This window comes from Streptomyces sp. NPDC002853 (genome assembly GCF_053591915.1).
This window is the reverse complement of record NZ_JBSFUS010000013.1, coordinates 110,507-222,599: the sequence shown is the minus strand read 5'-3', so window position 1 is coordinate 222,599 and position 112,093 is coordinate 110,507. Positions and strand designations below refer to the sequence as shown.

At 70.5% G+C, this 112,093-nt stretch carries 100 protein-coding genes (1 of these 100 only partly in view); 57 read left to right on the top strand and 43 right to left on the bottom strand.

The genetic code is table 11. The annotated features are described in order from the left end of the window. Together ACWD02_RS33270 and ACWD02_RS33265 are read right to left on the bottom strand one after the other, a co-directional pair. On the bottom strand, window positions 1-554 hold the 5' portion of the coding sequence (locus ACWD02_RS33270) for an NAD(P)-dependent oxidoreductase (RefSeq protein ID WP_451217399.1). Its footprint begins 88 nt before the window's first position; the window shows 554 of its 642 coding nt (coding positions 1-554); it begins with the start codon at window positions 552-554; its stop codon lies off the left edge, out of view. 27 nt (window positions 555-581) lie between these two features. Continuing rightward, window positions 582-1,796: an MFS transporter gene (locus tag ACWD02_RS33265; protein WP_451217396.1), complete on the bottom strand. Its 1,215-nt coding sequence runs from the start codon at window positions 1,794-1,796 to the stop codon at window positions 582-584. 81 nt (window positions 1,797-1,877) lie between these two features. On the opposite strand from ACWD02_RS33265, the gene ACWD02_RS33260 reads away from it, so the two are divergent. The 4 genes from ACWD02_RS33260 to ACWD02_RS33245 all read left to right on the top strand — a co-directional run bounded on the left by ACWD02_RS33260 (window position 1,878) and on the right by ACWD02_RS33245 (window position 6,113). Next, window positions 1,878-2,759: a LysR family transcriptional regulator gene (locus ACWD02_RS33260; protein ID WP_451217393.1), complete on the top strand. Its 882-nt coding sequence runs from the start codon at window positions 1,878-1,880 to the stop codon at window positions 2,757-2,759. Window positions 2,760-2,862: 103 nt separating this feature from the next. Then, the gene (locus ACWD02_RS33255) at window positions 2,863-3,420 is read left to right on the top strand and encodes a PadR family transcriptional regulator (RefSeq protein ID WP_451217390.1); all 558 of its coding nucleotides are present in this window, start codon (window positions 2,863-2,865) and stop codon (window positions 3,418-3,420) included. 76 nt (window positions 3,421-3,496) lie between these two features. Continuing rightward, window positions 3,497-5,218 carry an acyl-CoA dehydrogenase family protein gene (locus tag ACWD02_RS33250; RefSeq protein WP_451217387.1) on the top strand — a complete coding sequence of 574 codons (1,722 nt, stop codon included), beginning with the start codon at window positions 3,497-3,499 and terminating at the stop codon, window positions 5,216-5,218. Between the two features lie 70 nt (window positions 5,219-5,288). Further along, on the top strand, window positions 5,289-6,113 hold the full coding sequence (locus ACWD02_RS33245) for a hypothetical protein (RefSeq protein WP_451217385.1): 825 nt from the start codon (window positions 5,289-5,291) through the stop codon (window positions 6,111-6,113). Window positions 6,114-6,148: 35 nt separating this feature from the next. On the opposite strand, the gene ACWD02_RS33240 is transcribed toward ACWD02_RS33245, so the two are convergent. Both ACWD02_RS33240 and ACWD02_RS33235 read right to left on the bottom strand, forming a co-directional pair. Next, window positions 6,149-6,580 carry a VOC family protein gene (locus tag ACWD02_RS33240; RefSeq protein WP_451217382.1) on the bottom strand — a complete coding sequence of 144 codons (432 nt, stop codon included), beginning with the start codon at window positions 6,578-6,580 and terminating at the stop codon, window positions 6,149-6,151. A gap of 50 nt (window positions 6,581-6,630) precedes the next feature. Continuing rightward, window positions 6,631-7,044, bottom strand: coding sequence for a Fur family transcriptional regulator (locus ACWD02_RS33235; RefSeq protein WP_363308688.1), 414 nt, complete (start codon window positions 7,042-7,044; stop codon window positions 6,631-6,633). A 308-nt stretch (window positions 7,045-7,352) separates the two neighbouring features. Here ACWD02_RS33235 and katG point away from each other — a divergent pair, with 308 nt between their 5' ends. Then, the gene (gene katG / locus ACWD02_RS33230) at window positions 7,353-9,566 is read left to right on the top strand and encodes a catalase/peroxidase HPI (RefSeq protein ID WP_451217378.1); all 2,214 of its coding nucleotides are present in this window, start codon (window positions 7,353-7,355) and stop codon (window positions 9,564-9,566) included. Between the two features lie 497 nt (window positions 9,567-10,063). Here the strand turns inward: katG and ACWD02_RS33225 are convergent, their stop codons facing one another. Both ACWD02_RS33225 and ACWD02_RS33220 read right to left on the bottom strand, forming a co-directional pair. Next, entirely contained in the window at window positions 10,064-11,089 is a 1,026-nt protein-coding gene (locus ACWD02_RS33225) for a DUF6907 domain-containing protein (RefSeq protein ID WP_451217375.1), read from the bottom strand. Between the two features lie 366 nt (window positions 11,090-11,455). Then, the gene (locus tag ACWD02_RS33220; RefSeq protein ID WP_451217373.1) at window positions 11,456-11,848 is read right to left on the bottom strand and encodes a hypothetical protein; all 393 of its coding nucleotides are present in this window, start codon (window positions 11,846-11,848) and stop codon (window positions 11,456-11,458) included. A gap of 866 nt (window positions 11,849-12,714) precedes the next feature. Here ACWD02_RS33220 and ACWD02_RS33215 point away from each other — a divergent pair. After that, window positions 12,715-13,236: a toll/interleukin-1 receptor domain-containing protein gene (locus ACWD02_RS33215; protein WP_451217370.1), complete on the top strand. Its 522-nt coding sequence runs from the start codon at window positions 12,715-12,717 to the stop codon at window positions 13,234-13,236. 278 nt (window positions 13,237-13,514) lie between these two features. On the opposite strand, the gene ACWD02_RS33210 is transcribed toward ACWD02_RS33215, so the two are convergent. The 4 genes from ACWD02_RS33210 to ACWD02_RS33195 all read right to left on the bottom strand — a co-directional run bounded on the left by ACWD02_RS33210 (window position 13,515) and on the right by ACWD02_RS33195 (window position 17,675). Further along, window positions 13,515-14,363: a hypothetical protein gene (locus ACWD02_RS33210; RefSeq protein WP_451217367.1), complete on the bottom strand. Its 849-nt coding sequence runs from the start codon at window positions 14,361-14,363 to the stop codon at window positions 13,515-13,517. Between the two features lie 84 nt (window positions 14,364-14,447). Further along, entirely contained in the window at window positions 14,448-15,062 is a 615-nt protein-coding gene (locus ACWD02_RS33205) for a TIR domain-containing protein (RefSeq protein WP_451217365.1), read from the bottom strand. Beyond that, window positions 15,059-16,042: a DUF4231 domain-containing protein gene (locus ACWD02_RS33200; protein WP_451217362.1), complete on the bottom strand. Its 984-nt coding sequence runs from the start codon at window positions 16,040-16,042 to the stop codon at window positions 15,059-15,061. Before ACWD02_RS33200 ends, ACWD02_RS33205 begins: the two co-directional genes overlap by 4 nt. A gap of 541 nt (window positions 16,043-16,583) precedes the next feature. Continuing rightward, the gene (locus tag ACWD02_RS33195) at window positions 16,584-17,675 is read right to left on the bottom strand and encodes a DUF1152 domain-containing protein (RefSeq protein WP_451217359.1); all 1,092 of its coding nucleotides are present in this window, start codon (window positions 17,673-17,675) and stop codon (window positions 16,584-16,586) included. An 88-nt stretch (window positions 17,676-17,763) separates the two neighbouring features. On the opposite strand from ACWD02_RS33195, the gene ACWD02_RS33190 reads away from it, so the two are divergent. Next, entirely contained in the window at window positions 17,764-18,504 is a 741-nt protein-coding gene (locus ACWD02_RS33190) for a GntR family transcriptional regulator (protein WP_451217356.1), read from the top strand. A gap of 98 nt (window positions 18,505-18,602) precedes the next feature. Beyond that, window positions 18,603-19,046, top strand: coding sequence for an ATP-binding protein (locus ACWD02_RS33185; RefSeq protein WP_451217353.1), 444 nt, complete (start codon window positions 18,603-18,605; stop codon window positions 19,044-19,046). Between the two features lie 103 nt (window positions 19,047-19,149). Here ACWD02_RS33185 and ACWD02_RS33180 read toward each other — a convergent pair whose 3' ends face one another. Further along, window positions 19,150-20,478: a Gfo/Idh/MocA family protein gene (locus tag ACWD02_RS33180; RefSeq protein WP_451217350.1), complete on the bottom strand. Its 1,329-nt coding sequence runs from the start codon at window positions 20,476-20,478 to the stop codon at window positions 19,150-19,152. Between the two features lie 483 nt (window positions 20,479-20,961). Between ACWD02_RS33180 and ACWD02_RS33175 the strand changes: the two genes are divergently transcribed. From ACWD02_RS33175 to ACWD02_RS33165, 3 genes are read left to right on the top strand one after another with little or no spacing between them, the layout of a single operon-like run. Beyond that, a complete protein-coding gene (locus ACWD02_RS33175) occupies window positions 20,962-22,080 on the top strand; it encodes a Gfo/Idh/MocA family protein (RefSeq protein WP_451217347.1) in 1,119 nt (372 codons plus the stop codon). After that, complete coding sequence (locus tag ACWD02_RS33170; RefSeq protein WP_451217344.1) at window positions 22,077-23,000, top strand: DUF6807 domain-containing protein; 924 nt, start codon at window positions 22,077-22,079, stop codon at window positions 22,998-23,000. The genes ACWD02_RS33175 and ACWD02_RS33170 overlap by 4 nt, the downstream gene beginning before the upstream one ends. Continuing rightward, complete coding sequence (locus ACWD02_RS33165; protein ID WP_451217341.1) at window positions 22,994-23,740, top strand: cupin; 747 nt, start codon at window positions 22,994-22,996, stop codon at window positions 23,738-23,740. Before ACWD02_RS33170 ends, ACWD02_RS33165 begins: the two co-directional genes overlap by 7 nt. Before the next feature lie 225 nt (window positions 23,741-23,965). Here the strand turns inward: ACWD02_RS33165 and ACWD02_RS33160 are convergent, their stop codons facing one another. From ACWD02_RS33160 to ACWD02_RS33150, 3 genes are all read right to left on the bottom strand, one after another. Further along, window positions 23,966-24,748: a class I SAM-dependent methyltransferase gene (locus tag ACWD02_RS33160; RefSeq protein WP_451217338.1), complete on the bottom strand. Its 783-nt coding sequence runs from the start codon at window positions 24,746-24,748 to the stop codon at window positions 23,966-23,968. Window positions 24,749-24,830: 82 nt separating this feature from the next. Next, on the bottom strand, window positions 24,831-27,527 hold the full coding sequence (locus ACWD02_RS33155) for a discoidin domain-containing protein (protein WP_451217335.1): 2,697 nt from the start codon (window positions 27,525-27,527) through the stop codon (window positions 24,831-24,833). Between the two features lie 130 nt (window positions 27,528-27,657). Further along, the gene (locus ACWD02_RS33150) at window positions 27,658-28,329 is read right to left on the bottom strand and encodes a GntR family transcriptional regulator (RefSeq protein WP_451217332.1); all 672 of its coding nucleotides are present in this window, start codon (window positions 28,327-28,329) and stop codon (window positions 27,658-27,660) included. 346 nt (window positions 28,330-28,675) lie between these two features. Here ACWD02_RS33150 and ACWD02_RS33145 point away from each other — a divergent pair, with 346 nt between their 5' ends. From ACWD02_RS33145 to ACWD02_RS33130, 4 genes are all read left to right on the top strand, one after another. Next, on the top strand, window positions 28,676-31,015 hold the full coding sequence (locus ACWD02_RS33145) for a collagenase (protein WP_451217329.1): 2,340 nt from the start codon (window positions 28,676-28,678) through the stop codon (window positions 31,013-31,015). 157 nt (window positions 31,016-31,172) lie between these two features. Further along, on the top strand, window positions 31,173-32,069 hold the full coding sequence (gene bdeA, locus ACWD02_RS33140) for a bis(hydroxyethyl) terephthalate hydrolase (protein ID WP_451217326.1): 897 nt from the start codon (window positions 31,173-31,175) through the stop codon (window positions 32,067-32,069). A 195-nt stretch (window positions 32,070-32,264) separates the two neighbouring features. Continuing rightward, window positions 32,265-34,865, top strand: coding sequence for a LuxR C-terminal-related transcriptional regulator (locus ACWD02_RS33135; RefSeq protein WP_451217668.1), 2,601 nt, complete (start codon window positions 32,265-32,267; stop codon window positions 34,863-34,865). A 75-nt stretch (window positions 34,866-34,940) separates the two neighbouring features. Next, window positions 34,941-36,203 carry a PucR family transcriptional regulator gene (locus ACWD02_RS33130; protein WP_451217323.1) on the top strand — a complete coding sequence of 421 codons (1,263 nt, stop codon included), beginning with the start codon at window positions 34,941-34,943 and terminating at the stop codon, window positions 36,201-36,203. A 67-nt stretch (window positions 36,204-36,270) separates the two neighbouring features. Here the strand turns inward: ACWD02_RS33130 and ACWD02_RS33125 are convergent, their stop codons facing one another. Continuing rightward, window positions 36,271-37,716 (bottom strand): glyceraldehyde-3-phosphate dehydrogenase, encoded by a 1,446-nt coding sequence (locus tag ACWD02_RS33125; RefSeq protein WP_451217320.1) that lies wholly within the window; start codon window positions 37,714-37,716, stop codon window positions 36,271-36,273. A 95-nt stretch (window positions 37,717-37,811) separates the two neighbouring features. Beyond that, window positions 37,812-38,771: an SMP-30/gluconolactonase/LRE family protein gene (locus tag ACWD02_RS33120; protein ID WP_451217317.1), complete on the bottom strand. Its 960-nt coding sequence runs from the start codon at window positions 38,769-38,771 to the stop codon at window positions 37,812-37,814. Window positions 38,772-39,079: 308 nt separating this feature from the next. On the opposite strand from ACWD02_RS33120, the gene ACWD02_RS33115 reads away from it, so the two are divergent. From ACWD02_RS33115 to ACWD02_RS33080, 8 genes are all read left to right on the top strand, one after another. Continuing rightward, window positions 39,080-40,444: an FAD-dependent oxidoreductase gene (locus ACWD02_RS33115; protein ID WP_451217314.1), complete on the top strand. Its 1,365-nt coding sequence runs from the start codon at window positions 39,080-39,082 to the stop codon at window positions 40,442-40,444. Window positions 40,445-40,626: 182 nt separating this feature from the next. Next, a complete protein-coding gene (locus ACWD02_RS33110; protein ID WP_451217311.1) occupies window positions 40,627-41,370 on the top strand; it encodes a class I SAM-dependent methyltransferase in 744 nt (247 codons plus the stop codon). A gap of 215 nt (window positions 41,371-41,585) precedes the next feature. Continuing rightward, the gene (locus ACWD02_RS33105) at window positions 41,586-42,605 is read left to right on the top strand and encodes a FecCD family ABC transporter permease (protein ID WP_451217665.1); all 1,020 of its coding nucleotides are present in this window, start codon (window positions 41,586-41,588) and stop codon (window positions 42,603-42,605) included. Continuing rightward, a complete protein-coding gene (locus ACWD02_RS33100) occupies window positions 42,606-43,421 on the top strand; it encodes an ABC transporter ATP-binding protein (protein ID WP_451217308.1) in 816 nt (271 codons plus the stop codon). It abuts the gene before it with no gap. Further along, window positions 43,418-44,428: an ABC transporter substrate-binding protein gene (locus tag ACWD02_RS33095; RefSeq protein WP_451217305.1), complete on the top strand. Its 1,011-nt coding sequence runs from the start codon at window positions 43,418-43,420 to the stop codon at window positions 44,426-44,428. The genes ACWD02_RS33100 and ACWD02_RS33095 overlap by 4 nt, the downstream gene beginning before the upstream one ends. A 71-nt stretch (window positions 44,429-44,499) precedes the next feature. After that, the gene (locus tag ACWD02_RS33090) at window positions 44,500-45,513 is read left to right on the top strand and encodes a pyridoxal-phosphate dependent enzyme (protein WP_451217662.1); all 1,014 of its coding nucleotides are present in this window, start codon (window positions 44,500-44,502) and stop codon (window positions 45,511-45,513) included. After that, window positions 45,510-46,736, top strand: coding sequence for an ATP-grasp domain-containing protein (locus ACWD02_RS33085; protein WP_451217302.1), 1,227 nt, complete (start codon window positions 45,510-45,512; stop codon window positions 46,734-46,736). Before ACWD02_RS33090 ends, ACWD02_RS33085 begins: the two co-directional genes overlap by 4 nt. Beyond that, window positions 46,733-47,953 carry an MFS transporter gene (locus ACWD02_RS33080; RefSeq protein WP_451217298.1) on the top strand — a complete coding sequence of 407 codons (1,221 nt, stop codon included), beginning with the start codon at window positions 46,733-46,735 and terminating at the stop codon, window positions 47,951-47,953. The genes ACWD02_RS33085 and ACWD02_RS33080 overlap by 4 nt, the downstream gene beginning before the upstream one ends. Here the strand turns inward: ACWD02_RS33080 and ACWD02_RS33075 are convergent. Further along, window positions 47,934-48,401, bottom strand: coding sequence for a nuclear transport factor 2 family protein (locus ACWD02_RS33075; protein WP_451217295.1), 468 nt, complete (start codon window positions 48,399-48,401; stop codon window positions 47,934-47,936). The two genes, ACWD02_RS33080 and ACWD02_RS33075, sit on opposite strands and share 20 nt — an antisense overlap. 170 nt (window positions 48,402-48,571) lie before the next feature. On the opposite strand from ACWD02_RS33075, the gene ACWD02_RS33070 reads away from it, so the two are divergent. Together ACWD02_RS33070 and ACWD02_RS33065 are read left to right on the top strand one after the other, a co-directional pair. Further along, on the top strand, window positions 48,572-49,123 hold the full coding sequence (locus ACWD02_RS33070; protein WP_451217292.1) for a TetR/AcrR family transcriptional regulator: 552 nt from the start codon (window positions 48,572-48,574) through the stop codon (window positions 49,121-49,123). A 29-nt stretch (window positions 49,124-49,152) separates the two neighbouring features. Continuing rightward, window positions 49,153-49,581 (top strand): nitroreductase/quinone reductase family protein, encoded by a 429-nt coding sequence (locus ACWD02_RS33065; protein ID WP_451217289.1) that lies wholly within the window; start codon window positions 49,153-49,155, stop codon window positions 49,579-49,581. 2 nt (window positions 49,582-49,583) lie between these two features. Here ACWD02_RS33065 and ACWD02_RS33060 read toward each other — a convergent pair whose 3' ends face one another. Next, window positions 49,584-50,963 carry an alpha-amylase gene (locus tag ACWD02_RS33060; RefSeq protein WP_451217286.1) on the bottom strand — a complete coding sequence of 460 codons (1,380 nt, stop codon included), beginning with the start codon at window positions 50,961-50,963 and terminating at the stop codon, window positions 49,584-49,586. Between the two features lie 332 nt (window positions 50,964-51,295). On the opposite strand from ACWD02_RS33060, the gene ACWD02_RS33055 reads away from it, so the two are divergent. Continuing rightward, window positions 51,296-52,210 (top strand): AurF N-oxygenase family protein, encoded by a 915-nt coding sequence (locus tag ACWD02_RS33055; protein WP_451217283.1) that lies wholly within the window; start codon window positions 51,296-51,298, stop codon window positions 52,208-52,210. An 83-nt stretch (window positions 52,211-52,293) separates the two neighbouring features. Beyond that, entirely contained in the window at window positions 52,294-53,838 is a 1,545-nt protein-coding gene (locus tag ACWD02_RS33050) for an FAD-dependent oxidoreductase (RefSeq protein ID WP_451217280.1), read from the top strand. Between the two features lie 6 nt (window positions 53,839-53,844). On the opposite strand, the gene ACWD02_RS33045 is transcribed toward ACWD02_RS33050, so the two are convergent. After that, window positions 53,845-54,057: a DUF4287 domain-containing protein gene (locus ACWD02_RS33045; protein WP_451217277.1), complete on the bottom strand. Its 213-nt coding sequence runs from the start codon at window positions 54,055-54,057 to the stop codon at window positions 53,845-53,847. Between the two features lie 195 nt (window positions 54,058-54,252). On the opposite strand from ACWD02_RS33045, the gene ACWD02_RS33040 reads away from it, so the two are divergent. The 4 genes from ACWD02_RS33040 to ACWD02_RS33025 all read left to right on the top strand — a co-directional run bounded on the left by ACWD02_RS33040 (window position 54,253) and on the right by ACWD02_RS33025 (window position 61,004). Continuing rightward, window positions 54,253-55,887 (top strand): MFS transporter, encoded by a 1,635-nt coding sequence (locus ACWD02_RS33040; RefSeq protein ID WP_451217274.1) that lies wholly within the window; start codon window positions 54,253-54,255, stop codon window positions 55,885-55,887. 155 nt (window positions 55,888-56,042) lie between these two features. Next, window positions 56,043-59,105 (top strand): BTAD domain-containing putative transcriptional regulator, encoded by a 3,063-nt coding sequence (locus ACWD02_RS33035; protein ID WP_451217271.1) that lies wholly within the window; start codon window positions 56,043-56,045, stop codon window positions 59,103-59,105. A gap of 326 nt (window positions 59,106-59,431) precedes the next feature. Then, entirely contained in the window at window positions 59,432-60,097 is a 666-nt protein-coding gene (locus ACWD02_RS33030; protein WP_451217268.1) for a M15 family metallopeptidase, read from the top strand. A gap of 100 nt (window positions 60,098-60,197) precedes the next feature. Next, the gene (locus ACWD02_RS33025) at window positions 60,198-61,004 is read left to right on the top strand and encodes a YhjD/YihY/BrkB family envelope integrity protein (protein ID WP_451217265.1); all 807 of its coding nucleotides are present in this window, start codon (window positions 60,198-60,200) and stop codon (window positions 61,002-61,004) included. On the opposite strand, the gene ACWD02_RS33020 is transcribed toward ACWD02_RS33025, so the two are convergent. Then, entirely contained in the window at window positions 60,996-62,399 is a 1,404-nt protein-coding gene (locus ACWD02_RS33020) for a DUF2252 domain-containing protein (protein WP_451217262.1), read from the bottom strand. The genes ACWD02_RS33025 and ACWD02_RS33020 overlap by 9 nt on opposite strands. A 124-nt stretch (window positions 62,400-62,523) precedes the next feature. Between ACWD02_RS33020 and ACWD02_RS33015 the strand changes: the two genes are divergently transcribed. Beyond that, window positions 62,524-63,846 carry a diacylglycerol/lipid kinase family protein gene (locus tag ACWD02_RS33015; protein ID WP_451217259.1) on the top strand — a complete coding sequence of 441 codons (1,323 nt, stop codon included), beginning with the start codon at window positions 62,524-62,526 and terminating at the stop codon, window positions 63,844-63,846. Here ACWD02_RS33015 and ACWD02_RS33010 read toward each other — a convergent pair. Next, window positions 63,839-64,300 carry a DUF7144 family membrane protein gene (locus ACWD02_RS33010; protein WP_451217256.1) on the bottom strand — a complete coding sequence of 154 codons (462 nt, stop codon included), beginning with the start codon at window positions 64,298-64,300 and terminating at the stop codon, window positions 63,839-63,841. The two genes, ACWD02_RS33015 and ACWD02_RS33010, sit on opposite strands and share 8 nt — an antisense overlap. A gap of 182 nt (window positions 64,301-64,482) precedes the next feature. Between ACWD02_RS33010 and ACWD02_RS33005 the strand changes: the two genes are divergently transcribed. Next, window positions 64,483-64,746, top strand: a complete 264-nt coding sequence (locus ACWD02_RS33005) for a hypothetical protein (RefSeq protein WP_451217253.1) — start codon at window positions 64,483-64,485, stop codon at window positions 64,744-64,746. A 106-nt stretch (window positions 64,747-64,852) separates the two neighbouring features. Continuing rightward, complete coding sequence (locus ACWD02_RS33000; protein ID WP_451217250.1) at window positions 64,853-65,323, top strand: LuxR C-terminal-related transcriptional regulator; 471 nt, start codon at window positions 64,853-64,855, stop codon at window positions 65,321-65,323. A gap of 40 nt (window positions 65,324-65,363) precedes the next feature. Here ACWD02_RS33000 and ACWD02_RS32995 read toward each other — a convergent pair whose 3' ends face one another. The 3 genes from ACWD02_RS32995 to ACWD02_RS32985 all read right to left on the bottom strand — a co-directional run bounded on the left by ACWD02_RS32995 (window position 65,364) and on the right by ACWD02_RS32985 (window position 68,864). Continuing rightward, window positions 65,364-67,664: a LuxR C-terminal-related transcriptional regulator gene (locus ACWD02_RS32995; protein ID WP_451217247.1), complete on the bottom strand. Its 2,301-nt coding sequence runs from the start codon at window positions 67,662-67,664 to the stop codon at window positions 65,364-65,366. A gap of 160 nt (window positions 67,665-67,824) precedes the next feature. Then, window positions 67,825-68,310, bottom strand: coding sequence for a DUF1269 domain-containing protein (locus tag ACWD02_RS32990; RefSeq protein WP_451217244.1), 486 nt, complete (start codon window positions 68,308-68,310; stop codon window positions 67,825-67,827). Next, window positions 68,310-68,864 (bottom strand): DUF1269 domain-containing protein, encoded by a 555-nt coding sequence (locus ACWD02_RS32985; RefSeq protein WP_451217241.1) that lies wholly within the window; start codon window positions 68,862-68,864, stop codon window positions 68,310-68,312. The genes ACWD02_RS32990 and ACWD02_RS32985 overlap by 1 nt, the downstream gene beginning before the upstream one ends. A gap of 135 nt (window positions 68,865-68,999) precedes the next feature. Between ACWD02_RS32985 and ACWD02_RS32980 the strand changes: the two genes are divergently transcribed. From ACWD02_RS32980 to ACWD02_RS32970, 3 genes are read left to right on the top strand one after another with little or no spacing between them, the layout of a single operon-like run. Further along, window positions 69,000-70,433, top strand: coding sequence for a hypothetical protein (locus tag ACWD02_RS32980; protein ID WP_451217238.1), 1,434 nt, complete (start codon window positions 69,000-69,002; stop codon window positions 70,431-70,433). A gap of 19 nt (window positions 70,434-70,452) precedes the next feature. Then, complete coding sequence (locus tag ACWD02_RS32975) at window positions 70,453-73,146, top strand: MGH1-like glycoside hydrolase domain-containing protein (RefSeq protein WP_451217236.1); 2,694 nt, start codon at window positions 70,453-70,455, stop codon at window positions 73,144-73,146. After that, window positions 73,143-74,624 (top strand): alpha-amylase, encoded by a 1,482-nt coding sequence (locus ACWD02_RS32970; RefSeq protein ID WP_451217234.1) that lies wholly within the window; start codon window positions 73,143-73,145, stop codon window positions 74,622-74,624. The genes ACWD02_RS32975 and ACWD02_RS32970 overlap by 4 nt, the downstream gene beginning before the upstream one ends. Before the next feature lie 6 nt (window positions 74,625-74,630). Here ACWD02_RS32970 and ACWD02_RS32965 read toward each other — a convergent pair whose 3' ends face one another. Further along, on the bottom strand, window positions 74,631-76,358 hold the full coding sequence (locus tag ACWD02_RS32965; protein WP_451217231.1) for a SulP family inorganic anion transporter: 1,728 nt from the start codon (window positions 76,356-76,358) through the stop codon (window positions 74,631-74,633). A 61-nt stretch (window positions 76,359-76,419) separates the two neighbouring features. Then, on the bottom strand, window positions 76,420-76,839 hold the full coding sequence (locus ACWD02_RS32960; protein WP_451217228.1) for a DUF7144 family membrane protein: 420 nt from the start codon (window positions 76,837-76,839) through the stop codon (window positions 76,420-76,422). A gap of 181 nt (window positions 76,840-77,020) precedes the next feature. On the opposite strand from ACWD02_RS32960, the gene ACWD02_RS32955 reads away from it, so the two are divergent. Continuing rightward, the gene (locus ACWD02_RS32955; protein WP_451217225.1) at window positions 77,021-78,433 is read left to right on the top strand and encodes an MFS transporter; all 1,413 of its coding nucleotides are present in this window, start codon (window positions 77,021-77,023) and stop codon (window positions 78,431-78,433) included. A 29-nt stretch (window positions 78,434-78,462) separates the two neighbouring features. Here the strand turns inward: ACWD02_RS32955 and ACWD02_RS32950 are convergent, their stop codons facing one another. From ACWD02_RS32950 to ACWD02_RS32940, 3 genes are all read right to left on the bottom strand, one after another. Then, window positions 78,463-78,906, bottom strand: a complete 444-nt coding sequence (locus ACWD02_RS32950) for an RDD family protein (RefSeq protein WP_451217222.1) — start codon at window positions 78,904-78,906, stop codon at window positions 78,463-78,465. After that, on the bottom strand, window positions 78,903-79,547 hold the full coding sequence (locus ACWD02_RS32945) for a hypothetical protein (RefSeq protein ID WP_451217219.1): 645 nt from the start codon (window positions 79,545-79,547) through the stop codon (window positions 78,903-78,905). Before ACWD02_RS32945 ends, ACWD02_RS32950 begins: the two co-directional genes overlap by 4 nt. A gap of 72 nt (window positions 79,548-79,619) precedes the next feature. Further along, a complete protein-coding gene (locus ACWD02_RS32940; protein ID WP_451217216.1) occupies window positions 79,620-80,474 on the bottom strand; it encodes a universal stress protein in 855 nt (284 codons plus the stop codon). A 464-nt stretch (window positions 80,475-80,938) separates the two neighbouring features. Here ACWD02_RS32940 and ACWD02_RS32935 point away from each other — a divergent pair, with 464 nt between their 5' ends. The 9 genes from ACWD02_RS32935 (at window position 80,939) to ACWD02_RS32895 (ending at window position 90,733) form a co-directional block, all read left to right on the top strand. Then, complete coding sequence (locus tag ACWD02_RS32935; RefSeq protein ID WP_451217213.1) at window positions 80,939-81,463, top strand: flavodoxin domain-containing protein; 525 nt, start codon at window positions 80,939-80,941, stop codon at window positions 81,461-81,463. A gap of 357 nt (window positions 81,464-81,820) precedes the next feature. Beyond that, window positions 81,821-83,344 (top strand): extracellular catalytic domain type 1 short-chain-length polyhydroxyalkanoate depolymerase, encoded by a 1,524-nt coding sequence (locus tag ACWD02_RS32930; RefSeq protein ID WP_451217210.1) that lies wholly within the window; start codon window positions 81,821-81,823, stop codon window positions 83,342-83,344. A gap of 107 nt (window positions 83,345-83,451) precedes the next feature. Further along, window positions 83,452-84,897 carry a 3-hydroxybutyrate oligomer hydrolase family protein gene (locus ACWD02_RS32925; protein WP_451217207.1) on the top strand — a complete coding sequence of 482 codons (1,446 nt, stop codon included), beginning with the start codon at window positions 83,452-83,454 and terminating at the stop codon, window positions 84,895-84,897. 234 nt (window positions 84,898-85,131) lie between these two features. Then, complete coding sequence (locus tag ACWD02_RS32920; RefSeq protein WP_451217659.1) at window positions 85,132-86,670, top strand: ATP-binding protein; 1,539 nt, start codon at window positions 85,132-85,134, stop codon at window positions 86,668-86,670. Then, the gene (locus tag ACWD02_RS32915) at window positions 86,667-87,113 is read left to right on the top strand and encodes a roadblock/LC7 domain-containing protein (RefSeq protein WP_451217204.1); all 447 of its coding nucleotides are present in this window, start codon (window positions 86,667-86,669) and stop codon (window positions 87,111-87,113) included. Before ACWD02_RS32920 ends, ACWD02_RS32915 begins: the two co-directional genes overlap by 4 nt. After that, window positions 87,110-87,472: a DUF742 domain-containing protein gene (locus ACWD02_RS32910; protein WP_363205855.1), complete on the top strand. Its 363-nt coding sequence runs from the start codon at window positions 87,110-87,112 to the stop codon at window positions 87,470-87,472. The genes ACWD02_RS32915 and ACWD02_RS32910 overlap by 4 nt, the downstream gene beginning before the upstream one ends. Further along, window positions 87,450-88,112, top strand: coding sequence for a GTP-binding protein (locus ACWD02_RS32905; protein ID WP_451217200.1), 663 nt, complete (start codon window positions 87,450-87,452; stop codon window positions 88,110-88,112). The genes ACWD02_RS32910 and ACWD02_RS32905 overlap by 23 nt, the downstream gene beginning before the upstream one ends. After that, entirely contained in the window at window positions 88,109-89,410 is a 1,302-nt protein-coding gene (locus ACWD02_RS32900) for a cytochrome P450 (RefSeq protein ID WP_451217197.1), read from the top strand. Before ACWD02_RS32905 ends, ACWD02_RS32900 begins: the two co-directional genes overlap by 4 nt. A gap of 54 nt (window positions 89,411-89,464) precedes the next feature. Beyond that, window positions 89,465-90,733: a cytochrome P450 family protein gene (locus tag ACWD02_RS32895; protein ID WP_451217194.1), complete on the top strand. Its 1,269-nt coding sequence runs from the start codon at window positions 89,465-89,467 to the stop codon at window positions 90,731-90,733. A 26-nt stretch (window positions 90,734-90,759) separates the two neighbouring features. Here ACWD02_RS32895 and ACWD02_RS32890 read toward each other — a convergent pair whose 3' ends face one another. Together ACWD02_RS32890 and ACWD02_RS32885 are read right to left on the bottom strand one after the other, a co-directional pair. After that, entirely contained in the window at window positions 90,760-91,155 is a 396-nt protein-coding gene (locus ACWD02_RS32890) for an SHOCT domain-containing protein (RefSeq protein ID WP_451217191.1), read from the bottom strand. Between the two features lie 109 nt (window positions 91,156-91,264). After that, entirely contained in the window at window positions 91,265-91,816 is a 552-nt protein-coding gene (locus tag ACWD02_RS32885; protein WP_451217188.1) for a 2'-5' RNA ligase family protein, read from the bottom strand. 79 nt (window positions 91,817-91,895) lie between these two features. On the opposite strand from ACWD02_RS32885, the gene ACWD02_RS32880 reads away from it, so the two are divergent. Both ACWD02_RS32880 and ACWD02_RS32875 read left to right on the top strand, forming a co-directional pair. Continuing rightward, window positions 91,896-92,300 carry a RidA family protein gene (locus ACWD02_RS32880; protein ID WP_451217186.1) on the top strand — a complete coding sequence of 135 codons (405 nt, stop codon included), beginning with the start codon at window positions 91,896-91,898 and terminating at the stop codon, window positions 92,298-92,300. Between the two features lie 20 nt (window positions 92,301-92,320). Then, entirely contained in the window at window positions 92,321-92,884 is a 564-nt protein-coding gene (locus tag ACWD02_RS32875) for a cysteine hydrolase family protein (protein ID WP_451217183.1), read from the top strand. An 18-nt stretch (window positions 92,885-92,902) separates the two neighbouring features. Here ACWD02_RS32875 and ACWD02_RS32870 read toward each other — a convergent pair whose 3' ends face one another. Further along, complete coding sequence (locus ACWD02_RS32870) at window positions 92,903-93,223, bottom strand: cupin (protein WP_451217181.1); 321 nt, start codon at window positions 93,221-93,223, stop codon at window positions 92,903-92,905. A gap of 362 nt (window positions 93,224-93,585) precedes the next feature. Here ACWD02_RS32870 and ACWD02_RS32865 point away from each other — a divergent pair, with 362 nt between their 5' ends. Next, window positions 93,586-94,479, top strand: coding sequence for an endonuclease/exonuclease/phosphatase family protein (locus tag ACWD02_RS32865; protein ID WP_451217178.1), 894 nt, complete (start codon window positions 93,586-93,588; stop codon window positions 94,477-94,479). 77 nt (window positions 94,480-94,556) lie between these two features. Continuing rightward, on the top strand, window positions 94,557-95,033 hold the full coding sequence (locus tag ACWD02_RS32860) for a hypothetical protein (protein ID WP_451217175.1): 477 nt from the start codon (window positions 94,557-94,559) through the stop codon (window positions 95,031-95,033). Between the two features lie 33 nt (window positions 95,034-95,066). On the opposite strand, the gene amaB is transcribed toward ACWD02_RS32860, so the two are convergent. The 3 genes from amaB to ACWD02_RS32845 are packed head-to-tail and all read right to left on the bottom strand — an operon-like array spanning window position 95,067 to window position 99,293. Next, on the bottom strand, window positions 95,067-96,599 hold the full coding sequence (amaB, locus tag ACWD02_RS32855) for an L-piperidine-6-carboxylate dehydrogenase (protein WP_451217173.1): 1,533 nt from the start codon (window positions 96,597-96,599) through the stop codon (window positions 95,067-95,069). Between the two features lie 58 nt (window positions 96,600-96,657). Continuing rightward, entirely contained in the window at window positions 96,658-98,055 is a 1,398-nt protein-coding gene (gene hglS / locus ACWD02_RS32850) for a 2-oxoadipate dioxygenase/decarboxylase (RefSeq protein ID WP_451217170.1), read from the bottom strand. Window positions 98,056-98,081: 26 nt separating this feature from the next. Next, window positions 98,082-99,293, bottom strand: coding sequence for an NAD(P)/FAD-dependent oxidoreductase (locus ACWD02_RS32845; protein ID WP_451217167.1), 1,212 nt, complete (start codon window positions 99,291-99,293; stop codon window positions 98,082-98,084). A 217-nt stretch (window positions 99,294-99,510) separates the two neighbouring features. Here ACWD02_RS32845 and ACWD02_RS32840 point away from each other — a divergent pair, with 217 nt between their 5' ends. Next, entirely contained in the window at window positions 99,511-100,425 is a 915-nt protein-coding gene (locus ACWD02_RS32840) for a LysR family transcriptional regulator (protein ID WP_451217164.1), read from the top strand. Between the two features lie 30 nt (window positions 100,426-100,455). Here the strand turns inward: ACWD02_RS32840 and ACWD02_RS32835 are convergent, their stop codons facing one another. Next, entirely contained in the window at window positions 100,456-101,622 is a 1,167-nt protein-coding gene (locus tag ACWD02_RS32835; RefSeq protein ID WP_451217656.1) for an alanine--tRNA ligase-related protein, read from the bottom strand. A 393-nt stretch (window positions 101,623-102,015) separates the two neighbouring features. Here ACWD02_RS32835 and ACWD02_RS32830 point away from each other — a divergent pair, with 393 nt between their 5' ends. Next, window positions 102,016-103,011, top strand: coding sequence for an ArsR family transcriptional regulator (locus ACWD02_RS32830; protein WP_451217161.1), 996 nt, complete (start codon window positions 102,016-102,018; stop codon window positions 103,009-103,011). A gap of 21 nt (window positions 103,012-103,032) precedes the next feature. Here the strand turns inward: ACWD02_RS32830 and ACWD02_RS32825 are convergent, their stop codons facing one another. Together ACWD02_RS32825 and ACWD02_RS32820 are read right to left on the bottom strand one after the other, a co-directional pair. Continuing rightward, a complete protein-coding gene (locus tag ACWD02_RS32825; protein ID WP_451217158.1) occupies window positions 103,033-103,695 on the bottom strand; it encodes a response regulator in 663 nt (220 codons plus the stop codon). After that, window positions 103,692-104,825 (bottom strand): sensor histidine kinase, encoded by a 1,134-nt coding sequence (locus ACWD02_RS32820; protein ID WP_451217155.1) that lies wholly within the window; start codon window positions 104,823-104,825, stop codon window positions 103,692-103,694. The genes ACWD02_RS32825 and ACWD02_RS32820 overlap by 4 nt, the downstream gene beginning before the upstream one ends. Window positions 104,826-105,085: 260 nt before the next feature. Between ACWD02_RS32820 and ACWD02_RS32815 the strand changes: the two genes are divergently transcribed. Then, complete coding sequence (locus tag ACWD02_RS32815) at window positions 105,086-105,511, top strand: DUF6223 family protein (RefSeq protein WP_451217152.1); 426 nt, start codon at window positions 105,086-105,088, stop codon at window positions 105,509-105,511. A 30-nt stretch (window positions 105,512-105,541) separates the two neighbouring features. Here the strand turns inward: ACWD02_RS32815 and ACWD02_RS32810 are convergent, their stop codons facing one another. Next, window positions 105,542-106,819 carry an APC family permease gene (locus tag ACWD02_RS32810; protein ID WP_451217149.1) on the bottom strand — a complete coding sequence of 426 codons (1,278 nt, stop codon included), beginning with the start codon at window positions 106,817-106,819 and terminating at the stop codon, window positions 105,542-105,544. Between the two features lie 143 nt (window positions 106,820-106,962). Continuing rightward, window positions 106,963-107,373 carry an STAS domain-containing protein gene (locus tag ACWD02_RS32805; RefSeq protein WP_451217147.1) on the bottom strand — a complete coding sequence of 137 codons (411 nt, stop codon included), beginning with the start codon at window positions 107,371-107,373 and terminating at the stop codon, window positions 106,963-106,965. 619 nt (window positions 107,374-107,992) lie between these two features. On the opposite strand from ACWD02_RS32805, the gene ACWD02_RS32800 reads away from it, so the two are divergent. After that, the gene (locus ACWD02_RS32800) at window positions 107,993-108,517 is read left to right on the top strand and encodes a hypothetical protein (RefSeq protein WP_451217144.1); all 525 of its coding nucleotides are present in this window, start codon (window positions 107,993-107,995) and stop codon (window positions 108,515-108,517) included. A gap of 80 nt (window positions 108,518-108,597) precedes the next feature. On the opposite strand, the gene ACWD02_RS32795 is transcribed toward ACWD02_RS32800, so the two are convergent. Both ACWD02_RS32795 and ACWD02_RS32790 read right to left on the bottom strand, forming a co-directional pair. After that, window positions 108,598-109,071: a DUF3592 domain-containing protein gene (locus ACWD02_RS32795; protein ID WP_451217141.1), complete on the bottom strand. Its 474-nt coding sequence runs from the start codon at window positions 109,069-109,071 to the stop codon at window positions 108,598-108,600. 137 nt (window positions 109,072-109,208) lie between these two features. Beyond that, window positions 109,209-109,730: a hypothetical protein gene (locus tag ACWD02_RS32790; protein WP_451217138.1), complete on the bottom strand. Its 522-nt coding sequence runs from the start codon at window positions 109,728-109,730 to the stop codon at window positions 109,209-109,211. A 130-nt stretch (window positions 109,731-109,860) separates the two neighbouring features. Here ACWD02_RS32790 and ACWD02_RS32785 point away from each other — a divergent pair, with 130 nt between their 5' ends. Both ACWD02_RS32785 and ACWD02_RS32780 read left to right on the top strand, forming a co-directional pair. Further along, window positions 109,861-110,442 (top strand): sugar O-acetyltransferase, encoded by a 582-nt coding sequence (locus ACWD02_RS32785; protein ID WP_451217135.1) that lies wholly within the window; start codon window positions 109,861-109,863, stop codon window positions 110,440-110,442. 11 nt (window positions 110,443-110,453) lie between these two features. Further along, window positions 110,454-111,104, top strand: coding sequence for a TetR/AcrR family transcriptional regulator (locus ACWD02_RS32780; protein ID WP_451217132.1), 651 nt, complete (start codon window positions 110,454-110,456; stop codon window positions 111,102-111,104). Window positions 111,105-111,117: 13 nt separating this feature from the next. Here the strand turns inward: ACWD02_RS32780 and ACWD02_RS32775 are convergent, their stop codons facing one another. Further along, entirely contained in the window at window positions 111,118-112,029 is a 912-nt protein-coding gene (locus ACWD02_RS32775) for a calcium-binding protein (RefSeq protein WP_451217129.1), read from the bottom strand. Window positions 112,030-112,093: the final 64 nt, after the last annotated feature.

Genomic DNA, 112,093 nt, shown 5'->3' with positions numbered 1-112,093 from the left:
GCGGATACGCCGTGGGCGTCGACGATCAGTTCGTCGGTGCCCAGACGGAAGCGGCCGGTGCGCTCGCCCGCTTCGAGGAGGGACGGCGGACTGAGGTAGGCCCAGTCGACCTCATGGGCGGTGGTGCGGCACGCGTCGAGCTGTTCGTTGCAGGCCAGGGCGATGGGGCGCAGGGACGGCGGGAAATCGGGGGCGTCCACGACCAGGGTGCCGTCGGTGCCCGGGACGGTGAGGCCGGCGGCGCCGCCGACGAGCAGGAGCCGTACGCCGGTGGCGTGCAGCCCGCTGAGCAAGGACCGGGTGACGGCGGCTAGTTCGGGCTCGCGGCCGGGTGCGGGGCGGGTCGTGGTGATCACCAGGTCCTGTCCCGCGGCGAGTGTGGCGACGGTGCGTGGGTCGACGGCGTCGCCGGTGCGGATCCTGGCGGCGGTGGGCAGTGCGGAGGCTCGGGCCGGGTCGCGGACGACCGCGGTGACCCCGTGCCCGCGGGCCAAGGCCTCGGTGACGACCCGGCGGCCGACGTTGCCCGCGGCTCCGAAGACGGTGATGTTCATGGTGTTCTCCTGAGTGGGTACGACAGGTCATTCGGCGGGGCGCAGGTGATCCCAGGCCCACACGGTGACGGCGCCGGTTGCCAGGGCGGCCCCCAGCGCGCAGGCGCCGGGCCACCCCGCGGCGGCCCAGACGACGGAGGCGAGCGCGGAGCCGGTGGCTCCGCCGAGGAAGAGGCTCGTCGCGAAGGCCGAGTTGATGCGGTTGCGTGCCTCGGCGTCGAGCGCGAACAGGATGGTCTGGCTGCTGTTGAGGACCGCCTGTTGGCCGATGTTCAGGGTGATCACACCGACCGCGAGCCAGATCAGGGACCGTTCTCCCGCCAGCAGGGTCAGCCAGCCGGTGAGCAGCAGGGCGGTCGCGACACCGGCCACGTGCTGGGCGTGGCCGCTGTCGCTCAGGCGGGCCGCGAAGGTCATCGACAGGATGCCCACGGCGCCGACCAGGCCGAACAGCCCGATCGCCGGGGCCGCCCAGTGAAAGGGCTCATCGGCCAACAGGAAGGTGAGAGCCGTGAGTTGCACGCTGTAGGAGCCGAAGGACAGGGCGCCGAGGAGGGCGCGGCGGCGCAGCACGCTCTCCTCGCGCATCAGAGAGAGCGTGGAGCGGAGCAGGGCCGGGTAGCGCAGGTCGGCGGTGACCGCGAGGTACGGCAGGCGGCGGTGGAGGACGACGGCGGCGCCTGTCATGAGGGCGGCTAGCACCCAGTACACGGTGCGCCAGCCGCCCAGTTCGGACAGACCGCCCGCGGCGGTACGGGCCAGCAGACCGCCGAGCAGCACGCCCGACATGACGGTGGCGACGGCGCGGCCCCGGGTCGCGGCGGTGGCGAGAGCGGCGGCGTGGGCGACGACCACCTGGGCGCCGACGGAGGTGAGGGCGGCGAGGACGGTGCCTGCGAGGAGGACCGGGCCACTGGGGGCCAGCGCCGAGACGCCGAGGAAGAGCGCGGTGGCCAGGAACAGGGTCACCGCGAGGCGGCGGCGGTCGATGACGTCGCCGAGCGGGACGAGCAGCAGAAGACCGAGTGCGTACCCGGCCTGGGACGCGGTGACGACCAGCCCCGCAAGGACGCTGCCGAGGCGGAGGTCGTGGGAGATGAGGTCGAGCAGCGGCTGGGCGATGTAATTGCCCGCCGCGGACAGGCCGGTGGCGACGGCCATGAGGAGCAGCAGGCCGCGGCGCGGGCCGTCGCGCTCGTCCGGATCCCTTGCGCGAGGGTGGTCAAGTTCCGTCTGCGTCATGGCAGTCAGCCTGCGGCCGGCCCCATCGATGAGTCCAACACATCCTTGTCATCCGAACGATCGCGCAGCACGATGGATCGCATGGAGCTGCAGCAGTTGCGCTATGTCGTCGCGGTCGCCGAGACGGGTGGGTTCACGCGGGCCGCCGAGCGGTGTCTGGTCGTGCAGTCCGCGCTCAGTCATCAGATCGGGAAGCTGGAGAAGGAGCTCGGGGCGCGGCTGTTCGAGCGGACGAGCCGACGGGTGGCGCTGACGCCGGCCGGTGAGGCGTTCCTGCCCGCCGCGCGGCAGGCGCTGGAGGCGTCGGAGCGGGCACGGGCCGAGGTGGCGGCGGCGACCGGTGAGATCCGGGGGCGCCTGGCCATCGGGGCGATCTCGTCGGTGACGGCGGTCGACGTGCCGAGCCTGATGCGGGCCTATCACGCCGCCTATCCGCAGGTCACGATGCGGCTGATCGACGGCATGAGCGAGGTCCTGGTGCGCGCGGTGCGGGAGGGGGCCCTGGATCTGGCGTTCCTGGGGGTGCCGCCGTCGTTCCGTACGGACGAGCCCGGTCTGGGCAGCCGGACGCTCGTGGTCGACCGCCATGTGGCGGTGGTCGCCCCCGGTCACCCGCTGGCCGCTGCGGCGTCCGGAGCTCCGCTGCCGCTCGAACGGCTGGCGGACGAGGTGTTCGTGGACTTCCCCGCGGGCATCGCGGCGCGGGCGCAGACCGACGAGGCGTTCCAGGCCGCGGGGCTGCGGCGCGAGGTGGCGTTCGAGGCCAAGGGGCTCGAGTTCTTCGCCGACCTGGTGCGCGGCGGGCTCGGCATCGCGCTGCTGCCCTCCCGTCTCGTGCCGAGGCTTCCCCGCCTTGCCGTGGTGCCGGTCGAGGGCGGGCCGGTCCGTGAGGAGCGGCTGGTGTGGAACCGGACGCGCAGCTCACCGGCGGCGGCCGCGTTCCTGGAGTCGATGCCGGACTGATCGTCGGCCGTCGGCGTGGAGAGGCGCCTGCACCTGGGTGAGCCGTGTCTCACCAGGGCGGCGCCACTTGTCTATGCAACGAGTTGCATAGCAGGATCGGGGCATGGCGCTAGAGCACGCGATCCTCGTCTCGCTCCTCGAGAAGCCGGGCTCCGGCTACGAGCTGGCCCGGCGGTTCGAGCGGTCCATCGGCTACTTCTGGACCGCCACCCACCAGCAGATCTACCGCGTGCTCAAGCGCATGGAGAGCGACGGCCTCATCGACGTCAGGGAAGTCGCGCAGCAAGCGCGCCCGGACAAGAAGGAGTACTCCGTCGCCGCCCTCGGGCGGTCCGCGCTCTCCCGGTGGCTGCACGAGCCGATCGAACCCGAGAGCGTGCGACACGAACTCGCCGTGAAGATCCGTGGCGCCGCCTTCGACGACCCGTCCGCGCTGATCCGTGAGGTCGAGCGGCACCGCCAAGCGCACGCCGACCGGCTCGCCCGCTACCTCGCGGGGGAGCTGCGTGACTTCACCGGGCCCGACGCGCCCGCCACGCCCGACGCCGGGCAGGAGCTCCAGCACGTCGTGTTGCGCGGAGGCATCGCCTACGAACGCATGACGCTGGCCTGGCTCGACGACGTGCTCGCCACCCTCCACCGGCTCGGCCCCCGGGGCTGAACCGGCCTGGCGCTCCACCCACCACCCCTCAATTCGAATCCCGCCGAAACCTCCCGAGCCGGAAAGGCGAACACCCATGGCCGACCCGCTGCTGTTCAACCCGCGCACCTACGACCCGAAGCAGTTCGACCCCGAGACCCGCAGGCTGCTGCGCGCCACCGTCGACTGGTTCGAGGCCCGTGGCAAGCGCCGACTGATCCAGGACTACCGCGACCGCGCCTGGCTGGCGGACTTCCTGGAGTTCTCCGCCAAGGAGGGCCTCTTCGCGACCTTCCTCACCCCGGCGTCCGCTGCCGGTGACAAGCCGGACGCGCGCTGGGACACGGCCCGGATCGCCGCCCTGAACGAGATCTTCGGCTTCTACGGGCTCGACTACTGGTACGCGTGGCAGGTCACCATCCTGGGTCTCGGCCCGGTCTGGCAGAGCGAGAACGAGGCCGCCCGTACCCGCGCGGCCGAACTCCTCGACCAGGGTGAGGTGTTCGCCTTCGGCCTGTCCGAGAAGACCCATGGCGCCGACATCTACTCCACCGACATGCTCCTCGAGCCCGACGGCAACGGCGGCTTCCGCGCCAGCGGTTCCAAGTACTACATCGGCAACGGCAACGCGGCCGGGCTCGTCTCCGTCTTCGGCCGCCGCACCGACATCGAGGGCCCCGACGGCTACGTCTTCTTCGCCGCCGACAGCCGCCACGACGCGTACCACCTGGTCAAGAACGTCGTCGACTCGTCGAAGTACGTGAGTGAGTTCCGGTTGGAGAACTACCCGGTCGCGCCCGCCGACATCCTGCACACGGGCCGCGCCGCCTTCGACGCCGCCCTCAACACCGTCAACGTCGGCAAGTTCAACCTGTGCACCGCCTCGATCGGCATCTGCGAGCACGCGATGTACGAGGCCGTCACCCATGCCACCGGCCGCATCCTCTACGGCCGCCCCGTCACCGCCTTCCCGCACGTGCGCCGCGAGCTGACCGACGCGTACGTCCGCCTCGTCGGCATGAAGCTGTTCAGCGACCGCGCCGTCGACTACTTCCGCTCCGCCGGCCCCGACGACCGCCGCTACCTCCTCTTCAACCCCATGACGAAGATGAAGGTGACCACGGAGGGGGAGAAGGTCATCGACCTCATGTGGGACGTCATCGCCGCCAAGGGCTTCGAGAAGGACAACTACTTCGCGCAGGCGGCCGTCGAGATCCGCGGTCTGCCCAAGCTGGAGGGCACGGTCCACGTCAACCTGGCCCTGATCCTCAAGTTCATGGGCAACCACCTGCTGAACCCCGCCGAGTACGAGCCCGTCCCCACCCGTCTGGACGCGGCCGACGACGACTTCCTCTTCCGGCAGGGACCGGCCCGCGGTCTGGGCGCCATCCGCTTCCACGACTGGCGCACCGCCTACGACGCCTACGCCGAGCTGCCCAACGTCGCCCGCCTGCGCGAACAGGCCGACGCCCTCTGTGAGTTCGTGACCACCGCGGCCCCCGACGAGGAGCAGAGCCGTGACCTCGACCTCCTGCTCGCCGTCGGCCAGCTGTTCGCGCTGGTCGTGCACGGCCAGCTGATCCTGGAGCAGGCGCGCCTGACCGGCCTCGACCAGGACGTGCTCGACGAGCTGTTCGCCGTCCTCGTACGCGACTTCTCCGCGCACGCCGTCGAGCTGCACGGCAAGGACTCCGCGACCGAGGCGCAGCAGAACTGGGCCCTGGGCGCCGTGCGTCGCCCCGTGGTCGACGAGGCGCGCTCGGCACGGGTATGGGAGCGCGTCGAGGCGCTGGCCGGTGAGTACGAGATGGCTCCCTGACCTCCCCGGGCATGCGTTCGGGCGGATGGCGGAGGCGATCAGGCCTTACCATCCGCCCATGGGGCGGGACATGAGAATTGTGCTGAAGGGGCGCGGGGGCGCCATGCGACTGGAGAGCGGAGAGGTGCGTGTGGTGCGGGGGCGCGCGACGTGGCGGATACCGCTGCGGGCCGTGGGCGCCGTGGAGAGTGACGGCAGGACCTCGGTGCGGCTGCGGATCAGCGGCGACACCTCGGGGGACGGCTTCCAGGTGAGCAGCGGCAACAGGAACGCGGTGGGCGCGTTCGCCGAGGGGCTGCGGCAGGCCATGGAGGGCGTCACGCCGGTGGCGGAGGGCGCGGCGCTGGTGACGACCGGGCCCACGCCGCGGACACCGCTCTCGCTGACCACGCGCGCGGCCCGGGTGAGCATGGGAGTGTGCGGCTATCTGCTGCTGCTCGTCCTGCTGTTCATGGTCGTGGAGGCACCGGACCAGGTGAAGTGGCTGGCTCCCACCGCGTTCTTGCTGCCCGGCGGCGCCGGACTGCTGGCGCTGGCCTGGAAGTTCTTCCTCCGCGACCCGTGGGTCCTGCGGCGCCGTGGGGTGACGGTGCCCGGCGAGATCGTCGGGTACCGCACGTCCCCCAAGCAGCAGGCCATGAACCCCATCCTGCGGTTCACCACGACCGCGGGCGTGACGATGACGCACGACTCGACGGTCACCGTGCTGATGCGGCGCCGGAACCCGTCGGTGGACGTCACCTACGATCCGGACGATCCCAGCAGGGTCCGCGGGGGCCGGGCACTCGCCCACATGGGCGCGGGCCTCTTCCTCGGCGCGCTCGGCGCGGCCGCGGCCCTGGTGCCCCTGACCGGATTTCTGCTGACGGTGCTGGGCGATCTGCTGCACGGCTAATTCCTTGCCAAGCACTCCGGGGGTGCCGGGTGGGATCAGACGGCGAAGACCTGGGAGTCGTCGGCGAACGCCTTGAACTCCAGGGCGTTGCCGGCCGGGTCGAGCAGGAACATCGTCCGCTGCTCGCCCTTCTCGCCCTCGAAGCGCACGTACGGTTCGATGACGAACTCGATGCCTGCCGTGCGCAGGCGCTCGGCCAGCTTCTGGAACTCGGGGACCGGCAGGATCAGTCCGAAGTGCGGCACCGGGACGTCGTGGCCGTCGACCGGGTTGTGGACGCGCTGGGCGCCCTTCGGCGCGAGGTGCGTGACGAACTGGTGGCCGTGCAGATTCCAGTCCACCCAGGTGTCCGCGCTGCGGCCCTCCTCCAGGCCGAGCACCTCACCGTAGAAGAGGCGTGCCGCGGCGAGGTCGTCGACCGGCATGGCCAGGTGGAACCGGGGGATGGGGGAGTCGGGAATGGTCATGGCGCTGCCTCCTGTGACGGGAGTTCGGGCGGACCTGGTAAGAGCCCCGGTCACCCGCGGGCGCAGTCCGGGCACATCCCCCGGTACGTCACCTCGGCCGCGGACACGGTGAAGCCGTACCGCTCGGAGGCCGGCAGGGCGGCCAGGGGGTCTCCACCGGGATGTACGTCGCGGATGGCGCCGCAGCCCGAGCACACCAAGTGCTGGTGAGGCTGGTGGGCGTTGGGGTCGTACCGCTTCGCGCGGCCGGTGGACACCTCGATGACCTCGCCGAGGGTGACCAGCTCGCCGAGGGTGTTGTAGACCGTGGCACGGGAGATCTCCGGCAGCCGGTCGGTGGCGCGCGCGAGGACCTCGTCCGCGGTCAGGTGGACGTGTTCACCGTCGAGTACCTCGGCGACCACCCGGCGCTGCGCGGTCATCCGCCAGCCACGTCCGCGAAGCCGTCCCAGAAGATCGCTCATGCTTACCAGCCTATCTGTGCTTTGTCTGACGACTGAATTCGTACGGACCCGTCTGTCGTATTGACTTGGACTTGGTCCATCGTAGGATCAGTTCCGGCCGACGGCCAAGGGACAGGGCAACAGCAGGGAACAGCACGTGACTTCAGGAGACGGGTCCGCTCGGCCCGGCACCCGGTACCCCGCTCGCGGAGAATCAACCCGGCGGGCCCTCCCGGCCGTCGCGGCCCGCGCCACCTCTGGGCGCCCCCAACTGTTCCGCCGTTCGCAGTTCCAGAGCACCGTGATCCGCCCCGTCCGGAAGGATTCCCATGACTGAGAACCATGACGCGATCGTCACCGACCCCGAGCCGGAAGGGACCGGCGGTTGCCCGGTCGCGCACGGTCGCGCGCCGCATCCGACTCAGGGCGGTGGCAACCGCCAGTGGTGGCCGGAGCGGCTCAACCTGAAGATCCTCGCCAAGAACCCCGCCGTGTCCAACCCTCTCGGTGAGGAGTTCGACTACGCCGAGGCGTTCAAGAGCCTCGACCTGCCGGCCGTGAAACGCGACATCGCCGAGGTCCTCACCACCTCGCAGGACTGGTGGCCCGCCGACTTCGGCAACTACGGCCCGCTGATGATCCGCATGGCGTGGCACAGCGCCGGCACGTACCGCATCAGCGACGGCCGAGGCGGCGCCGGTGCGGGCCAGCAGCGCTTCGCCCCGCTCAACAGCTGGCCGGACAACGTCAGCCTCGACAAGGCCCGCCGGCTCCTCTGGCCGGTGAAGAAGAAGTACGGCCAGAACCTCTCCTGGGCCGACCTCATGGTCCTCACCGGCAACGTGGCCCTGGAGACGATGGGCCTCAAGACCTTCGGCTTCGCCGGTGGCCGCGCCGACGTCTGGGAGCCCGACGAGGACGTGTACTGGGGCCCCGAGACCACCTGGCTCGACGACGAGCGCTACACCGGCGACCGCGAGCTGGAGAACCCGCTCGGAGCGGTCCAGATGGGTCTCATCTACGTCAACCCCGAGGGCCCCAACGGCAACCCGGACCCGGTCGCCGCGGCCCGCGACATCCGTGAGACGTTCCGCCGCATGGCGATGAACGACGAGGAGACCGTCGCACTCATCGCGGGCGGCCACACCTTCGGCAAGACCCACGGCGCGGGACCGAGCGAGGCCATCGGCGACGACGTCGAGGCCGCGCCCATGGAGCAGCAGGGCTTCGGCTGGAAGAACTCCCACGGCACCGGCGTGGGCCCCGACGCCACCACCAGTGGCCTCGAGGTCATCTGGACCACCACGCCCACGCAGTGGGGCCATGACTTCTTCAAGCACCTCTTCGAGTACGACTACGAGCTCACCCAGAGCCCGGCGGGTGCCCACCAGTGGGTGGCGACGAACGCCGAGTCGATCATCCCCGACGCCTTCGACGCCTCGAAGAAGCACCGCCCGCAGATGCTCACCACCGACCTGTCGCTGCGCTTCGACCCGGTCTACGAGCAGATCTCGCGGCGTTTCTACGAGAACCCGGACCAGTTCGCGGACGCGTTCGCCCGCGCCTGGTACAAGCTGACGCACCGTGACATGGGCCCGATCGTGCGCTACCTCGGCCCGGAGGTGCCCGACGAGGTGCTGCTGTGGCAGGACCCGCTGCCGGCGGCCGAGGGCGAGCCGGTCGACGCCTCGGACATCGCCTCGCTCAAGGAGCAGATCCTCGGCTCGGACCTCACCACCGCGCAGCTGGTCTCCGCGGCCTGGGCCGCGGCGTCCTCCTTCCGCGGCAGCGACAAGCGCGGTGGCGCCAACGGCGGCCGTATCCGCCTGGAGCCGCAGCGCAGCTGGGAGGTGAACAACCCGGACAGCCTCGCGCAGGTCCTGCGTACGCTCGAGGGCATCCAGTCGTCCTTCAACTCCGGTGCCAAGAAGGTCTCGCTGGCCGACCTGGTTGTCCTCGGCGGTTCCGCGGCGGTCGAGAAGGCGGCCAAGGACGCGGGTGTCCAGGTCGAGGTGCCGTTCACGCCGGGCCGTGTGGACGCCGCGCAGGAGCAGACGGACGTCGAGTCGTTCGCCGCGCTGGAGCCGACCCACGACGGCTTCCGCAACTTCGTCGGCAAGGGCAACCGCCTGCCGGCCGAGTTCCTGCTGCTCGACAAGGCGAACCTGCTGACGCTGAGCGCGCCCGAGCTGACGGTCCTCGTCGGCGGTCTGCGCGTCCTCGGCGCCAACCACGCAGGTTCGAAGCACGGCGTGTTCACGGACAAGCCGGGCACCCTGTCGAACGACTTCTTCGTCAACCTGCTCGACATGGGCACGACCTGGAAGTCGACGTCCGAGGCGCAGGACGCGTTCGAGGGCCGTGACGCGAGCGGCGCGGTCAAGTGGACCGGCACCCGCGCCGACCTCGTCTTCGGCTCGAACTCCGAGCTGCGCGCGCTGGCCGAGGTCTACGCGAGCGACGACGCCAAGGAGAAGTTCGTGAAGGACTTCGTCGCGGCGTGGAGCAAGGTCATGGACCTGGACCGGTTCGACCTGGTCTGAGTTCTCTGATCGCGATGTCCGGGGCGGCCCGCGCGGGCCGCACCGGACATCTTTTTTGATCTCCAGGAGGGCATGCCTAGGCACGATAGAGAAGGCTGGCCGACCTCCACGCTTCCCTCATGCGCTCAGTCGTGCGTTAATCCCTACCGCATACCGTGCGCACGCCTTCCCGGTGCCGGGCCGCCGACGTGTTCTCGCATGCCTTGCCCGCGCAGCCGCAGGACGTGTGGTCCGTCCCCGCCACCGGTGGGCGGTCGAAGGTTGAACCCGCAATGTTGGCTGCCACGGCTCAACGGTCTCAACGCAGGGCGCGGACGTTCTCCTGAAGTTCTGTGCCAAGCGCTTCGACGGCCAGGACGAGCGCGTAGAGGCGGCCCAACCATGCCCCTTGAGAGCGGCTGCGCCTAGCGTGGCGAGTAGCCAGACGCGAACCAGGGCGCCGTATCTGTGTTCATGGCATACGACGCCTTGGCCCTCATGGCGGCTGGCTCAATGGCTCATGCCGCCGCCCGCCCCCTCAGCCATGAGGAGGGCTCTGGCGGCGTGCTTGCCTGCCGGACCTCTGCACCCTCGGCGGCGGACAATTCCCGTTGTGTCTCGTGGATGTCTGCCAGTAGATGCTTCACCCGATCTTCCAGGCATGGGCCGGCGGCTCCCTGGGGGACGGTCACCCAGACCGGCCCTCCTTGCCGCGTATCCCCGACGGCGTGACCGAAGAAGCCTTTTTCGCCGCCCTGGTGCTCCACGATCCGCACGCCGCAGTAGCCGACCAGTTCCTGCAGGGACGCGACGGCTTCCGGGCGGGCGTACTCGTGTCCCTGCGCGATGAACTCATTGAGGCAGGAACGCAGTCGGTCGGCTTCGTCGAAGGTCATCTCCACGTGATGCCACTTCTGGGTGGTGCCGATGGTGAGGTCGATCAGAGGGAGCGGGTCATGCGGCATGTGCTCCATGACGAGATCGAGCGTCTCTGCCTCCCGCCCGTACTTGGAGCGGACCACCGGATGCAGCGCCAACTCCATGCTGTTCTCCTCCGTGGCGTGAAACTGGTCGGCCAGAAGCCCGGTCACGCTGTGCCTCTCCTGGTCCCGGTACTGGCACCAGGGCGGGCAGGGGGCGACGAGTTCAAGTGGATGAGTGGCGTCCGGGTAGAGGTCGACGGCTTCGGCGGAACCGCCGAGGATGACGGCCTCGAACCGGTGTCGCAGCCCTCGGAGCCGCAGGGCGAAGTTCTCCAGGCCGGTAATGAGCTCCCCCAGGGCAGCGGAGTCCAGTTCGGCCGTACGGTCGACGGCCGAGAGCCACAGCCGGGGCTGCTCGTCACGCGCTTCCTCGTCATGTCCGAGGCCGACCTGCACGGACATCAAGGGACCTTCGAGGCTCGGGCTCATCGCTGCGGGGACGGGCAGACGCACCGGGGTGCTGACATGACTCCCGACTGCCTCCGCGTGTGCATCGCGGGCGCACCAGGCGGGGCACTCCGGCTCGGCTGAGTGCAGGGGCAGGACTGTCGTGGTGGACATGATGTCTCCTTTGGTGGGAGTGACTTCCTGTCCAGCAGTTTTGATCCCGCTCATGGGCATCACGCCCTAAGCTCACAAACTGGGTATATGGCCCGTTCGTTCAGATCAGGCTGTCCCCTGGGGCAGTCGGGGCCGCTTGACGCGCTGCCGTGCCAGGGGACAGCTGTGTTGCCCGGTTCCCGGCCCGTGATCGTCGCTGACGGTTCAGGCGACACGCTGCGATTGGCGGAGGAAGGGGGAGTCGTTGACATCTGCTTTGGGAGTTCGGTCCAAACACAGCCCGGCTGTGGCATCGCGCGGTCGGTTGGCTGCGCCGGGCTGTGCATGTGTGCCTGAGTCCGACGCTGTTGATGTCACTGGTGGATGTCAGCTCGCTGTGTCCGCAGAGGGCCTCTCTTGGCGATCAGTGATGGCGAACTCCATCCACTCGATGCCGGCGACGCTGAAACTGGCTCCGACGTTGGAGGACGCGATGCCCCAGAACTCATGACGTACCCCTGACTCTGGGCCGCTGAGGCTCCAGGGCGTCGCGATCTTCCATGCCCACTGAAGGGTGGTCAGGAGTGCGTCCTCCGGGGTGCTGCAACAGAGGGGAGAGACGAACCGCAGCTCGGCCAGTTCTGGAAACTTCCAGTACCGCTCGTACCTTTCGATCTCGATGGCGTGCGGCAACAGCTCTCCGATGCGGTCGACCACACGCTCGGCACCACGGCGGTCGCCCACATGCGCGTAGCAGCGCCAACGGATCGTCTCAAACATGCCGACACTGTATGGCTCTTGCGGAACCGTGCCGCGGCTCCTCCCGGCCCGGACCGCCAGTCCACCCTTCGGAACCTCAGCTCGGCAAGCTGAGATGATCTATGGATGGTTGCTCAGCTGGCCTGGGCGGAATCGCTAATAGCGTTGGACCGCTCGGCGGGCTTGCTACCCGGTCTTCCCCGTGGTTCCCCGCAGAATCTGGCGCGGGTGTGGCACGTCTGCTTCCACAGGATCGGACGCACGCTTTCCAACTGTGGTGGTGAGGCTCGAGACTCTGAACGGGGCCGTTCACCTGCGTTCATGCGCGGTCGCCCTGCATCTGAGCCGATGACTCTGGCTTCGCTTGAACGCCTGCGAACGGTGCCGAATGAGACGAAGACTGAGACGGCACCCGGTTAGGAGGCCGCCACAGGACCCGTTACTCCCGAGTGAGGCAGTATTCGGATGGTCATCGCGCGGTGCACATGGCCAGACCAGTCTGATGGCTGACATCGCCGCCAGCCACACCGAGGTCCCTTGGCCATAGGCGATCAGACATCCAGGCTGCATATGAGCGCCTCGATCGTCTCTATTCTCTCGGGAATCGCAACCTTCTGGAATGTGCCGGACGTCGACTGATGCGTAAAGGAGGTGGATTCATAGACCGTGTGAACTACCCTGCAGTCATGAGTCGTTGTACAGCTCCGGCCCGGGGCCATCGAACCGCCAGCGGACGTGCGGCGTGCCCTGCGTGCAGCGGCGGAGGATACGGGTATTCATCCTCCCGGTCCTACTACCCGCCACCGGTTTACACGTCGCGGAACAGTGGAGGGGGAAGCGCGACCAGCAGCAGGACGCGAGCTCCTTGGTCACCGAGCAACTCCTCCGTGACTTACACGGCTGCCGAGGTGAAGGGGCTGGCTCCGGTTCGCGACGCCACTGCGTTGCGTGGGCGTCAACTGCCAGACCTGCGCGATGTTTTCCTCTGCCACGCATGGGATGACCGGCGCGGTGCTGCCAGAGAGTTGTGTGACCTGCTGGAAGCGGAGGGAGTCTCGGTCTGGTTCAGCGAGAAAGACATCGCGCTCGGCCTACCGTTCATGCGGGAAATCGACAAGGGCCTGGCGAGGTCGCGTACAGGTATCGTCCTTGTCACCCCTGCGCTACTGAAACGTCTCGCGCGCGGTGGCGTCTCCGATAAGGAGCTCTCGGAGCTTCTTGCACGTGATTTGCTGCTCCCTGTCGTGCATGAGACGACTTACGGTGAACTTCGGAACATTAGCCCCCTGCTTGCATCCCGTAATGGTTTGGACACGGCGGATGACTCGATGGCAGTAGTTGCCACCAAGATTGCCGAGTTGGTCGCCGTTGAGGAGAACCCGATCGCACCGCCCACACCGGCGAACTAGCCATCCGGAGGGGTATCTGGGCGTCGCTCCTCACCTCTGGCGCCCTGCCGAAGGCACGTGAGTCGGTGGCGCGCAATGCCGCGCAAAGCCTTAAGCCAAGGTGAATCCGATGCCTCTGCATTGAAGGCCGGCAGAGTTCGAACCTGCGATACCCGCATTAGGATCTCGATCAAGCGGCGTCATCGGTGAGGCGCTGTTGACGCTTGAGTCGACGCTGAATACCGCCCGCCTTGGGATTGCCGTGTTTTTGGCTCCGAGTTAGTGGTCAGTATCCACCACTAAGTTTCGACTTCGAGATCAGTCTCCGAATGGACGCCTGTCACAGTAACCTTTGAAACGGGCCTGGAGTTGCGAGGATGGACCGAAAGGGTTCGACCATTCAGGGCGTATTCCAAAGCGTCCACGATGTCGTTAAGATCACGCTTCAGCTGATCTGACGGCAGGTCACCTCCTCTTCTTATCTTGAGTGCACGATTCAACGCGTGCTCAATGGCAGAATCGCTGCGGCGTCCTCGAGGGCGAATTGCCATTCGATCCATTTGAACCAACATCTCACGTTGAGTACGTGCCATCTCTTCTACGCTCGTCACGATCTCAGCCACACTTCTCTCTACGGGGTTTCCAACTTGCATAGAGAGGACATCCAATGTAGTGGAGATAGGGCTTTCCGTGTTCCCGCTTGTGAGAGCCTGCCGCAGGTGAGTTACGATTTGCGCTCGACAGTTATCGGCGCTCCTGAGGTCGGTGTAATCGAACGAGATGATTCGCATTTGAGCGATATCGAATGGGATGTCGCATTCTTTATCTGCGATGAGTACGACCGGTAGCTTAGCTGTATGTCGAACTGCAAGCTCGTAGAACACGTTCGGATTGAGGCCCGTAAGGTCGGCTACAGCAGCCTTGGCGCGCAGAATGTGATCGAGTACCTGTAGATTAATTTGTCCAGGTTCCGCAATCTGGTCGCCGCGTACGGCCGTCAGTTCAAGCTCCTGGGCGGCTCTTTTGACAATAAACTCAAGAACCCCATCAGAGCGGTTCCTTTCGTCGGAACCCTCACTTCCAATCGGAGCGATAAAGAAACACTCCTCATCCATCCCTGGCAGAACAGGACTGTTCAGCTCACTCACCTCACATATTTATCCGATATGAACAGAGATCACGAAAGGGGAGAGTTATTTATCTTTCGAGCGTGTCAGATCAGAATCAATCGACTACGGACAGGAAGAATTGATCTTCTTTCTTGCGCGACTGTTGCAGATGAGGTGGTCTCGTTTTTGCCTGGCCTCGAACGCGTCCTGAATCCAGTTCTGCAGTGTCCCGCCATGAGTCGGGTATGCGTAATACCGGGCAAAGCCGATGTCCCTTGTGCCCTCTCTGATCACATTGTCCTGCACTCGTGGAGGAAGTTTTGCTCCAGCGCTCTTACCGGAAGGCATCTGTATGGCCATCAGTCCATTTAGGCGGTTTACCTTGTCCTTGCGCAAAGAGCTGTAGATTTCCCAGTCGACGAACTTTCTAGCCCAGGTGCACTTACCTACCATGACTATTGTGACGGTCGAGTTCGAGAGGTACTTGCTTCTGATTCGATCCATGATGTAATCATTGTCTTCGCTCTCGATTACGGGGTCATCCTCTGAGACGCCGATGGCCCTTGGGATGAAGTAGTCCCCGAACGACTCAACGAACGACAACACTTCCTCAGCGTCGACAGCGTGATAGCTCAGGAAGCATTTATGGCGAATTGTGGAGTCTGCTTTGTACTCAAACTCTCGAGAGATCTCAGTGAGCCGAGTCTGAGCTAGTCTGGCCTGGTAAGTGAGAGTCATTCGTTTCTCCGTGCGGCCCTAATTCCAACCCTGCGAGCCAGCCACATAGTGTGTTCTCTGCTGATTGCTTGTTCCGCAGAGACTACGTAGTCCGACCATTTCTCCTCGTTTGAGATGCTTTCGCCTGTCGCCCGAACAAAACTCAGTTCGGCAGCGGTCAGCGCATAAGCCGAGGTCAAATTGTCATATTGCTTGACCTCAAGCCACGCGCCTCCGGCGGCGATGGCGGCGGCAAGAGGAGCACCTATGTCGAGGTTCGTAACGTCGAGCAGTGTGATTACGGTCGTTATGATTCCTAGTATTTCGAATGAAATCAAGGTGAGGCGCCAGCGTCTCGCGTCCCGTTGGTTATCATGGGCCTTTCTTTCGTACCATGCTTGTTGGTCTGAAACCCGGAGAGTGAGGTATGTAGCTTTGCGTGCGGGTAGGTCGGATGCTCGGATTTGGCGCATCCTTGGTGTCACCTGATTCTCTCCGACAGAGAGACCAGGGAGGTTTGTAGATGACTCTGCAAATAGATCCTGGATTCGCGCCAAAAGAACATCTTCTGCCCTCTCTGGCGTAAGGCTACCCGGGAACGGTTCCGCTATTACCATATATCGCCAAGCCAATGTCTTGGCCGACTCTGCGATTGCTCTACCGTGATACCAGCGCTCTTCCGGTCTATCGCGAAGTAGATGCGCTTCAAGAATGAGGGCAGTAACGAAAGAAAGCAGAGCTACACATACGAAGGCAGTTTCCAGCCAGCTATCATCTTTGCTGCTGGCCGCCGCGATTCCGCCAGTAGCCGCCAAGACTGCCAATTGCAGGCGTCCGCGTGTCCAGCGTAGATATTCTTTTTGTGACTTCTTTGAGACTTCGTCAGCCGATGCGAAGATGCCGGGCAACTCCCTCTCGGCTAGCGGATTCTGATGCGGCGGCACACGATCCCCGTTCTGACGGTACGACTCAAGGTGCCAGATTACTGCCTCGGGAGTCACGACGTGCGGCCCATGCTGAAGTTGAGGTCGGTGGAGCGGCTTTGGGCTGGAGCTGCTTTGGGGCGAGTGATCATGGCCCCGTAAGCTCATCGCGAGTTGGGCAGTCTGTGGACCTGCCCGTTAAAGCACGACGTTGGGGCCATGATCTTAGAGGCTCGCCCCATGTGGCTGCCTAAAGCCGTGGAGCCGACCGCCCCAGCCACGACGTACTCATTCTCTGAGGTCCGTTGGCCGCCAGCTCTTGTCGCGCGGCTTGGTGGACCGGGCCGGAGCGGGGCGGAGACAGGAGCGGCGGCCCGGGGAGCCGGGCCGCGCGCGGGGAGCGGAGCGAGCCGCCTTGATGAGGTAGAGAAATTTGTAACAGACCCTCGACTGAGCGGCGGTTGGGCTAGTTGCCTTCCATGTCGGTGATCTTGAGAGGGCGGGGAGATTCAAGCACTCGGGTCGACAGTGATCCCCTTGTCGGGCCCCGAGCGGTGCCCCCGGGTGTCGGGTCCGCGCTGGGCAGGCCTGTGTTGGCCTTGTCTGCGCGTCCTGGAACTCAACTGTGGTGAAGCTTCCATACAGATGCCGGGAGGTGGTCGGTGGGGGTGGCGTTGAGTCGGGTGAGGTGCGGGAGTGCTTCGTTGGTGAGTCCCAGGGCCTCGGCGAGGCGGCGGACGGTTGTGTGTGTGGCTCCTCGTGTGGTGGCGGCCTGCTCGAAGTTCTTGATCTGGGTCAGAAGGTCGTGCGGGGCCGTAGGGCTTCGCTGGTGCTGGAGCAGCCCTCGTGCCTTGCTGCGTTCGTAGTCGATCTCGGAAGTGCCGCAGACGGTGCGGCAGGCTTCCTCTGCTTCGTCGAGCGTTGTCGTGGCGGCGATTGCCTGGGCGAGGCGGTTGGCGGTGAACGCCGTTCCCAGGTCGACCTCGTGCACGTTGGGGCCTTCGGCGGTGAGAGGGACCGGGAGGCCTGCGTCGCGGATCTCGCACAGTCCCCGGGCGCCCAGGGCTGTGGCAGTGAGGAGGGCCGTTGCTTCGGAGGGGTGCCAGTTGAGTACCGGGATGATGGACCGGGCGTGCTCGGGCGTGAAGATCGTGCTCAAGGGGCCGAGGCGGGGGCGGAGGACGTCCGCGGGGAGTTCGCCGTCCAGGCCGGGGCCCGCCACGAGGAGGCGTACGGCGGCGTCGGCCTGGGCGCCGGCGGCCAGGGTGAGGGCGTCGGCCAAGGGGCTGCGCAGGGTGGGTTCGTCGCCGTGGGCCAGGATGTCGCCGCCGACGTCCAGGAGGTCGATCGTCTCCGGGGTGAAGTGCTCGATCAGTTCGTTGAGTTGGCCGGTGATGCCTGCTGCCCCGGCGTAAGGGTCGATCAGGGCGAAGGCGTGGGGGAGTTCGGCCGCCAGACGGGGGAGTGTCGCCGCGTGCGGTGGCTTCAGTGTTGCCGTGCCGGGGACTGTCCATACGTGGGGGGTGAGTTGGCGCAGGCCGGTGAAGTCGGCGGGGGAGCGCGGGCCCGGGACTGGGTCGACGATAAGGCGGTCCCAGGAGTACGTCAGGATCAGCGCCGGCTCGCCGTCGTCCCCGTACAGGGCGGCGTGCAGCATCGCCGCCGCTACCGCGTCGCCGCCGCCTCCGGCCGCCACAATGAGCCGTTTCACGAGAACAGGGTAGGGGCGCGTCCTTTCCGTGCACACCTATAGTGGTCACTGGTATTAGCCAGTTGGCAGTCGGTGAAGGGAATGTCGCGTGCCCGAGATCGCTGAGGCCTTGCCCAAGTACCTGCAGATCGCCCAGTACCTGCGCGATCAGATCCTGCGTGGGGATCTGCAGGCAGGCGAAGAGGTCCCCTCCGAGCGGCAGTTGGCTGCCGACTGGAACGTCTCCCGGCCCACCAGCGCACGCGCCCTGGAGGCGCTGCGGCATCAGGGGCTCGTCGAGAAGCGGCAGGGATCGGGGACGTACGTACGTGATCAGCAGGTGCACCGGCGGGCGCGTGAGCGCTACGGGCGGGCCCGGCAGACCGGGCGGATCTATGGCCCGGGGGAGTACGCGGTCATCGCGTCGGCCGGGTACGCCGAGGCTCCCGATCACGTGGCCGACGCACTCGAACTCGGCAAGGAGCGCGCGGTTGTTCAGCGGCGGCGAGTGACCAACTCGGCAGACGGGCCCGTCGAGGCGTCCACCTCCTGGTTCCCGGCCGAGGTGGGCCGCAGGGCACCCCGGCTCCTGGAGCCCGAGCGGATCCGGGAGGGAACGGTCGCGTACGTCGAGGACACCACCGGTCGGCGCGGCAGCTACGGCGAAGACCGTGTCTGCGCCCGCCTTGCCACCCCGGAGGAGGCTGACGAGCTCGGGCTCGAACTGCCCGCCGCCGTGCTGGTAGTTCACCATGTCGTCTACGACCTGCAGGATCGTCCGCTGGAGTTCGCGGAGGCCGTCTATGCGCCGGGACGTTGGGCGTTCGAGCAGGGTTACCCGTTGGGGTGAGCGGTGGGCGGAGATTCCCCGACATCCCTTGCCGCCCGAAGTGGCCAATGCCACTATCCGGTAAGTGGCCTTAGCCACTCACCGGAAGGGGAAGCGCAATGACGCGCACCGACGGCAACGCAGGCGACGACGCCCTACTCCAACCACTCGGAGGGATAGTTCTCTACCCTCTCCCGGAGTCGGTCGGGCGGGCCCGCCGCTGGTTCAGGAAGTTCACCGAGCCCCACCAACTCCGCTGCTCCATCGATGACTGCGTGCTGATGGTCTCGGAGCTGGTCACCAACGCCATCCTCTACGGGGAGGCAGACGAGCCCTGGAGGGTGCGCCTGCGCTGGTATCGGGCGGGCGAAGCGCTGCGCGTGGACGTGCACAATCCCGGCTGTCCCGCCCACGTCCGCCTGCGCTCGCCCCGGGCCACGGAAGCCCATGGGCGCGGCCTGCTCCTTGTCGACGCACTGGCCGACGAGTGGTGGTCCGGCCCAAGTCGGTATGGCGGGACGGCTGTTGTGTTCCAGATGCACCGAGCCTTCAAGCCCGACTAGGGGCGGACGGGCAGGGCCTACCGGCTCCGGGGCCTCGGGGCAGGCCGTCGACAAGCGTCCGAGATCCGGCCTCCCGGGGGCGTCCGTTCCCTGGGCCGCTCTGTCACCTCACCACTCCATAAGACTCCCCGCATCGACCGGCGGAAGCCCGTTGCGAAGGACTGGTTCGCGGCCAGGCCCGTGGCCAGCGAGCGGGCTCCGTCAGCGGCGTCCGCCGCGCGGCCCAGGGGTGCGCTTCACCGGGCAGCCGCTCGCCGAAGAGGTCGGCCAGCATGCACATATCCCCGCCGCCGTGCCCGCCCTCGCCCGTGGGCACCTTCACCTCCCGGGGCTCCTCCCAGAAGCGGCGCAGGAGGAGTTGCGTACGACCCGGCTCGTCCCCGGCCGCCGCGCCGTGCAGCACCGGGCTCGCGTCCTCGGTCCGTATGTCGGGGCGCGTCGAGGTGGATTCCTCCACGAGGAGTTCGACGCGTCCCTCGCTGCCGTGGAACGCAATGCGATAGCCCACCCAGGGCGCGTACGCGGTCAGGTGGTACGTGAGGGTCGCCCCGGACGAATGGCGCACCAGGACCGCCATGTCGCCCTCGATGCTGCCCCCGGGTCCGAACACATTCTGGTCGCGGTGGTAGCCGTCCTCGCGCTCCGCGTCCAGGAACAGGGCGCTGAGCACGGGCGAGTCGGTCAGGCGGACGGTGAACGGATCACTCTCGGCAGCGGGGGAGCCGTGCGCGCGGGTGTAGTCGCGGGCCAGGCCGCGCCGGGCGCCCGCCTCGGCGCCGTAGAAGAAGAGCCCGCCCTGTGCGTAGACGGTCTCGGGCCGCGCGCCCAGCCACCAGTTGACCAGGTCGAAGTGGTGGGTGGCCTTGTGCACCATCAGGCCGCCGGAGTTGACCTTGTCGCGGTGCCAGCGGCGGAAGTAGTCCGCGCTCTGCCGCAGGTCGAGCAGCCACTCGAAGTGCACCGAGCCGACCTCGCCGATCGCGCCGTCTGCCAGGAGCTCGCATACGGCCGAATGCGCCAGGTTGTAGCGGTAGTTGAAGGCGACCCGCACCTCGCGGCCCGTCCGGCGCTCGGCGTCGAGGATGCGGCGGGCGCGCTCGGCGGTCGTGGTCATCGGTTTTTCGGTGACCACGTCGCAGCCGGCTTCTAGCGCGCGCACGATGTAGTGGTCGTGCACGTCATCGACGGTGAAGACCACGACAAGGTCTATGCGCTCGCGGCGCAGCATCTCGTCGAAGTCGTCCGCGGAGTATGCGGGTACGGGCAGGCGGCCGGGAAGGCCGGGACGGCCGGCGCGGGCGGGTGCGATCCAGTCGTTGTGCACGGCCATGCGGTGCGCGTTGACATCGCAGAAGGCGGCCAGCTCGATCCGGTCCGCGTGGGGACCGGCGAGCGCCTCGGTGAAGAGCTGGGCGCGGGCGCCGAGTCCCACCACGGCACAGCGGCGACGGCGCGCGGCATGGGGGATTCCCTTCGGGCAGAGGGGGGAGGGAGGTGCAGAGGGAGGATGCGGGCGTTCGGACGGGACTTTGTGGGGAGGTGGTGAACGCCCGGCGACGTTCGTGAGTAGGCCCGAACCGGGCCTCGCGGGCGCCTCGAGTCGTCGGCCCTTGGCGTCCCCGTGGTGCGGAGCAGGCGGGCGCACCGGCAGGCATTGCAGGAAAGTCCCACCGCGATGCCGGTATTGCCGTATCTGGCTGCGATTTTTCTGCAATCCGCCCGACCGATCCGGGGCGACCGATCCGGGGCGCCCGGTTCCGGACCAGACGCCCTCGCGAGTGCACCCGGTCCGGACCAGGCCGTCCACAGATTGAGTCGTTTCAGTTTTCGGCTCCGAGGTCTTGTCCTGACATTCACGCGGTGCCTAGGGTCGATCTCGGTGCAAGCGCTTTCTGAGCCCGTTCGAGGAGACCGTATGGCTTCCACTCCCACTCGTCCACGGGCCGCCGTCGTCGGCACCGGCGGCATCGTCACCGGAAGTCATCTGTCCGCCCTGCGGGCCCACTCCGACCGCATCGAGCTCAGAGCCGCCGTGGACGTCGACCCGGCACGGCTCGCGGCGTTCCGCGCCGAGGCCGCGGCGCTGGACATGGACGTCGAGGGCTATACGGACGTCGACGCGATGCTCGACGCGGTCCGCCCCGACCTGGTCCTGATCGGCACGCCGCCGTCCCTGCACCGGGCCCAGACCGTGGCCGCCCTGAAGGCCGGCGCGTGGGTGCTGTGCGAGAAGCCGCTGTGTCTCTCCCTCGCCGAGTACGACGAGATCGCCGCCGCCGAGGAGGCGTCGGGAGCGTACGCCTCGGTGGTCTTCCAGCACCGCTACGGCTCGGGCGCCGTCCACGCCCGCGAACTGATCGAGAGCGGCGAGCTCGGCACGCCCCGGGTCGCGCACTGCCAGACCACCTGGCACCGCGACAGCGCCTACTACGCGGTGCCGTGGCGCGGCCGGTGGGCGAGCGAGGGCGGCGGCCCCACCATGGGCCACGGCATCCACCAGTTCGACCTGCTGCTGCACCTGCTCGGCGACTGGACCGAGGTGCGTGCCATGGCGGCCCGCCTCGTGCACGACACGGAGAGCGAGGACGTGTCGACCGCCCTGGTGCGCTTCGAGAGCGGCGCGCTCGCCACCGTCGTCAACAGCGTCCTGTCCCCGCACGAGGTCAGCCGCATCCGTATCGACCTGGCCGACGCGACGCTCGAACTCACCCATCTCTACGGCCACTCCAACGACGACTGGGTCTATACGCCCGCCCCGCACGTGGACGTCGCACGCGCCGACTCCTGGCGCACTCCCGCCGCCGACGTGCCCAGCTCGCACGCCGCCCAGCTCGGCGCGGTCCTCGACGCGTACGAGCAGGGCGTACGGCCGCCGGGCAGTGGCGCCGACGCCCGGCGCACCCTCGAGCTCGCCGCCGCGCTCTACAAGTCGGCGTTCACCGGACATCCGGTGCGCGCGGGAGAGATCGCCTCCGGAGACCCCTACTACCAGGCCATGCACGGCAACCACCCCGACTGGAGCCGCATGCGATGACGATCCAGGTCACCCACATCCACGGCGAGCGGATCACGGTCACCTCCGGCGGTGTCGAACTGCTCAGCTACGTCTACGCACCGGACCCGGACGCCTTCGAGGCCCGCAAGCCCTACATCCACCCCCTGCGCACCCTGGCCGGACACCAGGTCTCCGGGTACCGCCCGAACGACCACCGCTGGCACAAGGGCCTGCAGATGACCGCGAGCCATCTGTCGGGGCAGAACTTCTGGGGCGGCAACAGCTATGTCCACGGCGAGGGTTATCTGCGCCTGCCGGAGCGCGTCGGGTCCATGCGCCACGACGGCTTCTGCGCCCTCGACGTCGACGAGGACCGCCTCCACCTCACCGAGGAGCTCACCTGGATCGAGAACGGCGGCCAGGAATGGGCCAGGGAAGAGCGCGACATCACCGTCCACTCCGTCGACGAGGACGCGGGGTCCTGGGCCGTCGACTGGTCGATCCGCCTGACCAACATCCGCGACGAACCCCTGCGCTTCGGCTCGCCGACCACCGCGGGCCGCGACATGGCCGGATACACGGGCCTTCAGTGGCGTGGTCCGCGTGACTTCACCGGCGGCACCGCCTTCGGCCCCGACGACGAGAAGGACGCCGCCGGTCTCATGGGCACCCAGGGTCCTTGGCTCGCCTTCACCGCCGAGCACGACGACGTCGACGCGCACTCCACGCTCGTCTTCGCGCACGCTCCGGAGAATTTCGAGGGCACGAGCGCGATCAACGCGTCTCACTGGTTCGTACGCTCCGAACCCATCTCCATCGTCGCCTTCTCCTGGGCGTTCTTCGACGAGTTCGTGCTGGCACCGGGCGCATCCTTCACCTACCGCTACCGCGTCGTGATCGCCGACGGAGCCTGGGACCGCGACCGCGTCGCCACCCACCTGAAGGGACTGACATGGTGAGCCTGCCGCACCCCCTGCCCGGAGCCATCGGCCTCTCGCACCTGAGCGCGTACGACTGGGAGGCGGCCGACGGCGTCTGCGGCGGCAGCCCGCATCTGCACCTGGTCTGCACGGAGGCGTACGTCGTCACCGGCGGCCGCGGCGCCGTCCAGACCCTCAGCCCCGAGGGCTATCGCGAGGTCCCCCTGGAAGCGGGCTCCGTCGCGTGGTTCACTCCCGGAACCGTGCACCGCATGGTGCAGGGCGGCGACCTGCGGATCACGGTCCTGATGCAGAACAGCGGCCTGCCCGAGGCCGGGGACGCCGTCTTCACCTTCCCGCCCGATGTCCTAGCCGACCCGGAGCGGTACGCCGCCGCGGCACGGCTCCCCGCGAGGACCGGACCGGAGGCCGAAGCCGCCGCCCGCAAACGGCGTGACCTGGCCGTCGAGGGATACCTGCCGCTGCGCGACGCGCTCGAAGCCGGGGACAACGGCCCCTACCTGCAGTTCCAGCAGGCCGCGGCCCGGCTCGTGCGTGACAAGGTCCCCACCTGGCGCGAGCTGTGGCGGGCCGGCGCCCTGGCCACCGCCGAACGCACCGGTGCCCAGCTCGACGCACTCGAATCCGGCAGCCCCGACTACCTCGCGGGCTCGCTCTCGTACGACAGCCGCCCATCGCGCCTCGGCGGCTACGGCATGTGCGGGCGCCGCGACGAGTACGAACTGCCGGGGACCACGCTGCCGTACTACGGCGAGTAGCCGCCCGCCGCACGCAGCCCGCGGACCCTCACCTCCGTCTACGTACACGGGGGAGGGCCTGCGGAAGGACGCCGGAACGCGGTGGGCAACCACCGGATCACCGACGACCGGATCACCTTCGGCCGCGGCAACGCAAGGGCGGCAAGCAGCCTCCCGTGGTCGAGCCGGGGGAGCGCTACACCTGGATGAACGGCTCGCTCACGCCGGACGGCATCCGCGTCCTGATCACCGGCCGTTCGCCGCTGACGTATCGGCTGACCCTGCGCTGACGTGACCGCGCTGCTCCGGGCGGCGGGCGAGGAAGACCAGCTCCTTGCCGGGGCGGTCCGGGGCGTCGCGGATCTCGTCCACGACGTAGCCGTGCGCGGTGAGCGAGGTGACCACCTCGTCGCGCTCGCGGAAGCGCAGGGTGGAGGCGGAGGTGAAGGTCTCGCCCCTCGCGGTGAGGACGTAAGTGTGGCGGAAGGACACCAGGGGCAGGCTGACGTCGGTGACGTCCACCCAGGTCTCGACGTCACCGACGCCGTCGACGGTGACCGTGCGCAGGGTCGCGTCGCGGTTCCACTCCTCCCACGCCCGCCGGGCCGGGTCGCGGGTCTCGAAGACGAGGTGGCCGCCCGGCCGCAGCGCGGCTTGGACGGCGCGCAGGGTGCCCTCCCACACCTGCGGGTCCACGATCGCCTGCGCGACGTTCGCGGTCATGGTGGCCAGGTCCACCCGCAGCTCGGGTAGGTCCCTCGCGTCGCCGTGGATCCAGCGCACGCGCTCGCTCCCGGGCTTGGAGCGCGCGACGTCGAGGGAGGCCGCGGCCGGGTCGACGCCGGTCACCCGCAGCCCGCGGTCGGCGAGGAGCAGTGCGAACGTACCGGTGCCGCACCCGACATCCAGGACCTGATGTGCTCTCAGTTCCGTCGCGATGTCGGCGTATACGTCCAGATCACCGCGGTCCGCGTCGAGCGGATCGTAGAGCTTCGCCAGCCTCGGGTTCTCGTACGCCTCGTCTGCCACGCCCGGGAGGCTAGCAACGCGAGCGACGGTGGGGCACTCATTATTCGTGCCCCACCGTCGCCGCCGTCGCTCTCGCCGTCGTCTATCGGTTGACGGTCAACTCCTGGATGCCCGCGGGCTTCTTGGCGTCCTTGGAGGTGATGGTCACGCGCACGTAGCGGGCCGTGGCCCCGTCCGGGTCGGCGGTCTTCCAGTGCCGACCGTCGAGCGACGTCCGCACGGTGTGCTTCGTCGGCTTCACGTCCGTCCAGCGCGGGGTGATCTCGGCGACGCGGGAGACCCTGCCGAGGTCCGCGGTGAGGGTGGCACGCGTGGTCTCGGGGACCCAGGCGGTGGCGGTGTTGCCGTCGAGCGCGGCGTCCGCGTACTGGCCCGGCTGCTCCGAACTCGCCTTCGCGCTGCGGCACCTGGCGAGGTTGTCGGTGGGCGCCAGGTCCGGGCGGCGGGTCTTGAGGTGCGCGGGCGCGTCCCGGCTGACGATCTGCTTGCCCTGCGGCGTCTCGATCTCGAAGGGCTCGCCATGGGTGAGGCGCACGGTGGTGTCGTGGGCGCCGATGGCGATGTCGTACGTACGGCCCTGCCAGTGCAGATTGTTCAGCTTCACGCCCTGGGACAGTTGCGGTGGCAGCATCGGGTCGAGGTGCACGCTGTTCTCGCGCATGCGCTGCCCGGTCAGGCCGTTGGTGAAGACCTGGAGGAAGCCGCCCTGGCCGGTGGTGAAGTTCTGCGCGGGGGAGCCCGAGAGCGGGTCGGAGGCCCCCGCCTTCTCGCCGCGCGCCTCTGAGAACAGGTCGAACGGGCCGCGCACGAAGGGGCGGATGGAGCGCGTCAGGTAGGTGTACGCGGAGCAGCCGGGCTCACCGATGGCGGCGGCGTCGATGGCGTGCACCGAGTCGGTCATGGCAGGGCCGTCGGGGTCGGTGCGGGCCGCGTAGTAGTCGAGGGTGTTGGTGGCGGCCTTCTTCGACATCGGCCACTCCAGCGGGTACATCAGGAGCACGGTGTCCGCCTGCTTGATCACCGAGCCCTTGTAGCCGTCGTACTGCTGGAAGACCTGCTTCGTCTTGTCGTAGGGGATGCGCAGCTTGTCGGCGACGGTGTTCCAGGCCGCCGGGGCGTCCTTGCCGAGGAGCTTCGCGGCGCGGGCGGCGGTGCGCAGGGTGGTCGCGGCGCCGGCGTTGGTGAAGACGCCGTCATCGACTCCGTTGCTGTACTCGTCGGGGCCCGCGACGTCCTTGACGGAGTAGCTGCCGTCGGCGTTGCGTGTGGCGCGGTCGGCCCAGAACTCGGCGATGCCCTTGATCACCGGCCAGCCGCGGGTGCGCAGCCAGTGGGTGTCCTTGGTCGCGAGGTAGTACTGCCAGGCCGCCAGGGCGACATCGCTCTGCAGGTGGTTCTGGGTGCGGCAGTGCGGCGGGTCCACGCTGTGGCACTCGGCCTTGAGGTTGCCCTTGCTCGCGCTCGTCCATGGGTAGAAGAGGCCGGGGTGGCCGAGCTTCGCCGCGTTGGCGCGGGCGGCGGTCCGGGTGCGGTAGCGGTAGTCCACCACGGACTTGGCGAGGTCGGGATGGGCGGCGAGCAGCGCCGGGTACATCCAGGTCTCGGCGTCCCAGAAGACGAGCCCGGCATAGTTGTCGCTGCTCAGGCCGGTGGGGGAGATGCTGTTGGCCGAGCCGGTGCGGGAGCTGGAGAGCAGGCCGTACTGGGCGGACCGCACCCATGACTGGAGCTCGCCCCGGCCGGGCACCTCGATGTCGCTGCGCCACAGCTTGCGCCAGGCGGCGGTGTGCCCGGCGAACAGCGCGTCCCAGCCGCGTCCGGCGGCGTGCCGCGAGGCGGCGACGGCGTCGCGCTCGGGGGAGCGGGACGTCAGCGCGGTGTCGACGCCGACGTACTTGGTCAGCTCGTAGGTCCGGCCGGAGCGGACCGGCACGGCGACGGACTGATGCGCGCTCAACTTGCGGGCGGGACGTGAGGTTTGTTCATTTCCTGTACGCACGCCGTGCCCGGCGCGGAGTGTGGAGGCGACCGCCCCCTTGGTCTTCGTGCCGTCCGTGCGGAACCCCACGGACATGGTCCCTTCGGAGCGGGCGCCGCTTCCGGTGGCGGACATGCGCCGGGCGCCGCGTCCGTCGATGCGGTCGGTGACCTTCGCCTCGCCGTCCCAGTGCGGGGTCATGCGCAGACGTACGGCGCCGACGTGGGGGTTGGCGCGGTCCGCGAGGACGTCGTAGACGAGGTCGGTGGCCCGGCCGTCGGCGGCCCTCCAGGTGAGCTCGGTGCGCACCAGGCCGCGGCGCAGGTCGAGGCTCTGCCGGTAGTGCGAGATCCGGGCGGCCGGAGTGGCGGAGGTGAACGTCTCGGAAGCTTGTCCGCCGGTGGACACCGTGAGCGGGCTCCAGGTGGGGATGGCCGCGGCGACCTCGCGGTTCTCGGTGGTGTCCTTGTTGTGCGCGTAGAGCCCGGAGACGAAGGAACCGTCGTAGCGGCGGCTGAACAGCGGCCAGCCGGTCTTGGCTTCGGAGGCGGCGTAGCCGGATCCGTTGGGCGCGACGCGCTGGCCGAGGTAGCCGTTGCCGACGAAGGCGTGGTGCGTGTCCTTCGGATCGATGCGGTGGGACGTCAGCGTCCAGCCCTCGTCGTGCGAGCGCCCGGGCGTCGTCGGCCCGTCGGTTCTCAAGGGCGCGATGTCGGCCGCCGCGGTGGGGGGAACGGCCGCGGCGAGCACACCCACGAGGAGGGGTGCGATGAACCGGGCCGTGCGGGGGAGGGACCTCATTGTGCTCCGTTGCGGGGTCGCCGGGAAGGTCAAGCGACCATAAAGATGTGAACGGTCCGCGTCAATGAATCGCGCGATGTGTTGAAGAATCAAACGAACCGGTGAGTAGGGCCCCGGCCGTGAGCGGGACCTATGCCTTGGTGTCGCGCGCCCAGAGCGAGCGGACATGCCCGAGATGCCGGGCCATGCACTGTTCCGCCCCTTCGGCGTCCCCGGCCACCATCAGGTCCAGGAGTTCGATGTGCTCCTGCGCGGAGGGGATCAGGCGGCCGCGTTCGTCCAGCGCCGTGAGGCCGTAGAGCCGGGAGCGCTTGCGCAGGTCGCCGACGGTCTCGACGAGCCGGTCGTTGCCGCCGAGCGCGAGCAGGGAGAGGTGGAAACGGCGGTCGGCCTCGAGATAGCCGATGAGGTCGTGATCGCGGGCGGCGCGCACGATCTCATCCGCCACGGGACGCAGCTCCTCCAGGTCCGCGCGCGACGCCGACCGGGTGATGCGGCCGATCATCGGGACCTCGATGAGGGTGCGGATCTCGGTGTACTGGTCGAGGTCGCGCTCATTGACCTCGGTGACGCGAAAGCCCTTGTTGCGGACCGGTTCCACCAGACCTTCGCTGGCCAGGTCGAGCATCGCCTCGCGTACCGGCGTCGCGGAGATCCCGAAGTCCTCGGCGAGCACGGGCGCCGAGTAGACCTCGCCGGGCCGCAGTTCGCCGGATATCAGCGCGGCCCGCAGATGATGGGCGACCTGATCGCGCAGCCGCTCCCGGGGAGTGACGAGGGTGCGCTGTGAGAGGTGACCCATGGTGGTGATCCCTTCGTGACCCCGCAGGTCGTGGCCCACGCGCCCGCCCCGAGTGGTTCACCAGCGTACAAGGTCACCTACCTCTCGCCCCGGGATCCGGTGCACGCCGTCCCGGCAGGTGGACGGTGTGAACACGCCCCAGCTGCAGTGGAGTTGTGGGGGAGGAGCCGCGAGACGCCCGGCGTCTGAGGGGTTGTCAGTGCCATTTCACATTACTACGTTACGCATCACATGGCGCGCCCCGCATGCCGCAAGTGGCCCTGCCCGCACGGTGGTTGGGGCCCGTGTGACCTCGCGTCGTGCGCACGCACCGCTTGCCCCACCTCCCACACATCAGGAGCCTGTCGTGCACCAGCCCCGAACCCTGCGCAGATCCGTGGTCGCCGCGGCGATATCCGTGACCTTGTGTGCCACGGCCGCACCGGCTGCCCATGCCGGCGCCCCCGAGCCCGCCCCGCGCGCGGCCGCTCCCGCCGCCGCGCCCGCACCTGAGAAGCCGAGCCCCCTGGACCGCGTCGACCGCCGCGCCAAGGCCCCGAAGTCCGCCACCTGGAAGCTCCCCGCCCCCGGCGGACTCACCGACGGCCGCGTCCCCGGCCCGCGCACGGACCAGGCGAAAACCGCGCCCGAGGTCCCTCGCGCCACCGTCGGCGAGGCGTCGGTTCCCTGCACCCTCGACGGCGTCACCGGCCTGACGCCCGCCCAGTTCGTCGAGTTCCTCGCCGATCCCGCCGTCACCGCCGACGGTTGTCTGCGCGGACTCATCTGGACCTGGGACCGGCGCCTGGCCCCCGTCATGTCGGGCGCGCACATCCAGGCCGTGTCCCGGCGCGTCACCCAACTCGCCGCGTCCCACGACGGCACCAACGGCAGCCACCTGCTGGAGATGTTCACCTACCTGCATGCCGTCTCCTACCAGGGCTTCTCACACGACGAGGTCGACATCACCGACCCGGCCACCCTGGCCGCCATGCGACGCGCCGTGGACGCCTTCGGGACGGCCGCCCACGCCTTCGACGTCACCCGCTCCAACGCCGAGACGCTCCGCGAGGCACTGACGGCGGCCAGTGCCTCGGGGCTGCGTCAGCATCAACTCCCGCTCGTGAAAAGGGTGCTGGCGACCATGGACGCCGCTCACCCCGACACCGCGCAGGACACCGCCTGGGCGGGCGCCGCCCTCTCCGCGCTCACCGTGAACTACCTCGGCGTCTACCCCGGCAACCAGGACACCGCCTTCCGCGCCGCGGTGGCCGCCGACCCCTCCTATCGCGCCGCCTTCAAGGCGTTCGCCGGGCACACCCATCTCAAGGGCAGGCCCAACGCCTGGGTGGTCCGCGACGCGGTGAGCGAATACGGCAGGTTCGGCCAGATCGACGCCCTGCGCACCGAGACCGTCGCCGGGCTCGGCCCGCTCCTGGACACCACCGCCCGCAACTTCGGTGACGGCAGTGCCCCGTGGGCGAAGGTCGTCACCTGGCTGATCGCCTTCGAGGCCTGCGAGCCGTACAAGGTGTGCAGAACCGACATCGAGCGCCGCCTCTTCCCGCGGACCTACGCGTACGACGCGGGTGGCATGAAGGTCCGCACCGCTCTCGACCAAAACACCGTCGACCAGCTCTACTACGCGAGCAAGCAGGTCAAGGCCCAGTTCCACCGCGTCGTCGGCACCCACGAGCCGCTGGGCGGTGACCCCAACACGACCCTCACCACGGTCCTGTACGCCTCCCGCGCCGAGTACGAGAACTTCCACCCGCTCCTGACGGGCATGGGCACCGACAACGGCGGCGTCTACATCGAGAGGGGCGCGACCTTCTACACCTACCAGCGGCGCGTCCCCCAGGACTCCTCGCTGACACTCGAGGAGCTGTTCCGCCACGAGTACACCCACTACCTCAACGGCCGCTGGGCCGTGCCCGGCTTCTTCGGAGAGGGGCCGTGGTACGAGGGCGACCGGACGACCGCGATGGACGAGGGCACGGCGGAGTTCTTCGACGGCGCCACCCGCGACGACGGCATCAAGGTCCGCAAGTCCCTGATCCAGGGCATCATCGACGACACCGCGGGCGGCGGGCCGCGCATGACCGTGGACCAGCTGCTGCACGCCACCTACGACGGGGACGGCTTCCGCTTCTACGACTACGCGGGCGCGTTCTTCGAGTTCCTGTGGACCGAACGCCCCGCGCTGATCAAGGAGATGTACCGCCACCTGCGCGCCGACAACCCAAGTGCCTTCGACGCCTGGCGCGACCGCCTGGGCCGTGACGCCGGGCTGCAGAGCGCCTACGACGCCTTCCTCGACCAGCAGATCGCGCACGTCGACGACCTGTTCGTCCCCGACACCAGCTACGTCCCCGTCGACCGGCTGCGCGCCAGCACGGCGGGCCAGGTCCGCTCCTCGTTCATCGCGACGACCGGCATCACGCCCGACTGCCGCTCCACCAAGTCGGCGGCTCGCCCGCGGTTCGTGTGCACCGGCCGGATCACCGCCAACCTCAGCGACGCGGCCGACCCCGACCTCGTCTTCAAGGACATGTCCGAGACCGTGGACGCCTTCATCCTCGACCGCGCCGCGGGCGGCGACAACAACCTCACCGACATGAACTGCGCCTTCGGCGAGGTGGACATCTGGACCAACGGCCGCGCGGGAACGTCCGCCTACACCTGCGAGGGCCCCCTGCGGGGCTGAGCCCCGGGAAGTCAAAAGCCGTACGACACCGGTGATTTCGCCGATGTCGACACCCTGTCAGCACCGCCACGGTGGGGACCGCAACGAACACGGCGGTCTCCACCGGGGCGTATCTCCCTCTCCCTGGTGGCCCCGCCACGACCGAGAGGACCCCTCCGTGCGCCTGCACGTCTTCTCCCGCCCTGTGGTGCGGGCCGCTCTGGCCGCCGCGGTCGCCACCGCGGGACTCCTCGGCACCGGCCTCGCGCCCGGCGCCCAAGCCGCCGCCGACAACCCGTACGAGCGTGGCCCCGCCCCCACCGTCTCCAGCATCGAGGCCTCGCGCGGCTCGTACGCCGTGTCGCAGACCAGCGTCTCGTCGCTGGGCGTGTCCGGCTTCGGCGGCGGCACCATCTACTACCCGACGTCCACCGCCGACGGCACCTTCGGCGCGGTCGTCATCTCCCCGGGCTTCACCGCCTACCAGTCCAGCATCGCCTGGCTCGGTCCGCGGCTCGCCTCCCAGGGCTTCGTGGTCTTCACCATCGACACCAACACGACGCTCGACCAGCCCGACAGCCGTGGGCGCCAACTCCTGTCCGCGCTCGACTACTTGACCCAGAGCAGCTCGGTCCGGGGCCGCGTCGACGCCTCCCGGCTCGGCGTGATGGGGCACTCGATGGGCGGTGGCGGCACCCTGGAGGCCGCCAAGAGCCGTACCTCGCTGAAGGCGGCGATCCCGCTGACCGGCTGGAACACCGACAAGACCTGGCCCGAACTGCGCACGCCCACCCTCGTCGTGGGCGCCGACGGTGACACCGTCGCCCCCGTGTCCTCACATTCGGAACCGTTCTACCAGTCGCTGCCCAGCACCCTGGACAAGGCGTACCTGGAGCTCAACGGCGCCTCACACTTCACGCCGAACTCGTCCAACACGACGATCGCGAAGTACAGCATCTCCTGGCTCAAGCGGTTCATCGACAACGACACCCGCTACGAGCAGTTCCTCTGCCCGCTGCCCAGGCCGAGCCTGACGATCGAGGAGTACCGGGGCAACTGCCCCCACAGCTCCTGATCCTGATGACCCGTCATGGGGGCCCGTCGTCCGTCGCCGGTCAGCCGGCGGCGGACGACGCGTGCCGTGCCCCGCAACCTGAATTGTGCTCGCGCACACCCGCGGACGGCCGCCGCTGGTGGCGTGCCCAATGCGCCGGACGCGGGGCTTCCGGGCCGTGTTACGCGGAAGTAACGTGCCGGCGTGACCCTTTCGATGACCGACCCCGGCGTACTCAGGGCCCCCGAGCTGCACGGCCGCCGCGCGGAAGTCGCCGCGGTGGAATCCCTGGTGGGGCGCCTGCGGGCCGGCCGGGGCGGGGTACTCGCGCTGACCGCGCAACCCGGCCTCGGCCGCACCGCACTCGTGGAGCACGCGCGGGCGGTCTGCGTCCCGGTCCCCTCGGTTCAGCCGGCCGCCCCGCCGGCGCTGCCGCTCCCGCAGGAGGGCCCGCTGCTCGTGTGCGTCGACGACGCGCATACCTGGCCCCCCGCGGCCAGGACCGCATTCCTGTCCGACCTGCGACGGCTGCCCGCCGAGAGACCCGTGGCCGTCCTGCTCACCGTCGCCGAACACCACGCCATGGCCGGGGAGTTGTACGGACTCGCGACGTTGCGTCTGGGCCCGCTCGACGACACCGCGGCCACCGCCCTGCTCGACCGGCTGACCCGCGGCTCGGCCGACCCGGTCGTCGGAGCCTGGCTCATCCGCGAGGCGGCGGGCAACCCGCGCCTGCTCGCCGCGTTCGCCGCGGCCCTCACCCCCGGCCAACTGGCAGGCCGCACCCCGCTGCCCGATCCGCTGCCCGGCGGGGAGGACGTCCTCCACGACTACGCCGCCCGGGTCGACGAGCTGCCCGGCGACACCCGCGCCCTGCTGCTGCTCGCCGCGGCGGCCGGGGAGCACGAGCCCGAGGGTGCGGGCGCGGACCTGGCCCTGCTGCTGCGGGCCGGCGGCGATCCCGCGGGACTGGCGCCCGCCGAAGCCGCCGGTGCGGTCGTCGGAGCGGGCGGGCGCATCCACTTCACCCACCCCCTGCTGCGCCGGGCCGTGCTGCACCGCGCCCCGCTCGCCCGACGCAGAGCCGCCCACGCGCGCCTCGCCACGGCCTGCCGCGACCGCCTCTCCTGCCTGGTGCAACTCGCCTGCGCCGCGGAGGACCACGACGCGCGGCTCGCCGGAGCCCTCGCCGCCGCGGCGAACGCGCCACGCCCGCACGCCGAGCGATCCGCCGCCCTGGCCCGGGCCGCTGCGCTCACCACCGACACGGCGCTGCGCACCGACCGGCTCGCCGAGGCGGCGGAAGCGGCCCGGCAGGCAGGCGACCCCCTGCGGGCCCGCGCCCTGCTCGCCCGCACCGCCGGCGCACCCGCCCACGGCGGCGTCCACCAGGTGCGCGGACTCCTGTCCCTGGCCGACGGTCCCGCCGCCGACGCCAGGGAGGCCCTGCTCACCGCGGCCGTGCTGCTCCCGCCCGAACCGGCCCGCCACGCGCTGATCGGGGCGGCGGAGGCGGCCTGGGCGATGGGCGACGCCGCCGCGTACAAGGAGGCGATGGCCCGCCTCCCCGTGTGCGCCGACGACCCCCTGCTCGAGGCGTACCGCGCCGGGATGTGCGCGGTCCTCTCGGGCCACATCGCCGAAGGCCACGCTCTGCTGCGCCGCTGCCTGGACGAACTGCCCGGGACGGACGAACCGGCCGGGCTGCTGCGCGCCGGAGCCGCGGCCCTGGTCGTCGGCGAGGTCGAGACAGCCTGCGGGGCGGGCGCCCGCGCGCTGGCCGCCGTACGCGCCTACGGCCCCGAGGTCCTGCTGCCGCGCGCCCTGGAACACCTGGCCTACGGAGAGCTGCGCGCGGGCCGCCACACCACGGCCAGGGCGCACGCCCTGGAAGGGCTCAGGGCCGCGCACCGCACCGGGCAGCCCAACGTCGCGGCCTGTCTGCACGCCGTCCTCGCGCTCGCCGCCTCCGTGGAGGGCGACGCGGAGGCCTGCGCCGGGCACGCGCAGGCCGCGGCCGCGGGCGCGGGTCCGCACGGTCTCAACCAGGCCGCCACCCTCGCCGTCTGGGCCGTCGCCCGGGCGGACCTCGCGGCCGGTCGGCCGGGCGACGCGGCCGCCCGCCTCGCACCCCTGGTCGCCCCGGGACTGCGGCGCGGGCACTTCGCCGTGCGGATGCTGGCCGTCCCCTGCTTCGTGGAAGCGGCCGTCCAGGCAGGGCGCACGGCAGAGGCCCGGAGCGCCACAGCCGAGTTCACCCGCTGGACCGACGCCACCGCCGACCGGCTCGCCCCGGCCCAACTCGCGCGCTGCCGGGCCCTGCTGGCCCCGCAGGCGCAGACGGCTGCCGCGTACGAGAGCGCGCTCGCCCACCACGACCGCTCACCCGGCGAGTTCGAACGCGCCCGTACGCAGCTGCTGTTCGGCCAGTGGCTGCGCCGCAGGCGCCGTACCCGTGAGGCGCGCGGCCCGCTGCGGGACGCGCTGGTCGGCTTCGAGCGGTGCGGGGCACGCGCGTGGGCGGACCGCAGCCGCGGTGAACTCCGCGCGGCGGGCGAGGCGGTGGCCGGGGAGCCGGGGCCGGGGCCGCTGGCGGCGCTGACCCCGCAGCAGCAGCGCATCGCCCGTCATGTGGCGGAGGGCGCCACCAACCGGGAGGTGGCGGTGCGCCTGTCGGTGAGCCACCGCACCGTCGACCACCACCTGCGCAATGTGTTCTCCGCGCTGGGCGTTCGCTCCCGCGTCGAGCTGTCCCGGCTCCTCGCCGGGGACGGAGGGTTGCCGGACCGTGATGAGGAGATTGCCGCCAACCTCTAGGTACCGACCAGGCGGTATGCCATTCTTCGGGCGTCAAGAAGATCCGGCAGTGCGCACACTTCCCGTGGAGGCCTCATGCCACACGTCCTGCGGTCACGGGTCGGGCCCCTGCACGAAGTGCCCGCCATCACCCCGCTCGCACCGGGCGCCCGCTCCCTGCTCGACGCCGAGGCCGTCGCCGTACTGCACCGTGCGGCCCGCGCCCTGCTGAGGAATCTGCCCACGATGACCGACCGGCTCGTGGCGGAACTGCGCGAACAGGAGCCCGCCTACCGCGCGGACATCGAGGCCCGCCCCACCGAGGTGTGGCAGGAGGTCCACCGCTCGCTGCGGTACAGCGTCACCTCGCTCCTCCAGCCGGGGGAGACCAGGGAGGCCGCCCACCGCACGTCCATCCAGATCGCCGGGGTGCGCGCCGAACGGGGCCTGCCGCTCGACGCGCTGCTGCACGCCTTCCGGCTCGGCGGTGCGATGGTGTGGCAGGGCCTGGTCGAGGAGGTGTCCCGCGGCAACCCCGACGACATGGGGCTGCTCATCCATGTCGCCACGGACGTCTGGAACTTCGTCGACGAACACTGCGGTGTGGTCGCCGACGCCTACCGCCGCACCGAACGCCGCATGGCCTGGCGGCACGAGAACCGCCTGCGGCTGCTGACCGCGAGCCTGCTGGACGGCAGCGCCCGCCTGACCGATCTGCCCACCGCCGCCGACGTCCTGGGGCTGCCCGAGGACGGGTGGTACGCCGTGATCGCCGTGGCCGGGGAGGACAGCGGCCTCACCCTGCCGCCGGGCACGCGGACGCTGCGCCACTGCGGCCCCGACGCCCAGTACGCCCTGATCCTGCTCGGTGACGCCGAGGGCGACCCGGCGGCCGAACTGTCCGCGCTCGGCGCCGGTCTCGGCCTGCCGCCGGGGGCCCGCGCCGGCGTCGGCTCACCCGTGGAGGGACTGGCCGCCGTCCCGCACGCCCGCCGCCTCGCCGACACGGCGCTGCGGGCCTGCCCGCGCGGCGGGGGCACCGTGCTCCTCGACGAACGTCTGCCGGATGCCCTGGTCGTCTCATCGCCCGAGCTCGCGGAGGCGCTCGCCGAGCGGGTCCTCGGTCCGCTGCGCTCCCTGGACCCCGCCGACCGGGACCTCCTCCTCGACACCCTCGTCGTCTGGCTGGAGGCCGACGGCTCCGCGCAGCGTGCGGGCACCCGGCTCTACTGTCACCGCAACACCGTCCTCAACCGGCTGCGCCGCGTCGAGCAGTTGACCGGCCGCAGCCTCACCCGGGTCGGCGACCTGGTGGAGATCTCGCTCGCCCTGGGGGCTCGCAGGCTGCTCGGCGGGTGACCGTACGACAGCGGTGGGGCGGCAAGGGAATCCCTTGCCGCCCCACCGCGGGGTCGTACCGCCGGGATCAGGCCACCGGCACCGGGTACGTCGGGTACTCCACGCCGGAGACGTGCTGGACGACGCGGATGACCTGGCACGAGTAGCCGAACTCGTTGTCGTACCAGAGGTAGAGGATCGCGTTGTCGCCGTCGACCTTGGTGGCGCCCGCGTCGACGATCGAGGCGTGCCGCGAGCCGACGAAGTCCATGGAGACGGCGTCGGGAGCGGTCGTGAAGTCGATCTGGCGCTTCAGCGGCGAGTGCAGCGAGACGTCGCGCAGGTGCTCGAGGACCTCTTCGCGAGTGGTCTCGCGGCCCAGGCGCAGGCTCAGGATGGCGATCGAGACGTCCGGTACGGGGACGCGGATCGAACTGCCGGTGATCGGCGCCTTGAGGTCGGGCAGCGCCTTGGCGACGGCGGAGGCGGCGCCGGTCTCGGTGATGACCATGTTCAGCGGCGCGGAGCGGCCGCGGCGGTCGGCCTTGTGGTAGTTGTCCAGGAGGTTCTGGTCGTTGGTGAACGAGTGGACGGTCTCCACGTGGCCGCGCAGCACGCCGTACTCGTCGGCCATGGCCTTCAGCGGCGGGACGATCGCGTTCGTGGTGCAGGAGGCGCAGGACAGGATCTGCTCGTCCGGCTTGATCGTGTCGTGGTTGACGCCGTGCACGATGTTCGGGACGTCGCCCTTGCCCGGCGCGGTCAGGACGACCTTGTCGATACCGGGGCGCAGGTGCTTGGAGAGCCCCTCGCGGTCGCGCCACTTGCCGGTGTTGTCGATGAGGATGGCGTCCTTGATGCCGTACGCCGTGTAGTCGACCTCGGAGGGGTCGTTGGCGTAGATCACCTTGATCTCGTTGCCGTTGGCGACGATCGTGCTGGTCGCTTCGTCGACAGTGATCGTGCCCTGGAACTGGCCGTGGATGGAGTCACGGCGCAGCAGCGAGGCGCGCTTGACGATGTCCTGCTCACCGCCCTTGCGGACGACGACGGCGCGCAGGCGCAGGCCGTTGCCGGAGCCGGCCTTCTCGATGAGCAGCCGGGCGACGAGGCGGCCGATGCGGCCGAAGCCGTAGAGGACGACGTCGCGTCCCTCGCGGCTCTCGATCTTGTTGGCGCCCGTGGCGCCGACGACGGCCTCGGCGGTGAACTCCGCCACCGACATGCCGCGGTCGTCGGTCCTGTACGCCTCGGCGAGCAGGCCGACGTCGATCTGCGACGGGCCGAGATCGAGCGTGGTGAGGGCCTGCAGGAACGGCAGCGTCTCGGTGACGGAGAGCTCCGCACCGGCTATCTGTCGCGCGAATCGGTGGGTCTTGAGGAGGCTGACCACCGACTTGTTCACCAAGGAGCGGCTGTGGAGCAGGACGGTCACGTCCCGCTCCCGGTGCAGCTTCCCGATGATCGGGATCATCGACTCCGCGATCTCCTCGCGGTGCTTCCAATTGGTGAACGAGTCGTCATTGACAGTCACAGGAGTATCTTTCGAGCTAGGCGGCGCTCATATGCTAACCCGACACCACTTTTGATCTTGCAATGGGTGCCGCCTGCCCGTGCTTCAGCGGAGATTCAGAGGGGAACGGCGACGGCGTTGAACGTCGTCCCGGGTTCCTGCGGGCTGGTGAACCGGGCGTTGACCAGATAGAGGCGCTCGCCCCAGCGGGCCGCGGTGGTGGGGACGTCGAAGCGGGGGTCGGTGATCGTGCGGCGCAGGGTGGCGGTGCGTGCCTCGGCGTCGAGGTGGAACACGCTGATCAAGTTCAGCCGGTTCTGTACGACATACAGGGTGCGGCCGACGCGGAGGAGGCCGTCGCCGTTGACCACGTCGTCCGCGCCGACCAGTGTGATCTCGGTGGCGTACCCGGTCTTGAGGCGGACGCGGTAAAGCTTTCCCGGCGAGCTGCTGACGACGATCAGCCCCCGGCCGTCCGGTGTGCCGACGATGCCGTTCGCGTTGATCACGTCCGGTGTCTGCGCCCAGTCGCCGCCGAGCGGCAGCGCGCGCACCTTGCCCTTGCGGCCGCGCGGCACCCCGTACAGCACACCGTCGCGCGAGTCGGTGAACCAGGCGCGGTCGCCGAGCAGCGTGACGTCGTTGATGAAGTGACCGGCGGCCTGGGTCAGCTGGTGGGTGGCCACGAGCTCGCGGGTGCGGGTGTCGAGGACCCGGGCGACTCCGGTGTTCCCGGCGATGTAGAGGAGGCCGTCGTCGTCCACCTTCAGGCCGACCGCGACCGTGCCAATCGCCCCCGCGTAGAAGACCTCGCCCCGGCCGGTGCGCAGGTCGGTGCGGTAGACGGCGCCGTTGGCGCGCGAGCCCATGTAGGCGTACGGCTGCTTTCTGCCGATGGTGATCCCCTCGGGCAGGAAGCCGTCGGGGAGCGGGAACTCGGTCGGCCAGGGGGCGCCCCGCGGCGTGGTGGCCGCGGCGGCCGTTCCGGCGCCGGTCGCCGCGAGGGCGGCCAGGGTGGCGCCGCCGAGGACGGTGCGCCGGGATGGCTGGGGGTGGTTCCGGTGATCGCGGGTCATGGTTCCGGGCCTCCGGGAAGGGCGGGAATGGATGCCGGAGCCCCAACTCGGGGGCGAGCCCGGCCAGTTGACAACGACACGCCGCTCGGCGAAGTTCCCTCGTGCCCCGAGGGCCCCTGCACCCTCCGGCCTGCGCGGCGGAGGGCGGGGTCATGCCGCACCATGGCGGTGGCGCCTCAAACCCAGCCTTCGCCACCCCATAAGCCGTCCTTATGAGGTCATAGGTCAAGGCCGGGTACTAACTTAGGATTGCCTTAGTTTAGGCTTCCCCACGAGCCCCATGTCTTCGCTCGAAGGGAAACCTGATCATGTCTCGCCCTCTGCGGGTAGCCGTTGTCGGAGCCGGTCCGGCCGGCATCTACGCCGCCGACGCGCTGCTGAAATCCGCAGTGGCGGTCGAGCCCGGTGTGTCGATCGACCTCTTCGAGCGGATGCCCGCGCCCTTCGGCCTCATCCGCTACGGCGTCGCCCCCGACCACCCCCGGATCAAGGGCATCATCACGGCCCTGCATCAGGTCCTGGACAAGCCTCAGATCCGCTTCTTCGGCAATGTCGACTACCCGAACGACATCGACCTCGACGACCTGCGCAGCTTCTACGACGCGGTGATCTTCTCCACCGGCGCCACGGCCGACCGGGCGCTCGACATCCCCGGCATCGACCTCGACGGCTCGCACGGCGCCGCTGACTTCGTCTCCTGGTACGACGGGCACCCGGACGTGCCGCGCACCTGGCCGCTCGACGCGGAAAAGGTCGCCGTCCTCGGCGTCGGCAACGTGGCCCTGGACGTGGCCCGCATCCTGGCCAAGACCGCCGACGAGCTCCTGCCGACCGAGATCCCGCCGAACGTCCACGAGGGGCTCAAGGCCAACAAGGCGCTGGAGGTCCACGTCTTCGGGCGTCGCGGCCCCGCGCAGGCCAAGTTCAGCCCGATGGAGCTGCGGGAGCTCGACCACTCCCCGAACATCGAGGTCATCGTCGACCCCGAGGACATCGACTACGACGACGGCTCGATCGCGACCCGGCGCGGCAACAAGCAGGCCGACATGGTCGCCAAGACCCTCGAGAACTGGGCGATCCGCGACGTCGGCGACCGCCCGCACAAGCTGTTCCTGCACTTCTTCGAGTCGCCGACCGAGATCCTCGGCGAGGACGGCCGGGTCGTCGGCCTGCGCACCGAGCGCACCGAACTCGACGGCACCGGCAACGTCAAGGGCACCGGCGAGTTCAAGGACTGGGACCTCGGCGCCGTCTACCGTGCCGTGGGCTACCTCTCCGACGAGCTGCCCAAGCTGCCCTGGGACGTCGCGTCGGGCACGGTGCCCGACAAGGCCGGCCGGGTCATCGAGGAGACCGGCGAGCACCTCCGGTCGACGTACGTCACCGGCTGGATCCGCCGCGGCCCCGTGGGCCTCATCGGTCACACCAAGGGCGACGCCAACGAGACGGTCGCCAGCCTCATCGACGACCACGCGAACGACCGCCTCCACACGCCCACCGCCCCCGACCCGTCAGCCGTCGAGGCCTTCCTCGGCGAGCGGAACATCCGTTTCACCACGTGGGAGGGCTGGTACCGCCTGGACGCCGCGGAGAAGGCACTCGGCGAGGCCGAGGAGCGCGAGCGCGTGAAGATCGTCGAGCGCGAGGACATGCTCAAGGCGAGCGGGGCCTAGTCGCACTGCCCCGGGAGGCCGGGGACGCGGTCGGCGCACGGCCGATACGTGGCCGGCCTCTGGGCGCGTCGAGTCGGGTGGCCCCACTGAACGACCAGAGCTGACCGGGAACCAGAAGCGTTTCGCGGCCGACCACTGGTGAGCACGTCCCGAACGGCTCACTGGATCGAGGTTGCCGCAGCATGCACTGGTACGAGGACGACGGGTTCTGGTCCGACTTCTCCGAGACGATGTTCTCCGAGCGGCGGCGGGCGGAGACGGCGGACATCGTCGCCCGCTCGCCGCTGCTCGCCTTTCCGGCGGGCAGCCGCGTCCTCGACCTGTGCTGCGGCCCCGGCCTCTACCTCGCGCCGCTGGCGCGCCGCGGCTACACGGTCACGGGGGTGGACCTCAGCGCCGCGCTGCTGAAGCGCGCCGAGGCGGCATGTGAGGACGCCGGGGCCGATGTCCGCCTGATCCGGGCCGACATGCTCACCCACGTCGAGCCGGACGCGTACGACGTGGTGCTCAACGTCTTCACCTCCTTCGGCTACTTCGACGACCCGCGGGACAACTTCCAGGTGCTGCGCAACGCCCACGACTCGCTGGTGCCCGGCGGGCAACTGGTGATCGACGTGATGGGCAAGGAAGTGCTCGCAGGCTGGATCGGCCGCCCCCAGGTCGTCGACCTCGACGGCGCGTACGTAGTCCAGCGCGACACCGTCCTGGACAGCTGGACGCGGCTGCGGACCGACTGGACCCTCGTACGGGACGGGATCGCCCGCGAGGCCTCGATCACCTCCTTCCTCTACAGCGCGGCCGAACTGCGCGCGCTCTTCGAGGACGCCGGATTCACCGGCGTGGAGTGCTTCGGTGGCTTCGACGAGGAGCCCTACGACCAGCACTCGCGACGCCTGATCGTCCGTGGGACCAAACCCGGTCTGTGACCGGACAAGTTCGTGAATCTCCGGGAACTCCGCGGCGATGCCCGCCGACTACTGGAGCGTGCCGCACCGCGCGGGAGCGGCCGCATCACTGCGAACACCCCGACGGGCGAAGGGACTTCATGACTGAGGCCACATCCGAGGCCCCAACAGGGAGCGCCTCCCCAGAGGCGGTGCCCGACGGGTCACCGACCGGCAGAGCAGGCCGCGGCCGGCTCCTGACCACGCTGACCGTGCTCTCCGTGGCCCTGGTCATCTCCGTCCTCGCCGGGATCGCGCTCGGTCCCACCGTCGTGCCGCTCGGGGACGTCGTGCGTTTCCTGACCGCCGCCCTCACCGGCGGCAGCATCGGGGCGGACGACGTCACCGGCTACTCGATCGTCTGGCACGTGCGCACTCCACGGGTGCTGCTCGCGGCCGTGGTGGGGGCGGGGCTCTCGGTCGTCGGCGTCGCCATCCAGGCGCTGGTGCGCAACGCCCTCGCGGACCCGTTCGTCCTCGGCATCTCCTCCGGAGCCTCCGTCGGGGCCACCGCGGTCGTGGTGTTCGGGGTGTTCGCCGGACTGGGCGTCTACGCGTTGTCCGCCGCCGCGTTCCTCGGGGCGCTGGGAGCCACCGTGCTCGTGTATCTGGCCGCGCGAGGGCCGCTCGGTCTGACGCCGCTGCGCCTGGTCCTGACCGGCGTCGCGCTGGCCTACGGGTTCCAGGCGTTGATGAGCGTGCTCGTCTTCCTCTCCCCGAACGGCCAGGCCGCCCGCACGGTCCTCTTCTGGCTGCTCGGCAGCCTCGGCTCGGCGTCCTGGGAGTCGCTGCCGCTCGCGGCCGGTGCCGTCCTGGTGACGGTCGTGGTGCTGCTGCGCCGAAGCAGGTCCCTGGACGTGCTCTCGCTGGGGGACGAGACCGCGGCCAGCCTGGGCGTGGACGCGGAGGCGCTGCGACGCGGCCTCTTCCTCCTCACGGCCGCGGTCACCGGGCTCATCGTCGCGGTCAGCGGCGCGATCGGCTTCGTCGGGCTGGTCCTGCCGCATGTCGTGCGCATCCTCGTCGGTTCGACGCACCGCCGGGTCCTCGCCGTCGCTCCGCTGGCCGGCGCCTGCTTCCTGGTCTGGGTCGACCTCGTCGCCCGTACCGCCTTCGCCCCCGAGGAACTGCCGCTCGGGGTCATCACCGCACTGATCGGCGTACCGGTGTTCATCGTGCTGATGCGCCGCCGCGGCTATCTGTTCGGAGGGCGGTAGGTGACCCTCGTACTGCGGGAGCTCTCGGTCGAGGCGGCGGGACGCGCCCTCGTCGACGGGCTGAACATCGAGGTGGACGCCGGACGGGTCGTCGGGCTCGTCGGCCCCAACGGCAGCGGCAAGTCCACCGCCCTGCGCTGCGTCTACCGCGCGCTGAAGCCGACCTCCGGCGCCGTGCTCCTGGACGGCGCGGACCTGACATCCCTCAAACTGCGTGACAGCGCCCGGTCGATCGCCGCGCTCACCCAGGAGAGCCACACCGAACTCGACTTCACCGTCGAGGAGGTCGTGGCCCTCGGCCGCGCCCCGCACGCACGCGGCAACCAGCCCCTGACCGCACGCGAACAGGCCCTGTGCCGCCAGGCGATGGACCGCCTGGACGTCACCCATCTCGTCGGCCGCAGTGTGCTCACCCTCTCCGGCGGGGAGCGGCAGCGCGTGCTCGTGGCACGCGCCCTCGTCCAGGAACCCCGCGTCCTGGTCCTCGACGAGCCCACCAACCACCTGGACATCCGCCACCAGGTGGAGCTCCTCTCCTTCCTGCGCGGATCGGGCCTCACCGTGCTCACGGCCCTGCACGACCTGAACCTGGCGGCCGCGGCCTGTGACAGCATCGCCGTCCTCAACTCCGGCTCCCTGGTCGCCACCGGAACCCCGTCGGACGTCCTGAACCCCGAGCTGATCCGCAAGGTGTTCGGCGTCGACGCCACCGTCGTGCACCACCCCCGTACCGGAACGCCCCAACTCGTCTACGACCTCGCCCCCACCGGCGCCCCGGCACCCGCCGACGCCCTGTCAGAAGGACCGCACTCATGACCCGACCACCGCTGCCCCGCGCAGCCCTGGCAGCCGCCGCGCTGCTGACAACCGGGCTTCTGGCCACCGGCTGCGGCGCCGAGGTGGAGCCTGCGGCGAAGAGCAAGGCGGAGACGGTCACCGTCTCCAACTGCGGCAAGGACGTCACGTACACCCGTCCGAAGCGGCCGGTGGCCTACGACGTCAGCGGCGCCGAGAAGATGTTCTCCCTAGGCCTCGCCGACCGGATGCGCGGTTACGTGATGAACAAGCTCGGCGACCCCTCCATCAAGGGCTCACCCTGGCGCGAGGACTACGCCGACGTGGAGCGCCTCGGAACCGAGCGCATCACCCGCGAGATCGTGGCCGACGCCAGGGCCGACTTCGTTCTCGCCGGCTGGAACTCCGGCTTCAGCGAGGAGCGCGGCATCACGCCCGCCCTGCTGAAGAAGGTCGGGTCCGCCAGTTATCTGCACACCGAGACGTGCTGGGACTACGGCGACAAGAGCGTCGACGTCACACCCCTTGAGGCGCTCTACACGGACCTCGGCAATCTGGGCCGGATCTTCGGCGTGCAGAAGCGCGCCGAGAAGCTCGTCACCGACCTCAAGGGACGCGTCACCGCGCTGAAGAAGACCTGGCCCGAGAAGGGCGACCCGGCCAAGGTCTTCGTCTACGACTCGGGCACCGACCAGCCTTTCACCGCCGGACGCCATGCGGCCCCGAACGACATCATCGAGGCCGCCGGTGCCACCAACGTCTTCGACGACCTGGACAAGGGCTGGACGACGGTGGGCTGGGAGCCCGTGATCAAGGCGAAGCCCGAGGTGATCGTCATCGTCGACTACGCCGACCAGCCGGCCAAGGAGAAGATCGCATACCTGAAGTCGCTCCCCGGCCTGAAGTCGGTCCCGGCCGTCAAGGAGGACCGCTTCTTCGTGATGTCCTACGGCGACGCCGTCAGCGGGCCGCGCAACGTCAAGGGCGCGGAAGACCTGGGCGGTTACCTCCGGTCGGTCGGACGGTGACCCCCTTGCGCACAGCAGCGGCCCCGGTGGTGGCCGCCGCTGCCACCGTGCATGAACACATCACCGACGCGATGAAGACCCCCGACCTGCTGCGGCTCTGCGACAACGTCGTCCTCGCGCGCTTCGAGACGATGAAGGTGTACGCGGCGCTCGGCGCGGTCCGCACCCTCATGGAGCGCGGGACCGTGCGGCCCGGCCAGACCCTCGTCGACAGCTCCAGCGGTATCTATGCGCTTGCCCTGGCCATGGCCTGTCACCGCTACGGTCTCGGCTGTCACATCGTGGCCTCCACCACTGTCGACGCGGCGATGCGGGCCCAGTTGGAGATCCTCGGCGCCACGGTGGACCAGATGCCGCCGTCCGACAGCTTGCGGCTCGACCAGGAGCGACGCGTGCACCGCGTGCGCCAACTGCTCGCCGACCGGGGCGACGTGCACTGGATGCGCCAGTATCACGACGGCGTCCACTACGCGGGTTACGAGGAGTTCGCCGACCTCGTCGAGGCCGCGCTGCCCGATGCCCCGCTGACCGTGGTCGGCGCCGTCGGTACCGGGGCCTCGACCGGTGGGCTCGTGCGGCCCTTGCGCCAACGTGGCCGTGAGGTACGGCTGTTGGGCCTTCAGCCGTTCGGCAGTGTCACGTTCGGGAGCGAGGACTTCCACGATCCCGAGGCGATCATCGCCGGGATCGGCAGCTCCATCCCCTTCGACAACGTGCGCCACGAGCTGTACGACTGCCTCCACTGGGTCGACTTCCGGCACGCCATGGCGGGTGCCGTCGATCTGCTGCGTGCCCACGCCGTGTTCGCGGGTCTGTCCACCGGGGCCGCGCATCTCGTCACGGCCTGGGAGGCGGCCCGCAACCCGGACCGGATGCATCTGGTGATCGGCGCCGACACCGGGCACCGCTACACCGAGCGGGTCTTCTCCCGGCACCAGGAGGCGCTCGACCCGCGCGCCCTCAAGCCGCACCAGATCACGGATCTGGCCGATCTCGCGCTGCCGTGGTCGGCGATGGAGTGGAACCGGCGGAGCTACGACGTACGCACGCACATGAAGCACGAGAAGGAGGGACAGGCATCGTGACGATCGCCGCCCTGGAAGCACTCACCTTCGGCCTCGGACGCCTTGTGGAGGCGGCCGGCGCCGCCGGGCACCGGCTCTGTCTGCTCACGGGCGACCGATCCGTCTACCGGCATGAACTGGAGCGCCTGGAACCGGGATCGATCGACGTCGTCGACGTGGACACCCGTGATGCGGCCGCGTGCGCCGAGGCCCTGGCGGCGGTGCCGGACCTGAAGGGGCTCATCAACTCGACCGACACGTGGAGCGTGCCCGGCGCGGACCTCGCCGCCGGCCTCGGCCTGCCCGGACCCGACCCGGACGCGGTCCGCGTCCTGCGGGACAAGTCCCGGGTGCGCAACCTCCTGCACGAGCAGAACCTGAGCCGCGGCCCCGCCCTCACGATCCCCGCCGAGCCCGCGGCGGCCGAAGAGGTGCTCCGGCAGATCGGCCTGCCAGTGGTCCTCAAGGACTCAGCGGGCACCTCGTCCCGCAACGTCTGGCTGGTCCGCGACGAGCGGCAGCTGCACGCGGCGCTCCGCGAAGCCTCCCGACGCGCCTTCTCCGGGCGGCTGTTCGCGGAACCCTTCTTCGCCGGCCCCGTCTACAGTGCGGAGACGCTCGGCTGGGCGGGCGAGACGAAGCTGCTGGGTGTGCTCAGCCGCCAGATGTCCGCCGAGCCGTTCGTCCGCGAGGAGGCCGCCTCCTTCCCCGTCGCCCTGCCGGACGGTGACTTCGCCCTGATCCAGGACTGGGTGGGGCGTGTCCTTGCGACCGCGGGCCACGACGAGGGCTTCGCGCACGTCGAGTTCGTCCTCACCGCCGAAGGGCCGGAGCTCGTCGAGATCAACCGCCGTATCGGCGGCGCGCTCGTCGGCGAGGCCCTGTGCCGCGCCCTGCGCACCAACGTGTACGACGCGATGATCGCCGTCGCGCTCGGCCTGCGTCCTGCCCTGCTCGACGCACCCGCTGCCACCGGCCCCGCCACCGGCTTCGTCCTCGTCTACCCCGACCGGGCCGGCACGCTCACCGGATGGGCCGGACCCGAGGGCCTCAGCGCCTTCCCCGGCTCGCCCGAGTGGTACCCCACCGCGGCCCCCGGCGACCGCCTGGAACACGTGAGTGATCAGCGTGGCTGCACCGGGATCGTCCTGGCCGAGGGCGCGACAGCGGAACTCGCCCTGCACCGTGCGCTCAGCGCGGCCGGGAGCATACGGCCCCTCGTCGCAGCCGACGCCCGGGAGTGACCCTCCTGGGCAAGCCGCGCGGGCGCCTGCGATCGCGCATCGCGCGGCTCACCGGGCCGCAACGCTTCCTGCTCGCGGGGTCGTTCCTGATCCCGCTGGGCAGCTTCGCCGTCCTGCCCTTCATGTCGGTGCTGCTGCACGAGCGGCTCGGCATGGGGCTCGGCACGGTCGGCGTCGTGCTGGCCGTCGCCTCGCTGGTGCAGTTCTCGGGCGGCGTGGTGGGCGGCGCGGTCGCCGAGCGCATCGGGCTGCGGCACACGATGCTGCTCGCCCTGGCGATCCGCACGGCGGGCTTCGCCTGTTTCCTGCCCGGCTTGCGCCACCCGGCAGCCGCCGTCCTCGCCCTCTTCCTGGTGTCGGCCGGCGCCGCCCTCTACCTGCCTGCCAACAAGGCTTACCTGATACACGAGGTGGACGCCGGGCAGCGCCCCTTGTTGCTGTCCGCGAGCAGCTCGGCCCTGAACGCGGGCATCGCCCTGGGACCGCTGGCCGCGGCGCCCTTCGTCCTCAGCGCCTCTGCCGGACTCTTCACCGCGGTGACGGTGCTGTTCGCGGTGATCACCGTGGGCCACGGCCTGCTGCCGGCCGAGAGCCCGGAGCGCGGGCGGAGTGCCGGGAGCGGACAGCAACTGCCGCCTCCACGCCGGGAGAAGGCGTTCGCCGGGCTCGCCGTGCTGCCCTTCGCGACCACCGTGCTGAGCCTGTACGTCTTCATGTTCTTCCAGCACTACCTCGCGCTGTACGCGGTGCCCCGCACCTCGACCACGTACTACGGACTGGTCCTCGCGCTCTATGCCCTCCTGCTCGTCGTCGCGCAGCCCCTCCTGGCGGAGCGGATCGCGCGGCTGCCCTACGCCCGGGCCTTGTGGCTGGGGTTCGGCGCGATGGCCGCGGGGATGGCCACGCTCGCCGTCGGCAGCCACACCGCGATCATGGCCGGTGCCCTGCTCGTCTGCCTCGGTGAGATCGTCCTCTTCTTCAAGAACGACCTGGAGGCCCTCGACCGGTCGCCGCGTGCACCGGCGGTCGTGTTCGGACATCAGCGGCTCGCGGCCGGGATCGGTGCCTTCGCCAGCGGGATCATGGGAGGCGCGGGCTATCAACTGGCCGAACGCGGTGGCGGTGCCGGTCTGTTCTGGGCCGCGGTGGCCGCGCAGTGCGTCCTGCTGCCGCTGCTCCTGGGCCGCTGGGCCACGGTCAGAGGCCGAGGTCGCTGAGGCCGGGGTGGTCGTCGGGGCGGCGGCCGAGCGGCCAGTGGTACTTGCGGTCGGACTCCTCGATGGGCAGGTCGTTGATGGACGCGTGCCGGGCCCGCATCAGGCCGTCGTCGTCGAACTCCCAGTTCTCGTTGCCGTACGAGCGGTACCAGTGGCCGGAGTCGTCGTGCCACTCGTAGGCGAAGCGCACCGCGATGCGGTGGCCGTCGTGCGCCCACAGTTCCTTGATGAGGCGGTAGTCGAGCTCCCGGTCCCACTTGCGGGAAAGGAAGGCGGCGATGGCCTCGCGCCCCGTGACGAACTCCGCGCGGTTACGCCAGCGGGAGTCCTCGCTGTAGGCGAGGGCCACCTTCTCGGGATCGCGGGAGTTCCAGCCGTCCTCGGCGAGGCGGACCTTCTCGGTCGCGGTCTCCAGGGTGAACGGCGGAACTGGGGGGCGGGTGCTCATGACTGGCTCCATGGGGCGAGGGGAGGAGGACGAGGAAGACGAGGAGAACGGTCGTTCTCCGTCGAGGTCGCCCACGATAGGAGAACGGTCGTTCTCGCGCAACGGTGCGGCGGTGCGCAGCCTCGTAGTAGCCTGGGAGAACGTACGTTCTCACCCTGCCGGGAGCCCTCATGGATCGCGCCGAAGCGGAAGCAAGGCTGCTCGACGCCGCCGACGAGCTCTTCTACGAGCGAGGAGTCCAGGCCGTGGGCATGGATCAGGTGCGTACGGCATCCGGCGTGTCGCTCAAGCGCCTCTACCAGGTCTTCCCTTCGAAATCGGAGCTTGTCCGCGCCTGGCTCGAACGGCGCGACCAGCGCTGGAGGGCGCGGCTCGCCGAGTACGCCGATGCCCGGCCCGCAGGCGCGGAGCGCGTCCTCGGGGTCTATGACTGGCTCTACGAGTGGTTCTCCGAGCCGGACTTCCGTGGCTGTGCGTTCGTCAATTCCTTCGGTGAACTCGGGGCCGTCGACCCGGCGGTGGCCGACACCGTCCGGGCGCACAAGCGCGCCTTCCACGACTACATGGCCGGACTTGTGGCCGCCGCGGGCGAATCGGGGCAGACTGTCGGCCCGTTGGTCCTGCTCGCGGAGGGGGCCATGACCGCGGCCGCCATAGCCGGCTCACCCGAACCGGCGCGCCAGGCCCGGCTGGGAGCGGTTCAGTTGCTGGCCGCGCGGTGACCGCCGGTCACCCGACAGGAAGAAGGCTGATGGCGAAGACGTATCGCGTCGGATTCGGGACGCGTCTGATCAACGGTGTGTTCCGGGCGATGACCCGGCGCGGGGTGGGCAAGAGCTACCGGTACATCCTGACCGTGCGCGGCAGGAAGTCGGGCCGCCTGTTCTCCACCCCGGTCGACGTGATGTCGGCCGGGGGCGAGCGCTGGGTCGTCGGCGCGTACGGGGTGAGCGACTGGGTGCGCAACGCCCGCGCGGCCGGGCAGATCGAGCTCAGCAGGGGCGGCACGTCGCAGACCGTGCGCGTGATCGAGCTCGGCCCCGAGGAAAGCGTCCCCGTACTGCGGCAGTACTGGCGCGAAGTGCCCGTCACCCGCCCCTACTTCGACGTGACGGGCGACTCGACGGACGAGGAGTTCGCCGCCGAGTCGCCCCGTCATCCGGTGTTCCGCCTGGCGTAGGGTCAGCCCGCCTTGGCCCCGGTGTGCAGGGCCAGGGGGCTGCGGGCGGGCAGGGTGGTCCCGATCTTCCCGTCGTCCCCGACGGTGACCGTGTTGCCCTCGCAGGCGTCCGCGGGCGCCTTGGCGACATTGCAGTAGGTGCCGCCGGGCAGGGACGTCGCGAAGGTCTGCGTCAGCTCGCCGTCGCCGTTGTTGAGGGCGACGAACCCCTTGTCGCCGCGGCCGAAGGCGAGGGCGCTGCCTCCGTTGTCCCACCAGTCGGTCAGCTCGGCCGCGCCCACCTCGTTGCGGAATCCGACGAGGCCGGTGATCGCCTGCTGGGCATGGGTGTTCGTCCAGCCGTCCGCGCCGCCGGGCGGACCCGCGTCCTTCTCGGACCACTCGTAGCCGGAGTACACGTTCGGTGAGCCGTAAGGGGAGGCGAGCATGAAGACGTTGGCCAGGGCGTAGGTCGCGCCGTCCTTGTAGGTGAGCGTCGAGCCGTTGCGCTCGGTGTCCCAGTTGTCGACGAACGTACGGGCCGAGCCGCTGCCCAGTTTGCCGTCGGCGACCGATTTCAGCTGGGCTATGTCGCCGCCCTGGAAGGCGCTCTTGAGGTGCCCGCCGTAGCGGAACTCGTCGACGTCCCCGACGCCGGTGTACTCGTCGGGCTGGACGGCCTCGCCGCCGCCGTGGATGACCTCCGACACCCAGAACCCGGGATCCTTCATCTTGCCCTTGATGGCGGCGACGTCAGCGGCGGCCATGTGCTTGGCGGCGTCGATGCGGAAGCCGTCCACGCCGAGGGACCGCAGGTCGTCGAGGTAGGCCGCGATGGTGCCGCGCACCGCGTCGCTGCCGGTGTCGAGGTCGGCCAGGCCCACCAGTTCGCAGTTCTGGACGTTGTCGCGGTTGGTGTAGTCGTTGATGCTGGTGCGGCAGGTGTGGAAGTCGGCGTCCCGGAAGTAGCCGGGGTAGTCGTACTTGCCGTACTGCGTGCCGCCGGTGCCCGTGCCCGAGCCCGCCGCCATGTGGTTGACGACGGCGTCCGCGATGACCTTGACGCCCGCCTGGTGACAGGCGTCGACCATGCTCTTGAAGGCGGCGCGGTCGCCGAGCCGCCCCGCGATCTTGTAACTGACGGGCTGGTACGAGGTCCACCACTGGCCGCCCTGTATGTGCTCGGAGGCGGGTGACACCTGGACGTAGCCGTAGCCCGACGGGCCGAGCTGCTCGGTACAGGCCTTGCCCACGTCCGCGAACTGTCGCTCGAACATGGTGGCGGTGACGGTCTTCTCGCCGGGTGGTGTCGCCTGCGACTGCCAGGGCGCGAACGTCGCGAGCCCGGCCGCGGCCAGCACCCCGGCCGACGTCGCGCCAAGCAGGCGGGAACGGTACTGCATGCTGCGGCTCCTTCGGGACCGGGCACAGCTGTGCCCAAAGAAGGCAACTACTCGTGGGGGAGGCTGCCGTGGGGGGATTCCGAGTGGGAGCCTGCCTCTCACTCATGTACGCGTCAACAGTTTCTGCAAGATATTTCAACCATCCGTCTTGGGGGCGGGGTTATTGCTGCAAGAACTTGCGTCAATTCACTTCTTACTCAGGGGTAGGCTCGCCGCTTTCCTTGTTATACGGTCTGTCTAACAAGCGGGCCGCAGCGCATTGCGGGACGGCGCCCCGGTCCGTTGCCTGAGCGAACACGACGACGTACGCATCAGAGTCAAGGAGCCGCAGCATGGCAAGCAGCACTGTTCGGCCGGCAACGCAGGATCACCCCGAACAAGACGACGTGGCCCGGCGGTTGCTCGACTCGGCCGCCGAGCTGGCCTACGACCCGGCCACCGAAGTCGACTGGGAGACCCCCCTCGACCGGGACTTCCACGGCGCCAGCCCGGAATGGTGCTCCCTGTACGGCACGGCCTACTGGCAGGAGATGACCGAGGCGCAGCGCAAGGAGCTGACGCGGCAGGAAGCCGCGTCGGTGGCCAGCACGGGCATCTGGTTCGAGATGATCCTCCAGCAAATGGTGCTCCGCGACGTGTACATGAAGGACCCGGCCAGCGACGAAGTGCAGTGGGCGCTCACCGAGATAGCCGAGGAGTGCCGGCACTCGATCATGTTTGCCCGCGGCGCCCGCAAGCTGGGCGCGCCCGCCTACCGGCCCAAGCGGTTCGCGATGGAACTGGGCCGTGCGTTCAAGACGGTGGCCTTCGGCGAGGCGGCCTACGCCGCGATCCTCGTGGCCGAAGAGGTCCTCGACGTCATGCAGCGCGACTGGATGCGCGACGAGCGCGTCGTGCCGTTCGTCCGCACGATCAACAACATCCATGTCGTCGAGGAATCGCGGCACATGAAGTTCGCCCGCGACCAGACGACCAAGCGCCTCTCCACGGCGGGCCCGCTGCGCCGCCAGATCAACGCCTTCGTCGTCGCCATCGCCTCGTACTACATCGTCACCAGCATGGTGAACCCCAAGGTGTACGAGAACGCCGGGCTCGACGAGAAACGCGCCTTCGCCGAGGCGAAGGCCAACGAACACCACAAGTCCATGATGCGGTCGAGCTGTTCGGGCCTGATGGAGTTCCTTGCCTCCTCCCGGCTGCTCACCAAGCCGGCCCTTGCCTTCTACAAGCGCGCCCACCTCATCTGAGCCCACCTCTTCTGAGCCAGCCTGATCTGAGTGGGCCTCACTTGAGCCGGCCTCACCAGACCCGAGCGAGTCGAGCCGACGACATGACCTCCTACGCCATCACCCAGACCTGCTGCAACGACGCCACCTGCGTCGCCGTCTGCCCGGTCAACTGCATCCACCCGACCCCGCAGGAAAGGGCGTTCGGCAGCACGGAGATGCTGCACATCGACCCGGCCACCTGCATAGGCTGCGGCGCTTGCGCCGACGCCTGCCCGGTCGAGGCGATCTTCCCGGTGGACAGCCTGCCCGTCGCCCAGCGTGAGTACGAGGCGATCAACGCGGCGTACTTCGCGGACCGGGCACCCGAACCCGCCCCGGACGGGCCGAACTTCCACGCCTGGGACGAACCGTCCTTCCCGCGGGTCCTGCCGTCGGACTTCGCACCGCTCAAGGTCGCCGTCGTCGGCACGGGACCGGCCGGGATGTACGCGGTCCAGGACCTGCTCCTGCACACCAGCGCCGAAGTGACCCTGATCGACAGGCTGCCCGTGACCGGCGGCCTCGTGCGCTTCGGGGTGGCGCCGGACCACCCCGCCACCAGGAAGGTCGGCGACACCTTCGCGCGGTTCCACACGCACCCGAGGGTGCGGATGCATCTCGGACTCGACGTGGGCGCCGACGTCACCGCGCAGGAGCTCGCCGCCCATCACGACGCGGTCATCTACGCCGTGGGCGCGTCGGCCGACCGCACGCTGTCCGTGCCGGGCGAGGACCTGCCCGGCAGTATTTCCGCAAGGGCCTTCGTCGCCTGGTACAACGGCCACCCGGACGCGGCGCCGGACGCGATCGACCTGTCCGCCGAGCGGGTGGTCGTCGTCGGCAACGGCAACGTGGCCCTCGACGTCGCCCGCATCCTGCTCGCCGACCCCGACGCTCTCGCCCGCACGGACATCGCCGACCACGCGCTCGCGGCACTGCGGTCCGCGAAGGTGCGCGAAGTGGTGCTGCTCGGCCGGCGCGGCCCCGAGGACGCCGCCTACACCAAGTCCGAACTGCTCGCCCTCAAGCACATACCGGGCCTGGACCTGGTGGTGGACGACCACGACCCCCGCACCGCCGCCGCCATCGACGAAGGGGACCGGTCGACCGACCCCAAGGGCAGGGCGGCCCTCCTGCGCGGCGTCACGCGCGAGCCCGTCGACTGGGCGCAGGCGCCCGCCCCCGGTCGGCGCATCGTGCTCCGCTTCCACTCGGCCCCGCTGGAGATGCTCGGCGACGCAACCGTCCAGGGCGTGCGCGTCGCGGAGGCGTCGGGGGAGCGGACGATCGGCACGGGCATGGTCCTGCGCGCGATCGGCTACCGCGGGGTGCCGGTCGCAGGACTGCCCTTCGACGAGGCCACCGGCACCGTCCCGCACGAGGGCGGCCGGGTGACAGGACAGCCGGGCACCTACGTCGTGGGCTGGATCAAGCGGGGGCCCAGCGGTGGCATCGGCGCCAACCGCACCTGCGCCGCCGAGACGGTCACCACGCTCCTGGCCGACGCGGTCGCGGGCGCGCTGCCCGCCCGGCGGAGCGCCCCGAAGGCCTTCCACCGGCTCGCCCGGCGCCGCAACCGCAAGGGCAGCGCCGTGCTGAGCCGCTAGGACGGCTCACTTCGCGTGGGCCTCGGCCAGGGTGTGCGCCACCAGAGCGTTGGCGTGCCCGTGTCCCAGGCCGTGCTCGGTCTTGAGCCAGTCCACGAGATCCATGTGCTTGGTCAGCGGAGACGAGGCGATGAGGTCCTTCCACTCCGCGATCGGGCGCCCGTACTTCTTCTCGATCGAGGGGAAGTAGCTCGCAGGGCCCTTGGTGGCTTCGGTCATGGTGACGCCGTCCTGTCTCGCGGAGTGTTGTTGCCAATAGGACCCGAGGGGCGCGCTCGAGTCATCGCGCGGCCGGGGTGTCGTGGGTCACACTCCGGCCGGTGATTTCTGCGATTGGCGGGGTCCGAGGGCCGGGCTTAGCCTGAGAGCGGTGAACGCCGCCGTTCACTGCCTGACTGATCCAACGGCACTCCCATGACAGGCTCGCGTACGACACCCCCGGAGCCTGCCGCCTCCCCGAAGCGGGGCAGCGGCAGCGGTATCGCACTCCTCGTCATCGCCTCGTGCCAGTTGATGGTGGTCCTCGACATCACCATCGTGAACATCGCTCTTCCGCACATCCAGACCTCGCTCGGCTTCTCGACCGAGACCCTGTCCTGGGTGATCAACGCCTACACGCTGACGTTCGGCGGTCTGCTCCTGCTCGGCGGGCGCCTCGGTGACATCCTCGGGCGCCGCAGGGTCTTCATGTTCGGCGTCCTGCTCTTCGTCTTCGCCTCGCTGCTCGGCGGACTCTCCCAGGAGTCCTGGCAGTTGCTCGCGGCGCGCTCGCTGCAGGGCGTCGGCGGTGCCATCGCCTCGCCGACCGCCCTCTCGCTGATCACCACGACCTTCCGCGAAGGACCCGAGCGCAACCGGGCGTTCGGCGTGTTCGCGGCCGTCTCGGCGGGGGGCAGCGCCATCGGACTGCTCGCGGGCGGCCTGCTCGTGGAGTGGCTCGACTGGCGCTGGGTCCTGTTCGTGAACATCCCCATCGGCCTGCTCATCGCCTTCGCCACACCCCGCTACATCCGTGAGTCCGCACGGCACCCGGGACACTTCGACATCCTCGGCGCCCTCGCCTCGACGGTGGGCATGGTGCTGCTCGTCTACGGCTTCATCCGTGCCTCCGAGGACGGCTGGAGCGACAGCGTGACCATCGCGGCCTTCGCGGCGGCCGTCATCCTGCTCGGCCTGTTCCTCGCCGTCGAGCGCCGCTCGAAGCAGCCCATCACGCCCCTGTGGATGTTCCGTGACCGCAATCGCGCCGGTGTCTACGGGATGATGCTGTGCCTGGCAGCGGCCATGTTCGGCATGTTCTTCTTCCTGACGCTCTTCGTGCAGAACATCCTGGACTTCAGCCCACTGCGCGCCGGTCTGGCCTTTCTGCCGGTGAGCGCGATCATCGCGGTCGGCGCGGGGCTCGCCTCGCAGCTGCTGCCCAAGTGGGGGCCCAAGCCCTTCATGGTGGTGGGCGCGGTACTGGCCGCCGCGGGGCTCGGCTGGCTGACGCTGACCGACGTCGACAGCACGTACGTGGGAAGCCTGCTCGGCCCCGTGCTGGTCTTCGGCTTCGGCATGGGCATGCAGTTCGTGTCGCTGACGCTGATGGCGGTGTCGGGCGTGGAATCGCGGGACGCCGGAGCTGCCTCCGGGATCCTCAACGCCACTCAGCAGGTGGGCGGTTCCCTCGGCCTGTCCGTCCTCGTCACGGTCTTCGGCACGGCCAGCCGCAACGAGGCCACGGACCAGGTCCCCCGGTTCATGGCGGAGGCGACCCGGGCCGAGCAGCTTCAGTTCCGCAGGACGGGGGAGCTCCCGGGGCGCTGGGGTGATCAGGTCCTCGCCTCGGGCATCTCCGGTTCCTTCATCGCCGCGGCCGTCTTCGCCTTGGTCGCCGCGCTGATCGCCCTGCTGGTCATCCAGGTGCGGCCCGCCGATCTGGAGCGCCTCCAGGGCGGCGGCGGCATGCCGCTCGCGCCCGCCGCGGACGCGCCCGAGCAGTCCGCGGGCGAGCAGGACGCGGGCGAAAGTTCTCCTCCCCGCCAGGGCCCTTCGGCGCCCGACTGAATCCGCCTGCGCACGCGCCTGCGCGGCGCCCCGCCGACGGATGGCCTGATTCCCTTGGTGTGCACGCGAGTTGATTGCGGGCAGACGTAGTATGACCAGCCGATCGAAGGCGGGGCGGTGGGGGCGGCGCGGGGCAAGGACCCATGGAGACGGGCTTGGACACGGACACCGACTACCGCTTGCTGGGCCCTGTCGAGGCGTGGCGTGCGGGCCGCCGCCTGAGTCTCGGCGGACCCAAGCCGCGCGCACTGCTTGCGGCGCTGCTCCTGGAGCCGGGACGGGTGGTGTCCGTCGACGCGCTGATCGACGCCATCTGGGGCCAGCGGCCGCCGGACACGGCACGTTCCCTGATCCAGTCGTATGTCTCCGCGCTGCGCCGCGCGTTGTCCGCCGATGTCATCGAGACCCGGCCGCCCGGCTATCTGATCCACGCGGACGCCACCCTCGTCGACCGCGTCGAGTTCGAACGCCTCGCCGTACGGGGCAGGCAGGCGGCCGCGGAAGGGGATCATGGAACCGCCGCACGACTGCTCGGGGACGCCCTGGCGCTGTGGCGTGGCCCCGCGCTCGGCGGGATCGGCGAGACGCTGCGCGCCATGGCCGACCAGCTGGACGAGGCGCGGCAGGCGGCCCTCGAGGAGCGGATCGCCGCACAGCTGGCCCAGTCCGGCCGTGAGACGGACCTGGTGGCCGAACTCACCGCGCTGGTCTCCAGGCACCCCACCCGGGAGCGGCCACGGGGCCAACTGATGCTCGCCCTCTACCGGTTGGGGCGCCAGGCCGACGCGCTGGCCGTCTATGCCGAGGGCCGCGAGGTGCTGGCCCAGGAGCTCGGCATCGATCCCGGCCCGGACCTCAGACGGATGCACGAGGCGATCCTGCGCGCCGACGAGGATTTGCTGCCCGCCGGGCGGCTCGCCCCCGAGCAGGCCACCGGCTCCCGGGATGCCGCGGGCGTCCCGGTGGCGGCCCTGCTGCCGCCCACCATCGGCGACTTCACCGGCCGGGACGCGCAGCTGGCCGACGTGCGGGCCGCGCTGTCCGGGCCCCGTGAGGCCATGCCGGTCGTCGTCCTTTCCGGCCCCGGCGGTGTCGGCAAGTCGACTTTGGGGGTGCGGGTGGCGCACCAGGTCGCCGAGGCGTACCCGGACGGGCAGCTGTACGCCGAACTGCGGGGCGCCACGGACCCGGTGGCGCCCGGCGAAGTCCTCGGCCGGCTCCTCTACGCCCTGGGGGCCGATCCGCCCGACGGGGACGCCGAGCGACGCGACCTCTTCCGCAGCCTGGTCTCCGGACGCCGCGTGCTGCTCGTGCTCGACGACGCGGCCAGCGAGTCACAGGTACGCCCGCTGCTTCCCGGCAGCGCCACCTGCGGGGTGCTCATCACCGCGCGGGCCCGCCTGGGCGCCCTGCCCTGCACGCACCGCACCGATCTGGACGTCCTCGACACCGGGCCGGGCACCGAGCTTCTCGGCCGTGTCGCGGGGGAGCGGCACGTCAGGGACGAGCCGGAAGCCGTCCGGCGCATCGTCGAGCTGTGCGGCGGGCTCCCGCTGGCCATCCGGATCGCGGGCGCCCGCCTTGCCACCCGCCGCCACTGGACCGCGCGCATGCTGGCCGACCGGCTCGCCGACGAGCACCACCGCCTGGACGAACTCGCCGTCGGTGACCTGGAGGTCCGGGCCGGCCTCGGCATGAGCTACCGGGCCCTGGACGCCCCCGCACGCACCGCCCTGCGCCGCCTCGGCCTGCTCGCCGCACCCGATGTCGCCGCGTGGGTGGTGACCGCCCTGCTCGACGTCCCGGAAGCGGAGGCGGACCGTGTCGTGGAGCAGCTCATCGACGCACAGCTCCTGCACTGCACCGGCGTCGACCGCGCGGGCCAGCCCCGCTACCGGCCCCACGACCTGGTCCGCGTGTACGCCGCCGAGCGCGCCGACGCCGAGGATCCGCCCGCCGAACGGGCCGCCGCCGTCGGCCGCGCGCTGGGCGCCTGGCTCTGGCTCACCGGCCTCGCCGCGTCCGCCACGCCCTCGGGCGCGGTCGAACTGCACCGCGGGCTCCTGGACTCCACCAGCTCCAACGACTCCGCCCGCTCCCTGCGACAGCTCGTGCGGCCCGTCGGGCCCGAAGCCACCCAGCGGGCACTGGCCGACCCGGCCGCCTGGTTCGAGGCCGAGGCCGACGCGATAGCCGCCGCCGTCGAGCGCGCGGCAGCCCTCGACCTGCACACCCTGTCCTGCGAGGCCGCGGCGGCGCTGTGCTCCTCCGCGTACACCGTCGGCAACCGGTTCGAGGCGTGGTGGCGCACCCATGACGCGGCGCTGGCCGCGGCCCGCCGTGCCGAGGACAGGGCGGGCGAGGCGCTGTTGCTCATCGGTCTCGGCCAACTCCGTTACGAACAGGACCGGTTCCCCGAGTCCCAGGGCTACTTCAAGCAGGCGGCAGGGCTCTGCGCCGAACTCGGTGACGTACGCGGTCGTGCCGCCGCTTTCGCCGGGCTCGGCAGCGCCCTGCGCGAGGCGGGGCGGCTGCGTGCGGCACAGGAGACGCTGGTGCGTGCCGTCGACGGGTTCCGCGAGCTCCACGACGATCCGGGATTGGGCCTGTCGTGCCGGTACGCCGGATCCGTCCAGCTCGAACTCGGCGACTTCGCGGCCTCCCGCTCCTTCCTCGACGAATCGCTGCGGGCCTACCGCAGGCTCGGCAGCCGACGCGGCGAATCCCTCACACTGCGCTCGCTCGGCCTGGTGCACCGCGCCCTCGGCGAGTACGCGGCGGCGGAGGAGCTGTCGGGGCGCGCGGTGGATTTGCTGAGCACCCTGGGGGACCCGCTCATGCTCGCGTACGCGATGCAGGCGCGGGCCAAGTCCCGCATCCGGCTGGGACGTTGTACCGAAGCGGAGGCCGAGATCCGTGACGTTCTCGACATCTGCCGCGGCCAGCACGACCGCTTCGGCGAGGCCCTTGGCATGCGCACCCTCGGCGAGTGCGAGCTCGCCGCGGGCCGCCTGGACGCCGCCGAACAGCACCTGACCGCGGCCGCCGACCTCTGGAACGACCTGGGGCTTCCGCTTCCCCGCGCCCGCACCCTGCGTGACCTCGCGGCGGCGCGCGAGGCGGCGGGGGACCGGGCGGCGGCAGGTGCGCTGCGTGCCGAGGCGCGGGAGGTCTTCACCGCGTACGAGGCACGCGAACGGAACGAGCCGGGGCTCTGAGCCGCCCGAAATGACGGTCCTGCAATCCGCTTGCCCCGGACTTGCAGAGAATTTGCAGCGGCCTGCGTCACGCTGTGGTTGTCGGCGGGTGAACACGCCGACGGCAACGGGGGATCGCAGGAAACAACGGGGGACTCAGCGGAATTCATCGGGGGAAGCACGGGGGAAGGCCACTGATGCCTCGTACGGCCCACACCACCGACACCGTCGGTCGTGTGGGCCGCTCGTCGCGTAGCGCCCCTGCCAGGGCACGGAGGGGACTTCGGGGCCGGGCGGCAGCCCGTCCCCGGAGCTGTGCCCGCCGTCGTCGCCACGAAGGGGCAGAGATGTCGTCGATCATCCTCATGAACGATCCCAGAGTCGTCGGCATACCGGTCCACGACTGCGGCGACGCCCTCGTGGACCTGCGTCAACTGCCTTTCGTCGACGTCGACGACCGCCTCGCCGACCCGGACGGGGCCTACGCCCAACTGCGGGAGGGCGTCGCCTGGCGCCTGGCCCGCGCCGCCCGGCTGCTGCCCGAAGGGCTGCGCCTCCTGGTCACCGAGGGATTCCGGCCCCTGGCCCTGCAGATCCAGTACTTCGAGGAGTACGCGGCCGAGCTGCGCAAGGCGAACCCCGACTGGTCGGAGGAGTACCTCCGCCGGCAGACAAGCCGCTCCCTCTCCCCACCCGAGGTGGGCCCGCACGTGGCGGGGGCGGCGGTGGACCTGACCCTGTGCACGACATCCGGCACGGAACTCGACCTCGGCACCCCGGTGAACGCGAGCCCGGAGGAGAGCGAGGGCGCCTGCTACATGGAAAGCCCGCTGCTCTCCCCGGCGGCCCGCCGCAACCGCCGCACCCTCACCGCGGCCCTCGCCACCGCGGGCCTGGTCAACTACCCCACGGAGTGGTGGCACTGGTCCTACGGCGACCGCTACTGGGCCCTGGTGACGGAGGCACCCAGCGCGCGGTACGGGCCGGTGACGATGGACGTCCCGGCGCCCTGATCACCGGCACACCTCACCCGGAGCGGGCGACGTGCGGCGGGCCGCCGGATCGGAAGGTGCCCGGAAGGAGAGAGCTTCCCGCTACGGAGAGGACACCGTCATGCCGATCGCCGGTGCGGTGCGGCCGCTGACGGGGCGCGTGGTCAAGCAGCTCGTGAACGTCACCATCCTCGACATGGCGACACGGCTGGCGGCGCAGGCGTTCCTGGCCGCGCTTCCCCTGCTCATCGCGGTGTCCTCGTTCAGCCCGGAGGCCGTGCGGCGTGAACTGCTGCGCTCGCTGCGCTCCATGGTGGGCTCCGGCGGGCCCGTGGTGGCGCAGGCCGAGGGTGTGCTCGGAGGCGGGGACACCGCGACGCACAGCTGGGGCACAGCGGGCGTGCTGGTGGCGCTGCTGTCGGCGACCGCCTTCACCCGGGCCCTGCAGCGCACCTGTGAACGCTCCTGGGACCTGCCACGCGCCGGTGTGCGTCTGGTGGCCTGGCGCTGGGCGGCGTGGCTCCTCGTATGGGTGGCGATGCTGATCGTGCAGGGCATGTTGTACCGGGCCTTCGGAGTGGGCCCCGCCCTCGGTGTCCCGCTGCAACTTGTGGCATCGGTCCTGATGTGGTGGTGGACCCAGCACTTGCTCCTCGTCGGCCGCGTTCCCTGGCTGCCCCTGTTGCCGGGGGCGCTGCTGACCGGCACGGGCGCGGTCTCGTTCTACGCCCTGTCGGGGCTCTGGCTGCCGCGCGCGCTCCGGGTGAGCGAGGACCGCTACGGAGCGCTCGGTTCGGTCTTCACCGTGCTCTCCTGGCTGATCCTCTACTTCACCGTCGTCGTGTTCGGCATCGCGATCGGCCGCACGCTCGCGCAGGAGGACTCGGTGCGACGACGGCTTGGGCCGGCGAACGGCGCGTCACGCTAACACGGCGGCCACCCTGCCCTTGCGCACCGCCGAGGCCAGCGCCCGGTGGTCGCGCTCGTTCTGGTCGGCGTACGTCTCCGCGAACCGTGCCAGGGCCTGATCGAAGGTGTCGGAGCCGCCCAGGTAGGCGGCGACGGCGATCCGGTCGCCGGAGCGCGCGTGCGCGCGGGCGAGGGTCGCCCCGCACATCCGGCCGAACAGCCGCATGACGTCGGGGGTCATCAGCTCGGCCTGCGGTATGGCTTTCCAGTCCCGCAACTGCCGCAGATAGAAGTCGCGTTCACGCCCGTCCAACCCCTCGACCCGCTCCCAGCCCAGGAACATGTCGCTGGTCGCCTGCATCAGACGCTGTCCGGCGACGACCCGCTCCCCCTGGTTGAGGTGGCTGCTCGCGCCCGCGAACTCCGCGAGCACCGACGGTTGCGCCTCCTTCGCCTGCAGCAGGAGCGGATCGGTGTCGTCACGGCCGAGCAGCAGGATGATCCAGCAGCGGGTCCCGACGCTGCCCACCCCGACCACCTTCCGGGCCATGTCGACCACCCGGTACTGGGCCAGGAGCGCCCGCCGGTCGGCGGGCAGCGTCAGCGCGTACCGGTCGACCAGCTCCCGCAGCTGGTGCTCCAGCTGCTTGCGCTCGACCCCCGGCAGCAGGTCGTCGAGGGGGGTGATCAGGGGCGGGTCGGGCGCGAGCCGCAGTTGGCCGTCGACCACCCGGGCCAGCTTCTCCATGGCCTGCAGATGGTCGCGGGTACGGGCCTTGCTGAACGTCTTGGACACCCTTCGCCGCGTCCGCGCGTCGAGCTTGGCGGACATCAGGGCGTGCAGATCCTGCGCGTCGATCCGCGAGTACCACACGGCGAGCGTCCGCATCCGGGCGAACTTTCTGATCGACTCCCGGTACGAGCGGACGGTCGCGCGCACCACCCGGGCCCGCTCCGAGGACTTGAAGCCGTTGTCGCGTCCCGCGATGACGAGGCTGACCACAAGGCGTTTGACGTCCCACTCCCACGGTCCGGGCAGCGTCTCGTCGAAGTCGTTGACGTCGAACATCAGATGCCGCTCCGGTGAGGCGAGCAGCCGGAAGTTCAGCATGTGGGCGTCTCCGCACAGTTGGGCCCGCAGGCCGCTGTCCGGTGTGTGGGCCAGGTCGGTGGCCATGATGGCGGCCGCTCCGCGGAAGAAGCGGAACGGCGACTCGAGCATGCGGCCGTAGCGGATCGGCACGAGCTCTCGCAGCCTGCTCGCCGACTGGCGCTCGATCACGTCGACCGGGTCGGGGCGGTCCGGCGCGGGGGTGAACTCGGCGTGGTCGGACCGCCGGGCACGGGACCGGCCGGCCCGCCCCAGGGCCGCCCTTTCCCGCGGGGTGAGGTGAAGATGCGTGGTCTCGGTCATGGCGCGCTCCCTCCAGACCTTGAGGACTCTGGGGGCGGCCGCGAGGCCCGGCGTCACCCCGCCGGTGTGAGGTCGCCTGCCAGGGGTGAGGCCCGACGGGCTCCGGGGCCGCAGACTGAGAGGCATGGAACCGACGATGCGAGTGCAGCGATGGCTGGCCCGTGCGTCCCTGGCATCCGCCGCTGCCGCGGTGCTGGTGCTCGGAGTGTTCGCGGGTGTCAAGACCTTGGCCCTGCTGGGCGTGGGGCTCGCGGGCCTGGCGATCACGGCCGCCGCGATCTGGTGGATCCTCAGCAGGCGGGGCCTGCCACGGATTCTCGCGGTGCTGCTCGCCCTCACTGCTCCGGTCTGGGTGCTGGTGGAGTACACCCAGGCCAGGCTCACCTGGGTGGTCCTGCTGTCCGGTGGGCTGTGGCTCCTCGCGGCGGGTACGGGCCGTGCGGCCCTCTCCCGGCACAAAGCCCCTGATCCGATGCCGGAGCGCCCGGCCGCCGAGTTCCGCCATCCGGTCCTGATCATGAATCCACGTTCCGGGGGCGGCAAGGTGGGCCGGTTCGCGCTGCGAGAGCGGGCGGGCGCGCTCGGCGCCGAGGTGGTGCTGCTGGAGGGGAGCGGCGAGATCGACGTGGCCGCCCTCGCCCGCAAGTGCGCGGCCGAGGGCGCCGATCTGCTCGGCGTCGCCGGCGGCGACGGCACCCAGGCGCTGGTCGCCGAGGTCGCCGCCGCCCTTGACCTGCCCTTCCTGGTGATCCCGGCAGGCACCCGCAACCACTTCGCCCTCGATCTGGGCCTGGACCGTGACGACCCGTCGACGGCCCTGGACGCGTTGCGCGACGGGGTGGAACTACGGGTGGACCTCGGCCGGGCCGGCGGGCGGCCCTTCGTCAACAACGTGTCGTTCGGCGCCTACGCCGAGGTGGTGCAGAGCCCCGCCTACCGGGACGACAAGACACGCACCACCCTCCAATTGCTGCCCGACCTCCTCGTGGGCCACAAGGGCGCGCGACTGACGGCTCGAGCCGGCGAGTACGACTTCACGGACCCGCAGGCACTGCTGGTGAGCAACAACCCGTACGGCACGAACGACATCGCCGGTCTCGGCCGCCGGACGCGCCTCGACGGCGGGGTCCTCGGCTGCGTCGGCATCCGGGTCACCAGCGGCGCGCAGGCCGCGGGACTGCTGCGCGGCGGGTCGGCCGCCGGACTGACGCGGGTGACGGCCACCGCCGTGTCCGTCGACGCCGACCAGGAGGAGATCCCGGTCGGCATCGACGGCGAGGCGGTGCGCCTGCCGACCCCCGTGCACTGCGAGGTGCGGCCGGGGGCCCTGCGCGTGGTCGTGCCCAGGTCGCGGCCGGGGCTGTACCGGGAGCGCCCGCGCCTGGACTGGCGTCAGCTCGTCAGGCTCGGGCTGACCTCCGCCGCACGGGCGCCCTCCGTTACATAGGCGCCCCGTAGACCTTGTGCGCCTGCCGGTGGCCGTACGTGGCCAGCGACCAGATCACCAGGACGTCCAGGGCGATGATGATGGCGGACCACATCGGGTGGTACGGAGTGAAGAAGAAGTGCTCCATGGCGCTGAGTGCCGCGACGCCGATCCCGACCGCGCGGGCCCAGGTGTGGCCGGAGAAGATGCTGAACGCCGCCGCCAGGACCAGGGCACCGGTGAGCATCTGGATCCAGCCGCGGACGTTGGGGTTGAAGTCGAAGGGATACTCGTTCTGCGATTGGTAGTAGTTGTCCTCGAGGATCGTGGTGAGTCCCGCGATCAAGTGGAACGAGCCGATGATGCCCAGTACGCACACCGCGAAGACCACACCGCCGACGGCGACCGGATTGATGCGGGGCTGTGGTTCGGGCGGGTTGGCACGCGACTGACCCGGTGACATCTGCTCAGTCATGTCGAACCTCCTCCTGGGTGGGTCCGGAGCATCCCGCCTGACGGCGCCCGGCCGGTTCACCCGCAAGGGATGAGCCAGGAGCCCCAGGTGATGGCACCGTCACCCGCACAAGGTGATGCTGTCGCCCGTGCTGCCACGAGAATGGCGGCCGATGGCAGAGCCGTCGCACAGGAGGTGGCGCCATGGGCGGGGCACAGCAGGGCTCGGGGCCCGAACCGGCAGGGACACCACCTGGCGGCGCCGATTTCGAGATCCGTGTGCGGGGCCGGATCGGGGAGGCTTTCCGTTCGGCCTTCGGAGAGATGACGGTGGTGCTGCGCCCGGCCGAGACGGTGCTGATGGGCGCGGGACTCGACCAGGCCGCGCTGTACGGGATCCTCGACCGCATCCAGGCGCTGGGCCTCGAACTCATCGAGGTGCGCCGATTGCCGGAGCCGGGCGTCTAGAACGAGTTCCAGGCAAATAGAGCCGAACAGCCTCTTCCGCAGCCGTAGTGGCGGACCCACGGTGTAGGGGTAGTGCATATGCCCTGCACATGGGGAGGTGACGGGCATGTCCACGGCGCTGTGTACAGAGCCGGGAAGTGGTTCGTCGAGAGCGGTGGGTGAGGTCTCCGCCCTGCACGGGCGGCTGAGCCTGCTCAGCCGGGAGGCGCGGGCGGCCGACTCGACCATGACGACCTGCCTGGTGTGGGTCGCGGGCACCTTGGTGCGGATCGCCGGGGACGTGGGCGATGTCCGCAGCGCGGGTGCGCTGGTGAGCGAGGCGGCGGCGGTACTCGCTCTGGTCCCCGCGCAGCCGGAGCGGCCCGGTGAGCGGCCTGGGCCCACGGAGCGATTGACGCAGCGTGAGCTGGTGGTGCTGTGCCGCCTTCAGCAGGATGTTCCGCTACGGCGGATTGCCGACGGCTTGTACGTCTCGGTGAACACGGTCAAGAGCCACGTCCGCTCCGTGTACCGCAAGCTGGGCGTGTGCTCCCGGGCCGAGGCCGTTCAGCGTGCCAGGGCGCTGGGGCTCGTGTAGACGCCTGTCTGTCACAGGAGTACGTCAACACCCGTATGTCCTAGAGGAGTTGAAGCTCGCGGGCGCGCCGGACCGCTGCTGAGCGCCGGGTCACGGAGAGCTTGCGATAGACGCTCTTGAGGTGCGTCTTCACCGTGTTCACCGAGAGGTACAGCTCCTCGGCTATCTCCTCGGTGGTCATCATCTGCGCCAGCCGGTCCAGGACGTCGCGCTCCCGGGCACTGAGGCGCTCGGTGATCGCCGGCGTGGCGGCCGCGGGGGTGAGAGCCGGGTGGGCGGCCGGGCGTGACGGTGTGGCAGTGGCGACCTTGTGGCGGGCGGAGTCGAGCAGAGGCACGCACGCCGGCGTCAGGGACCGCAGCACGGGCCGGGGCAGCCGGGAGGCGGCCACCACATCACCGATCGCAGCGGACGCCGAACGGTCCTGCTCGGCCGCCGTGGCGAGCGCGGTCACCATGGCGGCGACGTCGGAGAGGAACGCGTCGGGCCGTCCCCGCAACACGGCACCGGCGGCGTGGAGTTCGAGTCTGGCCCGGCCGGGCTCGGCGCGCGCGAGCTCCACCCAGGCGCGCACCAGGTGCAGGGACGCCTGCGCCCGCTCGGCCACGGCCCAGGCGGGCAAGGACGGCTGGGTGGCCTGGGCGGCGAGTTCGTCGGCGGCACGGAAACGGCCGCGGAGTGCTTCGAGGAGCGCGAGTTCGACGAGGCAGTCGCGGCGCAGCGCGCCGTTCCCGGCGGCTCCCGCGGCCTTGAGCGCTCCGGTGAGGGAGGCCTCCGCCGCCTTGAGGCTGCCCGCCCGCAGCTCGCCGCCGCCGCGGATCGTCAGCGTGAGCGCGATGATCTCGGGGTGGCGCGCCAGGGCCGTGTGCGGCAGACCCGCGAGGGCGGACTGCGCGTCGGCCGCCGCCGCACGCGCCTCCAGGGGGTTCGGGGAGCGCAGCTGTTCCATCCGGATCAGGGCATGGGCCAGCCGGCACCGGGCCGTGCGTTCCTCGTCCGCCGGCAGGTCGGCAAGGAGTCCGTCGGCCAGGTCGAGGTATCGGCGGCACAGTGGGTCGTCGTCGCGCGCGCGGGCGACCGCCGCGGCGAGCAGCGCGGGCTCGGGGTCTCCTTTCGACGGTGGTTCGGGCGGCCGTCCGGTCAGCTCGCCCGGCAGCCGTTGCCTGGTGAGGCCGAGGACCTGGCCGATCGCCAGTCGGTCCACGATCAGCCGGCCCGCCTGGTCCCAGTCGCCCGCGGCGAGCAGGTGCCGCACGGCGTCGGCCAGCAGACCGTGCTCGCCGAGCCAGGCCGCGGCACGGCGGTGCAACGGGGCGACCAGACCGGGCTTCTCGTGGCGCAGGCACATCCGCAGGACGTCCGCGAACATCTGATGGCAGCGATACCAGCCCTGGCCGACGGGCTGCAGGAACGAGTTCTCCCGGACGAGCGCGGCGAAGTGCCGGCCCGCGTCCTCACCCGAGAGCTCGACCGCGAGTTCGGCGTTCATCCGGTCGAGGACGCTCGTGGTGAGCAGCAGCCTGCGCATCCCCGCGGGCTGCAGGTCGAGCACCTCCTCGACGAGGTAACTGGCGATGGCCTCGTCGTCACCGGCGAAGTGCGCCACGAACCGCTCCGGGTCACTCTGCTTCTCCATGGACATCGCGGCGAGGCGCAGTCCCGCCGCCCAGCCGTCCGTACGCCGCCGCAGCGCGCTGACCGTCTGCTTCGGCACGTCGATGCCGTGCTGCGCGAGCAGCGCCGCCGTCTCCTGGTCGTCGAAGGCCAGATCGCCGGTGCGCAGTTCCGTGACCTCACTGGTGAGCCGCCCGCGGTGCAGGTGCAGGGGAGGGTCCCGGCGGGCCAGCACGATCAGGTGCAGTACTCCCGGCAGATGCCGCAGGAGGCTGCTGACGCCTTCCGCGATCGGGGAGCCGGGAGCGGGCTGGAAGTCGTCGAGGACCAGGAAGACCTGCTCGCCGCACCTGTGCAGATCGGCGGCGAGCGCCGCCACGAGCAGGGGTTCCGCCTGTTCGCCGTGCGGTTCGGGCAGGTCCATTCCGGCCGCGCGCAGCGTGTTGATCACTCGAGGCCAGAAGACGCAGGACTGCTCGGACCGGCCGTCGCAGGTGACCCAGGCGAGCGGTCCGGGCAGCCGCCGGGTGTGCGCCCACTCCAGGGCGAGGGCTGTCTTGCCGGCGCCGACGGGACCCACGATCACGGTCAGCGGTCCGAGGGCGCCTCGCGTGAGGCGATCGGTCAGCCGGGGCCTGGACACGAGCCAGGTCGGCACCGCGGGCGCCGTGACGGCGGATGCCGGAGTCGGGCCGGTGTCATGAGAAGAGGGTGGGCACGCGGCCATGGACGGCACCTCGCTCTCGGAGCAAAGTGGTGCGGCTGCGGCAAGTATGGGGCGCGTACGGACGTGCGAACGCACGGCAGGCGCCATCTCACCCGGGTGAAGTTCCCGGGGGAGACGGCGCCTGCCGGAGCGCCCGGCCCGGAGTGCCGGGCCGCTCGGGTCACTGCGGCTGAAGTGCCGCGATCAGCTCTTCCTCCCTGTCCTTGGTGAGGGAGGTGCGGATCACGGTGGGGTTGAAGGGGCGTACCGCGTCACGGACGCGGTCGGGCGTGGAGCGGCGGACGAGGGCGAAGACGGCGGCACGGCCGGGTTCGAGGGTGCCCGCGATCTCCTTGACGAAGGCGTCATTGATGCCGACGTCGCTGAGCTTTCCCGCGATGGCGCCGGTGGCGGCCCCCACCGCGGCACCGAACACCGGCATCAGGAAGAGCAGTCCGAACAGCGAGCCCCACAGCGCTCCGCCTGCCGCCCCGGTGGCCGTGGTGTTGAAGGTCTGGCTCACATGGAGCTTGCCGTCCATGGTGCGCCAGGCGAGCGCCGCGTCCTCCAGGTCGAGCAGTTCCTGGCGGGACAGTTCCTTGGAGAGCCTCAGCACGCCCTCCGCCTTCTCCTTGTCCGCGAATCCGAGTACGACGAGATCGGCCATCAGGACCTCCTGCGTTGGTTGCGGGTCGTCGGGTCCGGCCGTACCGAGGGTGTGACCGGGTCGCCCAACTTCTGTGCCATTGCCGTGAGTTCGGTCAGTACGGGGGCCAGCGCCTCATCGGTGAGGAAGCCCTCGGCGACGGGGACGGCACCTGCGTCGCGCAGGGCCTTGCGCAGGTACTTGGCCCAGACGTGCTCCAGCAGGACGAAGGCCGCCGCGGCCCCCGGGTCGAGGGACTCGGCCATCTCCCTGATCTCGTCCAGGGTCAGGCCGAAGGCATTCCCCCCGGCCAGGCTCGGGTAGGCCTCCTCCGCGGCTCGGACCTCCTCGGTCGTGATGCCGAGCAGCGCGGCGACCGTCTCGCCCATCCCCTCCGCCTGGAAGTCGAGGGAGAAGAGAGTGCCGCCGGGTTCCTTGCGGACGAAGAGCATGTCGAGGACGCGGATCTGTCCGTTCGCCTCGAGGATCGCCAACTCCTCGATGATCCGGCCCTCGAACTTGGCGTCGGGTCCGAACTCGACCGTCAGGAGTTGTACCGGTCCGATCCCAGCCATCGTGTCTCCTCTCGGGGGATTGCCGCCGTCACGTCCGTCATCACAGCGTCGGCACCCGGCCCGGCGCGTCACCCGCCGCAGGTGAGGGAAGCGGGCGCGAGCGCCATGACGGTGGGGGGCGGAGGTGGCACGCCCATGACGCATCCAGAGACACCAGAGGGCCACACCCGCAGCAGCGCCACCGAGTCCGAGCTCGAGCGCCTGCGCGCGGAGGTCGACCGGCTGCGTGACCGCTCGGGCACCGAGCGGCGGCGCAGGGTCCGTCTGCTGGCCGTCCGGCGCGTCGTCGCGGCCGTGCTGATCGCCCTGGTCGCCGTCCTCGCGGTCACCTCGATCGTGGGGGTGTGGGGAGCGCGTACCACGCTGAACACGGACCGCTGGATCGCCACGGTGGGCCCCCTGCCCGAGGACCCCGACGTGAACGCCGCCGTCTCCACGTATCTGGCGCGTGAGATCTTCGACCAGCTGGAGGTCGAGCAGCGGCTGTCGGACGCGTTGCCCCCGCGCGCCTCCTTCCTCGCGGCACCGGTCACGGGTGCGGTCCACGACTATGTGCGGGACTCCGTCTCCAAGCTGATCGCCGACGACCGGTTCCAGGAGCTGTGGCGTGCGACGAACCGCCGCGCCCACGAGCGGATCGTCGAGGTGCTGGAGAAACGCAACGAGAACGTGCGGGTGGACGGCGACACGGTCACCCTGAACCTGCTGCCTGTGGTCAACAACGTGCTGCGCTCCCTGGAGGAACAACTGCCCACCATGTTCGGCAAGAAGCTGGACCTGCCGCCCCTCTCCTCCGGCGAGATCCCTTCGGGCCTGCACGAGCGCATCGAGGCGGCGCTCGACGTGTCGCTGCCCGAGAACTTCGCGCAGATCCGCATCTACAACCGGGGCGAGCTGGGTCAACTGCAGGAGGCCGTCCTGCTGTTCAAGCGCGCCGTGGTGGGCCTGGTGATCGCCGTGCCGGTGCTGCTCGGGCTCGCCCTGTGGATCTCGCCCCGGCGGCGGCGCACCCTGCTCCAGCTCGGGCTGTGGCTGGTGGTGACGGTCACGGTGCTGACGGCCGTGCTGCGGGCGGTGCGGGACCAACTGCTCGGCCAGGTGCCGGACGGCGTCTACCGCGACGGCGCGCGCGCCGCGATGTGGACGGTCTTCGAGACCCTGCGCGAGCGCGGCGACCAGCTGCTGTGGCTGGGCGTCGCCATCGCCGTGCTGGCGTACCTGGTGGGGCCGGGACGGCTGCCGAAGGCGCTGCGCCGGTATGTGACGCAGGGCGCGCGGGCCACGGGCCACTTCCTGGCCAAGGCCGGCGACCGGGTGGACGGGGCGCGGGTGCGGCCGTGGGTGGCCCGGCACGCCGACGTGCTGCGGGTGGGCGGTGTCGCCGTGGCGGCCCTGATCGCGCTGCTCCTCTCGACGTGGACCGGCCTGTTCGTGGTTGGCGCGCTGCTGGCCGCGTACGCCATCGGGGTCACGCTCGTCGCGCATGCGGCAGGCGGCCCACCGGAAGGCTCACCCCCGGAAGGTGAGGCGGGTCCGGGGCCCCTTGCCAAGACTGGCGCATCCGGTTGACCGAGGCAGGGAGACGCGCATGAAGACGCGGACGCACGCCGGGCGGATCGGACCGATCGGTGACGGCAGCGCACGGTCGCGCCTGTGGGGCCCGTATCTGAGCGAACGGCAATGGGGCACGGTCCGTGAGGACTACAGCTCCGGCGGCGACGCCTGGTCCTACTTCCCGCACGATCACGCGCGTTCACGCGCCTACCGGTGGGGCGAGGACGGTCTGGGCGGCATCTGCGACGACAGGCAGCGCCTGTGCCTGGCCCTCGCCCTGTGGAACGGCCGCGACCCGATCCTCAAGGAGCGCGCCTTCGGGCTCACCAACGGCGAGGGCAACCACGGCGAGGACGTAAAGGAGTACTACTTCTACCTCGACAGCACCCCCAGCCACTCCTACCTGCGGTATCTCTACAAGTATCCGCAGGCGGAGTTCCCGTACAACGACCTCGTCTCCGTCAACCGGAACCGCACGCGCCAGGAGTTCGAGTACGAGCTCATGGACACCGGAGTGTTCGACGAGGACCGGTACTTCGACGTCACGGTGGAGTACGCCAAGGCGGACCACGACGACATCCTGATGCGGATCACCGTCGCCAACCGCGGCCCCGAAGAGGCGACCCTGCACGTGCTGCCCACCCTGTGGTTCCGCAACACCTGGTCCTGGGGCGAGCAGCAGGACGAGCGGGGCGGGCCACGGCTGCGGGCCGCCGAGGGGCCGCACCCGACGATCCGGGCCGACCATCCCGAGCTCGGCAGCTACGCCCTGCGGTGCGCCGACGGGGTGCCGCTGCTGTTCACGGAGAACGAGACCGACAACGAACGGCTCTTCGGCTCGCCCAACGCTTCCCCCTACGTCAAGAACTCCATCGGCCGGTACGTCGTCGAGGGCGAGGAGAGCGCCGTCAACCCGGCGCGGGAGGGTACGAAGGCCGCCGCCCACCACACGCTCAGTGTCCCCGCGGGAGGGTCTCAGACGCTGCGGCTGCGCCTCGGACCCGCGGACGCGAAGCTCTCTCTGTCGCGGGGCTTCGACACGGTCTTCACCGACCGCATCGCCGAAGCCGACGCGTTCTACGGCGAGTTGACGCCCGAGCGGGCGAGCGAGGACGAGGCACGCGTGCTGCGCCAGGCCCTGTCCGGCATGCTCTGGTCCAAGCAGTACTACGGCTTCGACCTGGAGAGGTGGCTGGCCGAGCACGAGCTGACCCCGTGGAGCCCACCGCGGCCGGGGATGCGCAACCACGAGTGGTTCCACATGGTGAGCGACGACATCGTCTCCATGCCGGACAAGTGGGAGTACCCCTGGTTCGCCGCATGGGACCTGGCGTTCCACGCCGTGGGTCTGTCGGTCGTCGACATCGGCTTCGCCAAGGAGCAGCTCGAACTGCTGCTGCGTGACGCCTACTTGCACCCCAACGGACAGATCCCCGCGTACGAGTGGAACTTCGGCGACGTCAACCCGCCCGTGCACGCCTGGGCCGCGTACTTCGTCTACACCGTGGAGAAGGGCACGACCGGCCAGGCCGACCGGGCCTTCCTGGAACGGACCTTCCAGAAGCTGCTCACGAACTTCACCTGGTGGGTCAACCGCAAGGACCCCGGCGGCCGCAACATCTTCCAGGGCGGCTTCCTCGGCCTCGACAACATCGGCGTCTTCGACCGCAGCGCCCCCCTGCCCACCGGCGGAACCCTGGAACAGGCGGACGGCACCGCGTGGATGGCCCTGTACTGCCAGTCGATGCTCCAGATCGCCATGGAGCTGGTCGAACTCAACCCGGCCTACGAAGAGCTGGTCCTGAAGTTCGTCGAGCACTACCTGTGGATCGCGGCGTCGATGGACCGGGTCGGCGACCTGCACGACGAACTGTGGGACGAGGAGGACGGGTTCTACTACGACGTGCTGCGGCTGCCCGACGGGCATGCGGTGCGGCTGAAGGTCCGCTCCATGGTGGGGCTGCTGCCGCTGTGCGCGTCGACCGTCTTCCAGCCCGATCAGCTGGAGCGTCTCTCCGGTCTCGGCGACCGGTTGCGACGGTTCGCCGAGCGCCACCCCTCGCTGTCCGTGACGGTGACCGCGGCGCAGTCCGGCGTCGCGGGTGGCCCACGGCTGCTGTCCGTGCTGGACGAGAAGAAACTGGTGCGCGTGCTGGCCCGGCTCCTTTCCGAGGACGAGTTCCTGAGCCCCTACGGGATCAGGGCGCTCTCCCGCCACCACGCCGAGCACCCGTACTCGTTCTGGGTGCACGGCGAGGAGTACAAGGTCGGCTATCTGCCCGCCGAGTCGGACACCGGCATGTTCGGCGGCAACTCCAACTGGCGCGGCCCGGTCTGGCTGCCGATGAACGCACTCGTCATCCGGGGGCTGCTCAACCTCTACGGCTTCTACGGCGACGACTTCACCGTCGAGTGCCCGACCGGCTCGGGGGTGCGCAAGAACCTGTACGAGGTCGCCGAGGACATCAGCGGACGCCTCGGCCGGATCTTCCTGAGCGACGACGACGGGCGACGTCCCGTGTACGGAGGCCAGCGGAAGTTCGCGGACGACCCGCACTGGCGGGACCTGATTACCTTCTACGAGTACTTCCACGGCGACAACGGCGCGGGGCTCGGCGCCTCGCACCAGACGGGCTGGACCGGTCTTGTCGCGGCCATGATGAAGATCTTCGGCACGCTCGGCCCTGACGACTTCCGTCCCGGCACCGCGAGGAGGCAGAACCGATGACCCAGTTGCCCGCGCAGCCCGTCGTGCACGAGGTCAACACCCGCGTATGGCTGAGGGAGACCGCCCTGCGCACCGGCGGTCCGGCCGATCTGGCGGACGTGCCCAAAGAGGTCTGGGACGAGATCACGCCCGCCGGGGTCGACGCCGTCTGGCTGATGGGGGTGTGGGAACGCAGCCCGCGAGGGCGCGCCATCGCCCTCCAGGACCAGGCGCTGCGCGGCGCGTTCGCCGAAGCCGTCCCGGACATCGGCGAGGAGGACATCGCCGGATCGCCGTACTGCATCCGCCGTTACGAGGTCGACGCGGCGCTCGGCGGTCCCGCGGGGCTGGCCGCGGCCCGGACCGAACTCGACCGCAGGGGAGTCGGGCTGCTGCTGGACTACGTGCCCAACCACCTGGCCCCGGACAGCCCTTGGGTGGACGAGCATCCCGAGTACTTCGTGCAGGGGGACGCGGAGGACGCCCGAAGTGATCCGGCCGGGTTCCTCGACACCGGGAGCGCCGTGCTCGCCCGGGGCCGCGACCCGTTCTTCCCGCCCTGGCCGGACGTGGTCCAGCTGAACGCCTTCGCCCCCGCCCTGCGGCGGGCGACCGCGGAGGTGCTGGACGGCATCGGACAGGTCTGCGACGGGGTGCGCTGCGACATGGCGATGCTGATGATGAACGACGTCTTCGCGCGGACGTGGGGCGAGCGTGCGGGGCTCGTGCCGCAGGAGGACTTCTGGCCCGAGGTCGTGTCCACCGTCCGTCGCCGGCACCCGCACATGCTCTTCGCCGCCGAGGCGTACTGGGACCTCGAATGGGCCCTGCAGCAGCAGGGGTTCGACTTCTGCTACGACAAGCGTCTGTACGACCGGGTGCTGAACGAGAGCGCCGAGTCGGTCAGGGCGCATCTGCGGGCCGACGAGCAGTACCAGCGCGGACTCGTCCGGTTCCTGGAGAACCACGACGAGCCCCGGGCCGCTCGCACGCTGCCCATGGCGAAGGAGCGGGCGGCGGCCGTGCTGATCGCCACGCTGCCCGGCGCGACGCTGTGGCACGAGGGCCAGTTCACCGGGCGCCGCGTCCATCTGCCGGTCTTCCTGGACCGCCGTCCCGAAGAGCCGGCGGACCCATCGCTCAAGGCGTTCTACGAGCGGCTGCTCTCCAGCGTGCATCGCAGCGGCATGCGTACGGGCCGGTGGGAGCTCCTGGACGGCGACGGCTGGCCCGACAACGACTCGGGCCGTGACCTGATCGCCTCGTCCTGGACCGGTGAGTCCGGCAGGTTCCTGACCGTGGTGAACCTCTCGGAGCACCGGGCACAGGCACGCATCCGGTTGCCCTGGCGTGAACTGGGCGAAGGCTCCTGCGAGTTGGTGGGGCTCCTCGACGCCGAGCGGTACGAGCGTTCGGGTGCGGAGCTGACGTCGAGCGGGCTGTACGTCGACGTGCCGCCATGGGGCACCCACCTGCTCTCGGTCGTCGCGGCGGGCTGACCTGGATCAGCTCTCGTCTCCGGCCGACCGGTCCACCGGGGCCCAGTCGGTGCCGCTCTCGGAGCGGAAGGCCTCCACCGCGGCCTCCACGGTGGGATAGAAGCGGTGCGCGTGGAAGGTGCGGGCCAGCCCGTAGCGCTCGACCTTGCGCCGCACCGGGTCCTTGAGTTCCGCGAAGATCAGGTCCACGCCCAGCTCCCGGAGAGTCGCGTCCAATTCCTCCAGGACATCCGCCGCGGTGGTGTCCACGTCGGTCACCGGCTCCGCCGCGATCAACACGCGCCGCGGTGCCGGTTCGGCATGCGTGTATCGCAGGACCTCTTCGCGGAACGACTTGGCGTTGGCGAAGAACAACGGCGCGTCGAAGCGCATGATCACCAGGCCCGGCAGCCGTCGGGCGGTCGGGTGCGACCGTACGTCGTGATAGCCCTCCAGGCCGGACACACGCCCCAGCACGGTGCTGTAGGGCCACCAGGCGCGCCGGAAGACGTTCAGGATGGACAGCCCCACCGCGACCGCGATCCCCGGCAGGACACCGAGCAGCGCCACCCCGAGGAACGCCGCGATGCAGAGCCAGAACTCCGCCTTGCGCTGACGCCATAGCCGCGTCGCGCCCGCGAGGTCGGCCAGCGACAGCGAGGCCGTGATGACCACCGCGGCGAGCGCGGGCTGCGGCAGGTCGCGGAACAGCCCCGGCAGCAGCACGAGCATGAGGACGATGAGGCCCGCCCCGACGAGCCCGGTGAGCTGCGTCTTGGCCCCGGCCCGTTCGGCCACGGCCGTACGTGAGCCGCTGGTGCTCACGGGGAAACCCTGGAAGAGGCCCGCGGCCATGTTCGCCGTGCCGATCGCGATCATCTCGTCGTTGCCGCGCACCTGCTGACCGGTGCGGGCGGCGAAGGCGGACGCGTTGGAGATGGTGTCGGCCAGGGACACCAGGGCGATGCCCACCGCGCCGACGAACAGCGGGCCCAGATCGTCCCAGCCGATGTGCGGGACCGTGAACGGCGGCAGCCCCTCGGGGAGGCGGCCGACGGTCTTCACGCCGTGCTCGTCCAGATCGAGGACGACGGAAGCGGTGACGGCCAGCACGACCATGACGAGGACGGCCGGGATCTTCGGCATCAGCCGCTGCAGCAGCAGGATCACGAGGATGCAGCCGCCGCCGACCGCGAGGGCGGCCGGCTCCGTCGAGCCCTCCGCGATCCCCCGGGCGAAGGCCTCGACCTCGTCGATCAGACCGTCACCGTCGGTCGAGAAGCCGAACAGCTTGGGCAACTGCCCGATGAGGATGGTCAGGGCCAGGCCGTTCATGTAGCCGATCATGGTGGGCCTGGAGATGAGGTCGGCGACGAAACCGAGCCGCGCAACGCCCGCGAGCAGCGTGATCGCGCCGACCATCAGGGCGAGCACCGAGGCAAGCGCGACCGCGCGTCCACTGTCCCCGTCCGCGGCGAGCAGGGGCAGGACCGTCGCGGCGATCATCGGGCCGAGCGAGGAGTCGGGACCGAGCACCAGAACGCGCGAGGGACCGGCGACGGCGTACGCGAGCAGACACAGCACAGAGGTGTACAGACCGGTGATCGGCGGCAGACCGGCCAGCTCGGCGTACGCCATGCCCTGTGGCACGAGCAACGTGCTCAGCACGATGCCCGCGACCACATCCTTGAGCAGCCACTCCCTGCGGTAGTTCCGCAGCGTCCTGACCCCTGGCGGCGTCCCGCGCGCATGCACCGGTCCCTCACCTCTGCCCGGCGCCTTGGTGCGCCCGTCCGTCACTCATGGGCCACCCCGGTCAGTAGACGGTGTCCTTCTCCACCACGCACAGGGCCCAGATGATGAACCCGTCCATCGCGATCAGGGTGATGGACCAGATGGGGTGGTAGGGGAGGGACAGGAAGCTGGCGATGATCATCAGCGAGGTGATGCCGATGCCGGTGATCCTGGCCCAGGTCGCGGCCACGAACAGGCCGAAGGCGACGACCACGGCGATGGTGCCGATGGCCATGTGGATCCAGCCCCAGCTCGTCAGGTCGAACTCGAAGGTGTAACCGGGGGTGCGCAGAAAGATGTCGTCCTCCAGGACGGCCATCAGACCCCGGCAGAAGTCCATGGACCCGGACAGGAACAACAGCACCCCCGCGAAGATGGTCAGCCCGGCGGCCGCCGTCTGTTTGGTGCTGGGGGTATGGCGCTGGGTCGTCGAGGCGGTCATGACAGAACCTCCGTACCGAGGGTGCCGGTTGCACCGCGTTGCCCTGAGTGTTGCCCCCGACCGGTGCCCCCGGTCGTCACCCTCCGAGGGTGACGCCGCAGGGCAGGCCTCCCACGAGGCTGGCCGACGCCGACCCGCCACGGGAGGCACCCGCCAGCGGGAGGCAACGGGAGGCGAGGCGATGACCGTGCCGTCCAGTCCAGAGGGATCACACGCCCGGCAGGAGAAGCGCCCTGGGCCGCGTCAAGTCCTTGCGCCGCTGGCCCTCGCGCAGTTCGTCTGCAGCTTCGCGGGCTCGAACATGACGGTCATGATCCAGGACATCAGCGAGGACCTGGACACGACGGTGCAGGGCGTGCAGACCGCCATCACCATTTTCCTGCTGGTCATGGCGGCGCTGATGATTCCGGGCGGCATCCTGACCGACCGTTACGGCCGCAAGCGCTGCCTCCTCGTCGGCCTCACCGTGTACGGAGTCGGAGCTCTCCTCAGCGCCGTGGCACCCGGCCTGGGCATCCTCATCCTGGGCAACTCGATCCTGGAGGGCATCGGCACCGCCCTGCTCATCCCGCCCGTCTACATTCTCACCACGCTCCTGTTCACGAACGTGACCGACCGCGCCCGCGCCTTCGGGACGATCATGGCGATGGGCGGCATCGGCGCCGCCGCCGGGCCGCTGATCGGCGGGCTCATCACCTCGGCGATCAGCTGGCGGGCGGCCTTCGTCTTCCAGGCCCTGGTGGTCGCGGTGATCATCGTGCTGGCCCGCCGCATCGAGGACCCCGTCCCGCCGGACCCCGAGCGTGTCTTCGACACGGGGGGAGCGGTGCTCTCGGCCACCGGTCTGGTCCTGGTCGTCACGGGAATCCTCGCCGCCGACGAGAACGGCTGGCTGATGGGCGGCTTGCTGCTGGTCGGCACGCTGGTCCTCGTGGCCTTCTTCCGCTGGGTGCGGGCGAAGGAACGCGCGGGGTCCCAGCCGCTGTTGCGCACCGCGCTGTTCCGCAACCGTCCCTCCAACCTCGGTCTGATCACCCAGCACACCCAGTGGCTGATGCTCATGGGGGTGTCGTTCGTGGTGGCCGCGTACCTCCAGGTCGTTCGCGGGTACGACGCGATCAGCACCGGCGTGATCTTCAGCGCCTCCACCATGGGTCTGCTCGTGTCCTCGCTCGGCGCCGCGCGCCTCGCGAAGCGGCGCGAGCAACGCACGCTCGTGATGGCCGGGTTCGCCGTGACGGTCTGCGGCATCGGGCTGCTGCTCGCCATGTCCCGCGGGGAGCCGAGCCCTTGGCACTCCGTCCCCGGGCTGCTGCTGATCGGGCTGGGGATGGGGGTGATGCTGACGCCCTCGGTCAACGTGGTGCAGTCGGCCTTCCCCGAGGACCAGCAGGGCGAGATCTCCGGGCTCTCGCGCAGTGTGTCCAACCTCGGTTCATCGGTGGGCACCGCGATCGCGGGCACCATCCTCGTCGCCGATCCGGCGGCAGGACCGTACGCCGTGGCCCTCGTCGTCCTCGCCGTCATCGGGCTCGGTGGATTCTGGGCCGCCGCCATGCTGCCCCGGAACGCGGCCCCCACCCGGCACGGGTGAGGGTGCGCGGACCGCCTCGGGGGCGGCGGTCAATGCCAGTCGTAGCGCACCGTGCTGGCGACAAGGAGGTCCTGCACGGACGCGCGGCGTCTGCTGAGCGGCACCCAGTACAGGCCCAGCGGGAAGGTGACACACAGCGCCGCACGCACCAGGGACCGGGGCAGCCCGAGAAGCGCGCCGGCGCGGTCGGTGACGCGCAGCCCCATCAGCCGGTCTCCCACCGTGCGCCCGATGGCGGACCACGAGCAGCCGAAGTACAGGACGGCCAGGGTCCAGCCCGAGAGGCCGGTGAGCCAGCCGGGGAGGTCGGGGAAGCGGAACGGGGGCCCGATGAGCAGCAGACGCACACAGCCGGCGCCCGCCTGCACCGCGAGGCCGACGGCGGCGAGGACCAGCACGTCGAGTATCGCCGCGACCCCGCGCGTGACGAGCCCGGCGTGCTCGGGCCCGGCTCCGGCCTGCGCCTCGGTCACCGCTCGGGCTCCGGTGGCGGACCGGCGCCGTTGACCCGCGGCGGCCCGGCACGCCGGAGCAGCCGGTCACTGAACCGGTTGACGCCCCGGTCACCTCGCCGGCCGAGCAGACGCACCGCGTCGGCGGTCTCCGCGGCCATCCCGCCCCCGGTGTCACGGATGACCCGCCCGAGGTCCATCTCTGACAGCACGTCACGGGTGAGTCCCACCAGATCGATCCGTACGATCACCGCGTCGACGTCGACCCGGCCCGCGACCCGGTCGACATCGATCCGGTCGGCGATGCGGTCCGCGTCGACCCGCTCCGCGACGCGGTCCACGTCGACGCGGTCGGCCACGCGGTTGACGTCGATCCGGTCGGCGATGCTCTCCACGTCCACCCGGGCGGCGACCCGGTGTACGTCCACCCGGTCCGCGACGGCGTCCACGTCGACCCGTTCGGCGATCCGCCCCACGTCGATCCGGTCGGCGATCCGGTTCACGTCGACACGGGACACGAGAGCGTCCAGGTCGATGCGGTCGAGAACCGCGCCCGTCAGCACGCGGACGACCGTGCCCGCCGCCTCGTCCACGATGCCCAGCACACTCCGTGCCCGCCGGGCGACGAACGCCAGCGGGCCCCATGCGTCTTCCTCAGCCATCCGGTGATCGCAGCGGGAATCGGCGGCGCTGACATCCTCCGCCGCGGGTGAATCACCCGCGGCGGAGGACCCTCAGTAGTGCGGAACGACGACGACCGGGCATTTGGCGTGGTGGATCGCCGCGTGCGCGGTCCGGCCGAGGTGCGGTCCGACGGGGACACGGCGGCCGATGACCAGCAGGCAGGCCGCCGAGGCGGCCTTGACCACATGGTGGCCCGCCAGGCCGTGCACGAGCTGGTCGGTGACCCGCGTCCGGGGGAACTTCCGCCGCCAGGGGGCGAGTTCGGCCGCCAGCTGCTGCACCTTCTCCGGCATGGGGTCGATGGCGTCGGCCGAGGGCACCAGGGGGGCGGTCCAGACGTGCACGACATGGAGCGGTGCCTGGCGGGACGCCGCCGCGTCGAAGGCGTACTCGAGCAGCTCGTCGCCGGGGCGTGCCAGGTCGATGCCGAGCACCACCGGGTGCTCCGGATCGCCCGTCGGCCCCTGGTGGCTGTTCTCGGCGGGGCCCCGCGCTCCCACCAGAGCCGTCGGGCAGGAGGCGCGTGCCGCGACGGCCTGCGCGACCGAGCCGACCAGCGCCCCGGTGATCGCGCCCGCGCCGTGCGAGCCGACCACGAGCAGGGCCGAGGAACTGGCCGCCGCGAGGAGCGCGCCCACCGGTGACCCGGTGACCTGCTCGTCGAGGATCCGCAGGGTGGGATGGGCGTTCGACAGATGCAGGACGGCGCGGCCGAGCGCGCCGCGCTCACGGTCGTACGGGGCGTCGATCTCCGGCAGGCGGCTGCGCTCGGGCGGCGGGGCGCTGGCATGCACGAGGTGGAGGGGCAGGTCACGGCGCAGGGCTTCGTGGGCTGCCCAGCCGGCGGCCTCCAGGCTCCCGGGTGAGCCGTCGACACCGGCGGTGATGGTCTGCTGCATGGACATGGTGCGCACCTCCGCGTTGCGGTCGGGGCGTGACGGGAACGGGTGTCGGCCATGGTCTGGCGGACGGCAGCGGCGCGGACGGCGTGGTGGCAGTGCCGTCGTGGGGCAGACGCAAAGTTCCCGGGCGGGTCGGAGCCAAACGTGGCCGACGTGCCGTGAGGCGCACTCGTCCGCAGGCCACCAGCTCCGGCGTACCCCCGGCGGTCCCACATCACCGCATCGCCGTACTGCCGCGTCACGGCTTGGCCGTAGGGCCTCCCATGGCTACGTCGACTTCCGGTCGGTGCGGGGGACCACAGTGGCCGGTAGACACCTGTTCGATGTGCGTGACCGGATCTATGGTGACGGAAGCCCCAGACCTCGGCGTTCTGCCTTTCTGTGCTGTTTTCTACTGACAGTGGGAGAGCCTGGATGTCACGTCTCGGAAAGCGGACGGCTGCGGATGGCGGCAGAGGAGCCGCGGCATGAACATCCTGGTCGGATACACCGGGGTACACGGCTCCACCCATGGCATCGCGGAACGCCTCTCGACCCGGCTCGCGGAGTGCGGGCACATCACGGTCATCGTGCCGCTGGCGGCGGAACAGAAGACCGGAGGCCACGACGCGTTCGTGCTGGGCAGCGCCGTGCACCACGGAGCCTGGCTGTCGCAGGCCACCGACTTCATCCGCAGTCACCCCAGCACCCTGGCCACGCATCCCACGTGGCTCTACAGCGTCGGCGTGCCGCCCCACGCGGGCCGGTGGCCCGGCCGTGGCCGTGCCGAGCCCCGGCAACTGGCGGGGGTCCGATCCCTCATCCGCCCCTGGGAGCACCAGATGCTGGCGGGCGCCGTCCACCGCGATCACGTCCCGCGGTGGCGGCATCTGGCCTTCCGGGCGCGCGGCGGACGGTACGGCGACCACCGGGACTGGAAGGCCGTCGACAACTGGGCGGAACGCATCCACCGCGGGCTCGCCCTCGCCGACAGCTCCGGCACGGGCCTGTGACGCCGCGGGCCACAACCGGCAGAGGCGGCTCCGGTCCGCCCGCCCCCGACGTGCGCACGGACTCCGTCCTGGGCGGAACACGCAGCCTGCTGGAGGCGGTCCTGCGCGAACTCAACCAGGGTCTGCACAGCCATCAGGTCAGGGCGACGCCAATAACACGGAAGCAGACGCGGCGGCAACAGGGCTGACACCAGCGGCAGTTGACGACCTTGTGGCGTCCGCCGCCATTCTGCCCCGGTCACGGTGGCTCCTACGGTGGCCCGCACCCCAGCGTCCAGGCCCGCAGCAGGCGGCGGACGAACTCTGGGGTCGCGCGATCCGCCCCGGAGAGCGCGCCACCCTCCGTCGGGAGCCGCCATGCCGTCGTACGACAGACGCCTCAACCCGCAGCCGTCCACAGGGCACCCGCCCCGCGCGACAGGGAGGGCCGGGGCGAGCTGGCGCCGGGCCCTGGGACGCGTGACCGCCGTGGTGGGCCTGCTGGTGACCGCAGCGGTGACCGTGCCCTCGCCCTCGGCGCAGGCGGCCCCAGCCCTGGAGAAGGTCGGCAACTTCGGCGCCAACCCCGGCAGTCTGAACATGTACGTGTATCGGCCGGCGACCCTGGCGGCGGACCCCGCCGTGGTGGTGGCCATGCACGGCTGCAGCCAGAACGCGCAGCTCTACGCCGACAACGCGGGTCTGACGAAGTTCGCGGACCAGCACGGCTTCCTGCTCGTCTTCCCCGAGCAGACGTCCGCCAACAACAGCAGCAAGTGCTTCAACTGGTTCCAGCCCGGGGACACACGACGCGGACAGGGCGAGGCCGCCTCGATCCGTCAGATGGTCGGCCACGCCGTCTCCGCGTACGGCGCCGACCCCGAACAGGCTTACGCCACCGGTCTGTCGGCCGGCGGCGCCATGACGTCGGTGATGCTCGCCGCCTACCCCGACGTGTTCGAGGCGGGCGCCGTGGTCGCGGGCCTCCCGTACGGCTGCGCGAACGACGTGCTGTCCGCGTACAGCTGCATGAACCCCGGCGTCGACCGCACTCCCTCGGCCTGGGCGGGGGCCGTGCGTGACGCCCACCCCGGATACGCGGGGCCGTGGCCGCGAGTGGCGATCTGGCACGGTGACAACGACCCGACCGTCGCCAAGAAGAACGCCGACGAACTGCGTGACCAGTGGACGGCCGTCCACGGCCTTGACCAGAGCCCGGACCGCACCTCCACCATCGGCCCCAACTCGACCCGCAGGGAGCAGTACCTCGGAGCGGACGGGTCCGCCGCCGTGGAGGTCGACCGGGTTCCCGCCATCGGCCACGGCACCCCGGTCGACCCGGGAACGGGCGCGACGCAGTGCGGAGCGACCGGGACGGCCCACTTCATCGACTCCATCTGTTCCAGCCACTGGATCACCGGCTTCTTCGGCCTGGACGGCTCCGCCCCCGACCCCGGCGGACTGCCCGCTCCGAGCGGTCTGGCCGCGACCGGTGCGACCGACGCCTCCGTCACCTTGAACTGGAACCGCGTCACCGACGCCGCGTCCTACGCCGTGTACCGGGACGGCAACCGTGTCGCCACGCCGACCGGTCCGCCGTTCACGGACACCGGCCTCAGTCCCGGCGCCGGCCACACCTACAGCGTGGCCGCCCGCGCCGCGGACGGCACGGAAGGGGCGCGCTCGCCCCAGATCACCGCCTCCACCACGGGCTCCGCGGCCAAGTGCTGGACCGCGAACAACTACCAGCACGTCCAGGCCGGACGCGCCACCACCAGCGGCGGCTACACCTACGCCAAGGGCTCGAACCAGAACATGGGCCTCTACAACATCGCCGTCACGCACACCTTGAAGGAGTCGCCGACCGGCCACTACGTCATCGCCGACGGCACCTGCCCCTGACGCCCACCGCCGCCCCCACGCAGCCGCCGCACGCACGCCCACCGGAGGAACCCGTGCCCGCCGTAGACCCACCCAGACGCACACCCCGTACACCCCGCACACTCCGCATGTCCCGTCGGAGGCGCCCGGCGCGGTCGTTGCGCGGCGCCATCGCCCTGACGGCGCTGCTGGTCACGCTCGCCGCGGTCCCGGCGGTCGCGGGACAGCGCGGAGGAACCGATGACCGAGCCGAATCCCGGGGCAGCGGCACGGGACACTGCGCGTCGATGGCGAAGCTGAAGGTGCCGGGCGCCGAACGCCAGAAGACCTCCTGCCTCGCGGAGTTGACCACCGCGGGGACGGTCGGCTCGGGCCACACCGACCCGGCGGACTACGCGGGGCTGACCCCCGCCGGGCTCACGACGCCGCGCGGTGTCCCCGGCATCCAGATCGACGGCTACTTCCCCGACAGCTCGGCGACCAACACCAACCACGGCTGGGCGCACGACGCGCAGTTCGTCATCCGCCTGCCCGACCGTTGGAACGGCGGTCTGGTCGTCGCGGGCACCCCCGGGGTCCGTGAGACGTACGCCAACGACCGGGCGATCGGCGACTGGGTGCTCTCCCGGGGTTACGCCTTCGCCTCGACCGACAAGGGCAACACCGGCGCCGCCTTCCACCGGGACGGGGCCCGGCCGGGCGACGCCATCGCCGAATGGAACGAGCGCGTCACCCAGCTCACCCGCGCGGCTAAGACCGTGGTGACGCAGCGGTATCACCGGCCCGCCGCGCGCACGCTGGCCACCGGCATGTCCAACGGCGGGTACCTGGTGCGCTGGCAGCTGGAGAACCATCCCGAGCTCTACGACGGGGGAGTGGACTGGGAAGGCACGCTGTGGCGGACCGGGGGGCCGAACCTGCTCGACTTCCTGCCGCCCGCTCTGCGCGCCTATCCGAGGTACGCGCAGGGAGGCGAGGGAGCGGACAAGGCCCGCCAGGAGATGGTCGCCGCCGGTTTCCCGGCCGGTTCGGAGTTCCTGTGGCCCTATCACCACCAGGTGTACTGGGACTTGACCCAGCGGATCTACCGCGAGGAACTCGACCCGGGATACGACGGCGCGACCGAGGCCGGAACTCCCTTCTGCGCCCCGGGGACCCCGGCGTGCGACGCCGACTACTCGTACGCGTCCCGGCCACGGGAAGTCCGCAAGGCCGTGCAGAAGATCGCCCTGACCGGACGTATCGGCAAACCACTGATCACCGTGCACGGCACCCTCGACGTCCAGTTGCCCATCAGCAAGGACTCGGACGTCTACGCGAAGATGGTGCGCGACGCCGGCCGTGGCGGCCTGTTCCGCTACTACCGCATCGAGGACGGCACGCACGTCGATTCGCTCGTCGACGCACACCCCGACAGGCTGCGGCCCCTGGTGCCCTGCCACCGCTCGGCGTTCGAGGCGATGGAGGACTGGACCGGCCGGGGCAAGCAGCCCCCGCCCGGCCGGACCGTGCCGCGTCCGGACACCGCCGACCCGGTGTCCCTGCTCGCCCGCTGCCCTCTCACCGGCCAGTAATAGGGGCCGTGCCCCGGCTGGGGCAGGGGTGCCGGAAGCCCGGCTTCCTCAACGGCCAGCCAAAAAACGCCGAGTTGACCTAAGATCGCCTCGCTCCCCATTCGTAAGGGAGTTCGGTGCGTTCGGGGAGGGTTCGTTCGTCGTGGTGAAGGTCTGCAGGATTGCCGGGGCAAGTAGGCCGTGGTGAGCCGTCTCAAGCGCGGGTCCGTGGGACGCGAGGCCGTGGTCTGGCTGATGGCCGTGATCCTGGCCGTCGCGGGAGCGGTGCTCGCCGCCCTGGACGCCGCGGCGGAGTGGCGGCAGGTCCTGGCCGGTGGCTGTGCCGCGGTCGCGGTGCTGCTGCTCGCCTGGGTCCTCGTGCTCGTCCGGCAGCTGTCCGCCGAGCGGGCCGACCGGGCTCGCCAGGAGCGGCTTGCCGCGGCCCGGGAGGCCGAAGTCGTGCACCTCGCCGGTGTGCGGCTCCCGGCGATCGCGGAGCGCGTACGCGCCGGGCAGCGACTCGAGGGCGTGCCGGGGCCGTTGGCGGCGCCGACGGAGACCGGTGAGGAGTTCGCCGGGGCCCTGTCCGCCGTGGCCGTCGCACTCGGCTCGGACGAGGCGGTGCGCCGCGAGCGCGGCCTGCGCGACTCGGTGCAGGCCGCCTTCGAGTCCGTCGCACGCACCATGCACGCGATGGCCACCGTGCAGCAGCAGGTCCTCGACCGGGTCGAGCGCTCCATCGACGACCCGCATCTCATGGGCGAGGTGATGAAGGCCGATCACGCGGCCGCGCAGATGACCCGCAAGGCCCAGACGCTCCTCGTGATGTGCGGGATCTGGCCCGCCCGCAGGGAGACACGGCCGGTCTCGCTCTACGACTGCGTACGCGGCGCACAGTCGCGGATCGTGGAGTACGGCCGGATCGAGGTGCACGGCGGCCAGACGCTGTACGCCGTGCCGCCCGCGGTCGAAGGGCTGATGCACGCCATCGCCGAACTCCTGGAGAATGCCACGGTGTTCTCGCCCTCGCGTTCCCAAGTCGTCGTCACCATCCGCGAGGTGGGAGCCGGCGCCGTCCTGGAGATCGACGACGCGGGACTCGGGATGCCCCCGGACGTCCTGCACCGGGCGATGGGCCAGCTCCGCGACGACCAGGACCTGGCACGGCTCGGCGCGGTGCCGCGCCTCGGCCTTGCCTGCGTGGGCCGCTGGAGCCGTGAGCTCGGCTTCAACGTGGAACTGAGCGGGGCGTCGGCCTATGGCGGCACGCGTGCGGTGACGTTCGTGCCGTTCCGCCTGCTGACCGAACCCCCTTCGCAGCTCACCGGATCCCATCGCCTCGGCGTCCAGACACCGCAGCGGCCCGCCGAGCCGGAGCCAGCCCCCGTTCCCGCACCGCAGCCGACGGCCCCCGGCGGACCGCCGGAGTACGCCGACGCCCAGCACGAGCCGCACGCACAGCACGACCCCGCCGAGCAGGCGGAGTTGCCCGTACGGAACGCACCGCCCGTGCCTCCCGCGCGCGAGACGCCGGCCGGTCTGCCCAAGCGACGCAACCGGCGCCAACCGGCTCCGGGAGCTCCCCGCCTGCCGGTCCCGGAGCACCGGCAGGCGCCGCCGGCCCCGCCCGCGGCCCCCTGGACCCCGGAAGCGGCGCGCGCGTCGATCGCCAGCGTGGTGTCCGGTTCGCTGCGCGGCCGGGCGGCCGTTGACGCGGACCAGCCGATGGCGCGTGAGGCGAACGCGCCGACCCAATCCCCCACCCCTGACGAGCATGACGGAGGCCGGCAGTGACCGGAATCATCACCCCCCTTCCCGACCTGGGCTGGATGCTGCGCCCGCTGATCGAGATCCCCGGGGTCCGGCACAGCGTGGTGGTGTCCGAGGACGGGCTGCGCCTCGGACACGCCTCCGCGGAGAACCTCTCGGGCCCGGTGTCCGAACTGAGCCTCGCCGAAGCCGAGTCCCTCTCCGCGGCCTGCGCGGCGATGACCATGACGGGCCGGTCCACGACCTCGCTGCTCTTCGGCTCCGGCGCGGGCGTACGGCAGTTGATGCTGGAGTCCGACCACGGGTTCGTGCTGTTCACCCACGCCGGTGTCGGTGCGCACCTGGGGGTCGCCACCGACCTGCAGGCGGATGTCGGCCTGGTGGCCCAGCAGATGCAGCTGCTCGTGGTGAAGATCGGCTCGCACCTGAGCAGCCTGCCGCGGGATCCGGCCACCGCGGCGTCATGACGGACCCCCGGCCGGAGGAGCCGACGGCCTCGGCGATCCGCCCGTACGTGATCACTCGCGGGCGGGCGGCTGCCGACACCGAGGCGCTGGCCTGGGAGTCCCTGGTGATGGCGACGGACGCGGCGTTTCCCGCGTCGCTCCAGCCCGAGCACCAGACCATCCTGGCGCACTGCCAGGGGCTCCTCTCGGTGGCCGAGGTGGCCGCCCACATCGGCCAGCCTCCCTCGGTCGTCCAGGCGTTGCTCTGCGATCTCCTCGAATGGGGGCTCATCGTGACCCGCCCGCCGGTGCCCCCGGCCGAATACACCGATGTGACCATGCTCAGAAAGGTCCTCCATGGTCTCGAAAGCCGCCTCTGACGCGCCGTCCCCCGCGCCCGGAGCTCCGCGACCGCCCGGCTCCGCCGCGGCCCCCGCCGGGCACGGGTCGGGGAAGTACCTCACCTCCAGCGTCGCGGGCGCCGCCAAGATCCTGGTCGTCGGGCCGCTCGGGGTCGGCAAGACCACCCTGATCGGCACCGTCTCGGAGATCAAACCCCTGTCCACCGAGGCCGTCATGACCCAGGCGGGTGCCCGGGTGGACACCGTCGTGGCGAGCGGCAAGACGACCACGACCGTGGCCCTGGACTTCGGCCGGATGACCATCGACGGGGAGCTGGTGCTCTACCTGTTCGGCACCCCCGGCCAGCAGCGCTTCCTGCCCGCGTGGCGGGATCTGGCCAAGGGCGCGCTCGGCGCTCTGGCCCTGGTGGACACGCGTGACCTGGAGGCGTCCTTCGACGCGCTGGGCAACCTGGAGGAGCTCGGGCTGCCCTTCGCGGTGGCCGTCAACATCTTCCCCGGCAGCCCGCAGCACAGTGTGGACGACCTGCGCTCCGCCCTCGACCTGCTCCCCGGCACCCCCGTGGTGACCTGCGACGCACGCGACCCCTCGTCCTCGGTCCGGGCGCTGATCGGCCTCGTCCAGCACCTCATCCACATCGCCACGGAGACCTCATGACCTCGCCCCACCCCGCGGCCGGGCTGCCGCCGACCAGCTGCCCGGTCGCCGGATCTCCGGCGCCGGCGACTGCGCTCTACGGACCGCACCTCGACGGCGACGCCATGTCCTCCCTGTACGAGCAGCTGCGCGGCGCCCACGGGCCGGTGGCGCCCGTGTCCATCGCCCCCGGCGTGGATGCCTGGCTCGTCATCGGCCACCGCGAACTGCTGCAACTGACCCGCGACGAGCAGGACTTCTCGCACGATCCGCGCCGCTGGAGCCTGCTGCGGGAAGGCCGGGTGCCCGCCGACTCACCGATCCTGCCCATGGTCGGCTGGCGTCCCGCCCTGCTGTTCGCCGACGGACAGCAGCACCGCAGGATGCGCGCCGCCGTCTCCGCCGCGCTCGCCGGGATCAACGGCCACGAACTGCGGCGCACGGTACGGGCCGAGGCCGAGCAGGTGATCGTGTCCTTCGCGGAGCGCAGCGAGGCCGATCTGGTGGCCGACTACGCCCGTCAACTGCCGATGCGCGTCATCACCGCGCTGCTCGGCGTGGACGACCGGACCGGGCGGCAGCTGGTGGAGGCCGTCGCCGGAACGGTCGCCGCCACCAGCGCCTCCGCCGACGCCAGCAAGCGCATGGGCGCGATGCTGCTCCAGCTGATCGAGGAGAAGCGGCGCCGCCGTGGCAACGACATCACCTCGGCCCTGCTGCACCACCCGGCCCGGCTCACCGACGAAGAGGTCCTGCACAACCTCGTGGTCATGTTCGTCGCGGGTAACCAGACCACCGTCAACTGGATCGCCACCACCCTGCGCATCCTGCTCTGCGACCCGCAGTTCCGCTCGTCGCTGACCGGCGGCCACCTCAGCGTGGACGACGCACTCGACCTGGTCCTGTGGCGCTTCCCGCCCACGCAGAACTTCCCCGCCCGCTACGCCACCCGCGACATGACCTTCGGCGGGCAGTCCATCCGCACCGGCGACATGCTCATCCTCGGCCTGGCCGGTGCCAACGCGGACCCGCAGATCCTGCCGGACGACGGCACCCCGGTCGTGGGCAACCGCTCGCACCTGGCCTTCGGCGCGGGCCCGCACATCTGCCCCGCCCAGGACCCGGCCCGGCTGATCACCCGCACCGCCGTGGACACGATCCGCCACCGGCTGCCCGACCTCGAACTGGCCATCCCGCAGGCCGACCTGGAGTGGATCAAGTCGCCGTGGAGCAAGGGGCTCGCCTCGCTGCCGGTCCGCTTCACCGCTCCGGTCCTGTCGCAGCATTCCGCCTCGCCGGAGCCGCATTCCGTGCTCTGACCGGACCCACCGCAAGCCCCCGCAGCCGCCCCGCCCCTGGACCAGGAGAGCCCGTTGAACACGTCACCGGTGAACACCGACGCCGCACCAAGCCAGCCGCACCGCTTCGACCCCTCCGGCGGCTGCCCGCACGCGGACAACGCCCGGCTGCTCGCCCGCGGGGCCGTCGCACCGGTGGTCCTGCCCGGTGACGTGGAGGGCATGGCGGTCCTGGGCCATGACGCGCTAAAGGAGTTCCTCGCGCACCCCGATGTCGCCAAGAACGCCGCGCACTTCGCCGCGCTGCAGGCCGGGGAGATACCCGACGGCTGGCCGCTGAAGACGTTCGCGACGGTGCAGGGCATGACCACCGCTGATGGCACCGACCACCGCAGGCTGCGCTCCCTGATGGGCAAGGCGTTCACCGCTCGCAGGGTGGCCGAACTGCAGCCGCGGATCATGGCCCTGACGGCCGAGCTGCTCGACGGTCTTGACCGGGCCGCCGCCGAGGGCGACGGCGTGGCGGACCTGCGCAAGCACTTCGCGCTGCCGCTGCCGATGGGGGTCATCTGCGAACTCCTGGGCGTGGACGCCGAGTACCACGACCGCCTGCACCACCTGTCGAACCAGATCGTCGCCACCGACATCGGCCCCCAGGAGGCGATGGCGGCCAACAAGGAGATGGTGGAGGTGCTCGGCGCGGTTGCCGCGGCCCGGGCTGCGAACCCGGGCGACGACCTGACCACCGCCCTGATCGCGGCCCGCGAGGAGAACGGCGACCGGCTCAGCCCGCACGAACTGCTCGGCACCCTGATGCTCACGATCATCGCCGGGCACGAGACCACGCTGAACCTGATCACCAACGCCGTACGCGCCCTGTGCACCCACCCCGAGCAGCTGGCCCTCGCCAAGGCCGGCAAGGTGAGCTGGGCGGACGTGGTGGAGGAGACCCTGCGCTGGGACAGCCCCGTCAGCTACTTCCCCTTCCGGTACCCGACCCGGGACCTCACGCTCGACGGCACCGTCATCCCCCAGGGCACCCCCGTGCTTGCCGGCTACTCCGCGGCGGGCCGCGACAAGCAGGCGCACGGCCCCGATGCCGACCGTTTCGACATCACGCGGGACAACACCTCCACCCGGCACCTGTCCCTCGGGCATGGCGCGCACTTCTGCATGGGCGCCCCGCTGGCCCGCATGGAGGCCACCATCGCCCTTGAGCAGCTATTCGGCCGCTTCCCCGACCTCGACCTTGCGGTGCCGGAGCCCGAACTGCCCCGCCACGCGTCCTTCGTGGGCAACAGCGTGCAGAAGCTTCCCGTGCGCGTGGGGGGCCGGCAGGCGTAGCGCCGGCCGGCCGTTCAATCTGCCGATCAGGCCAGGACCTTCTCCTTGGCCTTTTCGTACTCCTCGGTGGTGATGTCGCCGTTCTTCCTCAGTTCGGCGAGCCGCGCCAGCTCGTCGACGTGACCGCCGCCCGGTCCTGAGCCGGCTGCCTTCTGTACGTAGGTGCGGAACGCCTGCTCCTGTTCCTTGGCCTGCGCCACATCCCGTTCACTCATGCTGCGGCCGCGCGCGATGAGGTACACGAGGACGCCCAGGAACGGGAGGACCAGCACGAAGATGAGCCAGCCCGCCTTCCACCAGCCGCTGAGCGTGTGATCGCGGAACAGGTCGGTGATCACCTTGAACAGCAGGAAGAACCACATGACCCACAGGAAGAGGTAGAGCATCGTCAGGAACAGATTCAGCAGCGGGTAGTCGTCCACGGCGGGTGCCCCTTTCACGGAGTCCGCGAGGTCGCGGAGTCAATTCCGGTGCATCAGGCATATCCCTGGAAACGAGCGCCCGCATCTCGGGCGGCCTCGGCCCCCGCGGTCAGGGGCCGAGGCGGTACTCGGCGCTGTCCCGCCAGCGAGTGCCGTCGAAGACGATGAGGTCCACCGCCTGGACACGGCAGCTCACCGGCAACAGGGGCTCGAGCTCGGCCTGCAAAGCGTCGTAGGCGGCGTCCTGGGTCGCGGGGCCCTCGTCGTTGGCGACCGTCAGATGCGGGGCGAGCGGGGGGTCGAATATCCCCCGGTAGGGCACGGCCTCCGGCCAGCGCCCGGTGAGGTCCTTGGCCAGGGCCGTGACCGGGGCGTGCGGCCACGGATCGAGGTAGAGCACACCGGGATAGCGGGCGAACTCGGCGAAGGTCAGCGTGAAGGGGTCGTGCCCCGCGAAGAGAGCGGCGAGATCGCGGCGGGCCCCGGCGTCGAGGCGGCTCTCGTGCACGAAGGGGTAGAGCACCGTCACATGGGCGGGGGCCTCCGCCCGGACCAGTGGGTCGGCTTCGGGGACCTTGATCGTGAGGGCGGTGTCACCCGGTGCGTCCGGCCATCCGTGCCCCGCGGACTCCCGCTCGGCACACTCTTCCTCGGCATTCATCACGCGCCATGATCGCACCGGGCACGGATTGCCTGCGATACGGCGGAATGGGTGGGCCTCCACCGGAGTTCGATCAGACATGACGAGCGATCAGCGCACCATCACCAACCCGGACACCCTCCACGACCCGACGCCGTTCGGCTACAGCCACGCCGTATCTGCGCCCGGCGAACTGGTCTTCATCGGCGGCCAGTACGCCTCCGACGCCACCGGCGCCCCCGTGCCCGGTGACTTCGCCGCGCAGGTGGACCTGGCCTTGGACAGGCTGCTGTCGGCCCTGGAAGGGGTCGGCCTCGGATACGAGCACGTGGTCCGGCTCGGCACGTTCATCGTCGCCCACGACCTGGAGAAGCTGGAGACCCTGGGCAAGGCACTGCACGCCCGCTTCGGCGACCGGCTCCCCGCGCAGACGCTGAGCGGTGTCGCCTCGCTCGCGCTGCCGGGCATGCTGTTCGAGGTCGACGCCGTCGCGGCGCGGCCGTAAGGGCAGAAGGGACTTCGAGCATGGCGAACAGTGCTCTCCTCGTGATGGACGTCCAGCGCGAGATCGTGGACCTCGCCGACGACGGCTCGGGGTATCTGCCGCGTCTGCGCCGGGCGATCGACGGCGCCCGCGCCGCGGACATCCCCGTGATCTACGTGGCCATCGCGTTACGTCCGGGCCGGCCGGGCGTCAGCCCCCGCAACAAGGCGCTGACCGCCGTGGTGCGGGCAGGCCTGCACGCCGAAGGCGAACCCGGCACCGAGATCCACCCCGACATCGCGCCGCAGCCGGGCGACACCGTGATCACCAAGCGGCGTGGGAGCGCGTTCTCGGGCAGTGACCTGGATCTGGTGCTCAAGGCGCGCGACATCGACACCCTCGTCCTCACCGGCATCGCCACCAGCGGCGTGGTGCTGCATACCGCGTGTCACGCCAACGACCACGACTTCGGACTCACCGTCCTGTCGGACGCCTGCATCGACCTGGACCCCGAGGTGCACGAAGTCCTCGTCGGCAAGCTCTTCCCGCAGTGGGCGGAGGTCGTCGCCGTAGAGGAGTGGCTCAAGGCGGTTCAAGCGGGGTAGCCCCCGGCTGCCGTCTGCTCAGACCTCGGTGACGGCCGTCAGCACGACGGCCGAGTCGTCCAGCGCGGTCAGGCCGTGGCGCTCGTGCGGGATGGGCGCGAACTGGCCCTCGCCCAGCTCGAGGGAGTCGCTCCCCGCGGTGAGTTCGACCCGGCCGCGCAGGACGAACAGGGTCGCGGCCGTAGGCGTGTCGTGCTCGCCCAGCTCGGTGCCCGTGGTGAGCACGATCAGGCTCTGCCGCAGTGGACCGTCGTGCAGGAGCAGCTCCGCGCTGCGCCCGTGTGCGGCGGTGCGGGCCTTCTCGAGGTGCTCGCCGACGAGGGCGTAGAGGTCGGCCACTGGAGTTCCCTTCGACGGAGCGCTGACGCGGTGGGGTGGTGGGTGCCGTGGGGAGGTGGGTGCGCAAGCGCGTGCGCACCCGCTGTACGGCCATGCGTCCCCCAGTGTTCCCCTTGCCCGCGTGGGCCGCATCCGGCGGCCGGAACCTGATCACCCGATGGTGGCGTCCTAGCAGCCACGCGTCGCTCGTGACAGGGGAGCGGGGGAGACGGGGGAGCCGAATGCAGCAGGCGGACAGCGGGGCGGTGCCGGAAACGCGGGGCGCGGGCCCGCGGGGGAGGCCGGGGCGTGGTGAGTGGTTCCGGTGGGGGAAGGCCGCGACAGGCCGGTCGCCCTGGGTGCGCGGCCGGATTCTCGCCGCGATGGCCGTCCTGACCGCCGCTGTGCTGGCCTTCCACTCCGCGGTGCCCAACACCGTCGGGCGCATCGGCAGCCTCCTGGAGACGTTCCTGCCGTGGCTCGGCCTGGCCGTCCCCCTGCTGCTCGTCCTGGCCCTGCTGCGCCGCTCCGCCCTGGCGCTGGTGGCCCTGCTGCTGCCCGTGGCCGCGTGGGGGCTCCTCTTCGGCGGGCGTGCGGCTGCCGGGGACGGCGGCGCGCACGACATCAGGGCCCTCCAGCACAACGTCAGCGATGTGAACGCCGACCCCGCGGGCACCGCACGCGCCCTGAGCGCCTCCGGAGTGGATCTGATCGCCCTGGAGGAGGTGACGGCGGCGGCGCTGCCGGTGTACGAGAGGGAACTGGCGCCGGAGTATCCGCACCGGGCCGTGCGGGGCACGGTCGGCCTGTGGTCGAAGCATCCGCTGACCGACGTCAGAGCGGTGGACATCAGGCCGGAGGGCGTCGGCAGGGGCTGGAACCGCGGGCTGCGGGTGACGGCGCGTACGCCGTGGGGTGCTGTCGCGGTGTACGTCGCCCACCTGCCCTCGGTGCGCGTGCAGTGGCACGGCTTCAGTTGCGGGCGCCGGGACGAGAGCGCGGGCCTGCTGGGCGCGGCCCTGGCCGCGGAGAAGCTGGAGAAGGTGATCCTGCTGGGTGACCTCAACGGCACGGTGGACGACCGCGGCCTCGACCCGGTCATCACGCGCCTGGACTCGGCGGGGCGAGACTTCGCCTTCAGCTGGCCGGCTTCCTTCCCCGTCTCCAGGATCGACCACGTCATGACCCGCTCGGCGACCGTCACCCAGGTCCGGACACTGCCCGCCACGGGCAGCGACCACCTCCCGGTCACCGCCGCCATCACCTTCGACTCCTGACCAGGGCTCCGGCGCTCCACGCCGACTTGCGCGATGACAGGATGAGGCCGCATGCGGTCGATGGAGGGGGCGTCGCGATGGGATACGACCTGCAAGCGGTGATCGGTGGCGAGGTGCTGCGCGCGGCCGCACGGGAGCTGCCTGCCGCGCGGCTGGCTCCGATCGGGCAGGGCCTGTCGCTCATGCCGATGACCGAGGCCCTGCTCACTTCCTTCGCGGACGGCGGTGACGACGGCGTACTGGGTTTTTGGCGGTTGTCGGACAGGTTCGCGAAGACCCTCGCCGACTGGTCAACTGCCGGGCCGGTGGCCTATGCGGAGGCCGAGTACTTCGGCGGCGCGGGCGAGCAGACAGCTGTTGTCTGGGATGGAGGCACCATCGCCCTCGGCCCCCTCCACGAGCCGGAGAACACTCCCTCTCCGCCCGCCGGCAGCCCCATCTCCCAGGCGCTGAGACGGCTCGGCGTGGTGGCGGCCACCGGCGAGGACGAGTTCACCGCCGTGGGACTGGGCCGCCACCGAAGCGTCGAGGCATGGGCTCGCCCGACCTCCTGACGTGGTGCCGAGCGCTGTGCTGCCGAGCGCCGGTCAGAGGAAGTTGACGTTCTGGGCCAGGGCGAGGTGGCCGGAGTAGTTGATGGTGTTGGTGGCCGGGCGCATGTACGCCCGCCAGGCGTCGGAGCCGGACTCCCGCCCGCCGCCCGTCTCCTTCTCGCCGCCGAACGCGCCCCCGATCTCGGCGCCGGACGTGCCGATGTTGACGTTGGCGATCCCGCAGTCGGAGCCCTCGCAGGACAGGAAGAGTTCGGCCTCCTGCTGGTCGCGGGTGAAGATGCTGGAGGAGAGCCCCTGCGGGACGTCGTTGTGCAGCGCGACGGCCTCCTCCAGGGTGTCGTATGTGAGCACGTACAGGATCGGGGCGAAGGTCTCCTGGCGTACGACGTCGGTCTGTTCGTCGACGCGGACGACGACCGGCTCGGCGTAGGCGGCCCGCGGCGCCGCGTCCGCCAGACGCCGGTTGCCGCCGGCGAGGATCTTGCCTCCTTGCGCCTGTACGCGGGTGAGCGCGTCCTGCATGCCCTCGAGGGCGGCGAGGGAGATGAGCGGGCCGACCAGGGTGCTCTCGTCGAACGGGTCACCGATCGGCAGCTTGGAGTACGCGGCCGTCAGGCGCGCGACGAGGGTGTCGGCGATGTCGCGGTGGACGATGAGACGGCGCAGCGTGGTGCACCGCTGGCCCGCCGTGCCCGCCGCGGCGAAGACGATGCCCCGCACCGCCAGGTCGAGGTCGGCCGACGGCGCCACCACCGCGGCGTTGTTGCCGCCGAGTTCCAGCAGGCTGCGCCCGAACCGTGCCGCCACGCGAGGGCCGACCTCGCGGCCCATGCGGGTGGACCCGGTGGCGCTGACGAGCGCGACGCGCGGGTCGTCGACGAGCCGCTCGCCCACCGTGCGGTCGCCGAGCAGCAGCCGGTGCACGCCGGCCGGGGCGCCGGTCTCCTCCGCGGCCCGCGCCAGCAGCCGGTCGCAGGCCAGCGAGATCAGCGGGGTCAGCTCGGAGGGCTTCCAGACCACGGTGTCGCCGCAGGCCAACGCCACCGCGGTGTTCCACGACCAGACCGCGGCGGGGAAGTTGAAGGCGGAGATCACTCCCACCACGCCCAGCGGATGCCAGGTTTCGGCGAGCCGGTGGCCGGGCCGTTCGGAGGCGATGGTGCGGCCGTAGAGCTGGCGCGAGAGTCCGACCGCGAAGTCACAGATGTCGATCATCTCCTGGACCTCGCCGAGTGCCTCGGAGCGGATCTTGCCGGCCTCGATCGTGATGAGGTCGGCAAGATCGCTTTTGTGGCCGCGCAGCAACTCGCCGAGACAGCGCACCAGTTCGCCCCGGAGCGGGGCCGGGGTGGTGCGCCAGGAGAGGAACGCCTCGCGGGCGGTGGCGACGGCATCCCCCGCGTCGGCGGCGGTCGACGCGGTCAGGCCGAAGAGGTCCTCGCCGGTGATGGGCGTACGCGCGTGGAAGTCGCCGCCCTCCGGGAGGTGCACGCCGACGCGCCGCAGGCTCGCGCGGGCACGGGTACGCAGGTCGTCGGTGGTGGGCAGGGCAGTGGTCCCGGTCATGGCGCTCCCTGGGTGAGGTGTGCGGTGAACACGCGGGTGAGGGCGGGGGTGGTCGGGATCAGTGGTGTGTGTCGTCGATGTCGAGGCCCAGTTCGCGGCCTGCCCGGGCGATCGAGAGGCTCCGCTGCCGCGCGTACAGGGCGTACGGGTCCAGCACGTCACGGCCGATGGCACCGGACAGCCAGCCGCTGTCGTACGCGGCGCCTTGCTGCCCGGTGTTCCGGGAGCCTTCGCCGCTGAGGTTGGACTGGAAGATGCCCGCGGCGGAACGCGGCAGGAAGTCCTCATAGACGACGGGTTCGGCCCGCAGCCAGCCCCGGCCCTCCAACTCGCCGATGGTGGCCGGGGGTTGCGTGCCGTCTCGCGGGCGGTCGGGCGCGGCGTGGTAGGTGAAGTAGGCCAGTCCTTGCGCGGCGAGCTCACGCTCGGTGAAGGGCACATGTGCGGTCCACAGGCCGCGGGCCACCTCTGAGCGGTCGGCCGCCGGGCGCCGGGCGGTCTCGTCGTCGACCAGTGTGAGCAGGCGGTCGTAGAGTGCGCGGCCCGCGGGGGTGAGGGCGATGCCACGGGCCTCGACCTCGCCGAACCGCACCCGCAGGGCGCCGCTGATCACGCTGCCGTCGGGCAGGCGCAGGGCGCGTGGTTCGGCGAGGGCGCGGAAGGACGTCTGGCGCAGCAGCAGGTCGGGCCCCTTCCAGCCGGGCGGGCCCTGGATGGCGTCGATCATCTCGATCCCGCGGCCGGTCATCCGCCGGTACAGCTCGTCGATGTCCAGGACGCGCGGGGTGAGGTGGTTGATGTGGGTGGAGCGGACGCCCCCGATGTCCGCGGCGACCGCCGACACCCGCTCCAGCTCCTCGTACCAGGCACGGTCGATCGGCTCGGCCGACAACTCGAAGGCCCGCACCGCGAGATGGAGGAAACGTCCGGCATCCGCCTCGGGCAGTTCGCGCTCCGCCTCGGCCCGGTCGGCCAGGGCGAGCAGCTCCGGCGGGAAGAGCTCGCGCCCGGCGAGGAAGGTCTCGAGCCGGGAGCGCAGGCCGGCGTCGAAGAAACGCGGGTCCGCGGTCGTGAGCAGCGAGGTGAAGACCCGGAAGGGGTTACGTGCCAACTCCTCGGCGTCCACCGGGCGAAAGGCCGTCGACACGACCGGCACCGCGCTCGCCGCCGCCTCCCGCAGGTCGTAGAACCCGACCGGACGCATGCCGAGCGCGCCGAACACCCGGGCCACGGCCCGCAGTTCGGCGGGAGTGCCCACGCGGATGGCGCCGTGCCGCTCCGCGGTGACCCGGCCGATGGAGCCGAGCCGTTCGGCATCGGCGCCCTGCGCGCGCAGCGTGTCCTCGTTCACCTCGCGTGAGACGTCCACGAGCGTGTTGTAGGCAGGGACCTCCCGCCCGTACATCTCCGAGAGCCGCGCGGCGAAGGCGGCCCGCAACTGCCACTGGCTGATCATGGAAGGTCTGCCTTTCGGTTCGTGGCTCACACGACGTGTGCCTCGGGGCGGGGCGCGGACCCGGCCCGGAAGCGGTCGGCGCTCATCGGTGCGATGTCGACGCATGGCGTACGTCCCAGATGCAGGTCGCGCACGATCTCGCCGACCGCTGGGGCCTGGAGGAAGCCGTGCCCCGAGAATCCGGTGGCGTAGAGGAAGTTGGGGAGTTCGCAGGAGCGTCCGATCAAGGCGTTGTGGTCGGGCGTGACCTCGTAGAGGCCCGCCCAGCCGCCGACGGTCGGCATGGCGGCGAGGGCGGGGGCGCGACGGCGTACGACGTCGCGGAACAGGTCGAGCCACTCCGGGGTCCAGGTCGTGTCGAAGCCGTCGGCCTGGCGGGGGTCCGCGAGGCCGAGAAGCAGGCCGTCGTCGCTGTTGTGGAAGTACGCCGACGACGTGAAGTCGATGGTGAAGGGGATACGCGGGGCAGCCGGGGAAAGCCGTTCGGTGAAGGCGAGTTGGCGGCGCACGGGCCGCACCGGCAGGGCGACGCCGACCATGGCACCGATCTGCTCGGACCACGCGCCCGCCGCGCAGATCAGGGTGGAACAGGCGACGTCGCCGCGGTCGGTGTGCACGGCACTGACGCGGTCTGCGGTGGTGTCCATGCCGGTGACACGCGTGTGCGTGGCGAGGCGGACACCCGCCAGGGCCGCCGCCTCGGCGTAACCGTGCACGACCAGGCCGGGGCGGGCATGGCCGTCGGTGGGGGAGTGCACGGCGGCGACCAGGCCCTCGGTGCTCAGATACGGGCAAAGACGCCGGGCCTCCTCGGCGTCGATCATGCGGCTGGGCACGCCCAGACTGTTCTGGAGCCGCACGCTCTCGGTGAACTTCGCGACCTGTCGCTCGCCGGTGAGCAGGAAGAGATAGCCCACGGTGTCCAGACGGATGTCCGCGCCGGGCCGGTTCGGAAAATCCTGATAGGCGCGCAGACTCCGCCGGCCGAGCTCGATGTTCAGCGGATCGGAGAAGTGGGCGCGCACGCCGCCGATGGGTTTGCCGGAGCTGCCGCAGGCGAGGTCACCGCGTTCGACGACGAGGATGTCCCGCACTCCCGCCTCGGCGAGATGGAAGGCGATGGATGTGCCCATCACGCCCCCGCCGACGATCACCACATCGGCGGTCGGCGGAAGGGTACGGAAGACGGAAACGGGGGAGCGGCGGGGTGCGCAGGACGGGCGCGGTGAACGGGACACGTGAGCCGATCCTTTCCAGAGGCCGGCGCCCGACCGAAAGAGCCTGATGGGGCGGCAACTCGCGGACGTGGCATGGCTGTCGGTAACTTGCTCGGAAGCTCAGTGACGTGCGGGGGCGCCGATCAGCCGGCTGCCCGCCATCGTGACGCAACCCCACCGTTGACGTCCATGAACAGATACTGCTCCCGATCTTTGACGACCTCTATACGGTCGCTTCATGGACTGGACGAGTTCACAGCTGCGCTCCCTGGTCGAGCTGACCCGGCGCGGCACCATCACCGCCGTCGCGCACGCCCTCGGCTACACCCCGGGCGGCGTCTCCCAGCAGATCGCCGCACTGGAGAGGGCCACGGGCACACCGCTGCTGCGCCGGGCCGGCCGCCGGGTGGAGCTGACCGACGCCGGGGCCACACTGGCCCGGCACGCCGAGCGGATCCTGGCCGCGGAGGCCGAAGCCGTCGAGGAGCTGGAGCGGGGCAGCGGCGTGGTCTGCGGCACCCTGCTGGTCGGCCTGTTCGCCACGGCCGCAGCCGAGATCTTGCCGCCGGCCCTGCGCCAGGTGCAGGCGTCCCACCCCGAACTCGCCGTGCGCAGCCGTGACATGGACGTGGACGAGGTGTACGACGCCGTCGCATCGGGAGGCGTCGATCTGGCGCTCGGCCTCGACTACCCGGACGTGCCCATCCCACGCGACGCCGCCCTGCGCGTGACCCGGCTCTACCGCGAGCGCTTCGCCCTCGCGGTACCCACCGGCCGGCTGGGCGGCCGGGAGTGCGCCACCCTCACCGACACCCGGGACCTGCCGTGGATCCTGCCGTCGGCCGACAGCTACTACGGCAGGGCCGTCCGCACCGCGTGCCGCCGCGCGGGCCTCGAACCGGACGTGCGGCACGAGGTCACCGACACCGCGGCGACCCTGGCCCTTGTCGAGGCGGGCATCGGCGTGAGCACGGTGACCGAGCTGATGCTCGGCCTGCGCGCCTCGCGCTTCGACGTGGTGCGGCTGCGCGAGCGGATCGAGCGGCACATCGTCGTGGTGTGCCGCGCCTCAGCCGAACGGCGCCCGGCCGTGGCCGCCCTGGTCGAGGTGTTGCGAACAGTGGCCGACCAGCGGCGCGGGCCGCACGCGTAGGGCCGGCGCCCAGCCGTGGAGCGGCCCCCGTCACCCCTCGCGCAAGGTCAGGATCAGGTCGCGTGGCAGGCCGTGGGTGTCGTGGAGGTAGTGGAAGTCGTCCTCACCGAGCGGGCCCCGGAACCGGGGCCGGGCCAGTACCTGCCGGCCCCGCTCAAGGAGCCGCCGGAAGCGGCGTTCCTCCTCGACCAGAGCGCGGCGCACGTCACCCGGGTCCACGTCCTGTCGGAAGTGATCGAGGGTGTGCAACATCAACTCGCCCGGCAGATCCCCCAGGTGACGCGTGGGGTCGTCCCGCCACAGGGCGGTGAGAACGCGTCGTACGAGGCGGCGCAGCACGTACCCGCGTCCTGTGTTGGCGGGGTGTACTCCGTCGCCGATCACCACCATGGCCGACCGGAGGTGGTCGCAGACCATCCGCAGCGATGTCTCGTCCAGCTGCCACAGGCCCGGCACGAGCCCTCGCCAGGGATCGAAGAGGTCGCACTCGAACACCGAGGTCTTTCCCTGCAGGAGCGAGGCCAGCCGCTCCAGTCCGAGCCCGGTGTCGATGTTGCGCTGCGGGAGCGGCACGAGTGATCCGTCGACGAGCCGACGGTGGCGCATCATCACGTGGTTCCACACCTCCACCCAGCGGTCGTCACCTGTCGGCGTGGACTCGGGCGGGCTGTCGCCGGTCCACAGGAAGATCTCCGAGTCGGGACCGCACGGTCCGGTGGGTCCGTTGGACCACCAGTTGTCCTCGACGGTGAGCTCCACCGGAACCCCGCGGTCCTGCCACACGCCCAGGGAGGCGGTGTCGGGCCCGACCTGGTCGTCGCCGCCGAAGACGGTGGCGTGCAGGAACCGCGGGTCGATGCCGAACCCGTCGGTCAGCAGGTCGTATCCCCAGTCGAGGCTCTGCCGCCCTTCGTAGTCGCCGAGCGACCAGGTGCCGAGCATCTCGAAGACGGTCAGATGGGTGGAGTCACCGACCTCGTCCAGGTCCGTGGTCCGCAGACAGCGCTGCACGTTGACGAGCCGCTTGCCGAGCGGATGCGTCTGCCCCTCCAGGAAAGGGGTGAGGGGATGCATGCCCGAGGTGGTGAACAGCACCGGGTCGCCGGGCGGGGGCGTCAGCGTCGAACCGGTGATCCGACGGTGGCCACGCTCCTCGTAGTACTCGACGAACGTACGGACGACGTCCTCGGTGGTCATTTCGTTGATGCCCATGAGTGGCTCCTTCGCATGTATGGCGTAGGGCGCCGGACATCGGGTCCGCGACTGGAGCCGGGGCGGTAGGGCCACGGAAAAACCACCGGCGGACCGTGTCCGGTCGCCGGTGGAAAGGGGAGTACGTCAGGCGGCGGCAACCGGCGAGCTGGGCGCTCGCGCGGTCGCGGTGGTGAAGAGGCCGGTGACGTTCATACGGCCGAGGGTAACGCGCACAGGTGTTGGGGGCACGCGATTTTCGCCGGGCGACGGACCGGCACCTGGATTCGTCGGGCCGATGCCCCCGCGCCGCTTTGAACCCGGGCAGCACTGACGCGAGCATGGCCGGCCAGAGCTTTCGGTTCTGCCCGGGTAGGGCAGGCCACAAGGGGGAAGCGAATGCTCCGTATCCACTTCACCGATGCTGACCTCGGCCGGACCCGCGTCGCGGCCGGCCCCGATCCTCTGTGGGAAGTCTGCGCGAGCCTTCACCGGCTCCAGACACGCCACGGCCGGTGGGCCTACGCGGACTGGTATCGCACCGCCCGCACCCAACTGCACGCGTCCGGATTCAGCCGAACCCTGCGCACTCTCCTGCTGCCCCTGGTCCCGCGGGCCGCCTACTTCCCCGACTTCCTCACCCCGCCGGAGGGGGCCGAAGGACTCGACGCGGGCCTGGAAGCCATCCTGAGCACGCCACCGAGCCGTGTCCTGCACGAGGTGCGCATCCTCGACCGCACGAGCGGAGCCCCTGCCTGGGGCGTTCGCCTGGCGGAGCCGGAAATCCGCAAAGATCTGGTCCAGGCGATGCGCACCTACTACAACACGGTGATCGCCCCGCACGACGACCGCATCCAGGCCCGCATCGAAGCCGAGCGGCAAGCGCGCGCCCGGGGCGTCGTCGACCACGGAACCGAGGGGATCCTCCAAAACCTGGGGCCGGCCCTGCAATGGCGGCGCCCCATCCTGCACACGGTCTATCCGGAAGAGCGCGCCCTGCACCTCGACGGCCGGGGCCTCCTGCTGATCCCGTCCTACTTCTGCTGGGGAAACCCGGTCACCTTCGGCGACACGGCCCTGAAACCCGTGATGATCTACTCGCTCAACCATGAGCCGCACCGAGCCACCCTGCCCCAGGACTTCGGCACCGGGGCGCCCCTCGCGGCCCTCCTCGGCCGCACCCGGACCGCCGTGTTCCGAGCAACCACCGCAGGAGCCACCACCGGCGAACTCGCCCATGCCGCAGGGGTCTCGGCCTCGTCCGCCAGCCAGCACGCCACCGCTCTGCGGGACGCCGGCCTCATCGTCAGCCACCGGAACGCCCAATCCGTCCTCCACACCCTCACACCGCTGGGCGCCGCGCTTCTGCGCGCCAATACCCCGGCGCGGCAATGACCGCTGGGGCCGACGGCCGCGTCAGCGGCTGCGGGGGGACACAAGACCGGACTCGTAGGCCAGGACGACGAGTTGGGCTCGGTCTCGGGCCCGAAGCTTGTGCATCGCCCGGTTGATGTGGGTCTTCGCGGTCAGCGGGCTGATCACCATGCCGGCCGAGATCTCTTCGTTGGACAGGCCTCGCGCGACCAGGACGACGGCCTCGCGCTCGCGGTTGGTCAGTTCATCGAGGCCGGTGGCGGCTCCTGCGCTGAGCGGCTGCGCGACATAGCGATCGATGAGCATCTTGGTGATCGACGGGGCGAGCAGGGCGTCTCCGCGCGCGGCGACGCGGACAGCGTGCAGGAAGTCCTCCGGCACGATGTCCTTGACGAGGAACCCGGCGGCGCCGGCGCGCAGCGCGTTGAAGACGTTCTCGTCCAGGCCGTAGTTGGTGAGGATGACGACGTGCATCTGGGTCAGGATCGGGTCCGCTGCGACCTCACGGGTCGTCTCGATGCCGTCCATGACCGGCATCGATATGTCGACAAGGGCGAGGTCGGGCAGGTGCTCCCGGGCCAGGGCCAGGCCTTCCTTGCCGTTGGCGGCCTCGGCTACCACCTCGATGTCGTCCTCGGCGTCGAGCAGCGCGCGGAAGCCGCTGCGCAGGAGCGGCTGGTCGTCGACAAGCAGTACACGGATCATGAAATCCTCGCCACGGGGAGCTCGGCCCGGACGGTGAAGCCGCCCCCGGCACGCGGTTCCGCGCGGAGGCGGCCGCCGAGGGCGGTGACGCGCTCGCGCATGCCAAGGAGCCCGACACCGGGCACCGGGGCGGCGCCCGGCTTGGCCGTACCGTCGTCGTCGACCTGGATGGACAGGGCGTCGGGGAGGTAGCCGATGCGGACCGACGCGCTGGCGGCCGCCGCGTGGCGGGCGGTGTTGGTCAGCGACTCCTGGACGATCCGGTAAGCGGTGCGGTCCACCGCGTCCGGCACGTCATGTCGCGGGCCCTCGATCGTCAGCGTCGTCCTCAGGCCGATCCCATGGGCTCGTTGCACCAGTTCAGGGAGGTGGTCGAGCCCGTGGGTGGGAGGCTGAACGGTGTCGTCGCGCAGCGTTTCCAGCGTCGCCCGCAGCTCCCGGGTCGCCTCACGGCCGGCCACTTGGATGGCGAGAAGCGCCTCGGGCACCTGCTCACCCCGCTTGCGGGCCAGATGGACGGCGACCTCGGACTGCACCTTGACGACGGAGATCTGGTGGGTGAGCGAATCGTGCAACTCCCGTGCGATGTGCAGCCGTTCCTCCGTCGCGCGAAGCCGCGCGGTCTCCTCACGGGTGCGCTCGGCCTCATCGGCCCGCCGCTCCGCCTGCCGCAGCGCCTCACCCGCGGCACCGGCGGCGACCAGCCAGGCGATCTCGAGGACACTGCGGGCCTGTGCCAGCGCCTCGGCCGTCGCCTCGTCCGCGGGGGAGGCCAGGACGGCGAGCGGCAGAAGGACCAGCAAGGCTACGGACGTGAGTACGGTGACGAGACGGTGCCCGGCCCGCACGGCGGCGTACACCGCGAACAGATAGGCAACAGCGGGCACTTCGAAGCCCGCCGCGTTGTAGCCCGCCACGCACAGCCCCGTGACGACCAGGACGAGCAGGGGAGTCCGCCGACGGGCGATGAGCGCCAAGCCGCCGGCCACGACAAGTGCGTAGCCGAGTGCGTCGAGATCTGTGGCGGAGTGGTCCTCGGCCAGCGCGGTGACGAAGAGGGCCGCCGTCACGCCGATCGCGATCAACCAGTCCTTGGCCTGGGCCCAGACTTTGGACAGTCCTGTGGTCATACGCGCACCCTAATCGGGCCTTCTCTCAGGGGAGTCGCCCGCGGGGACGAACGATTCACTACCGCCCGCGCAGTACTTTCGCGGCATCTACTACTGCTGCTGCGCCGGGCGCGGTATACGCCTGCTGCCGGAGCAGGCTTCGCCCCGAGCCCCTACCGCGCCGGTGGTAGCGATTACTCGCAACTCCCGTACGACGACCCGTGACCCCTCCGATTCATACGCTCCTGCCTATACCTGCCAGGCAACCCGAGGGAGCCTCGATGTCCGTCCGCCGCACCCGCCACTTGCTCACCGCCACCGCAGCTGCCGTGCTCGGAGGGCTGATACTGGCCACGCCCGCAGCCGCACAGGTCTCGGTCGCCGCCGACGAGGGTGGCTCCGGACGAGGCGGCGCCATGGTCGCCATGGCGATCGCGCTGCTCAGCGTGCTCATCGGTGGGGTGGCCATGGCGCGGTCCGCAGGACGCATCGGCACCGGCAACGGCCGAGGCGGCGCCATGGTCGCCCCCGTGGTGGCTCTGATCGGCATCGTGGTCGGCGTGATGCAGCTGACCGGCTCGGACGGCGGCGTGGGCAGCGGCAACGGCCGGGGCGGGGCCGTCGTGGCTCTGGTGATCGCGCTCATAGCCATGGTCCTCAGCGGCATGGTCCTGTCCCGCGCCCGCCATGCCGACCGCGCCGGCTGACCGGGGCGAGCTCGTTGCCGGCTGTGTGCTTCAGCGCCGATCGGCGTGACCCGTGACCCTCCGGCGCACGAAGTAGGCGACCGCCCCGAGCGCCAAGACGATGGCGCCGGAGATGACCGAGGCGAGTGGGAGGCTGAGGGCGAGGAGCATGCAGCCGGTCAGGCCGATGGCGGGGACGGCGCGAGGCGGGCGGCCTTCGGAGGGTGTCAGGGTCCAGGCGGCGGCGTTGGCGACGGCGTAGTACGCGAGGACCCCGAAGGACGAGAAGCCGATCGATCCCCGCAGGTCGGCGAAGGCCACGAGGGCCACCACGGCCGCTCCGACGGCGAGTTCGGCCCGGTGGGGGACGTGGAACCGCGGGTGGACGGCCGCCAGTGCGTGCGGCAGGTGATGGTCGCGGGCCATAGCCAGCGTGGTCCGCGAGATGCCGAGGATCAGCGCGAGCAGGGAGCCGAGCGCGGCGACGGCGGCACCGACCCGCACCACCGGCGCCAGTTCGGGCACCCCCGCCGCGCGTGCCGTGTCCGTGAGCGGGGCGGAGGAATCGGCAAGGCCGCTGGGTCCGAGCACGACCAGGACGGCCACCGCGACCGCGACGTACACCGAGAGCGTGATGCCCAGGGCGAGGGGGATCGCGCGGGGGATGGTGCGCCCCGGATCACGCACCTCCTCGCCGAGGGTGGCGATGCGCGCGTACCCGGCGAAGGCGAAGAACAACAGTCCGGCAGCCTCCAACACACCACCCACGCCGGCGTCCCCGCCCAGCTCCAGGCGGCTGACATCGGCTGTGCCACTGGCGTAGGAGGCGGCCACGACCGCGGCGAGGACGGCGAGGACGAGGGCGACGATGCCGCGGGTCAGCCAGACGGTCTTCTGGATGCCCACGTAGTTGACGGCGGTCAGTGCCAGCACGGCGGCGAGCGCGACGGGCCGCTCATGACCGGGCCAGGCGTAGGCACCGATGGTGAGGGCCATGGCCGCGCAGGAGGCGGTCTTGCCGATGACGAATCCCCAGCCGGCGAGGTAGCCCCAGAACTCGCCGAGCCGTTCGCGGCCGTAGACGTAGGTCCCTCCCGAGGCGGGGTAGCGGGCCGCGAGCCGTGCTGATGAGGTGGCGTTGCAGTACGCGACCACCGCGGCGACGGCGAGGCCGACGAGCAGCCCCGAGCCCGCGGCGCGGGCAGCCGGAGCGAACGCGGCGAAGATCCCCGCCCCGATCATCGATCCGAGGCCGATCACCACGGCGTCGCCCACCCCGAACCGTCGCAGCAGCCGAGGAGCGCCCGCTGCGGAGGGCGGAGAGCTCATGGGTGTCTCCTCGGCAGGGGAAGGGCTGGTGGGGAAGACGTCTGGTCTGGCAGGGACACGATATTTTGCCGTGCCGGGATGCGATGTGCCGGGTCGGTCGGCCCCCCTTCCCGGACTGAGGAGCTGAGGAGTTGGGGAGCTGCCTATCCGAAGTGAAGGAGCGCAGTGGCGGGGCAGCAGGGCGGTGCGTGCTGGGGATGCAGGTGCAAGTGCAGGCTGTGTTCGTTGCGCATGATCACTTGTTCGACGGGGTCGCTGATCGCGACCAGGCCGAGGCTGCCCTGTGCGGTCTCCAGCGCATGCCGCAGACCGAGAAGCATGTAGAGGCTGCCGTTGTCACACCAGGCGACGTCGCTCGCGTCCAGGTGTAAATGCCGGTGACCATCCTCCACGTGGGTGATGGCCAGATCGCACAGCATGTTGACGCTGAGCACATCGAGTTCACCGGCGAGTTCGAAGGTGAGCGTGCCACTGCCGTCCGTGGCCGCCAGAACCCGCACCCTCAGCCGTGGCGGGTCAGCCTCGGGCCAGGTGCGAGTGGAACCTTTCCGCATGATCTGCCTTGCGTAGTGGGGCCAAACCTGGGGGCTTCACCCAGCGCTCGTACCGGTGGCAGAGCGCATGGCGGGAGCGGTTTCATCGGCGAGAGGAAGTGTCAGCCGCTGGTGGTTGGTCGGGTGTCTGCGACCCGGGGCCGGGGGCGGAAGAAGCGGTCAGGATCTCGCGCGTCGGTCGTTCCCGGCCGAATAGTCGGCTTGCGGATATGTGAAGTGGGTTTCCGGCCATCACATGCCGGTTTCCGGTGCAGTTTACTCACGGTGCCGGGGGCAGGGAATCTACTCGGGCGGAGGAAAGGTCCGCAGCGCAAAGCGCTCGCAGGCGGAATCGAATACGTGTCGAGGCGTGTACGGCAATGGCTCGCACAACCGGCAAGTATTCGCACGGACAGGCGATTTCGCTTTCCGTGCCGCCGCTTTGACGCCCGCCCGCTGGGCCGCCTCGCCGCCTGGTCGCCTCCCCGCCCAGAAGGTGAGTTGCCCAGTGTCCGTGTGGCCCAGTGTCGGAGTGACCCAGTGGTCGGCCCGGATAATTCACGGGCGATGCAGCCGCCGTCCGTCCTATCGTGACCGCTGCCGCCCTCATCCGGGGCGGCTCGATCGGAGAGGCGGCAGAGTGCCGGACGCGTACGAGGCCATGCTGGACGCCGAATTGAGCAAGGCGTTCGATGTGTGGTCGGGGTATCTGGACGCCCGGACGGGGGAGGACCCCCAGGTTCGTGCCCGACTGCGCTCCATGCTGGACTCGGCCCGCGCTTCGTCTACGGAAGGCGACCTCGCCGCCGCACGCGCCCTGGTGGCGAACATGTACGACGACGCCTGCGAAGCCGCCCTTCCCTGGGCTCCTCCACGGCCCCGCCCCTGTGAGGAGGACCGGCAGACGCGCGACTATGCAAAGGACACGCTGAGGCAGGTGCTTCCTTTGGGCCTGCGGGATCGCCTCGACCACGTTGCCCTCTTCCTCAGCGTCACGGGACGTCATCTCCAGGCCGCCCCTGACCTCGACGCGGCCACCCGCCAGGACATCCTCTACATCAGCGCCCGCGCCGCGATGGCTCTGGACCTCGCCCACCCCGCGGCGGCGCAACGCGAACTCGAACGCCTTGAGGCGATCGCACGGCGTTGTGGCGTGAAGACTTGAGGGACTGAGGGACTGAGGGACTGAGGGACTGAGGGACTGAGGGACTGAAGGCTGAGGGGCTCGGAGACGCCCGGCCGCGCCTAGGGACGCCGCCTTCGCCCCGCCACCGCGATGGCCGTACCGATCCCCGCGAGCACCAGGCCGATCCCGCCGAAGATCAGCGGCAGCAGCCACAGCGAGAGAAACCCATTGATCCGTGCGTCCTCGGGGGCGTCGGCGCGGTACAGCACCTCGACCTGCTCACCCCGGTCGTACGCCGGCGGGTTGGAACCCGCCGAACTCTGGAACGTCCTCGGCGTGCCGTCCGCCGAGGTGAACTCGACCACCGGGTACGCCGCGGGCTCGTCGCTCCTGCGCTTCTTGTGGGACGTGCCGCTGCTGTCGCTGCGCCACTCCAACGCCACCACCGTGCCTTTGGCCCGCTCGGCGTCTGCCAGGAACGAGATGGACACCCCCGCCAGGATCAATGCGACGACGGTGAACAGCGTTCCGAACGCGATCATCCCGAAGGCGACCCACCGGCGGGCGCCCCACCCATGCACCTGCAACCGCACGACATCCCTCTCACCTGCGCAAAGCAGCTTGCCAACAGCAACTCGACCAAAGGAGAGGGACGTTATCCCAGAGGGTTCCGCCGCGGTCGCCCGCCCCCCGCCCAAGGCCGTGCGGGAGGGGCCGTCGCCCGCTCCTCCTAGCTCTGCAAGGAGGAGCGCATGTGACGGAAGCGATCGAGGTTGCGGCGACGCATCCAGATGACCCAGCCGCAGAAGCCGATCAGGCCGACCGCGACGATCAGAGGAGTGGTCAACGAGCCGGTGGCCGCCCCGAGGACGAGCATGCCGACGGCGATGAGCGCCATGGAGCAGAGCCAGTACGGCAGCCACTTGCGGGCCCGCTCCAGCTGCCCCAGCTGCACGGCGACGAGGCGCCGCATGGAAGCCCGCTCCTGGGGCTCGCTCGGTACCTCGCGATGCCGGATCTTGCGGTTCAGCTCGGTGACCCCGCGCGCGTCCGTACCGGCGGCCCTGCCTGCCTTACGGCGCTGTACGGCCACGATCGTCGTCGCGACGGCGGCGAAAAGCATGCCCTGGATGATCCATACGACCGGATGTTCGTCCGAGCGGAACAGGGCGGTGATCCCCACACCCAGCACGAAGATCACGGCCGCTTGTGCGGCAAGACTGTGGTCGAGCCAGCGCTTGAAGGCGCGCATGGGACGTACCTCCTCGGAATCGACGGAAACCGCAGCCGCTACCGAGTACCCCACAGGGGCAAGTCCATGAGTTGCCAACGGGGTTGGGAGCGTACGTCCGTACCTTCCAGAGGAGCGTACGATCGTACGCATGCCGACGGACTACTTCGCTGACGACCCGCGCACCAACCTGGAACGCATGCTCGCGGGCGACCTCTACATCGCCGACGACCCGGACATCGCGCGCAGGCAACAGCACGCCATGCGGCTCGCCGCCCGCTATCAGGCCGTGTTCCTCGAGGACGCGGGCGAAGCCCGGACGGTCCTGGCCGAATTGCTCGCCTCCGTGGGTGAGGGCGTGGAAGTGCGGCCACCGCTGTACGTCGACTACGGCAGCAACATCTCCATCGGCGCCCGCACCTTCGTCAACTATCACCTCACCGCCCTGGACGTCGCCCGGATCGCCATCGGCGAGGACTGTCAGATCGGGCCCAACGTTCAACTCCTCACCCCCACCCACCCCGTGGAGCCGCAGCCGCGGCGCGACAAGCTGGAGGCCGCGCTCCCCATCACCATCGGGGACAACGTCTGGCTCGGCGGCGGTGTCATCGTCTGCCCCGGCGTGACGATCGGGGACAACAGCGTCATCGGTGCCGGTGCGGTCGTCACCAAGGACGTGCCCGCCGATGTGGTCGCCGTCGGAAATCCCGCCCGTACTGTCCGAAGCCTCTAGGGGCCGTCGCGATGGCCACCGGACATGCGGACCCCCGGCGGCGCGAGCGCATACTCGCCGCCACTCTCGACCACATCGCCGACGAAGGCGTCGCCGGTGTCTCCCACCGCAAGATCGCCGCGCGTGCCGCTGTTCCGCTCGGCTCGATGACGTACCACTTCACCGGCATCGATGACCTGCTCTGTGAAGCCTTCACGCTCTTCGCCGACCACATCGTGACTCTCTTCGAGAGGTACTTGGACCACGCCGACGGCCCCGAGCAGGCACGTGACGCCGTCACCGACCTCATCCACGCCCTCTCGGAGGGGCCTCGGCGCGACCTGATCCTCACGCAGGAGCTCTACACCCTCGCCGCTCGGCGCCCGGAGTACCGAAAGCTGACCCAGGCGTGGATGCGTGGCAGCCGGCGTCTGCTGGAACGGCACTTCGATCCGGACACCGCCCGGCAGCTCGACGCGCTCATCGAGGGCCTCACGCTGCACCGAGCCTTGGACGGCGAAAGCGCTGACGGGGACGCCGATGGCGATGGTGCGGCGCACGGTCGTGAGTTGACGCGGCAGGCTGTCGAGCGCATCACCGCCCCGCCGGACGCGGCCATCGGCATGGAGCCCCGCGAGACCCCGCGGTCAGGGCGCTGCGCGGCTGATCGCGCAGTGCCCTGACCGGCGAGAAGGGTCAGTCCTGGTGGACGACGTTCGTGCCGGGGCCGCCGGAGAGGGTGTCCTGGCCGGCGCCACCGTAGAGCTTGTCGTCGCCGCTGTTTCCGTACATCGTGTCGTTGCCGCTGTTGCCGTACAGGGTGTCGTTGCCCTTGCCGCCGTAGACGAAGTCGTCGCCGGCTCCGGCGCGGATCGTGTCGGTGCCGTCGCCGCCGGACAGGTTCTGCCTCTCCGCGCCGCCCTGGATCACGTCGTTGCCCGCGCCGCCGTCAACGGCGCTTTCGGCGCCTTCCGAGTAGATCGTGTCGTTGTGGTTGCCGCCCTGCGCGATGCTGCCGCCCGCGGCGTGGATGGTGTCGTTACCGTCACCGCCGAGGACCACTCCGGCCTCACCCACGGTCAGGTCGTCGTCGCCCGCTCCTCCGATGACGGAGTTGCCGTCGACGCCGCCGGTGTGGGTCGCGGTGTCCTTGCCGGCTCCCAGGTCCGCCGAGGCGAAGTAGTACGTCTCGTCGGTGGTGTTGTCGTAGGCGAAGGTGTCGTCGCCGTCACCGAGGGCCAACTTCAAGGTGGCGTACGGGTCCTGGGTCTCCAGGGTGGCGACCGTGCAGGAGACCTTGGTGCGGTCCGCGCTGTCGGGATAGGAGCAGCCTTCGCCCGCCTTGATCGCAACGGCGTCGTCGATCACATAGGTGATCTCCCCGGAACCTTCGGACATGGAGGCCGTGACCGTGACCTTGTTGGTCTGTCCGGTGGCGGCGGTGTAGACGATCGCGTGATCGCTCGCGCTGAACGCGGCGGTCGCCTCCGGTGCCGCGGCAGCAGCGGTGCCCGCCAGGAGGAAGGGAGCGGCCAGCCCCGTACCGAGGGCCAGCGTCACCGCCGACGCGGTGCGGATAACCCGGCGGCGGATGAGGTGAGAGGGCATTACAAAACCTCCGTGAGGCATACGTGGTCCTTGCAATTACGTGTGACCTACGGGGTTTGAGGTT

Excerpts from the sequence above, each read along its gene's own strand:
- ACWD02_RS33250 (WP_451217387.1), top strand. The coding sequence starts at position 3,497 with ATGGCCGACCCGCTGCTGTTCAACCCGCGCACCTACGACCCGAAGCAG.
- ACWD02_RS32900 (WP_451217197.1), top strand. The coding sequence starts at position 88,109 with ATGACCTCGCCCCACCCCGCGGCCGGGCTGCCGCCGACCAGCTGCCCG.
- ACWD02_RS33050 (WP_451217280.1), top strand. The coding sequence starts at position 52,294 with ATGACCTCCTACGCCATCACCCAGACCTGCTGCAACGACGCCACCTGC.
- ACWD02_RS32805 (WP_451217147.1), bottom strand. The coding sequence starts at position 107,373 with ATGCGGAAAGGTTCCACTCGCACCTGGCCCGAGGCTGACCCGCCACGG.
- ACWD02_RS33055 (WP_451217283.1), top strand. The coding sequence starts at position 51,296 with ATGGCAAGCAGCACTGTTCGGCCGGCAACGCAGGATCACCCCGAACAA.
- ACWD02_RS33205 (WP_451217365.1), bottom strand. The coding sequence starts at position 15,062 with ATGACTCTCACTTACCAGGCCAGACTAGCTCAGACTCGGCTCACTGAG.
- ACWD02_RS32815 (WP_451217152.1), top strand. The coding sequence starts at position 105,086 with ATGTCCGTCCGCCGCACCCGCCACTTGCTCACCGCCACCGCAGCTGCC.
- ACWD02_RS33130 (WP_451217323.1), top strand. The coding sequence starts at position 34,941 with ATGCCACACGTCCTGCGGTCACGGGTCGGGCCCCTGCACGAAGTGCCC.
- ACWD02_RS33060 (WP_451217286.1), bottom strand. The coding sequence starts at position 50,963 with ATGCAGTACCGTTCCCGCCTGCTTGGCGCGACGTCGGCCGGGGTGCTG.
- ACWD02_RS32980 (WP_451217238.1), top strand. The coding sequence starts at position 69,000 with ATGACGCATCCAGAGACACCAGAGGGCCACACCCGCAGCAGCGCCACC.
- ACWD02_RS32885 (WP_451217188.1), bottom strand. The coding sequence starts at position 91,816 with ATGAATGCCGAGGAAGAGTGTGCCGAGCGGGAGTCCGCGGGGCACGGA.
- ACWD02_RS32910 (WP_363205855.1), top strand. The coding sequence starts at position 87,110 with ATGACGGACCCCCGGCCGGAGGAGCCGACGGCCTCGGCGATCCGCCCG.
- ACWD02_RS32955 (WP_451217225.1), top strand. The coding sequence starts at position 77,021 with ATGACCGTGCCGTCCAGTCCAGAGGGATCACACGCCCGGCAGGAGAAG.
- ACWD02_RS32905 (WP_451217200.1), top strand. The coding sequence starts at position 87,450 with ATGGTCTCGAAAGCCGCCTCTGACGCGCCGTCCCCCGCGCCCGGAGCT.
- ACWD02_RS33155 (WP_451217335.1), bottom strand. The coding sequence starts at position 27,527 with ATGAGGTCCCTCCCCCGCACGGCCCGGTTCATCGCACCCCTCCTCGTG.
- ACWD02_RS33110 (WP_451217311.1), top strand. The coding sequence starts at position 40,627 with ATGCACTGGTACGAGGACGACGGGTTCTGGTCCGACTTCTCCGAGACG.
- ACWD02_RS33010 (WP_451217256.1), bottom strand. The coding sequence starts at position 64,300 with ATGACTGAGCAGATGTCACCGGGTCAGTCGCGTGCCAACCCGCCCGAA.
- ACWD02_RS32985 (WP_451217241.1), bottom strand. The coding sequence starts at position 68,864 with ATGGCTGGGATCGGACCGGTACAACTCCTGACGGTCGAGTTCGGACCC.
- ACWD02_RS33045 (WP_451217277.1), bottom strand. The coding sequence starts at position 54,057 with ATGACCGAAGCCACCAAGGGCCCTGCGAGCTACTTCCCCTCGATCGAG.
- ACWD02_RS33260 (WP_451217393.1), top strand. The coding sequence starts at position 1,878 with ATGGAGCTGCAGCAGTTGCGCTATGTCGTCGCGGTCGCCGAGACGGGT.
- ACWD02_RS32820 (WP_451217155.1), bottom strand. The coding sequence starts at position 104,825 with ATGACCACAGGACTGTCCAAAGTCTGGGCCCAGGCCAAGGACTGGTTG.
- katG (WP_451217378.1), top strand. The coding sequence starts at position 7,353 with ATGACTGAGAACCATGACGCGATCGTCACCGACCCCGAGCCGGAAGGG.
- ACWD02_RS33220 (WP_451217373.1), bottom strand. The coding sequence starts at position 11,848 with ATGTTTGAGACGATCCGTTGGCGCTGCTACGCGCATGTGGGCGACCGC.
- ACWD02_RS32930 (WP_451217210.1), top strand. The coding sequence starts at position 81,821 with ATGCCGTCGTACGACAGACGCCTCAACCCGCAGCCGTCCACAGGGCAC.
- ACWD02_RS32840 (WP_451217164.1), top strand. The coding sequence starts at position 99,511 with ATGGACTGGACGAGTTCACAGCTGCGCTCCCTGGTCGAGCTGACCCGG.
- ACWD02_RS33040 (WP_451217274.1), top strand. The coding sequence starts at position 54,253 with ATGACAGGCTCGCGTACGACACCCCCGGAGCCTGCCGCCTCCCCGAAG.
- ACWD02_RS32995 (WP_451217247.1), bottom strand. The coding sequence starts at position 67,664 with ATGGCCGCGTGCCCACCCTCTTCTCATGACACCGGCCCGACTCCGGCA.
- ACWD02_RS33070 (WP_451217292.1), top strand. The coding sequence starts at position 48,572 with ATGGATCGCGCCGAAGCGGAAGCAAGGCTGCTCGACGCCGCCGACGAG.
- ACWD02_RS33135 (WP_451217668.1), top strand. The coding sequence starts at position 32,265 with ATGACCGACCCCGGCGTACTCAGGGCCCCCGAGCTGCACGGCCGCCGC.
- ACWD02_RS33245 (WP_451217385.1), top strand. The coding sequence starts at position 5,289 with ATGAGAATTGTGCTGAAGGGGCGCGGGGGCGCCATGCGACTGGAGAGC.
- ACWD02_RS33265 (WP_451217396.1), bottom strand. The coding sequence starts at position 1,796 with ATGACGCAGACGGAACTTGACCACCCTCGCGCAAGGGATCCGGACGAG.
- ACWD02_RS32810 (WP_451217149.1), bottom strand. The coding sequence starts at position 106,819 with ATGAGCTCTCCGCCCTCCGCAGCGGGCGCTCCTCGGCTGCTGCGACGG.
- ACWD02_RS33150 (WP_451217332.1), bottom strand. The coding sequence starts at position 28,329 with ATGGGTCACCTCTCACAGCGCACCCTCGTCACTCCCCGGGAGCGGCTG.
- ACWD02_RS33000 (WP_451217250.1), top strand. The coding sequence starts at position 64,853 with ATGTCCACGGCGCTGTGTACAGAGCCGGGAAGTGGTTCGTCGAGAGCG.
- ACWD02_RS33165 (WP_451217341.1), top strand. The coding sequence starts at position 22,994 with ATGGTGAGCCTGCCGCACCCCCTGCCCGGAGCCATCGGCCTCTCGCAC.
- ACWD02_RS32945 (WP_451217219.1), bottom strand. The coding sequence starts at position 79,547 with ATGGCTGAGGAAGACGCATGGGGCCCGCTGGCGTTCGTCGCCCGGCGG.
- ACWD02_RS32970 (WP_451217234.1), top strand. The coding sequence starts at position 73,143 with ATGACCCAGTTGCCCGCGCAGCCCGTCGTGCACGAGGTCAACACCCGC.
- ACWD02_RS32830 (WP_451217161.1), top strand. The coding sequence starts at position 102,016 with ATGCTCCGTATCCACTTCACCGATGCTGACCTCGGCCGGACCCGCGTC.
- ACWD02_RS32790 (WP_451217138.1), bottom strand. The coding sequence starts at position 109,730 with ATGCGCGCCTTCAAGCGCTGGCTCGACCACAGTCTTGCCGCACAAGCG.
- ACWD02_RS32920 (WP_451217659.1), top strand. The coding sequence starts at position 85,132 with ATGGCCGTGATCCTGGCCGTCGCGGGAGCGGTGCTCGCCGCCCTGGAC.
- ACWD02_RS33075 (WP_451217295.1), bottom strand. The coding sequence starts at position 48,401 with ATGAGCACCCGCCCCCCAGTTCCGCCGTTCACCCTGGAGACCGCGACC.
- ACWD02_RS32780 (WP_451217132.1), top strand. The coding sequence starts at position 110,454 with ATGGCCACCGGACATGCGGACCCCCGGCGGCGCGAGCGCATACTCGCC.
- ACWD02_RS33115 (WP_451217314.1), top strand. The coding sequence starts at position 39,080 with ATGTCTCGCCCTCTGCGGGTAGCCGTTGTCGGAGCCGGTCCGGCCGGC.
- ACWD02_RS33225 (WP_451217375.1), bottom strand. The coding sequence starts at position 11,089 with ATGTCCACCACGACAGTCCTGCCCCTGCACTCAGCCGAGCCGGAGTGC.
- ACWD02_RS32975 (WP_451217236.1), top strand. The coding sequence starts at position 70,453 with ATGAAGACGCGGACGCACGCCGGGCGGATCGGACCGATCGGTGACGGC.
- ACWD02_RS33185 (WP_451217353.1), top strand. The coding sequence starts at position 18,603 with ATGACGCGCACCGACGGCAACGCAGGCGACGACGCCCTACTCCAACCA.
- ACWD02_RS32775 (WP_451217129.1), bottom strand. The coding sequence starts at position 112,029 with ATGCCCTCTCACCTCATCCGCCGCCGGGTTATCCGCACCGCGTCGGCG.
- ACWD02_RS32835 (WP_451217656.1), bottom strand. The coding sequence starts at position 101,622 with ATGACCACCGAGGACGTCGTCCGTACGTTCGTCGAGTACTACGAGGAG.
- ACWD02_RS32860 (WP_451217175.1), top strand. The coding sequence starts at position 94,557 with ATGGGATACGACCTGCAAGCGGTGATCGGTGGCGAGGTGCTGCGCGCG.
- ACWD02_RS33090 (WP_451217662.1), top strand. The coding sequence starts at position 44,500 with ATGAAGACCCCCGACCTGCTGCGGCTCTGCGACAACGTCGTCCTCGCG.
- amaB (WP_451217173.1), bottom strand. The coding sequence starts at position 96,599 with ATGACCGGGACCACTGCCCTGCCCACCACCGACGACCTGCGTACCCGT.
- ACWD02_RS33235 (WP_363308688.1), bottom strand. The coding sequence starts at position 7,044 with ATGAGCGATCTTCTGGGACGGCTTCGCGGACGTGGCTGGCGGATGACC.
- ACWD02_RS32960 (WP_451217228.1), bottom strand. The coding sequence starts at position 76,839 with ATGACCGCCTCGACGACCCAGCGCCATACCCCCAGCACCAAACAGACG.
- ACWD02_RS32865 (WP_451217178.1), top strand. The coding sequence starts at position 93,586 with ATGGCCGTCCTGACCGCCGCTGTGCTGGCCTTCCACTCCGCGGTGCCC.
- ACWD02_RS33255 (WP_451217390.1), top strand. The coding sequence starts at position 2,863 with ATGGCGCTAGAGCACGCGATCCTCGTCTCGCTCCTCGAGAAGCCGGGC.
- ACWD02_RS33030 (WP_451217268.1), top strand. The coding sequence starts at position 59,432 with ATGTCGTCGATCATCCTCATGAACGATCCCAGAGTCGTCGGCATACCG.
- ACWD02_RS32825 (WP_451217158.1), bottom strand. The coding sequence starts at position 103,695 with ATGATCCGTGTACTGCTTGTCGACGACCAGCCGCTCCTGCGCAGCGGC.
- ACWD02_RS33015 (WP_451217259.1), top strand. The coding sequence starts at position 62,524 with ATGGAACCGACGATGCGAGTGCAGCGATGGCTGGCCCGTGCGTCCCTG.
- ACWD02_RS33120 (WP_451217317.1), bottom strand. The coding sequence starts at position 38,771 with ATGACCCGCGATCACCGGAACCACCCCCAGCCATCCCGGCGCACCGTC.
- ACWD02_RS32875 (WP_451217183.1), top strand. The coding sequence starts at position 92,321 with ATGGCGAACAGTGCTCTCCTCGTGATGGACGTCCAGCGCGAGATCGTG.
- ACWD02_RS32990 (WP_451217244.1), bottom strand. The coding sequence starts at position 68,310 with ATGGCCGATCTCGTCGTACTCGGATTCGCGGACAAGGAGAAGGCGGAG.
- ACWD02_RS32940 (WP_451217216.1), bottom strand. The coding sequence starts at position 80,474 with ATGTCCATGCAGCAGACCATCACCGCCGGTGTCGACGGCTCACCCGGG.
- ACWD02_RS33025 (WP_451217265.1), top strand. The coding sequence starts at position 60,198 with ATGCCGATCGCCGGTGCGGTGCGGCCGCTGACGGGGCGCGTGGTCAAG.
- ACWD02_RS32925 (WP_451217207.1), top strand. The coding sequence starts at position 83,452 with ATGTCCCGTCGGAGGCGCCCGGCGCGGTCGTTGCGCGGCGCCATCGCC.
- ACWD02_RS33170 (WP_451217344.1), top strand. The coding sequence starts at position 22,077 with ATGACGATCCAGGTCACCCACATCCACGGCGAGCGGATCACGGTCACC.
- ACWD02_RS33020 (WP_451217262.1), bottom strand. The coding sequence starts at position 62,399 with ATGACCGAGACCACGCATCTTCACCTCACCCCGCGGGAAAGGGCGGCC.
- hglS (WP_451217170.1), bottom strand. The coding sequence starts at position 98,055 with ATGATCAGCCAGTGGCAGTTGCGGGCCGCCTTCGCCGCGCGGCTCTCG.
- ACWD02_RS32935 (WP_451217213.1), top strand. The coding sequence starts at position 80,939 with ATGAACATCCTGGTCGGATACACCGGGGTACACGGCTCCACCCATGGC.
- ACWD02_RS32785 (WP_451217135.1), top strand. The coding sequence starts at position 109,861 with ATGCCGACGGACTACTTCGCTGACGACCCGCGCACCAACCTGGAACGC.
- ACWD02_RS33095 (WP_451217305.1), top strand. The coding sequence starts at position 43,418 with ATGACCCGACCACCGCTGCCCCGCGCAGCCCTGGCAGCCGCCGCGCTG.
- ACWD02_RS33065 (WP_451217289.1), top strand. The coding sequence starts at position 49,153 with ATGGCGAAGACGTATCGCGTCGGATTCGGGACGCGTCTGATCAACGGT.
- ACWD02_RS33240 (WP_451217382.1), bottom strand. The coding sequence starts at position 6,580 with ATGACCATTCCCGACTCCCCCATCCCCCGGTTCCACCTGGCCATGCCG.
- ACWD02_RS33005 (WP_451217253.1), top strand. The coding sequence starts at position 64,483 with ATGGGCGGGGCACAGCAGGGCTCGGGGCCCGAACCGGCAGGGACACCA.
- ACWD02_RS33175 (WP_451217347.1), top strand. The coding sequence starts at position 20,962 with ATGGCTTCCACTCCCACTCGTCCACGGGCCGCCGTCGTCGGCACCGGC.
- ACWD02_RS32880 (WP_451217186.1), top strand. The coding sequence starts at position 91,896 with ATGACGAGCGATCAGCGCACCATCACCAACCCGGACACCCTCCACGAC.